This is a genomic window from Micromonospora sp. NBRC 110009, assembly GCF_030518795.1.
Taxonomy (GTDB): domain Bacteria; phylum Actinomycetota; class Actinomycetes; order Mycobacteriales; family Micromonosporaceae; genus Micromonospora.
Genome location: NZ_CP130427.1, coordinates 5,764,412 through 5,874,927 on the forward strand (window position 1 = coordinate 5,764,412; position 110,516 = coordinate 5,874,927).

Genomic DNA, 110,516 nt, shown 5'->3' on the forward strand with positions numbered 1-110,516 from the left:
CGAGACATGCGTCAGCGCCTGGTCGTTCGTCGTCGGCGCCACCTGGCCCGGGGTGTACGGGAACCGCGGCGCCGGGTCGTCGATGTCCACCCACTGCACCGGGTACGTCGCGTGTGGCCGCTGCGCGGCCGCCAGGTCCAGGTTGGGGCGACCGCGCACCGCGAGCATCTGCAGCCGGCCCCCGTCGGCCAGCCGGCCCGACCTCGTCGGGTCCACCGGCGGCGTGTACCGGTAGAAGCCGGACGGGAAGCCGAAGTTGTCCTCGGTGAGGTACAGGTGCCCACCGCGCGGGTCGTACGCCACCGACTCGTGCGCGAACCGGCCGGCGGCGGTGATCGGCGCCCGGTCCGACTGCCCGTCGGCGGGCACCTCGTAGATGAAGCCGTGCCGCTGGGTGAGTGGCACGTTGGAGGCGCCGGTGAAGTCCGGGCCGACGTCGGGCCCGTTGACCGTCTCCTCGCAGGTGATCCAGCTGCCCCACGGCATCCGGCCGCCCGAGCAGTTCATCATCGTGCCGTTGAGGCTGGTCCAGGCGCGGCGGACCTCGCCGTACCGGGTGACCTCGACCGTGGTGGTGCCGCCCTGCGCCATCGGGTCGTACGCCGCGGCGGCGTCGCCGAAGGCGGGGCCCGGGTTGTTCACCTCGTGATTGCGGACCAGCCGGACGGTGCCGTCGGGGCCCCGGAAGGCGCCCATCCCGTCGTGCCGGCCGGGCAGCCGCGTGCCGTCGTCCAGCGTCACGGGGAACTCGGTGTCGTGGAACGAGCGGTACTGGAAACCCTCGGGCAGGTGCAGGCGGACCTTGCCGTCCCGCAGGTCCGGCACCGGCCCGAGGGTCGGGTGGGGTGCCGGACGCCGGCCGACCGCGCCGGCCTCGGCACGCGCCACGAAGCCGATGAACGGGCCGCCGAGAACGGCGCCGCCGGCCGCGGCGGCGGCGCCGCGCAGCAGGGTACGCCGGTTGAGATCAGGCATCGGGGGACTCCTTTGTCGCCAGGTCCCCGTTCATCGAGACCGGGGACTGATCCTCCGAGTGATCCTCGTCACCTGTTCACCGCATGGCAACCTTCCGGCAAGGTCGGCGGCCCGGCGAAGTGGCTCAGGCCGGCGGCAGCTCGACCGGCAGCGGCACCGGGCGCTTCGCCACCCGCCCGTCGCCGGAGGAGCGCCCACGCAGGTGCCGCGCCAGCCACGGCAGCAGGTGCCGGCGGGTCCAGGCCAGCTCGGCCCGGACCACCTCGTGGGGCGGGCGCCGGGTGGCCGGCGGCAGCGGCTGCGACCACGAGTCGTCGTACCCGGGCAGGCCGGCGGTGTAGGCGAGCGCGGCGGCGATCCGCTCGTGGCCGGCGGAGTTGGCGTGCAGCCGGTCGTCGCTCCACAGTCGCGGGTCCGAGGCGACCGGGTGCGCGCCGAGGTCCAGCAGCGTCGCCCCGGTCTCGGTGCTGACCGCCCGCACCGCCGCGTTGAACGCCAGCATCCGGCCGCGCAACGGGCGGGCCAGCGGCATCACCGGTGCCGGGTCGGGCAGGGTGAAGGTGAGTACGGTGGCGCCCTGACCGACCAGGGCCCGCTGCATCGCACCCACGTCCTCGGCCACCTGGTCGGGGTCGAACGACGGCCGGAGCACGTCGTTCATCCCGGCCACCACGGTCGCCAGGTCGGGGGCCAGCGCCAGGGCCGCCGGCAGCTGCTCGGCCCGGATCCGCCCGGTGGTCCGGCCTCGGATGGCCAGGTTCGCGTACTCCAGGCCGCCCTGCGCCCGCGCCACGGCCAGGGCGAACCGGTCCGCCCAGCCCCGGTAGCCGCCGGCACCGTCCGGGTCGTCCAGCCCCTCCGTGGTGCTGTCGCCGATCGCCACGTACCGCCGCCACATCACGCCCGCCAGCCTACGAGCCGCCCCCCACCGCCCGGACGCGGGACACGGCGGAGCCGAACCGCTCAGCCGATCCCGACCAGCCCGCTACCGGCCTACAGCCAGCCGGACCGGCGGAACAGCCGGTGCAGGGTCACCGCGGCCGCGGCCATCAGCAGCAGCGCCCCCGCGTAGCCGTACCGCCAGCCGAGCTCCGGCATGTGGGCGAAGTTCATGCCGTAGATCCCGGCCACCGCGGTCTGGGTGGCCGCGATCGCCGCCCACGCGGCGATCTTGCGCATGTCGTTGTTCTGCTCGACGGCGAGCTGCGCCAGCCGGGACTGCAGGATCGAGTTGAGCAGGTCGTCGTACGCGCCGACCCGGTCCACCGCCCGGGTCAGCCGTCCCTCCACGTCGACGAACCAGCGGTGCAGCGCCGGCGGTGGCCCACCGGCCCGCTGCTCCAGCAACGCCCGCAGCGGCGCCGGCAACGGCAGCACCGCCCGCTTGAACTCCACCACTTCGCGTTTGAGCTGGTAGATGTGCTGGATGTCGGCGCTACGGTCGCGGGCGAAGACGCTCTCCTCGACCCGCTCCAGATCCCGCTCCAGATGCCCGGCGACCTCCAGGTAGAGGTCGACCATCCGGGCGCAGACCGCGTACCCGACCGCCCACGGCCCCTCGGCCAGCAACCCCGACCGGCGCTGGATGTCCTCCCGCACCTGGGCGAGGGCACCCGCGGCGCCGTGCCGCACGGTGATGGCGAACCGGTCCCCGAGGAAGACCAGCACGTCGCCGGTGTCGACCACCTCGGAGGTGTCGGTCAGCTCGGCGTGCTCGACGTAGCTCGCCGTCCGCAGCACCAGCAGCGTCACCTCGCCGTGCCGCTGCACGGTCGGCCGGTGCCCGTCGGCGAGGGCCTGCGCCACGCTCAGCTCGTCCAACCCGAAGGTGCGCCCGACCGCCGCCATCACCGCCGCGCCCGGCTCGTGCAGCCCCAGCCAGACGAACGACCGCCGGTTGCGGCGGGCCCGCGCGTACGCGTCGGCGTAGTGCGGCCGGCCCGGCTCCCGCCGGCCGGCCACGTAGACCGCGCAGTCCACCACCGCGTCTGGATTGGACGGGCGCGGGGTGGGCGCCGGCTCGCCGTCCAGCCGCCCCCGCAGGCGGGCGAGCAGGGTGGGGAGCAGGCGCCGGGGCCACCCGCTCCGTACCGCCGACCGGTCCACCGGGCACCTCCTTCGGCCGGGCGCTGACGGCCTACCGTACGGTGCCCGGCCGGGTCGGCGGTGTCCGGCCCGCGTCAGCGGGTGGCGGTGGCGAAGACGACGATGTTGTCCGGGTAGCTTCCGGTCCGCGGGTCGAACCGGCCGCCGCAGGTGATCAGGCGGAGCCGGGCCTCCGCGCCGCCGCCGTACACCCGCTCGGTGGGGAACCGCTCCTTCGGGTACGCCCCGACGCCGTCCACGGTGAACGTGGCGATCCGGCCGTCGGCGCGGGTGACCTGGACGGTGTCGCCCGGGCGGAGCCGGCCCAGCTCGAAGAAGACGGCCGGGCCGTCCTGCGTGTCGACGTGCCCCACCAGCACCGCGTTGCCCGCCTCGCCCGGGGTGGGGCCACGCCGGTACCAGCCGGCGATCTCCGGCTGGTCCAGCGGCGGCACCTCCAGCACGCCGTTCTCGTCGGCGACCGGGACGATGTCGGCGTCGACGCCGATGCGGGGGATGGTGACCCGCGTCGGTTCGGAACGGGGGAGCGCCGGCCCGGGCGAGCCGGAGCGTTCGGCCGTCGGCGCGACCGACGCCCCCGGCTGTGGCGGTCGCGCCGAGGTGGTGCCGAGACCGGCGGCGACCAGGCCGGCCGAGACCGCGGCAGCCAGGATGACCGCGGCGACGGCCGCGACCGTGCGGGTGCGCGGCGACCGGCGCGCGGGGTTGTGCTGCGACGACAGGTCTCCACCTCCGTCCGACGTGGACGCGGTGCCCGCACCGGTCGGCCCGGTGCGGGCACCCCGCTCAGGGATGGTGTGGCGCCGCCGTCAGGCGAGGGTGGTGCCGCGTCGCCGTCGGCGCACCAGCACGTACGCCCCGCCCGCGACCGCGGCGGCGGCCAGCGCGCCGCCCGCGACCAGCACCCCGGTGTCCCCGTCCTGGCCACCCGCGCCGGCCTGGGCGCCGCCGATCGGGGTGACGGTGAAGGTGGCGGTGCCACCGTTGCTGCCGTTGCCGCAGGTGGTGGTGACCGTGTACGTGCCGAGGGTGAACCCGGCGGTGAAGAGTTCGGCGCTCAGCCCGCCGCCCGCGGCGGCCGTGGTCGACCGGACGTTCTCATCCCGGTTGGGCCCGGTGACGTGGAAGATCGCGTCACCGTCCTTCGGATTGCATTCGGTGGTGGTGAGGACGACCGTGCCGCCGACCGGGGTGGTGGCTGGTGAGACGGTGGTGTCCGCGAGCGCGGCGGCCGGGAGCAGCAGGGCGCCGAGGCCCACGCCGACCGCCGCCGATCGGATTACTGTCGTTGCCTTCATCCGCGTCTTCCCTCACTTTTCGTCCGCTGACTGTGTGGGACGCCGTTCGGGTGGCCAACTCCGTGACTAGCACCGGTGTGGCCAACACTAGGAGGGTTGGGATGGTCACTAGGCGTAATTGAGAAATCTTCGTTGCCGTCACCTGTTCCCGGTCGGTGCGCAGAGGTGTGGACATGCCCGGGCAGCGCGGGCATCCGGTACCACGACGTCGTCCCGAACCGCGCGCAACGTCCGGTCCCCGCCGTGCCGGCGGCTCTGTCCGGTTCCGCCCCTTGACGCCGCGAAGCCCCACAACCGTGCCGACGTCCGCGACCCTGCCGCTCGTCGTCCGGGATGGACCGCTCGCCGCACTGGATCGACCATTCCCGGCGGCTGTGCCGCCGCTCAGGTCGCAGGGTGAACAGCGAGAACTACAGTCGGCAGGAGCACCATCGGATAGATCGCGCCACATGTCACGGGTGAGGAGCGAGCGGATGACCAACCCTGCCGGCGTCGAGGTCACCGGTGCCGCCCACCCCCGGTTCGACGAGATCCTCACCCCCGACGCGCTGGCCTTCCTCGCCGCGCTGCACCGCGGCTTCGACCCGCGCCGCCGGGAGCTGCTGGCGCGACGCCACCGCCGGGACGCCGCGCTGGTCGACGGGGCCATGTTGGACTTCCTGCCCGAGACCCGGGAGGTCCGCGAGGCCGAGTGGCGGGTCGCCGAACCGGCCCCGGGCCTGGTCGACCGCCGGGTGGAGATCACCGGCCCGACCGACGCGAAGATGACCATCAACGCGCTCAACTCCGGCGCCAAGGTGTGGCTGGCCGACCTGGAGGACGCCAACACCCCGCTCTGGGAGAACGTCGTCTCCGGCCAGCTCAACCTGCGCGACGCCATCGACCGCAAGCTCGACTTCACCTCCCCGGAGGGCAAGCAGTACGCGCTGCACGACGGCGAGCTGGCCACCATCGTGGTGCGGCCCCGCGGCTGGCACCTCAGCGAGAAGCACATCCTGGTCGACGGCGAGCGCACCTCCGGCAGCCTCGTCGACTTCGGCCTCTACTTCTTCCACTGCGCCCGCCGACAGCTCGACCGGGGCGCCGGACCCTACTTCTACCTGCCGAAAATGGAGAGCCATCTGGAGGCTCGCCTGTGGAACGACGTGTTCGTGTTCGCCCAGGACCGGCTCGGCATCCCACGCGGCACCATCCGAGCCACCGTGCTGATCGAGACCTTCCCGGCCGCGTTCGAGATGGACGAGATCCTCTACGAGCTGCGCGAGCACTCCGCCGGGCTGAACGCCGGCCGGTGGGACTACATGTTCAGCGTGATCAAGAAGTTCCGCACCCGGGGCGCCGACTTCCTGCTGCCCGACCGGAACGCGGTCACCATGACCGTGCCGTTCATGCGCGCGTACACCGAGCTGCTGGTGCGGACCTGCCACCGGCGCGGGGCGCACGCCATCGGCGGCATGGCCGCGTTCATCCCCAGTCGCCGCGACCCCGAGGTCAACGAGACCGCCCTGGCCAAGGTCCGGGACGACAAGACCCGCGAGGCCGGCGACGGCTTCGACGGCTCCTGGGTGGCCCACCCCGACCTGGTGCCGGTCTGCCGGGAGGTCTTCGACGGGGTCCTCGGCGACCGGCCGAACCAGCTCGACCGCACCCGCGACGAGGTCCGGGTCAGCGCCGCCGAGCTGCTCGACGTGCGGTCCACCCCCGGCGGGCGGACCGAGGCCGGGCTGCGCAACGCGGTCAGCGTCGGCGTGCAGTACCTGGCCGCCTGGCTGCGCGGCTCCGGCGCGGTGGCCATCTTCAACCTGATGGAGGACGCCGCGACCGCGGAGATCTCCCGCAGCCAGGTGTGGCAGTGGCTGCACAACGACGTCACCCTCGACGACACCGGCGAGCGGGTCACCCGCGAGCTGGTCGAACGGATCGCCGCCGAGGAGATCGGTCGGCTCCCCGGCGACCCCGGCGACTACGCCGACGCCCGGGCGCTGTTCATGGAGGTCGCGGTCGCCGACGACTTCGCCGACTTCCTCACCGTCCCGGCGTACGAACGGATGCCCTGACCGACGACCGACCGCGACGCGGAGGTGGGCGATGAGCACGACCACGACGGACATCGACGCTCTCGCCGCCGCCCTGCGCGCCGCCATCGGCGCCGATCGGGTGATCAGCGACCGGCAGCGGCTGCGCACCTACGAGTGCGACGGCCTCGCGCAGTACAAGGTCGTCCCGGCCCTGGTGGCCCTGCCCGACGACGCCGCGCAGTGCGCCGCCGTGGTCCGCGCCTGCGTGGCCGCCGGCGCGCCGTTCGTCGCCCGCGGCTCCGGCACCGGGCTCTCCGGCGGGGCGCTGCCGCACGCCGCCGGCGTCCTCATCGTCACCTCCCGGATGCGGGAGATCCTGGAGATCGCCCCCGACGACGAGCGCGCGGTGGTGCAGCCCGGCGTGATCAACCTTGCGGTCAGCCGCGCCGCCCACCCGCACGGCTACTACTACGCGCCCGACCCGTCCAGCCAGCAGATCTGCTCGATCGGCGGCAACGTGGCGGAGAACTCCGGCGGCGCGCACTGCCTGAAGTACGGCTTCACCACCCACCACGTCACCGGCCTCGAACTGGTCACCCCCGACGGCGAGCGGGTCCGGCTCGGCGGCCGCGCCCCGGACACCCCCGGCTACGACCTGCTCGGCGCGTTCGTCGGCTCCGAGGGCACCCTCGGCATCGCCACCGAGGTCACCGTCCGGCTGACCCGGCTGCCCGAGACGGTCCGCACCCTGCTCGCCGCGTTCGAGACCACCGACCAGGCCGGCGCGGCCACCTCGGCGATCATCGCGGCCGGGGTCGTGCCGGCCGCGGTCGAGATGATGGACGCGCTCGCCATCTCCGCCGCCGAGGCGGCCGTGCACTGCGGCTATCCCGCGGGCGCCGGGGCGGTGCTCATCGTCGAGCTGGACGGCCCGGCGCCGGAGGTCGACGCCCAGTTCGCCCAGGTGGAGACGCTCTGCCGGGAGAACCGGGCGTTCGAGATCCGGATCGCCGCCGACGACGCCGAACGGGCCCTGTTCTGGAAGGGCCGCAAGTCGGCCTTCGCCGCCGTCGGCCGGATCAGCCCCGACTACATCGTCCAGGACGGGGTGATCCCGCGGACCGCCCTGCCGGAGGTGCTGCGCCGCATCGGCGAACTCTCCGCCGAGCGCGGCATCCGGGTCGCCAACGTCTTCCACGCCGGCGACGGCAACCTGCACCCCCTGGTCCTCTTCGACGCCGCCGCCGAGGGGCAGGCCGAACGCGCCGAGGAGGTCTCCGGCGCGATCCTCGACCTCTGCGTCCGCCACGGCGGCTCGATCACCGGAGAGCACGGCGTCGGCGTCGACAAGGCGAAGTACCTGCCGCGGATGTTCACCGACGACGACCTGGACACCATGCACCTGCTCCGCTGCGCGTTCGACCCGGACGGGCTGGCCAACCCGGGCAAGGTCTTCCCCACACCCCGGCTCTGCGGGGAGATCCCCGGCCGGCGCAGCGGGGTCCACCCGGCCCAGGCGGCCGGCCTGGCGGAGGTGTTCTGATGCCCGCCGACCGCACCCTCGACCGGCTCCGGGCGGCGTGCCCCGCCACCGGTGACGCCGAGCCGGTCCGGGCGGCGGGGGAGCGCGACGGGATCGCCGGGGTGCCCGCCCGCTACGTGGCCACGCCCGTCGACACCGCCCAGGCCGCCGCCGTGCTGCGCGCGGCCGCCGACCTCGACCTGGCGGTGACCGTCCGGGGCGGCGGCACCAGACAGGACTGGGGGAGCCCACCCCGCCGCCTCGACCTGGTCCTCGACACCACCGCCCTGGCCGGGGTGGTTGAGCACGCCGCCGGGGACCTGATCACCGTGGTCCGGGCCGGCACCCGGCTGGACCACCTCGCCGCCACCCTGGCGGGTGCCCGGCAGCAGCTCGCCCTCGACGCGCCGCTGCCGGGCGGCACCGTCGGCGGGGCCGTCGCCACCAACACCGCCGGACCCCGCCGGATGCTCTACGGCACCCCGCGCGACCTGCTCATCGGGATCACCCTGGTGCGCGCCGACGGCGTGGTCGCGCACGCCGGCGGCAAGGTGGTCAAGAACGTCGCCGGCTACGACCTGGCCAAGCTCGTCGCCGGGGCGTACGGCACGTTGGGCCTGATCACCGAGGCGGCGTTCCGGCTGCACCCGCTCCCGGCCGCGGTCGGGTACGTCACCCGGCCGGTCGCCGACGCCGTCGAGGCCGCCCGGCTCGCCGCCACCGTCCGCGCGGCGCAGCTCGTGCCCGCCGCGCTGGAGGTGGACGCCCCGCCCGACGGCCCGGCCACGGTCACCGTGCTGGTCGAGGGCACCCCGGCCGGGGTGGCCGCCCGGGCCGACACCGCCCGCCGGCTGCTCGGCGCCGCCGCCACCGTCACCGAGCAGCCGCCGGAGGGCTGGGCCCGGCCACCGTGGCGCGCCGGCGACACCGGGCTGAAGCTGACCGCCGCGCTCTCCGGCGTACCCCGGCTGCTGGCCGACGCCCGCGCAGCGGCCGAGCGGCACGGGCTGCCGCTGGCCCTGCGCGGCTCGGCCGGCGTCGGCGTCCTCTACGCCGGGCTGCCCGGCACGGCCGACCCGGACCGGGTCGCCGGCCTGGTCGCCGCGGTACGCGCGGCGACCACCGCCGTCGCCGGGCACACCGTGGTCCTCACCGCGCCCCCCGCCGTGCGCGACCGGGTCGACCTGTGGGGGCCGGTCGACGGCCTGACGCTGATGCGCCGGGTCAAGCAGCGCTTCGATCCGGACGCCCGGCTGGCGCCCGGCCGGTTCGTGGGAGGGATCTGAATGAGCATCCCCCAGCAGCCCGGACGCACCCCGATCACCTCGCCCGGCGGCACCCGCCCGGCCAGCGGACCCGTCGACGCGCTCGCCGCGGCCGCCCGCACCCCCGGCGACGCCGCCTTCGACGCGCACCACCCGCCCGCCGCCGAGCTGATCGCCGACTGCGTGCACTGCGGTTTCTGCCTGCCCACCTGCCCCACCTACGTGCTGTGGGGCGAGGAGATGGACTCGCCGCGCGGGCGGATCTACCTGATGAAGGAGGGCCTGGAGGGCGAGCCGCTCACCGACTCGATGGCCACCCACTTCGACCGCTGCCTCGGCTGCATGTCCTGCGTGACCGCCTGCCCCTCCGGGGTGCGCTACGACCGGCTCATCGAGGACACCCGGCAGCAGGTGGAACGCCGGCACACCCGGGGCCGCCGCGACCGGGCGCTGCGCGGGGCGATCTTCGGCCTCTTCCCGTACCCGAGGCGGCTGCGGCTGCTGCGCGGGCCGCTGCGTGCGTACCGGGCGACCGGGCTGCGCCGGCTGGTCCGCCGCAGCGGGCTGCTGACCCGGCTGGCGCCCACCCTCGCGGCGCTGGAGTCCCTGGCCCCGCCGCTGGGCCGGCCGCCCCGCCTGCCCGCCCGGCTGCCCCCCGTGGGGGCCCGCCGGGCCGTGGTCGGCATGCTGACCGGCTGCGTGCAGAGCGCGTTCTTCCCCGAGGTCAACGCCGCCACCGCCCGGGTGCTCGCCGCCGAGGGCTGCGAGGTGCTGATCCTGCCCGACCGGCAGGGCTGCTGCGGCGCGCTGAGCGTGCACAACGGACGCGACGAGGAGGCCCGCCGGTTCGCCCGGCGACTGCTCGACACCTTCGCCGCCGCCGGCGTCGACTTCTTCGTGGTCAACGCGGCCGGCTGCGGCTCCACCCTGAAGGAGTACGGCGACCTGCTCCGCGACGACCCCCGCTACGCCACCCTGGCCGCCGACTTCGCCGCCCGGGTGCGCGACCTGTCCGAGCTCCTCGACGAGCTGGGCCCGGTCGCGCCCCGCCACCCGCTGCCGGTGACGGTCGCCTACCACGACGCCTGTCACCTCGGCCACGCCCAGGGCGTCCGCACTCAACCCCGCCGGCTGCTGCGCGACATCCCCGCGCTGGAGCTGCGGGAGATCGCCGACCCGGAGCTGTGCTGCGGGTCGGCGGGCATCTGGAACATCCTCCACCCCGGGCCGGCCGCCGAACTCGGCGACCGCAAGGCCCGCACCGTACTGGCCACCGGGGCGCGGCTGCTCGTCACCGCCAACCCCGGTTGCCTCATGCAGGTCGCCGCCTCGGTGACCCGCGCCGGCGGCCACATCGCGCTGGCTCACACCGCCCAGGTCCTCGACGCCTCCATCCACCGGCGGGACGTCGAGGAGTTGCTGAAAGGAAGGGCCCCTTCTTAACGCATTCGGTAGAGGAGGGGTCCCCTCTTAACGCCTTCCACCCGTCCCAGAAGCGTTGAGGTGATCCATGTTCGACCAGTTCAAGGTGGTCACCGATCCGATCGGTGACTCCGTCGCGCTCTCGGCCATCTTCGCGGTCCTGCCCCTGCTCACCCTCTTCGTCCTGCTCGGCGTGCTGAGGATGAAGGCCTGGCTGGCCGGGCTGATCTCCCTCGCCGTCGCCCTCGTGGTGGCGGTCGCCGTCTACGCCATGCCGGTCGGGCAGGCGGTCCTCTCCGCCACCGAGGGCGCCGCGTTCGGCTTCTTCCCGATCCTCTGGATCGTCATCAACGCGATCTGGGTCTACAACCTGACCGTCGAGAGCGGACACTTCGACGTGCTGCGCCGCTCCTTCGAGCGGGTCAGCCCGGACATGCGGATCCAGGCCATCATCATCGCGTTCTGCTTCGGCGCGCTGCTGGAGGCCCTCGCCGGCTTCGGCACCCCGGTGGCGATCACCGTGGTGATGCTGATGGCGCTGGGCTTCCGGCCGATCCACGCGGCGTCGGTGGCGCTGCTGGCCAACACCGCCCCGGTGGCGTTCGGCGCCCTCGCCACCCCGATCGTCACGCTGGCCAGCGTCACCAGCGGCGCCAACGACGACGCCGGGCTCACCGTGGACACCCTCGGCGCGATGGTCGGCCGGCAGACCCCCATCCTCGCGGTGGTCGTACCGCTGATGCTGGTCGCCCTGGTCGACGGGCGGCGCGGCATCCGGCAGACCTGGCCGGCCGCGTTGGTCGCCGGGGTCAGCTTCGGCGCGGCGCAGTTCGTCGCGGCGAACTACATCTCGGTGCCGCTGACCGACATCGTGGCCGCCCTCGTCTCGGCCGCCGCCGTGGTGCTGCTGGTCCGGGTCTGGCGCCCGCAGACCCCGGCCGACCTGACCCCCGAGCCGGCCACCGTGCCGGCCGCGCGGGGGCCCGCCGCGGCCGAGCTGGCCGGGCCGGGCACCGTCCGCGCCGCCGCCGGCTCCCGCTCCGGTACGACCACCGCCGCGCCCGGGCTGGGCGGCTCGGGCGGCGAGACCGCGCCGGGCGATCCCCGGATCGACGAGACGGCCCCGGTCGGCCGGCACCGCTCCGACCTCGACCCGGAACCCCGCCCCGGCGACCAGGTCCGGGCCGCCGGCCCCCGGCTCGCCGACACCCCCGCCGAGGTGTTCCGGGCGTACGCGCCGTACCTGATCATCATCGTGATCTTCTCGATCGCGAACCTGGGCGCCGTGAAGGACGCCCTGGCGAAGGAGCCGTGGACGGTCAAGTTCGGCTGGCCCGGGCTGGACATCCTGGGCGGCAACGGCAAGCCGCTCTCCTCGACCACGTTCACCCTGAACTGGCTGCCCGCCGCCGGCACCCTGATGATCCTGGCCGGCATCCTCACGGCCCTGCTGCTCCGGCTCTCCGCGGGCCGGGCGTTGCGCGCGTACGGGCGCACCTACGTCGAGCTGCGCTACGCCATCGTCACCGTGATGGCGGTGCTCGCCCTGGCGTACGTGATGAACCAGTCCGGGCAGACCAACACCCTCGGCGCGTTCCTCGCCGCCGCCGGCGGGGCGTTCGTCTTCCTCTCCGCGATCCTCGGCTGGATCGGCGTCGCGGTGACCGGCTCGGACACCTCGGCGAACGCGCTCTTCGGCGCGCTGCAGGTGCAGACCGCGGCCCGGGCCGGCCTCGACCCGGTGCTGCTGGCCGCCGCCAACTCCTCCGGCGGCGTGCTCGGCAAGATGATCAGCCCGCAGAACCTGGCGATCGCCGCCGCGGCGGTCGGCATGGCCGGCCGGGAGGGCGAGATCTTCCGCAAGGTGTTCGGCTGGAGCCTGGTGCTGCTGCTGTTCATGTGCGTGCTGGTCGCGTTGCAGGGCTCGCCGGTGCTCGACTGGATGGTGCCCTGATCCGCCCGCCCCGGGCGCCCAGGCGGGCGCCCGGGGCGGTCACCGCAGGTGGGGACCAATGGCCCTGACCACCGGGCCGCCCGGCGCGGCACGGTGGGCGGGTGAGCAGCACGACGAGGGCGGCCCGACCGGTGCCGGCCTGCCCGATCCGCCCCGGGGAACCGTGCACCCTGTGCCAGGTCGACGTCACCGGGCCGCAGGACTGCGGCCTGGTCTGGCTGGTGATGGGGGACGATGAGCTGCGCGCGGGGGTGCACCGCAGCCGGCTCGCTGCCCCCGGCCGGCGGTGAGCGTCAGCACCGCCACCTCCCGCGCGGTGCTCGCCGTCACCGTCGCCACCCTGCTGGCCGGCCTGGCGGCCCGGGGGCTGCTGGAACGCTTCACCGGACGGTTGCCGGCCCACGGCCAGCCACCTCTGCTGTTCGCCGCCTGTGGGGCTGATGTCGCAAACGAATCGGCGCCACCGCCGGCTGGTTGCGGCGCCCCGGTTCGTCCCCCTCCGGGCGGCGCCGGACCGACGGCGGCGACATCGCCAACGATTCAACTCCACAGGCGTTGAGCACCCTCGTCGCCTCCCCCGGCGGCCGGAGCCGGACGGTCCGGCCGGGCGTGTGGCCTGGTCAGCCGGCCGGGATCGGCTCCGGCAGCGGCTGGCCCGTCTCCAGCAGGCTCTTCAGGCTGGCCAGCAGCTCCGGCCAGCCGCCGCTGCCGTCGAGCTGGCCGCTGATCGCCCGGTGCATCTCGCTGTCGGGGGAGAAGTCGTCGTGGGTAACGGTCAGCCGGACCGTGTCGCCGTGCGGCACGAGGTCGAAGGTCACCTTCGACCGCCGCTCCCCGAGCCGCGCGGCCAGTTCCTCCTCCGACCAGCCGAAGTGGGCCGCGTGCTCGGGTTGGAAGCCGTGCCAGCTGTAGGAGAGGCGACGGTACGGCTCGGCCGCCAGCACCCGCTGACCGAGGTCCTTCGGCTGTGCGTCCGGGGAGTCCTGCCAGAGCAGGGGCGAACCGGGCCGCCAGTCGGAGACCAGGGTGACGCCGCCCCAGTAGCGGCGGGTGAACTCCGGCTCGGTCAGCGCCCGCCAGAGCTTCTCGGGGCTGGTCCGGATGTAGGTGGTGTAGACGAACGTGGGGTTCTCCATGGGCTCCCGCTCCAATGCTGTCTGCAGGTCGGCGAGGGCACGCGCCCGTTCCCGGTGGTAGCGGCCGATCCAGCGGTCGGCGACGGCGTTGATCGGGGCCGCGTTGAGGTGGTGCAGCTTCTCCCGGCCCCGTCGCGTGGTGGTGACCAGCCCGGCCGCCTCCAGCACCGCGAGGTGCTTGCTCACCGACTGCCGGGTCATGTCGAGCCCGGCGCAGAGTTCACGCAGGCTCTGTCCGTTGCGGGCGTTCAGGCTGTCGAGCAGCCGCCGCCGGCTGGCGTCGGCCAGCGCCCGGAACACCTCGTCCACCTGATGCCCTCTCGAAAAAGGCAACCCGATGGTTGCCTGTCCCGACAATAGGCAGCCGGGAGGCTGCATGTCCAGTCCCGGGCGGGCGGAGGATGGTTGAGCTAGCCTCCTAGGACGCCGTAGGGGTAGTGACGGCCGCGCCCCGGATGGGCGGAGATTGAGGAGGATGCCTCCGCGCGTTCCGACGAAGACCGCCTAGGGGAGCAGGCCCGCGCGGCGGGCCGCCACCACGACCTCCAGCCGGGTGTGCGCGCCGAGCTTGCGCATCGCCGAACGCAGGTAGCTCTTCACCGTCTCCGGGCGCAGCCCGAGCTGCCCGGCCACGTCGGCGTTGGTGCAGCCCAGCGCGACGCAGGCCAGCACGTCGGTCTCCCGCGGCGACAGGACCCCGGCCGAGGCCGGCCGGTCCGGCCGGGCGACGGCGCCGGCGAGCCGGTCGGCGACCGCGTCGAGGCGGTCGCGCAGCTCCGGGTCGTCGATCCGGCGCAGCAGCCCGCGCAGCTCGGCGTGCGCCTGCCGGACCTGCTCCCACTCCGGCCCGGCGGGCCGCCCCTGCGCGCGGTCCGGCGCGGCGCGCAGGGTGGTCAGCGCCGCCCGGGCGGCGTCCCGGTGGACGAGGCGGCGCTCCAGGTCCCGGGCCACGTCCGCCGCCGTCGCGACCAGGCGGTCGCCGAGGAGAAGCCGCTGGCGTACCGCGCCGTAGACGACCGCACGGACCTCCCGGTGCACCACCACCGGCACGGCGACCACCGAGCGCAGCCCCTCGGCGGAGACCGGGGCGTCGTACTCGTGGCTGATCGAGCGGGCCACCGGGTAGTCGTCGACGCGGAGCGGCAGGCCGAGCGCGAGGGCCTTGCCGCCGAGCCCGGCGCCGGCCTGGATCGCCAGCCCGCGCAGCGCGCCGGTGGTGGTGCCGGCCAGCTCGGTGATCGTCATCCGGGGCGGCCCGCCGGCCTGGACCAGGCCGCCGAAAGCGACCGGCAGGCCGGTGCCCCGGCGCAGGGTGAGCAGGGCGCGCCGGAGCTCGTCGGCGTCGTCACGCGGGTAGAGCGGCACCGTGCTCACCCCCTGCCGGCCACCCCCGTCCGGGGGTGGTGAGACCTGCGTCACCCGATCGAGGATCAGCGTACTGCGCGCGGCTCCGTCCCCTGCTGGCCGCGCGCCCGGTGACAGGAAGGACACCCCCATGGCCACCGCCGGCACCCAGGCCTTCCGCGAGGCGCGCGACTTCCTGCTCGCGCACCGCGAGGACCACGACACCGCGTACGAGAAGTTCCGCTGGCCGCGCCTCACCGAGTTCAACTGGGCGCTGGACTGGTTCGACGTGCTCGCCGAGGGCAATGACGACACCGCGCTCTGGATCGTCGAGGCGGACGGGGGCGAGGGGCGCTGGTCGTACGCGGAGCTGTCCCGCCGCTCGAACCGGGTGGCCAACTGGCTGCGCGCCCGGGGCGTACGGGCCGGGGACCGGCTGATCCTCATGCTCGGCAACCAGCTCGAACTCTGGGAGACGATCCTCGCCGCGATCAAGCTGCGCGCGGTGATCATCCCGGCGACGCCGCTGCTCGGCCCCGCGGACCTGGCCGACCGGCTGGCGCGGGGTGCGGCCCGGCACGTGGTGGTCGGGGCGGAGCACACCGGCAAGTTCGCCGAGGTGCCGGGCGACTACACCCGGATCGCCGTCGGTGACCCGGTCGACGGCTGGCACCCGTACGCCGACGCGTACGGCGCGAACGACGCGTTCGCCCCCGAGGGGCCGACCCGGGGCGACGACCCGCTGCTGCTCTATTTCACCTCCGGCACCACCGCCCGGCCGAAGCTGGTCGAGCACACGCACACCTCGTACCCGGTGGGGCACCTGTCCACCATGTACTGGATCGGGCTGCGCCCCGGCGACGTGCACCTGAACATCTCCTCGCCGGGTTGGGCGAAGCACGCCTGGAGCAGCGTCTTCGCGCCGTGGAACGCGGGCGCCACGGTCTTCGTCTACAACTACTCCCGCTTCGACCCTGCCGGGCTGATGGCCGCGATGGACCGCTGCGGGGTGACCAGCTTCTGCGCGCCGCCGACGGTGTGGCGGATGCTGATCCAGGCCGACCTGACCCAGCTGAAGCGCCCGCCGCGCAGCGTGGTGGGGGCGGGGGAGCCGCTGAACCCGGAGGTGATCGAGCAGGTCGAGGCGGCCTGGGGAGTGACCGTCCGGGACGGGTACGGGCAGACCGAGACGACCGCGCAGATCGGCAACCCACCCGGGGCGCCGGTGCAGCCCGGCTCGATGGGGCGCCCGCTGCCCGGCTACGTGGTGACGCTGGTCGACCCGGTGACCGGTGCGCCGGGCGACGACGGGGAGGTCTGCCTGGACCTGGCGCACCGGCCGGCGGCGCTGATGGTCGGCTACCACGGGGACGAGGAGCTGACCGGCAGCGCGATGCGGGACGGCTTCTACCACACCGGCGACATCGCCTCGCGGGACGAGGACGGCTACCTGACGTACGTGGGGCGCACCGACGACGTGTTCAAGGCGTCGGACTACCGGATCTCGCCGTTCGAGTTGGAGAGCGTGCTGCTGGAGCACGAGGCGGTGGCGGAGGCGGCGGTGGTGCCGTCGCCGGACCCGGTGCGGTTGGCGGTGCCGAAGGCGTACGTGGTGCTGGCGCCGGGCTGGGCGGCCGAGCACGGGACCGCCGCCGCGATCTTCGCGCATTCGCGGGCGCGGTTGGCCCCGTACCTGCGGGTGCGGCGGTTGGAGTTCGCGGAGCTGCCGAAGACCATCTCCGGCAAGATCCGCCGGACGGAGCTGCGCGCCGCCGAGCGGGACAAGCACGCCGGGGCGGAGAGCCGCCCGGCCGGCGAGTACCGCGAGGAGGACTTCCGATGAGCCTGCGTTCGTACGCCAGCGGGGTCTCCGACGCCCCGCTGCTGGGCGACACCATCGGCGCGAACCTGGCCCGCGCGGTCGAGGCGTACCCCGGTCGGGAGGCCCTGGTGGACTGCCCGAGCGGCCGGCGGTGGACGTACGCCGAATTCGGCGCCGCGGTGGCCGAGCTGGCCCGCGGCCTGTTGGCGGCGGGCGTGGCCAGGGGTGACCGGGTCGGCATCTGGGCGCCGAACTGTCCGGAGTGGGTGCTCGTGCAGTACGCGACGGCGAGCATCGGCGCGATCATGGTGAACATCAACCCGGCCTACCGGCGGCACGAGCTGGAGTACGTGCTCAACCAGTCCGGGGTGAGCCTGCTGGTCTCCTCGCCCGGTTACAAGACCAGCGACTACCGGGGGATGGTGGAGCGGGTCCGGGACGACTGCCCGGCGCTGCGCAGCGTCGTGTACCTCGGGGAGTCGAGCTGGGACGACCTGGTGGCCGGCGGGGCGGCGGTGCCGGCCGCCCGGCTGGCGGCGCGGGCGGCGGAGCTGAGCTGCGACGACCCGATCAACATCCAGTACACCTCGGGCACGACGGGCTTCCCGAAGGGCGCGACGCTGTCGCACCACAACATCCTCAACAACGGCTACTTCGTGGGTGAGCTGGTCCGTTACACGGAGCAGGACCGGATTTGCCTGCCGGTGCCGTTCTACCACTGCTTCGGCATGGTGATGGGCAACCTCGCGGCGACCAGCCACGGCGCCTGCATGATCATCCCGGCGCCGACCTTCGACCCGGCCGCGACGCTGCGTGCGGTCGCCGCCGAGCGGGCCACCTCGCTGTACGGGGTGCCCACCATGTTCATCGCCGAGCTGGGCCTGCCGGACTTCGCCGCCCATGACCTGTCCTCGCTGCGCACCGGGATCATGGCCGGGTCGCCGTGCCCGGTGGAGGTGATGAAGCGGGTGATCGCCGAGATGCACATGGCCGAGGTGGCCATCTGCTACGGCATGACCGAGACGTCGCCGGTGTCCACCCAGACCCGGCACGACGACGACCTGGACCGGCGGACCGCGACGGTGGGGCGGGTGCTGCCGCACGTCGAGGTGAAGGTGGTGGATCCGGCGACCGGGGTGACCGTGCCGCGGGGCGAGCCGGGGGAGCTGTGCACCCGGGGCTACTCGGTGATGATCGGCTACTGGGAGGAGCCGGCGAAGACCGCCGAGGCGATCGACGCGGCGCGCTGGATGCACACCGGGGACCTGGCGGTGATGCGCGACGACGGCTACCTGACGATCGTGGGCCGGATCAAGGACATGATCATCCGGGGTGGGGAGAACGTCTACCCGCGGGAGATCGAGGAGTTCCTGTACCGGCACCCGAAGATCTCCGACGTGCAGGTGGTCGGCGTCCCCGACGAGCGGTACGGCGAGGAGATCCTGGCCTGCGTGATCCTGCGTGACGGGTACGACACCCTGACCGTGGCGGAGGTGGCCGAGTTCTGCCGCGACCGGCTGGCGCACTACAAGATTCCCCGGTACGTGCGGGTGCTGGACGCGTTCCCGATGACGGTCAGCGGCAAGGTCCGCAAGGTCGAGTTGCGCCGCGCCGGGGTCGCCGGGTGACCGGCGGGCCGCCGGTCAGTCGGCGGGCCGCACCTCGCACTGGCTGCCGGCGGCTTCGACGTCCCACCGCCGACCGCCGGCGGCGACCCGGCGCAGCCGGATCCGGCCCAGCTCGGCGGGCACGTGTGCGTCGGCGTGCAGCCCGCCGGCGCGGGGTTCCAGGCCGAGCAGGGTGCGCAGGAAGAGCAGCGGTGCCCCGCTGGCCCACGCCTGGGGGGTGCAGGCGGTCGGGTAGGGCACGGGCTCTCGGCCGAAGGAGCGGTCGTAGCCGGAGAGCGCCTCCGACAGCCGGTGCTGCGAGTAGCTGGCCGCCTGGAGCATGGCCAGGGCGATGCGGTTCGCCTCGTCCCGGTAGCCGTACCGGGCCAGCCCGGCGGCGATGATCGAGTTGTCGTGCGGCCAGACGGTGCCGACGTGGTAGCCGATGGGGTTGTAGCCGGCGTCCGCGGTGGAAAGCGTCCGTACGCCCCACCCGGAGAACATCTCGTCGGACATCAGCTGCGCCGCCACCTGGCCCGCCCGGTCCTCGGGCACGATGCCGCTCCACAGCAGGTGACCCATGTTCGACGTCATCGAGTCGATGCGGCGCTTGTCGCCGTCGAGGCCGACGGCGTAGTAGCCACCCCGCTCCGGGATCCAGAAGTCCCGGTTGACGCGCTCGCGGAGTTGTCCCGCCTCGGCGCGCAGCCGCTCGGCCAGCGCCGGGTCCTGCCACGGGCCGTCGGCGAGTTCCGCCGCGCGCAGCTTCGCGTCGTAGGTGTAGCCCTGCGTCTCGCAGGTCGCGATCGGCAGCACCGGGATGGTGCCGTCGGCGAACTGCACGCCGTCGGGGGAGTCCCGCCAGCACTGGTTCCCCAGGCCCTGGGGGGACCGGGTGGCGTACTCGACGTAGCCGTCCCCGTCGCGGTCGCCGTACCGGTCGATCCACCGCAGGGCGGCGTCGGCGTTGCCGCGCAGGCGGCGGGGGAGTTCGTCGTCGGCGGTCCACCGCCAGTACTCCGACAGCAGGATCAGCCACAGCGCGGTGGTGTCCGCGCCGCCGTAGTAGGGGCAGTAGGGCTTCAGGCCGAGCTGGGTCAGCTCGCCGGTGCGGTACTCGTGGAAGATCTTGCCCGGTTCCCGGTCGGTGAAGTCGTCGAACGTCTCCGCCTGGTGGGCGGCGAGCATGAGCAGGGCGCCGCGGGCCACCTCGCGACCGCAGGTCATGCTCTGGTAGCCGGTGATCAGCGTGTCCCGACCGAACGCCGTCATGAACCAGGGCAGGCCGGCGGCGATCACCACCACCGACTGCCCGGCGATCGTCTTCTCCATGCGCATCGACACCAGGTCCGTCGCCGACCGGTGGTAGATGTCGTACAGCAGGGCCGCGTCGGCCTCCAGCTGCGGTTTCTCCTCCGCCCAGCGGGTCGACGGATCGTCCGGCCCGTGCTCGAACACGTGCCCGAACTCCCGCACGGTGGGGCGGTAGGTGTCCTGACCACAGCGCAACGGGACCCACAGCTGGCAGCCCCACCGCTCGCCGCGCTCGAGGTGCAGGTCCCAGACCAGGGCGTCCCCGTCGAGGCGATCGGCGGCCGGCTCGGCCTGCACCCGCACCATCGCCTCGAAGTCGCCGTTGTGGTAGAGGAATCCCAGCGCGGAGCCGTCCGGCTCGTGCCGCCGGGCGATGTCGGGGGTGCGGTCCCGGCCCGATTCCTTGATCTCGAACAGGTCGGCGAAGTCGGTGCCGACCGCCAGCCGGAGCCGGCACGACACCGGCTCGATGCCGAAGTACCGCACCTCGATGCGTTCGTAGAGTCCGTCACCGACGAACCGCTGCCGCCGGATCCCGATCCGGTTCGCGGGCAGCCCGGGCAACTCCGGATTGGCCAGGAAGAACGCCGCTGAGTGGAAGTCCACGGGTCCGGCGGAGAGCACCAGCGGAGGCGCGTCGTCGACGGTCAGCTCCCACTGGTCGAGGAACCGGGTGTCGTCGTGGACCAACCCACCGATCGAACTCCTGGGCACGTTCCCGGCGGCGTCCGAGAACATGAACGTGCGGCCCTGGAGCACGCTGACGGCGTCCGGTCCCAGCTCCGGGGGCATGTCCCGGCAGGCTCCACTGGGCACCCGGTGCCCGGTCGGCGCGTCAGGCATCGGGTCCGCAGGCGTCGGTCTTCGTGTCGCCGTCACGCACACACCTCCCCGGCTTCGTGGCAGCCAGCACCCGGACCCGGCGCCCGGCGACTACCCGTGCCGCCCGCCGATATGCCAGGCACGACGAGAAACGGCGGGCAGCCCCCGCCGCCGCCCGATTTCCTCGACCTACCGGAGTCGGGCAGACGGGCGTGGTAGGACTGCGTGGGTGGCGGAGACGGGCAGCGGACCGGCGCGTGCCGCGAGGCTGTTGCGCGAGGGCGGCGGGCCAAGCCGCGCCACGTTCCTGGAGCTGTTCTTCGACCTGATCTTCGTTTTCGCGCTCGCCCGCATCTCGGAGCGGCTCGTCGACGACTTCGTTTCGGCGGGGCCGGTCCTGGCGGCGGCCGGCCAGACGACGGTGCTGCTGTTGGCGATCTGGCTGGTGTGGTTGCAGGCCGCCTGGGTGACCAGCCGGTACGACCCCGACCGGCCGGCCATCGAGCTGATCATCGTCGGCATCATGCTCGGTACCCTGCTCATGGCCGTCGCCACGCCCGAGGCGTTCAGGTCGCGGGCGCCGGTGTTCGCCGTCGCGTACGTCGCGGTGCAGGTCGGCCGCTCACTCGTCCTGGTGATTCTCCTGCGGGGACACGAGCAGCAACGGATTCCCGCCCGACTCCTGTGGTGGTCCGCCGTGTCGGCCGTGCCGTGGCTGGCGGGCGCGGCCCTCGCCCCAGGCGCGGCCACCGTGGCGCTGTGGACGTTCGCCGTGGCCCTGGACTACCTGGCCCTGCTACTCGGCTGGCCCACGCCCCGGCTCGGCCCCTCGCGCATCGGGGGATGGCGGATCGCCGCCGAGCACCTGGCGGACCGGTACCAACAGTTCCTGATCATCGCGCTCGGTGAGGCGTTCGCGCTCGTCGGCCTGGCCTTCGGCCGCAGTGCGCTGACCCCCGACCGCACCGTGGGTTTCCTGGTCGCCTTCGCCAGCACGGTGCTGTTGTGGCGGGTCTACTTCTTCCGCGCCGGGTTCGTGCTGCGTGAGGCGGTGGCGGTGGCCCGCCGCCCGGCCAAACTCAGCGAGGTCGCGGCCTACACCCACCTGGCGATGGTGGCCGGCATCCTGGCCACCGCCGTCGGGCACGAACTCGTCATCGACGAGCCCCACGCGCACCGGGATCCCGCCTGGCTCAGCGTCATCCTCGGCGGCCCCGCCCTGTTCATCTCCGGGCGGACCTGGCTCGAACAGCACATCTTCGGCCGCATGTCCCGACCTCGCCTCGCCGGGCTGATCGCGCTGCCCGCCCTGGCGCCGGTGCTGGCCCTCGCGCCGCCCCTGGTCGCCACGTCGGTGGCCACCCTCGTCCTGGCGGGCGTGGCGCTCGCCGACGCGGTGCAGGAACGCCGGCGGCCACCGGGCCGCGCGATGCCGCCCGGGTGAGACCGCCGGTCAACGGCAGGGTCCACGGCCGCCGTGCCGGTGTCCGGTCGGCACGCCCTGCCCGCCGGTCACTCCCCGGTGCGTCCGTCGGCGAGCTCGCGGACGATGTCCAGGTGACCGGCGTGCCGGGCGTACTCCTGCAGGACGTGGAAGAGGATCGCGGCGAGGGTGGGGCGGCGGGCCGGGTCGGTGAACCGGCCGCCCAGCGCGGCCGGGGTCGTCAGCGGCGTCGACGCCACGATCTCCCGGGTCCGTGCCCCGCCGCGGCGCAGCGCGGCCACCAGGTCGGCCACGGTCTCGTCCGGGCCGACGTGCCAGCGGTCGTCGGCGCGGTCGCCCCACGGGTCCGGCACCGGTTCGGCGAGGAAGCCCCAGACGAACCAGCGGCGCTCCATGAAGGTCAGGTGCTTCACCAGCTCCACCGGCGTCCAGCCGGACGGCACCCGGGCCGTGCGGGCCTGCGCGTCGCTCAGCCCGCCCAGCCGGTCGGCGACCGTGTCCCGGTAGCAGTCGAGGTAGGTGAGGAAGAGCGCCGGCACGTCCGACGACGGCCCGGGCTCGGGGAACGGCACCCGCATGCCCGGCAGTATGCCGGACATGCCGCCGGGTCGGCCGGGCGTCCACCGTGCTGCGCTGGCCGGCCCGGTAACCCGGTCGGCGCGTCGGCCGATCCCTGGTAGGTTCCCTCGCCGTGACGGGGGATCGGCTCGACGGGCGCTTCGCCCGGCTCTGGACGGCGAGCACCATGTCGGCGCTGGGCAGCGGCATGGCCACCGTGGCCGCGCCGCTGTACGTCGCCTCGCGGACCGACGACCCGCTGACCGTGTCGGCGGGCGCCGCGGTGGCGTGGCTGCCGTGGCTGCTGTTCTCGCTGCCCGGCGGGGTCCTGGTGGACCGGATCGACCGGCGCCGGCTGATGGTGGTCATCGACTGGGTGCGGGTGGCCGTGCTGGCGGTGCTGGCCGCCGCGATGGTCCTCGACCGGGCCGGCGTCGCGCTGCTGTACGCGGTGCTGTTCGTGGTCAACACCGGCGAGGTGGTGTTCCGCACCGCCGCCCAGGCGGTGGTGCCGGCGGTGGTACCCCGGTCGAGGCTGGAACGGGCCAACGGCTGGCTGGGCGGCGGCACCCAGGTCATGCAGAACATGGTCGCCGGCCCGCTGGGCGGGTTCCTTTTCGTGGTGGCCGCCGCCATTCCGTTCGCCGTCAACGCCGGCACCTACGCCCTCAGCGCCGTGCTGGTCGGGCTGCTCGCCGGGACGTACCGTGGCGCGCCGGAGGTGGGCGCACGCCGCTCAGTCCGGGCCGAGGTCGCCGAGGGGTTCCGCTGGCTGCTGTCGCAGCGGCTGCTGCGCACCATGACCCTGCTGATCGGGCTGCTCAACGTCACCCTCACCGCCGCGCTCGCGGTGCTGGTGCTGCTGGCCACCGAGCGGCTCGGCCTCGGCTCGGTCGGCTACGGCGCCCTGTTCACCTGCCTGGCGGTCGGCGGGCTGCTCGGTTCGGCCGTCGGCGACCGGCTGGTCGCCACGATCACGGCCACCTGGACCGTCCGGATCGGCCTGCTCATCGAGGCGGGCCTGCACCTGGCCCTGGCCGCGTCGCGCAGCGCCGCGGTCGTCGGGGTGGCGCTGTTCGCCTTCGGGGTGCACGGCGCGCTGTGGAACATGGTGGCGAACTCGCTGCGGCAGCGGCTCACCCCACCCGCGCTGATGGGCCGGGTGGGTAGCACGACCCTGTTCATCGCCGCCGGTGGTAACTGCGTCGGCGCGCTGCTCGGCGGGGTGGTCGCCGACCGGTTCGGGATCACCGCGCCGTACTGGGTCGGCTTCGTGGTCGCCGTCGCGGTCATCGCGGTGACCTGGCGGGTCTTCAACCGGGCCACGGTGGCCGCCGCGTACGCCGATCCCGCTGCCACGCGCGACACCGCGGCCGTCGGCTGAACCGGCTCAGGTGAGCGGCGGCACCGGCAGCGTGGCGCCCTCCGCGGCCGCCCGGTGCGCCAGCTCGATCAGCGCCACCACGTCGACCGCCTCGGCCGGGTCCACCGGCAGCGGCGCCCCGTCCCGCACCGCCGCCGCGACCTGGGCGTAGAAGTCCTGGTAGCGGCCCGCCTCGGTGGGCACCGCCCGCAGCTCGCCGTCGACGCCGAGCCGCCCGTACCGGTCGGGGTCGACCTCGCCCCAGCCCGGCGTGCCCGGCCGGCCGCCCGCGCGCAGCGCCGCCTCCTGCGGATCCAGCCCGTACGTGGTGTAGGCGGCCCGGTCACCGAGCACCCGCAGCCGCGGCCCGAGCTGCGCCGTCACCGCGCTCATCCACAGGTGGGAGTGGACCCCGCCGGCGTGGGTCAGCGCGACGAACGCGTCATCGTCCACCTCGGCGCCCGGTCGTCGCCGGTCCACCTCGGCGTAGACCCGGGTCACCGGCCCGAACAACTGGACCGCCTGGTCGACCAGGTGCGCGCCCAGGTCGAACAGTGCCCCGCCGGCCTCGCCGGGCGCCGCGCTCTCCCGCCAGCCCGGCTTGATCGCCGGGCGCCACCGCTCGAACCGCGACTCGAACCGGGCCACCCGGCCCAGCTCGCCCGCCTCGACCAGCCGGCGGACGGTCAGGAAGTCACCGTCCCAGCGGCGGTTCTGGAAGACCGTCAACGGCACGCCCGCGGTCTTCGCCTCCTCGACCAGCGCCCGGCCCTCCGCTGCGGTGGGCGCCAGCGGCTTGTCCACCACCACCGGCAGTCCGGCCGCCACCGCGGCCCGGGCCGTCGGCACGTGCTGCCGGTTCGGCGTCGCCACCACGATCAGGTCCAGGCGGTCGGCGGCCTGCCAGAGCTGGTCGGCGTCGTCGGCCAGGCGGGCGTCCGGGTGCTCGGCGCGCACCTGCTCGCGGCGCTCCGGATCGCGGGTCACCACGGCGTCCAGCCGCAGCCCGGGCGTGGCGGCGATCAGCGGGGCGTGGAAATACCGCCCGGCCACCCCGTATCCCAGCAGCCCCACCCGCAGCGGCGCCTGCGCCATGCCGTCCCCCCGTCGTCGGTGATCTCCCCCGGAATCTACCCGCGGGCGGTGGGGTCGCGGGCGGCGGCCGGCCGGGGTGTGGCAGCGTGGTCGGGTGGACGCATCCCCAGTCGACGTCGACCTCGCGCTGGTGGGCGGTGGGGGCGCCGCCTCGCTGCTGCTGGCCGCCCTCGACCGGCACGGGCTGACCGGCCTGCGGGTGGCCGTGGTCGACCCGGTGCACAAGCGCGGCCAGGATCGCACCTGGGCGTTCTGGGGCGTCCCCGGCACCGACCTCGACCCGCTGCTCAGCGCCGCGTGGTCGCGGGTCGACGTGGTCACGCCCGCCGGCCGCCGCGTCCTGTCGCTCGCCCCGTTGCGGTACGCGATGCTCCGCTCCGCCCCGGTCTACGACCGGGCTGCCGCCGCCGAGCGCCGGCTGGGCGCCGTGCGGATCGGCGCGCCGGCCGGGGAGCTGCGCGACGACGGCCAGCGGGTGACCGTGCACGACCCGCAGGGGCGGCCCCTGGTGCGGGCCGGGTGGGTGCTCGACTCCCGGCCCCGGCCGCCGGAACGGCCCGGGCGGACCAGCTGGCTGCAGCACTTCCGCGGCTGGTGGCTGGCGGCCGAGCGGCCCACCTTCGACCCGGCGCGGGCGGTGCTGATGGACTTCCGCACCCCGCAGCCCGCCCGGGGCGTCTCGTTCGGCTACGTGCTGCCGGTCAGCGACCGGTACGCCCTGGTCGAGTACACCGAGTTCTCGCCGGCGCTGCTCGACGGCGCGGCGTACGACGCGGCGCTGCGCGGCTACGCCGGGCTGCTCGGCCTGGACCTGACCGCGCTGCGGGTCCGGGAGGTGGAGCACGGGGTGATCCCGATGACCGACGGCCCGTTCGTCACCCGACCGTCGGCCCGGGTGGTCCGGCTCGGCACGGCCGGCGGGGCCACCCGCCCCGCCACCGGGTTCACCTTCGCCGCGATGCTCCGGCAGGCCGACCAGGTCGCCCGCGCGCTGGCCGCCGGCCGGCCGCCGGTGCCGGCGCCCGCGTACCCGCGCCGTCACCTGTGGATGGACGCGGTGGCGCTGCGCGCGCTGGACCGGGGGCACGTCGGCGGGGTCGAGTTCTTCGAGCGGCTCTTCGACCGCCAGCCGGCCGAGCGCGTGCTGCGCTTCCTCGACGGGGCCACCTCCCCGGCGGAGGAGCTGGCGGTGATGCGGTCCAGCCCGCTGCTGCCGATGACCGGCGCGGTGCTCGGCGACGCCGTCGACCGGCTGCGCGCCCGGCTGCGCCGCGACCCGGCCCCGGCGCCGCAGGCCGGCTCATAGCAGGCCGGCGCGCTGCCGTCAGCGACCGAGTTCCGCGGCCACCCGGTCGCGGATCAGCACCCGGAGCCGCTCCATCGGGTCGCCGTCGCCCGCGCCGAGCCGGTTGCGCACCGCCGCCACAGTCAGCCCCAGTGCCGGGTACGCGAACGCGAGGCTGCCGCCGCTGCCGGCGGTGCCGAACGACCCGTCCGCGTCGACGGCGTACCCGAGGCCGAAGGTCGCCTCCTGCCCGAACACCCACTCCTCGGCGCGCACCGCCACCGCCGAGACCTCGCCGAGGCGCTCGGGTGAGATCAGCCGGACCCCGTCGACCGGGCCGAGCAGCGCCGCGTACATCCGGGCCACCGCGCGGGCGCTCATCGTGCCGACCGCCGGCACGTCCGCCCGCAGCACGTCCGGGCGGCTGCCGATGGTGGCGTCGGGGCGCACCGCGGGCGGGGCGACCGCGTCGAAGTTCGGCAGGTTGGCGCCCGCCCACGTCATCAACGCGGCCAGGCCGGCGTCCTCCAGCCGGGCCAGCCGGGGCAGGTCCGCCTCGGGCACCCCGAGGAGAAGCTCGCCGGTCATCCCGAGCGGCCCGGCCACCTCCTCGGCCAGGACCTGCGAGATCGGCTTGCCGGTGACCCGCCGGACCACCTCGCCGACGATCCAGCCGAACGTCCACGCGTGGTACGCCAGCCGCTCGCCGGGCGCCCACCGGGGCGCGGCGTCGGCGATCAGCGCGCACATCCGGTCCCAGTCGGTGAAGTCCTTTGGCTTGATGCCGGTCGGCAGCGCCGGCAGCCCGGCGGTGTGGGTGAGGGCGTGCCGCAGCGTGATCGCGTCCTTGCCGTGCCGGGCGAACTCGGGCCACACCTCGGCGACGCGCAGGTCGTAGTGGAGCCGGCCCCGCTCGGCGAGGACGTGCACGACGGTGCTGGTGAGGCCCTTGCCGGTGGAGACGGCGTGGATCGGGGTGTCGGCGGTGAGCGGGCGCCCGGTGGTGGGGTCGGCCAGGCCGGCCTGCTCCGCGACGATCGGTTCGCCGTGCAGGTAGGCGGCGACCTGCACCCCGGCCTCCCGGCCGGAGGAGACCAGCTCGTCGATCGTCGTGCGTACCTCGGCCCGCAGGCCGGCCCAGCGTGCGTCCATGATCAGCGAGCCTGCCAGAGCGCCGCACGGCCGTCCCGCGGTTTTCCGTCGCCGGTCAGCAGCCGGGCGCGGAGGGCCGCGACGAGGTCGTCGTCGACGCCGAGCCGGTCGGCGGCGTAGCCGCGCACCGACCCGTGGCCGGCGGTCAGGTCGGCCAGGAACAGTCGGATGATCTCGGCGGGTGCCCGCCCGTACGCCGGCCAGCGCAGCGCCCCGCCGGGGTTCCGCTCCCGCCACTCCGCGACCAGCCGGTCCGTGGCCAGCTCGGTCAGCGCGAAGTCCTCGGCGATCTGGTCCTCGTCCACCCCGAGCAGGGCCAGCAGCAGCGCGGCGAGCAGGCCGGTGCGGTCCTTGCCGGAGGCGCAGTGGAACACCAGCGGGTGGTCGCCCTCGGCGATCACCTCCAGGGCCCGGCTCAGCTCGGCCGTTCCGTCGGCGGCCACCTCGGCGTACCGGTCGGCCAGGTAACGCCACGGGTCCACGTCCGGGTCGATCTCGGCCTGGACGTACGGGCGGTGCTCGATGCTGAGGTTGTGCCAGGCGACGCCGAGGCTCTCCGGCGCCCGGCCGCGGTCCGCGATCTCCCACGGGTAGCGCAGGTCGACGACGGTACGGATGCCGAGCGCGCCGAACCGGGCCAGGTCCCCGGCGTCCAGTTTGCTCAGCGAGTCCGACCGGTAGAGCCGGCCCCAGGCGACCGTCCGGCCGTCGTCGGCGCGCCAGCCCCCCAGATCGCGGAAGTTGTGCAGCCGGGTGAAGGGGATGTGCCGGTTCATGATCACACCGTATCCGGCGCGGGCGGGTCGCCCGGTCCCGGCGGTGGGCGTACCGGGTAGGTTGCCGGCATGGCGGAGGCGGTGACCGGCAAGGTCGTGGAGATCTGGACCGACGGGGCGTGCAGCGGCAACCCCGGTCCCGGCGGCTGGGGGGTGGTGCTGCGCTGGGGTGCGCACGAACGCGAGCTGTGCGGCGGCGAGGCGACCCCGACCACCAACAACCGGATGGAACTGACCGCCGCGATCCAGGCGCTGGAGAGCCTGACCCGGCCGGTCACCGTGCGCCTGCACACCGACAGCACGTACGTGCGCAATGGCATCACCGGCTGGCTGGCGTCCTGGAAGCGCAACGGCTGGGTGACCGCGGCGAAGCAGCCGGTCAAGAACGCCGACCTGTGGCAGCGGCTGGAGGCCGCCTGCGCCCGGCACGAGGTGACCTGGCTGTGGGTGAAGGGCCACAACGGACACCCGGAGAACGAGCGGGCCGACGCGCTGGCCAACCGGGGCATGGCCGAGGCCCGCGCGGCGGTGACATCCCGAAGCTGACGCGGCGCGGCTGGGTCCGGCTCAGCGCTCCGGGCGGCCCTCCTCGATCTCCTCCGGTTCGTTCGCCGGGTCGCCGGTGCCGGAGACCGCGGCCACGTCGTAGCCGGCCCGGCTGATCTCCCGGGCGGAGCGGCGCTCCTCCGCCGGCAGGTCGGCGAAGTCGTCGCCGGTGTCGTCCGTGGTGTGCAGGGACTCGCCCGGCGGGCGCAGCGACGCCTCGTAAGCGGTGGCGCCGTCGGGTTCGTCGGTGGCCGCGCGGCCGAAGGACTGTTCACTCGTCATGTCGCACTCCTGCCCACCTCGCCCCGGGGCAAACGCTCAGCGCGCCGCGTCCGGGTGTGTCGGCATCGAGGAGCCGCCGGAGCTGCTGCCCGACGCCCCGCCGGCGACCCCGGAACCGTCGTCCTCGGTCACCTCGTCCGGCTTCGGCGCGCCCGGCTCCGGTGCCGGCACGTCCGTGTCCGCCTCGACCTGGACCAGCCGGGCCTGGCCGGCCTCGTCCTCGGCGTGCGCCGGATCCATCGGCTGTTCGCTCTGCCGTACCCGATATCTCACCCGTCCGCCCCCCGTCCGTGCCGCGGTCGCGGTCGCCACCGGCTACCCGGCACCGCTGGGGTGAAACGTCCCCGGCCGCCGCGTTCGTCAGCGCCGGCGGCGGCCGGCGGACCGCCGGCCGGCGGCCGGCCGGACCGGGGTGACGGTCAGGGTCCAGTGGGCGGGGCGGCCCAGGCGGGGCGGCAGCACGGTCCGGTGATCGCCGCGCGCGGCGTCGAGCTGGGACTGGTGCAGGAAGAGGCACCGGCCCAGGTCCGCCCCGCGCAGGTCGGCGCCGCGCAGGTCCGCCCCGGTCAGGTCGGCCGTGCCGAGGTCCACCCCGCGCAGGTCCGCGCCGATCAGGCAGGCGCCCCGCAGGTTCGCCCCGGACAGGTCGGCCCGGCGCAGGTCCGCGCCGATCAGCACCGTCCCGCGTCGGTCCACGCCCTGCCGTCCGTCCCGGGCCGCCTCGCCGGCCCGGGAGAGCAGCCGGTTGACCCGGTCCCGGTGCGCGTCGACGTCCAGGGCGAGCAACTCCTCCGGGGTGCCGTCGGTGAGCCGCCCGGTCTCCGTCAGGGCGGCCGCCAGGTCGTCCCGCAGCGCGCCCGCCGGGGTCAGCGCGGCCGCCTCGGTCAGGTACCAGAGCAGCTCGTGCAGCGGCCGCAGCACCGCGAAGGTGTCGAACATCCGGCGCGCGGTCGCGGGGTCGTCCCGCCAGTCCCGCCCGCCGAAGGTTTCCTGGACCAGGTGCTGACCGGCGCCGAAGCAGTCGAACACCGTGCAGCCGGGGAAGCCCCGCTGCCGCAGGTCGCGGTGGATGCCGCAGCGGGAGTCGGCGCCCAGATTCGGGCAGGGCCGCCCGGCGGGCTTGTCGATGGCGAAGTCGGCGGAGGCGGCGAAGGCCGGCGCGACGCAGCAGATCCCGGAGCAGCGGGAGCAGTCGGCGCGCAGCTCGCGGCGTCCGCCGTCCGCCGGCCGTTGCCGCGTCTCCGACATACCCGCCCCCTGTTCCCTATCCGCTGGTCGCGCGCCCGCCCGGTCCATTCTCCGCCGCCGTCGACGGGGCCGGGGCGGCGGGTCGGATCGGTGTGACCTCGCCTGCCCGGCGCCCCGCCCGTTCCGACCCGCGCTGGCGGTCCGGCTCCGTATCGTGACGGTGACCGGAAGGGGCGGCGGGATGGACGAGGACGCGCGGGAGCAGGCCCTGCTCACCGCCCTCACCACCGAGCACTTCGTGCTGCAGACCTCGCGCAGCGCCACCATCACCGAGTCGGTGGGGCGGACGACGATCTTCCTGTCCCTGCTCTCCGCGGCGCTGATCGGGCTGGGCTTCGTCTCCGGCACCGGACACCTGCTGCGGCCCTATCTCGGCGCGGTGCTGCCGACCCTGGTGATCACCGGTCTGCTGACCTTCGGCCGGCTGGTGCAGAACATGGTGGAGAACTCGCTGGACCTGCAGCGGATCCAGCGCATCCGCGGCTGGTACCACCGGCGGTTCGCCGCCGACCAGGAATTCTTCGCCGACGCCCTGGCCGGCGGGGGCGGCCGGGGGGCGATCTGGGCGGCGGTGGGCGAGCGGCCGCGCCGTGCGCACCTGCTGCTGACCACGGCCGCGCTGGTCGGCGCGGTCAACGGGCTGCTGATCGGGCTCGGCGTCACCCTGCTGGTCGCGCTCTTCGGCGCGCCACCCGGTCCGGCGATCGCGGTGGGCGTGGTGGCGGCGCTGGCGGCCTTCGCCCTCCAGTTCAGACACATCAGCCGGGCCTCGATCGCGGTGGCGGGGTGACCGGGGCGGTCAGACGGTTCGCCAGTCGTTGGACGTCAACGCGTTGGCCTGCGGGCCCATCAGCAGCATCCCCCCGTCCACCGGCCACGACGCCCCGGTCACGTACGCCGCCGCGGGCGAGGCGAGCAGCGCCACCACCGCGGCGACCTCCCGGGCGTCCCCGGGGCGGCCCACCGGTACCCCGGGGCGGGCCTGGGTGCCCGGGTCGATGTCCTCCTGGCCGGTCATCGGGGTGGCGATCTCCCCGGGGGCGACCGCGTTCACCGTGATGCCGTCGGCGGCCAGCTCCTGCGCCATCACCTTGGTGAGCAGCCCCAGCCCGCCCTTCGCGGCGCAGTACGCCGACGAGCCGACCCGGGGGGCGTGTTCGTGCACGCTGGTGATGCTGATGATCCGGCCGCCCCGGCAGGCGGTACGCATCCGTCGCGCGGCGCGCTGGGAGCAGAGGAACGGGCCGTCCAGGTCCACCTGGAGGACCTCCCGCCACTGCGCCCAGGACACCTCGACGAAGGGGGTGGCCAGGCCGGTGCCCGCGTTGTTGACGAGCACGCCGAGCCCGCCGAGCCGGTCGGCGAGCTGGTCGACCACCGCGGCTGCCCCGGGCAGCCGGGTCAGGTCCGCCTCGGCCACCTCGCAGCGGCGGCCGGTGGCGCGCACCTCGGTGGCGGTCCGGTCGGCGCCGTCCGGGTCGCCGTACCAGGTGATGCCGATGTCGAAGCCGGCCTCGGCGAGCGCCACCGCGCAGGCCTTGCCGATGCCGGAGTCCGCGCCGGTGACGATGGCGATTCTGTCGTAGTCCTCGTATTGCTGGGGCATGACGGCGCACTACCCGGATCGGGCGAGCCGAACCAGAGGGGGTGTAACCGGTCCGGGCCTGGGTAGCCGAGCCGGATGGACCTGGTTGAGGAGTCGCCGTTCCGGTTCCGCATCGACCGGCACGACCCGATGCGGGTGCCCGGTGTGGTCTTCGCCTCCCGGTCGTTGCTGCCCGACGCCGGGGCGGACCGGTCGCTGGAGCAGGTGGCGAACGTGGCCACCCTGCCCGGCATCGTCGACGCCTCGTACGCGATGCCGGACGTGCACTGGGGTTACGGCTTTCCGATCGGCGGGGTGGCCGCCACGGACGTCGAGCAGGGGGGCGTGGTCTCGCCCGGCGGCGTCGGCTTCGACATCTCGTGCGGGGTGCGGCTGCTCGCCGCCGACCTGGACCGGGATCAGCTGCGCCCCCGGCTGGACGCGGTGATGGACGGCCTGAGCGAGTCCACCCCGCGCGGCATGGGCAAGGGCGCGGTGTGGCACCTGGCCGACCGCGCCGAACTCGACGGGGTGCTGCGCGGCGGCTCCCGGTACGCCGTCGAGCGGGGGTTCGGGGTCCAGCGGGACCTGGACCGCTGCGAGGACTACGGCGCGGTCGGCGACGCGAATCCGGCCCAGGTGAGCGAGCGGGCGGTGGAGCGCGGCGCGCGCCAGGTGGGCAGCCTCGGCTCCGGCAACCACTTCCTGGAGGTGCAGGCGGTCGAGGAGGTGTACGACGAGTCGGCGGCGGCGGCGTTCGGGCTGCGCGCCGGTCAGGTCTGCGTCATGATCCACTGCGGCTCGCGGGGGCTGGGCCACCAGATCTGCACGGACTACGTCCGGGGGATGGAGAAGGTGATGCCGGGCTACGGCATCCACGTGCCCGACCGGCAGCTCGCCTGCGCGCCGGTGTCGTCCCACGAGGGGCGGGCCTACCTGGGGGCGATGGCCGCGGCGGCCAACTACGCCCGGGCCAACCGGCAACTGCTCGCCCACGCGGCCCGCCAGGTCTTCAGCCGGGTGACCGGCTGCGACCTCGACCTGGTGTACGACATCTCGCACAACCTGGCCAAGATCGAGATGCACGACGTGGACGGCGCGCCGCGCCGGCTCTGCGTGCACCGCAAGGGCGCCACCCGGGCCCTGCCGTCCGGGCACCCGGACCTGCCGGAGGACCTGCGCCCGGTCGGGCAGCCGGTGCTGATCCCCGGCTCGATGGGCACCGGCTCGTACGTCCTCACCGGCGTGCCCGGCGCACCGGCGTGGGCCTCCACCTGCCACGGCGCCGGCCGGGTGCAGAGCCGCAAGCAGGCCACCAAGGCGGTCCGCGGCCACGACCCGCGTCGGGAGTTGGAGGCGCAGGACATCGCGGTGCGGGGCGCGTCCCGGCGCGGACTGGCCGAGGAGATGCCCACCGCCTACAAGGACGTCACCGCGGTGGTCGAAGCCGCCGAGGGGGCGGGCCTGTGCCGGCGGGTGGCCCGGCTGGTCCCGCTCGGCGTGGTGAAGGGCTGAGCCGCCTCACACGTCCAGGGTCACCGCGCCGCACCAGCCCGCGCCATCCCGGCCGAAGCGCAGCTCGTGCAGGGACACCGCCTTCGGGACCGCGCCGACCAGCTCCACCGCGTCCGTGCCGGTGGTCCGCCAGAGCACCGCCAGGCCGCCGTCGTCGGCCGCCCGCACCTCCGTCGCCAGGGGCAGCTCACCCTCCGTCTCCATCCGGAAGATCACCTCGTCGAGCACGCCCACCAGCAGGTCGGGGTCGTCGCCCGGCGGCACCCGGAACTCGGCCTCCCCGTCCGCGACGGCCCCCGTGGTGTCCACGAAGCTGTCCACCAGCGCGGCCACCGCCTCGGCCACGCAACCCTCCCGGTCCGGTGCCCACGCCTCGATGCGGACGTCGGCGGTGTGCGGGATCATCCGGTGCCCCCGGGGCGGTCGTCGCTCCATGCCCCGATCATGCCGCCGCCGACCGGGTGCCCCACCGGTTTTGTCGCAGCGGGTCGCTAGGGTGCCAGGCATGATCGCCGATGATTCCGACGCCGTGACCGTCACCTTCCTCAGCATGATGCGCGCCGTGCTGCGCGCCGAGAAGGTCGGCGAGGACACCCTCGGCCGCACGGTCGAGCTGGCCCGGCGGTGGTGGGGCACCGGCGACGCGGCGGACGCGCAGCTCGCGGCCGCGCTGCGCGAGCTGCACGGCGAGCCGGTCGACATCGACGACCCCCGCCAGGTCGCCGACGAGGCGACCGCGCTGGCCGCCGAGGGCGGCCTGCTTCTCCGGCCCGACCCCCGGGGAGCGGCCATCGCCCGGTTCGCCGCCAACGCCCGCCGCCTGCGCCTGGGCGAGCTCACCCCCGCCGAGTTCGACGAGCTCACCCGCCCCGACGACGGGGATCACCCCGGCGCCTGAGCCGCTCCCGCCGCAGCACTTCGGGCCGGCAGGTCGCCCGCCGCGCGTCCGCCGACGTGGGATGTCACCTCACCGCCCGCTCGTCGGTCGTACCGGATGCAGCGACTGACACGGGAGGGGACGATGTGGACCCACAGGAACAGGTCAGACAGGTGTACGCCGCCTCCGCGGCGCGCCTGGTGGCCCAGCTGTACGCGATGACCGGCGACTACGCGGAGGCGCAGGACGTCGTGCAGGAGGCGTTCGTCCGGGCGCTGGCGCGTCCGGGGCGGTTCCGGCAGGTGGCGAACCCGGAGGCGTGGCTGCGGACGGTGGCGTTGAACGTCGCCCGGTCCCGCTACCGCCGCCGGGCATTCCTGCACGGGCTCGTCCGCTCCGGCCGGTTGGACCCCGCGCAGCGCACCGCGCCGGACCTGTCGCCGGACCACGTCGCCCTGGTGGCGGCGTTGCAACGGCTGCCCCGGCAGGCCCGCGAGACCGTCGTGCTGCACCATCTCGCGGACCTCCCGGTCAGCGAGGTGGCCGCCGTGCTGGGCTGCTCGGTGGAGGCGGTGAAGACTCGCCTGGTGCGGGCCCGCCGGGCCCTCGCCGATCACCTCGGCGACGCCGCCCCGGCGCACCTCATCCCGACGGGCCGGTCCGGCCGCTCCTCGCTGTCGCAGGACCAGGAGGCCCCTCATGCCTGAGCTCGACTTCGCCGGGCTGAACGCCGCCGCCCAGGCCGCTTTCAAGCCGCACTTCGACCAGGTGGCCGCGCGAGCCCGGCGGCGGCGCCGCCGGATCCTGACGGTCGCCACGCTGGCCCTGCTGGTGACCGGTTCGGGGGTCGCCGTGGCGGCCCGACCGGACGGCGGGGCCGCGCCCGCGCCCGGATTCGGCCCCGACCGCACCCCCGCCTTCATCCCCACCCCGGGCGGCACGCCCACCCCTGGCCCGGCTCGCCAGGTCCTCACCGGCCGCCCCTCCGCCGGCGACCTGGACCACGTCTACCTGCGCTGGACCGAGTGCCGTAACGGTTGCCCGCTGCGCTGGGCCGGCACCGACGACGGGGGCCGGCACTGGCGCACCGGGGCGTTGCCGGTCCCGGACGACGCGATGGTGGACCTGCGCGCGGTCGGGCCCCGCACCCTGGTCGCCTGGTACCTCTCCAGCTCCGCCCCCGACAGCCGGTCGGCCCGCTGGGCGGCGAGCAGCGACGGCGGGATCACCTGGCGGCAGGTCACCGTGCAGCAGGTGGGCGCGCTGCCGGCCGGCTGGCGGGTGCTTGCCCGTGAGCCCGGTCCGAGCGACGAGGCCCTCGTCGCCGTGGATCCGGTCACCGGGGACGTCGCGCAGCTCGCGAAGCGGTCCACGCTGCGCGCCGCGGTTGCCGTCGACAGCGTGCCGGCCATGGCCGGTCTCTGGGTCAGCGGCCGTACCGGTCAGGTCGTCGGCGACGGCGGCCGGATCATCTGGACCGGCAGCGCCGTCGAGGTGAGCCGCGACGGCGGCCGGACCTGGCGGCGACACCAGTTCCCCGACGGGCTGACCGCCTCCGACGACCTGGGCGGCCCCGCGGTGGCCACGCGGGACGGTCGCACCGTGTACGCGGTCGGGCGGGTCCGCGGCGCCCTGGTGGTGTGGCGCAGCACGGACGGCGGCGAGAAGTGGACGCGTACGGCCGGGACGGCCGACGTCGGGGAGCGCACGATCCGCGCGGCGCTGCGGCCCGACGGGGTGCTGATCGTCCAGGCCGGCATCTCGGCGGCGGAGGACCCGCTGATGTTCGCCAGTTCCGACGACGGCGCGACGCTGCGTCCCACCACCCTCGGACCGGGCGCCGACCCGCGACCGGTGTCCGGCGGGTACGTGCAGACCGGCTGGCCGGACAGCAAGGGCGCCTGGCTCTCCGCCGACGGCGTCACCTGGCGCTGGCTGGACCCGCCGGCGCTGCCCTGACCGGTGCTCCCGGCGGCGGCCGCCGCACCACCGCCGGGAGCCCTCTCACCCGGCCGTCGCCAGCGCGAACTCGGGCGCGTCGGCGGTGAGCACCGCCGTCCTTGCCGGCACGGCGAGCGCGTCCGCCAGCTCGGCGAGCATCCGGCGCACCGTCTCCGCCCCGCCCTCGTGCATCGCCTCGATGACCACCAGCACCTCACCGGTGCCGTGGCGGACCGCCGACCAGCCGCTCTGCCGGTGCGTCCAGCGCCGGGAGTGCGCCCGCCCGGCCGAGTCGGCGAAGACGAACTCGCCCGGCTCGGGGTGCTCCTCGTCCCCGCCGAGGGTCTGGTACGTCTCCTCGCCGGTGGCCGGGCGTACCGCGAGGTCGCCTGTGATCCGACCGACGTCGAGCACGGCCACCGGCACCGCGTACCCGAGGGAGAGGGCATTGCCCAGGTCGACCAGGGGGTGCAGGCGCGGCAGTTCGCCGTCGCGGCGGAAGCGGCGCAGCAGCGACTCGGCCGCGCACCGGTAGCGGGTCGGCGGCAGCCCCATCCGGGCGAAGGCCCGCCGCCACGCCTGGATCTCCGGGAACCCGCCCTCCGGGCCGGCGGCGAGACGGGCCCGGGCCGTATCGGCGTGGCGGGCCAGCGATCGTCCGATGTCGACGGTGCGGGCAACCCCGGTGACGTGCAGGACACCGCAGCTCAGCTCGGGGAACGTCGACCAGACCTGCGGCGAGTGCCGGAAACGCACGGGAGGCTCCTAACGGGCGGTGAGGGCCAGGCCGAGGCCGAGGGCGAGGAAGCTGCCGGCGAAGCCGTGCCGCAGCAGCCGGGTCAGCCGGGGCCGGGCGAGCACCCGGCGCCGGAGCGCGCCGGCCAGCACGGCGAAGCCGGCGAAGACGACGAGGGTGACCAGCATGAAGACGCTGCCGTGGACCAGCATTCGGGTCGTCGCGGCCGGCGAGTCCGGCGGCACGAACTGCGGTAGGAACGCCACGAAGAACACGGTCACCTTGGGGTTGAGCAGGTTCACCAGCACCGCGTCGCGGATCACCCGGGCGGCCGGCCGGGGCGGGCGTCCGTCGTCGACCGGCAGCGGGGCCCGCTCGCGCAGCGCGGACCAGGCCATCCAGAGCAGGTACGCCACGCCCAGCCAGGTCACCACCCGGTACGCCGGGGTGCCGGCGCGCAGCACGGCGGCGAGACCGGTGAGCGCGGCCGCCAGGTGCGGCAGGAGGCTCGCCGTGCAGCCGACCGCGGCGAGGAGCCCGGCCCGCCGGCCGGCGGCGAGCGCGGTGGAGAGCGTGTACACCACCCCGGTGCCCGGGGTGAGCACCACGACCAGCGTGGTCAACAGAAAGGCGATACTCACGACGTCCAGCCTGCGGCCATAATGGCCCGGTGGACAGGGCCAAACCGCACGAGGCCGACGGGTCCATAACGGCCGGTGCCGACTTCCTTCAGCTCGACGTGGGCGACGCCCCGCCCGGCGGCCGGGCCGACTGGCTGGCCGGGCGGCTGCGCGCCGCGATCGCCGACGGCTGGGTGCCGGTCGGTGCTCGCCTGCCGGCCAGCCGGGTCCTCGCCGCCGAGCTGGGCGTCTCCCGCGGCGTGGTGACCGAGGCGTACCAGCGGTTGACCGAGGACGGCCCCGTGGTGGGGCGGGGCCGGGCCGGGACCGTGGTGGTGGCAACCCCCGCCGCCGTGGTCACCCGGCCGCCGCGGCCGCCCGCCCGGGTCGAGGTGTTCGCCGCCCGGCCGGGCACCGACGTCTTCGACGCGCTGCGTACCGCCCCGGCGGAGCTGGACCTGACGCCCGGCGTACCCGATCTGGCGGCCTTCCCCCGCGCGGCCTGGCTGCGGGCGGAACGCGTGGTGCTGCACCGCCTCGCGCCCGCCGCCTTCGGCTACGGCGATCCGACCGGCACGCCCGCGCTGCGGCTGGCGGTCGCCACCTGGCTGGCCCGCAACCGGGGGATCCGGGTCGACCCGGCGGAGGTGGTGATCGTCGCCGGGGTGTCCCAGGCGCTCGGCCTGCTCGCCCAGGTGCTGCACGACGACGGGGTGCACACCGTGGCCGTCGAGGACCCCGGCTCCCTCGGCGTACGCCAGCACCTGCGCAACTGGCGGCTGGACACCCCACCCGTGCCGGTCGACGACCGCGGGCTCCGGGTCGACCGGCTGGCGGCGACCGGCGCCCCGGCGGTGATGCTCACCCTGGCGCACCAGTTCCCGACCGGCGCGGTGCTCGACGGTGACCGGCGCCGGGCCCTGCTGCGCTGGGCCGAGCGGGGTGGCCTGGTCATCGAGGACGACTACGACGCCGAGCACCGCTACGACCGGCCGCCGGTGCCGGCCCTGCGCGGCATGCTGCCCGAGCGGGTCTGCTACACCGGCAGCATCTCCAAGCTGCTCGCCCCGGCGCTGCGCATCGGCTGGGTGCTGGTGCCGTCCCGGCACCACGCCGCCCTGGTGGCCGCCAAGCGGATGGCCGACCTCGGCAACGCGGCCCTGCCCCAGCTCGTGCTGGCCGAGCTGATGGACTCCGGCGCGCTGGAACGGCACCTGCGGCTGTTGCGCCGCCGGCACGTCCGCCGCCGGGACGCGATGATCCGGGCGATCCGCGACCACCTGCCTGGGGCGGTCGTGCACGGCGCCGCCGCCGGCCTGCACCTGCTGGTCACCCTCCCCGGGGACGTCGACGACGCGGCGCTGGCCGCGGCGGCGCTGCGGCGGGGCGTCAAGGTGCAGCCCCTGTCGTGGCACGGGCAGCGACCGCAGCCCCCCGGCCTGGTGCTCGGCTACGCCGCCAACCCGCCCGGCGACATCGAACGCGGCATCACCGCCCTCGCCGCCGCCCGGCACGAACTCCGCTGACCGCGAACGCCCGTTGCGCGTCTCGGACGAGGTCGACCCGGACGCGAATCTCTTGATCAACCGGATGAGGGCGCTCCGGGGCGGTGGTAGAGGGCGGTGAGGGCGGCGGCGGTGTCGGCAAGCTGGTCGCGCAGGGCGGCGGGGGAGAGGACCTCCACCTCCGCGCCGAGCCGGAGCAGGTCACCGTGGGCGTGGGTGAGCGACTCGATGGGTACGACCGCCCGCACCCAACCGCCGTCGTCGGGTGGGCCGGCGGTGGCGTCCACGGCGGCGACCACCGCGTCGCTGGCGATCTCGCGCAGCCGCTCCCGGCCGCGCGGGGAGAGCCGGATGGTCGCCTCGTCCCGGTGCAGCCGGGCCCGGAAGTCCGTCACGTGCGCCCGCCACCAGCCGGGCAGGTCGAACTCGGGCCGGTCGAACGGCTCGTCCAGCGGGGTCAGGTCGAGGATCTGGTTGACCCGGTAGGTGGCCGGCTCGGGCCGGTCCGGCCGCGCGGCCACCACGTACCAGCGGCCGCCCTTGAGCACCAGCCCGTACGGCTCGAGCACCCGGGTCACCTCGCCGCTCCAGCTCCGGTAGCGCACCCGGACCCGGTGCTGCCGCCACACCGCCTCGGCGGCCGGGGCCAGGTACGGCGACGGGTCGCCGTCGGAGTACCAGCCGGGGGTGTCCAGGTGGAACCGTTCCTGGAGCCGGGCGGCCCGGTCGGCGAGCGGGGGCGGCAGCGCGGCCCGCAGCTTGAGTTGCAGGGTGGCGACGACCGGCTGGTAGCCCAGCTCGGCGGCCGGCCCGGGCAGCCCGGCGAAGAGCAGCCGGTCGGCCTCCTCGGCGGTGAGGCCGGTCAGCCGGGTCCGCCAGCCGTCGACGAGCTGGTAGCCGCCGGCGTGGCCGGCTTCCCCGTACAGCGGGATGCCGGCGGCGTGCAGCGACTCTACGTCCCGGTAGACGGTGCGCACCGAGACCTCCAGCCGGCGCGCCAGCTCGGCGGCGGTGAGCCGTCCGTGGGCCTGGAGCAGCAGCAGGATCGAGAGGAGACGACTGGCCCGCATTCCACTGACAGTAGCTGTCAGGGGAGTGGCCCTACCGTCCCGGCATGGCCTTTCACGACAAGGAACTGACCGTGCCGGAGACCCTGGAGGTCGCCGGCCGGCACGTCAAGCGCTACCACATCGATCAGCCGGACCGCCGCCTCGAACCCGCCGTGGTGGAGGCCGCGTACGCCTACCTGCCGAAGCTGCTGCCCGAGCCGGACGGGGGCACCCCGCCGGCGAGCTGGGTGGTGCTGCACCGGGGCGCGGACACCGGGGCGTACCTGCTGGCGTACAGCTGGTTCTGGGACAACGTGGTCGAGTGCCGGATCGCGATCGCCGGCCAGCCCGCCCTCGACTGCCCGGACGACGACCCGGCGCACTTCGTCCCGCTGGACCGCCCCGGCGTGGGCTGCGTCTGGGAGCTGGGCGTGCTGGAGCACGAGCGCGCCGCCTGGGTCCGGCACGTCCTCGCCCCCGACCGGCCGGACCTGGCCGGCTACCTGGCCGACAGCCGCGCCGAGGGGCCGGTGGGCCACTGATGGGCGACTTCGACTTCTTCGTCGGCAGCTGGGACGTGACCAGCCGACGGCTGCGCAAGCGGCACGTCGGCAGCGACGAGTGGGACGAGTTCCCCGGCACCTCGGTCGCGCGCTCCTTCTTCGCCGGCGCCGGCAGCTTCGACGAGATCCACTTCCCGACCCAGGGCTTCTCCGGGTCGACGATCCGGATCCGCGACGTGCAGACCGGGCTCTGGTCGATCTACTGGATGAACAGCCGGCGGGGGGTCCTGGAACTGCCGCCGGTGGTGGGCCGGTTCGTCGACGGCGTCGGCACCTTCTACGGCGACGACACCGACGAGGGGCGGCCGATCCGGTGCCGGTTCATCTGGTCGGCGATCACGCCCGCCTCCTGCCGCTGGGAGCAGGCGTTCTCCACGGACGGCGAACGCACCTGGGAGACGAACTGGGTTATGGAGTTCAGCCGAGCCGGTTGACCGCTCAGGCCGGCGGCGGCGTGGTCGTCCGGTAGATCGCGGTCAGCCAGACGTCGAGCAGCACGTCGACCACGTCCCGCTCGGCCACCGCCGGTCCGTCCCCGGCGAAGGTGGCGTACCAGACACGTTCGTTCATCGAGTTCAGCGCGATGGCGAGGTCCCGGGCGGGCAGCCCGTCCGGGGCCGCGCCGCGGCGGCGTTCGCCCTCGATGGCCGCCTCGACCGCGCGGACCCAGCGCTCGAGGACCTCGGCCCAGAGCCGGCGCACCTCGGCGTTGGTGCCGCGGACCTGGGCGCAGGCCAGCACCAGCGCGCGGTGACCGCCGAAGGTGGCGTGGAACCGGGAGATCAGCTCCCGCCAACGGGCGCGCGGGTCCTCGGCGAGCCGGTCCAGCACGTCGCCCGCGGCGGTGTTCGCCTCCTCGGTGACCCGGTCGAGCAGGGTGAGCAGCACCGCGTCCTTGGACGGGAAGTAGAAGTAGAACGTCGGCCGGGAGATGCCGGCGCCCTTCGCCAGGTCGTCGATGGAGATGTCGCCGAAGGCGCGCCGTTCCAGCAGCCGTTCGGCGGTGGCGAGGATGGCCAGCTCCCGGTCGTCGCCGGCGGAGCGGCCCGATCGCCGTCCGCGCGTCGGCGCGGCCCCGGTCGGCGTACGGGCGGTGGTCATGTGGGCTGATGCTACACCCGCTCAACACCCTGTCGATACGACTCGACAGGGTGTTGACTGGCGTCGACAGGGGTGGATAGGGTCCGGTTCGACCGCCGCCCGAACGGGAGATGCCATGGCCTCCGACCACGTCGACGTCCTCATCGTCGGTGCCGGGCTGTCCGGCATCGGCGCCGCCGTCCACCTGCAACGCGAGTGTCCCGGCAAGACGTACGCCGTGCTGGAGGCCCGGGACGCGATCGGCGGCACCTGGGACCTGTTCCGCTACCCGGGCATCCGCTCCGACTCCGACATGTACACCCTCGGCTACTCCTTCAAGCCGTGGACCAACCCGAAGGCGATCGCCGACGGCGACTCCATCCGGGAGTACGTGCGGGAGACCGCCCGGGAGCACGGCGTGTCGGAGCACATCCGCTTCCACCACCGGGTGATCCGCGCCGAATTCGACAGCGCCACCGCGCGCTGGACGGTCCACGCCCACCGCGCCGACACCGGCGAGCACGTGGTCCTCACCTGCGCGTTCCTGTTCACCTGCTCCGGCTACTACGGCTACGACGAGGGCTACACCCCCGAGTTCCCCGGCGTCGAGCGCTACACCGGCCGGCTGGTGCACCCGCAGCACTGGCCGGAGGACCTCGACTACGCCGGCAAGCGGGTGGTGGTCATCGGCAGCGGCGCCACCGCGGTCACCCTGGTCCCGGCGATGGCCGAGCAGGCCGGGCACGTCACCATGCTCCAGCGCTCACCCACGTACGTCATCTCGCTGCCCTCGCGCGACGCGCTTGCCGACGCCCTGCGGCGCCGCCTCCCCGCGAAGGCCGCGTACGCGGTGGTGCGTTGGAAGAACGTCGTGCTCGGGGTGGCCAACTTCCAGCTCAGCCGGCGCGCCCCCGGCCTGGTGAAGAAGTTCCTGCGCCGGGCCGCCCAGGGCAAGCTGCCGGTCGGCTACGACATCGACCGGCACTTCTCGCCCCGCTACGACCCCTGGGACCAGCGGCTCTGCGTGGTGCCCGACGGCGATCTCTTCACCGCGGTCAGCCAGGGCCGGGCCGAGGTGGTCACCGACACCATCGACACCTTCACCGAGCGGGGCATCCGACTCACCTCCGGTGCGGAACTGCCCGCCGACATCGTGGTCACCGCCACCGGCCTGAACCTGCTCGCCCTCGGCGGCATGCGGATCGCGGTGGACGGCGCCGAGGTCGACCTGGCGCAGACCGTCGCCTACAAGGGCATGATGCTCTCCGGCGTGCCGAACTTCGCCATGACCATCGGCTACACCAACGCCTCCTGGACGCTGAAGGCCGACCTGGTGGCCAGCTACGTCTGCCGGCTGCTGCGCCACCTCGACGCCACCGGCCAGCAGGTGGTCACCCCGCTCGCGCCGGCCTCCGGCGACCTGGTGCCGATCATCGACCTGCAGTCCGGGTACGTGCTGCGCGCCGTGGACCAGCTGCCCAAGCAGGGCCCGAATGCCCCCTGGCGGCTGCACCAGAACTACCCCCGGGACGTGCTGCTGATGCGGCACGGCCGGCTCACCGACGAGGGCGTCCGGTTCTCCCGGGCCGCCACGCCCGCCACCGACGGCGCGGCCGAGCGGCCCGCGCCCGTCGCCTGACTCCGAGGAGCGCACCGCATGCGTGACTTCGTCTTCCCCGGTGGCACCGCGGTGCTCACCGGCGCGGCCAGCGGCATCGGCGAGGCCCTGGCGCACGGGCTGGCCCGGCGCGGCGCCGACCTGGTCCTGCTCGACCGGGACGCCGAGCGGCTCGACGCCGTGGTCGCGGCGATCCGCGCGGCCCACCCCGACCGGCGGATCGAGACCCACCTGGTGGACCTCGCCGACCCCGAGGCCACCGACCGGGTGGCCGCGGAGATCCGCCGCGCGCACCCACGGATCCGGCTGTTGGTCAACAACGCCGGGGTGGCGCTGGGCGGCCGGTTCGACCAGGTCACCCTGGAGGAGTTCCTCTGGGTCATCGAGATCAACTTCCGGGCCGTGGTCCGGCTGACCCACGCCCTGCTGCCCGCGCTCAAGGCCGAGCCGGGCGCCCACCTGGTCAACGTCTCCAGCCTCTTCGGACTGATCGCGCCCCCCGGCCAGGCGGCGTACTCGGCGAGCAAGTTCGCGGTGCGCGGCTTCACCGAGGCGCTGCGGCACGAGCTGGTGGACGACGGGATCGGCGTCACGTCCGTGCATCCGGGCGGGATCCGCACCCGGATCGCGCAGAGCGCCCGGGTGGGCAGCGGCGTCTCCCGCGAGGAGTACGAGGCCGGCCGCAAGCAGTTCGAGAAGCTGCTCTCCATGGACCCGGCGAAGGCCGCTGAGGTGATCCTGCGCGGCGTGCACCGCCGGCGTGGCCGGGTGCTGATCGGCTGGTCGGCGAAGCTGCCCGACCTGCTGGGCCGGCTCGCCCCCGCCTCGTACGGGAAGGTCCTGGCCCTCGGGATGCGACCGAAGCCGGCCCCGGTGCCCGCGCCCCGACCCGCCCCGGAACCCGTCGCGCCGGAATCCGTCGCGCCCGACCCCGGGCGGTCGGCATGACCGTCGCCCTGCCGCCCGCCGACGAGCTGGCCGTGGCCGGCCGGCGGGTCCGCTGCCGGATCGCCGGCGAGGGCCCGCCGGTGGTGTTGCTGCACGGCATCGGCCGGACCCTCGAGGACTTCACCGCCCTGCACGCCGCGCTGGCCCGCGACCATCGGGTGCTCGGCGTCGACCTGCCCGGGCACGGCGGCTCCGCGCCGCTGGACGCGCCGCACACCCTGCCCGTCCTGGCCACCGCCGTCGCCGGGTTCCTGGACGCCGCCGGGGTCACCGGCCCGGTCCACCTGGTCGGCAACTCCCTCGGTGGGGCGGTGGCCATGCGGCTCGCCGCCGACCAGCCCGCGCGGGTGGCGAGCCTGGTGCTGGTCAACAGCGCCGGTTTCGGCCGGGAGGTGACGGTCGCGCTGCGGGTGCTGGCCGTGCGCCCGATCGCCCGGTTGCTGCTGCGGCCGCACCCGGCGCTCGCCCGCCGCACCGAACGGGCCATCTTCTTCGACCCGATCTACGTCACGGAGGAGCGGATCGCCACCGCGCTGGCCGCGGCCCGCCAGCCGCACGCCGCTCGGGTGATGCTGGAGCTGGTCCGGAGCCTGGGCACCTGGCGGGGCGTACGCCCCGAGTGGCGGGCCGAGCTGCTCGCCGCGGTCGCCGCTCTCGACCTGCCCACCCTGCTCGTCTGGGGCGACCGGGACCTGATCCTGCCCGCCAGCCACCTGACCAACGCGCGTACCCGGCTGCCGGGGGCCCGTCACCACCTGTTCCCGGACACCGGGCACATGCCGCAGATCGAGCGGGCCGCGGAGTTCGAGGCCCTGGTCAGGCGGTTCTGGTCGGAGTCCGGTGCCGCCGGACCAGCGTGACGGTCACCAGGACGAGCAGCACCCCGGCGACCACGTCGACCGGCGCGGCGAGCCACGGCGCCACCAGCACCAGCAGCGCCGCGCCGGGGAACAGGACCAGGTCCACGCCGCGCTTGCCCCGCAGATGCAGCGCCCAGAGGGCGAGCAGGTAGACCGCGACCGGCACGGCGGTGGCGTAGCCGACGAGCCGGCCGGAGACGTGCGCGGCGTGCAGCTCGTGGTCCACCGCCACGGCCAGCCCGGCGCCCACCGCGGCGACCGCCGCGAAGATCAGGTAGTGGCCGTAACCCCAGGACAACGCGCCCCGCAGCGACTCGGGCGGCAGCGGGCTGGGCCGGTCGAAGTAGAGCCACCAGAGCGCGAAGACGATCACGATGCCGGCCGCGGCCAGGGACCACAGCTCCGGGTTGCCGGCGTCCACCCCGCTCTGGATCGCCAGTGACGTGGAGAGCACCACCTCGCCGAGCACGATCAGGGTGAACAGCTGGAACCGCTCGGCGATGTGGTGCGGGTGCCAGGTGGTCCGGCCGCGCCGTTCGGCCACCACCGGCACCAGCAGGTCGGCCAACGCCAGCACCAGGAACACCGCCAGGCCACCCTCGTCCGGCAACAGCAGGCGCAGCAGCCAGCCGAGCTGCACCACGGTGACCCCGGCCGCGAACGTCACCGCGGTGGCCCGGCGCTCCGGGTCGCCGGCCGCGGCCCGCAGCCAGTTCACCACGGCGGCCAGCCGCATCACCACGTATCCGTAGGTGATCGTGGTGAAGTCGGCGTCGGTGAACGCGCGCGGCACCCCGGCGGCGAGGATCAACGCTCCGGTGATCTGCACCAGCGTGGTCAACCGGAAGATGTCGTCGTCCGTGTCGTACGCGGAGGCGAACCAGGTGAAGTTCATCCAGGCCCACCAGATCGCGAAGAACACGGTCAGGTAGCTGACCAGGGCGTGCCCGAGGTGCCCGGCCGCGACGTCGTGGTGCAGGCCGGCGGCCGCCTGCGCCACCGCGACCACGAAACAGAGGTCGAAGAAGAGCTCCAGCGGGGTCGCCGCCCGGTGCTCCTCGTCGGGCCGGCGGGCCCGCATCGGCCGGTGCCAGGCGCGGACGGGCGCGGTGGTGGTCAATCCGGGCTCCTCGCCGACGGCCGGTCAGCTGCGTGCCCACGATAACCAGCTCAGCCGGCCGTCGAGCCGGCGAGCGGGCAGGGATTACGCCATCGGGGACGGTCGACGTCGCACCGGCTGGCGCTGCCCGCCGTCCCGGGCCGCCGGATTTCCGCCGCCGGGCAGGTGCGGCCCGGCCCCCGGCGGGGAAAGTCCTCGGCATGTCCGAGGTGAGCCTCTTCCTGGCCGGTGACGTGATGACCGGCCGGGGCGTGGACCAGATCCTGCCCCACCCGGGGCCGCCCACCCTCTGGGAGCAGGCCGTCACCGACGCCCGCCGCTACGTGGAGCTCGCCGAGTCGGTGGGTGGGCCGGTGCCGTGCCCGGCCCCGCCGGAGTGGCCGTGGGGCGACGCGCTGCCGCTGCTCGACGAGGAGCGCCCGGACGTGCGGATCGTCAACCTGGAGACGGCGGTGACCGCGCGGGGCGAGCACGCCGCCGGCAAGGGCATCCACTACCGGATGCACCCGGCGAACCTGCCCTGTCTGACCGCCGCCCGCCTCGACGTCTGCGCGCTGGCCAACAACCACGTGCTCGACTTCGGCCCGACCGGGCTCGCCGACACCCTGGACACCCTGCACGGGGCGGGCATCCGGACCGCCGGCGCGGGCCGGGACGCCGAGGAGGCGTGGCGGCCGGCCGCGGTGCCGCTGCGTGACGGTCGCCGGCTGCTGGTCTGGTCGGTGGGCGCCCCGTCCAGCGGGGTGTTCCCGCAATGGGCCGCCGCGGGCGGGCGGCCCGGGGTGGCCTACCTGCCGGAGACCTCGGTGGCCGCGGCGGAGGCGCTCGCCGACCGGATCGCGCACGCGGCCGGGGCGACGGACCTGGTGGTGGTCTCCGTGCACTGGGGCTCCAACTGGGGCCATGAGGTGCCGGACGAACACGTCGCGTTCGCCCACGCGCTGATCGACGCCGGCGTGCACGTGGTGCACGGCCACTCGTCGCACCACCCCCGGCCGATCGAACGGTACCGGGGGCGGCTGGTCCTGTACGGGTGCGGCGACCTCATCGACGATTACGAGGGGATCGGCGGGCAGGAGGAGTACCGCCCGGAGCTGCGGCTGCTGCTCCTGCCCGCGCTCGACGCGGAGACCGGCGAGCTGTGCCGGCTGCGGCTGTTGCCGGTCCGGATGCGGCGGATGCGCCTGGAGCCGGCCGCCCCGGCCGAGGCCCGCTGGCTCGCCGATCTCCTCAACACCCTCGGCACGCCCTACGACACCCGCTTCGCCCTCACCGACACCGCCATCACCCTCACCCCCTGACCCGTTCTCCTCGGCGATCTCGCTCTCCTGCTGGGGCAGTGGGGTGGGCTGGGTCACGGTCCGCCGGCCGGGTGGACGGCGGGGAAGCGTTGAGGCGCATCATAGATACATGACGCATACGAGCGCTGCCGTGCCGGGCGTCCGGGCCACCGCGCCGTCCGCCGCCGAGCGGGCCTATCAGCACCTCAAGCGGGCCATCCTGGAGCAGGTCTACCCGGGCGGGCTGCTCGTCAGCGAGGGTGAGATCGCCGAGGCGGCGGGCGTCTCCCGCACCCCGGTCCGCGAGGCGCTGCTGCGCCTGGAGACCGAGGGCCTGGTCAAGCTCTACCCGAAGCGCGGCGCGCTGATCCGGCCCGTCTCGGCACGCGAGATCGCCGACGTCATCGAGGCCCGGCGTCTGGTGGAGCTGCACGCCGCCGAGCGGGTCTGGCCCCGCCGCGCCGAACTCCGGTCCGACCTCGCCCGCTGGCTCGACGAGATGCGCCGGGCGCACACCGCCGGCGACATCACCGCGCTGATGGCGGCCGACCGGGCGTTCCACGCCACGGTGGTGGAGGCGGCCGGCAACGAGATCCTCGCCGAGCTCTACCACCGGCTGCGCGACCGGCAGATCCGGATGGGGGAGGCCGGTTTCCGGCTCTCGCCCGGCTGGGCCGAGGTGGTCCTCGCCGAGCACGGCCGCCAGCTCGCCGCCCTCGACGGCGACGACCCGCAGGTGTGGCTGGACGCGGTCGCCGCCCACATCGACAACGCCGCGACCGTGCTGCGGACACTGCGGTGAGCGCCGCCGTCCGTACGGTCGCCCCGGGCCGCCCCGCCGCCCTGGTCTACGCCGTCGCGGTCACCGCGTACGTGGTCGCCGTGTTCCACCGCAGCTCGCTCGGCGTCACCGGCGTCGACGCGGCGGACCGCTTCCACATCAACGCCGCCACCCTGGCCACCTTCACCGTCGCCCAGCTCGGCGTGTACGCGGCCATGCAGGTGCCGGTCGGCGTGCTGCTGGACCGGTTCGGCTCGCGCCGGATGCTGCTGGCCGGCGGCGCGCTCATGGTCGCCGGCCAGCTCTGCTTCGCCGTCGCCACCGACGTCCGGCTCGCCGTCGCCGCCCGGGTGCTGGTCGGCCTCGGCGACGCGACGACCTTCATCAGCGTGCTGCGGATCGTGGCGTTCTGGTTCCCCGGCCGACGCAACCCGCTGCTCGTGCAGCTCACCGGCACCATCGGGCAGCTCGGCGCGGTGCTCGGCGCCGTACCCCTGGTGGCGCTGCTGCACCAGGCCGGCTGGACGCCCGCGTTCCTCACCGCCGCCGCGCTCGGCGCGACCGTGCTGCTGGTGGTCCTCGTCGCGGTCCGGGACGCCCCGCACGCCGAGCACCCCGGCGTCGTCGCCGCCGACCTGGCCACCGTCCGGCGGCAGCTCGCCGAGGCCTGGGCCCAGCCGGGCACCCGCCTGGGCCTGTGGTCCCACTTCGTCACCCAGTTCTCCGGCTCGGTCTTCGCGCTGCTCTGGGGCTATCCGTTCCTGGTCCAGGGGCAGGGCTTCTCGCCCACCGCGGCGGCGTCGCTGCTCACCCTGATGACCGTGGTGACCCTGGTCTGCGGCCCAGTGATCGCGCACCTGTGCGCCCGGCACCCGTTCCACCGCTCGGTGGTGGTCTTCGCGATCACCGCCGGCACCGCCGCCGTCTGGGCGGTCGTGCTGGCCTGGCCGGGTCGCGCGCCGCACTGGCTGCTGGTGACCCTCGTCGTGGTGCTCGCGGTCAACGGCCCCGGCTCGGTCATCGGCTTCGACTACGCCCGCACCTTCAACCCGGTGCACCGGATCGGCAGCGCCACCGGGATCGTCAACGTCGGCGGGTTCGTCGCCTCGATCCTGCTGGTGCTCGCCGTCGGCGTGGTGCTCGACCTGGCCACCCCGGCCGGCCGGAGCACCCCGCCGCTGGCCGCGTTCCGCTGGGCGTTCGCCGTGCAGTACCTGCTCTGGGGCGTCGGCGCGGTCCAGGTGCTGCGCTACCGCAACGCCGCCCGCCGCCGGTACGCCGCCGAACGCACCGCCGTCCCGGTTCCCGCGCCGGTCGGCGCCTGACCGCCTCGACGCAGACGGTCGGCCGCGGTCAGTGGCTGAGCCGGCGGTGGGTGAGCGAGTCCAGCATCAGGGTGAGCCCCGCGCCGACCAGCCAAACGTCCTTGGCCAGGCCGATGCCCGCCTGGGTGGGCTTCAGGCTGTGTGGCTCCCGCATGCCCGGCGTCTTCAGGTAGAGCTGCACCAGCCCGGCCCCGAACGCGGTCAGCGCCGCGCCGGCCAGCAGCGACGGGATGAAGGGCGCCAGCAGCGCGCCGCCCAGCGCCAGCTCGGCCCGGGACAGCAGCTTGGCGAACCGGTCCGGCTCGAACTGCCGCAGCTGCGGGATCGCACCGACCGCCATGCCGTGCATCCCGGCCGCGGCCTCACCCTCCAGGCTGCGCTTGCCGAGCCCGGAATTCAGGATGAACGCGCCGATGCTGACCCGGAGCGGCGCATGCGTCAATTTCATGATCACTCCCGTCGGGTGCGGAGAACCGGGCCCCCGCGTACCCCGAGAAGGGCGGGATAACCCGCCGCGAAGCGGTGGGCCGGTGGCGGTGATCGGCGGTAGGTTCGCGGGGGAATCAGACCGACACAGGCGGGAGGCAGCGTGAGTCAGGAAGTCCGGGGAGTCGTGTCGCGGCGCAAGGGCGCGCCGGTCGAGGTCACCACGATCGTGGTGCCCGATCCGGGGCCCGGCGAGGCGGTGGTCCGCGTCCAGTCCTGCGGGGTGTGCCACACCGACCTGCACTACCGGGAGGGCGGCATCAACGACGACTACCCGTTCCTCCTCGGTCACGAGGCGGCCGGCGTGGTCGAGCAGGTGGGAGCGGGGGTCACCGACGTCGCCCCCGGCGACTTCGTGGTGCTCAACTGGCGGGCGGTCTGCGGGCAGTGCCGTGCCTGCCGGCGGGGCCGCCCCTGGTACTGCTTCAACACCCACAACGCCGCGCAGAAGATGACCCTCAGCGATGGCACCGAACTCTCGCCCGCCCTGGGCATCGGCGCGTTCGCCGAGAAGACCCTGGTCCACGCCGGGCAGTGCACCAAGGTCGACCCCTCCGTCCGGCCCGCGGCGGTCGGCCTGCTCGGCTGCGGCGTGATGGCCGGCCTCGGCGCGGCGATGAACACCGGCCAGGTGACCCGGGGCGACTCCGTCGCGGTGATCGGCTGCGGCGGCGTCGGCGACGCGGCGGTGGCCGGCGCGGCGCTGGCCGGGGCGACCACGATCATCGCGGTGGACACCGACTCCCGCAAGCTCGACTGGGCCCGCAAGTTCGGCGCCACGCACACCGTCAACGCCTCCGAGGACGACCCGGTCGAGGCGATCCGCGCCGCCACCGGCGGCTTCGGCGCCGACGTGGTGATCGACGCGGTGGGCCGCCCGGAGACCTGGAAGCAGGCGTTCTACGCCCGGGACCTGGCCGGCACCGTCGTGCTGGTGGGCGTGCCCACCCCGCAGATGAAGGTCGAGCTGCCGCTGCTGGACGTCTTCGGCCGCGGCGGCGCGCTCAAGTCCAGCTGGTACGGCGACTGCCTGCCCAGCCGGGACTTCCCGATGCTCACCGCGCTCTACCAGCAGGGCCGACTGGACCTCGACGCGTTCGTCACCGAGGAGATCGCCCTCGACCAGGTCGAGGAGGCGTTCACCCGGATGCACCACGGCGACGTGCTCCGCTCGGTGGTGGTGTTCCCGTGACCGCCCGGGTCGACCACACCGTCACCTCCGGCACGTTCTCCCTCGACGGGCAGACCTTCGACGTCGACAACAACGTCTGGGTGATCGGCGACGACGCGGAGTGTGTCGTGGTCGACGCGCCGCACGACGTGGCGGCCATCCGCAGGCTCGTCGGCGATCGCCGGCTGGTCGCCATCCTGGCCACCCACGCCCACGACGACCACGTACGGGTGGCGCCCGAGCTGTCCCGCGCCACGGGCGCCCCGGTGCTGCTGCACCCCGCCGACCGGGTGCTGTGGGACCTGGTCCACCCGGACACCCCGCCGGACGGGGAGCTGATCGAAGGCGAGGCCGTCCCGGTGGGCGGCACCAGCCTGCGCGTGCTGCACACCCCCGGCCACAGCCCCGGCGCGTGCAGCCTCTACGCCCCCGAGCTCGGCGCGGTGTTCACCGGCGACACCCTCTTCGCCGGCGGGCCCGGCGCCACCGGCCGCTCCTACAGCGACTTCGGCACCATCATCGAGTCGATCCGGACCGGGCTGCTCACTTTGCCGCCGGAGACCGTCGTCCATACCGGACACGGCGACGACACCACCATCGGTGCCGAGGCGCCCCACCTCGACGAGTGGATCGCCCGCGGCCACTGAGCCGACCGCCCCGGCCGGGTCGCCGGCCCGGCCGGGTGGGTCAGCGCTCGCCGTCGAGCACCGGCTTGAGGTCGAGTACGGGGGTGCCGTCCAGCGCCTCCAGGTCGGCCACCCGCACCCGTACGCCGTCGACCTGGCGGACCCGCACCCGGTGCAGGCCGATCGGGTTCGGCCGGTGCGGCGAGCGGGTGGCGAACACGCCGGTCTCGGGGCGGGACAGGTCGCCGCGCGGGTGCACCACCAGCACGTCCCGGTCGGCCCGGTCCAGCCAGGTCAGCACCAGCACGTCCGCGCCGGCGTGCAGGCCGTCCAGCGCCGGGGCGTACGCCTCGTCGAAGACCAGCCACGCCTCCGGCGCCCCCTCGTCGCCCTGCTTCGGCGCGGTCGCCGGATCGGTCAGCGGGGACGCCACCCGCCCGACCGGACGCAGGGGATAGCCGGCGTCGTTCATGGACCCTCCCGCAGCATGTGCAGCCGGACCGTGGTGCCGGCCGCCGACGTGTGCACCAGCACCAGGTCGCAGAGCGCGTGCACGATCACGAGGCCCCGACCGCCGACGCCGTCGGGCGCCGGGGTGAGTCGCCCGGCCAGCGGGTCGGAGAGCCGGCCGTCGTCGCGGATCTCGCAGACCAGGTGACTGTCGGTCCGCCACACCTGCAGCGTGCCCGCGCCGCCGGCGTGCACGATGCTGTTGGCGGCCAGCTCGGTCACCGCGATCTGCAGGTCGGCGACCCGTTCGGTGTCCAGGCCGGCGCCGGCCGCCCGGTCGGCCACGAACCGGCGCACCAGTGCGAGGCTCTCCAGGCCGTAGCGGAGCACGGCGACCGGTTCGGCCGGCACGGGCAAGGGCTGGTTGTGCCGCTGCGCCACCTCGGCCGGCGCGTAGCCGGCGGTGGGCCGGCTGCCGCCGCCGTCCAGTAGCAGCGGATGGGTGCGGCGGGCCTCCGCGAGCACCCCCGGCGCCAGCCGGCCCGCGTCGTACGGGCACAGCACACTCACCTCGCGGCCCGCCAGCGCCCAGTTGATCGCGGCTTCGTGCTGCGCGCAGGCCGGGTACTCCTGGGCGGTGCGTCCCGGCCAGACCGGCTCCCCGACGATGCGTACCCGGTGCCCGGGGTGCCGGTTCGCGAACGCCTGCAGCACCCACGGCAGGATCCGGCCCGGGTTCCGCCCGGCCCGGGCCATGTCGGTCCAGCGGACGGCGTCGCCGTCCGTGCCCAACGCGGCGCGGATCAGCGCCAGCTGCGGGCCGGGCGTGACCACCAGCACCGGCTCACCGGCGGCCAGTCCTTCCTGGACGAACGGCACGACCGTGGCCAGCATGCTCGTCGGGTCGGGGTAGAGGAGAAGTTCGTGGCGCAGGCCGGTGGCGTTGGTACCGCAGGGTGCGGTCATGCCCGCGAGCCCGTCGGGGTTCCGCTGTCGAGCAGGCCCAGCAGCCGGCTCAGCGCCGGCCGGCAGCCCACCAGCCGGATGCCGGTGGCGCTGCTCCGGTCGGCCCGGACCAGCGCGGTCGCGGCACCCACGTCGGCGAAGCTCAGCTCGGAGACGTCCAGCACCGGCGCCCGGCTCGCCGCCCCGACGCCCGTCACGTCGTTCAGCACCGCGGTGAACGCCTCCCGGTTGCTCTGGTCCACCTCGCCCACCAGCCGCAGGCCCGGCGGGTCGGTCATCCGGTACGCCCGCAGCAACGGCGACCAGGTCCGATCGCTCTCCGGCGCGGCGGTCCCCGGGTGGGCGGCGGCGAGGGCCCGCAGCCGGTCGGCGGGGAACAGCCGCCGGTCGTACAGGCACAGGCCGGCGATCCGCGCGTCCAGGAAGTGCGGGTTGAGCGCCGACTCGTACCGGTGGAGCTCGTCCAGCGTGGTGCGGCTGCGCAGCACCCAGGACATGTCCCCGCAGAGCCGCACCCCCGGGTAGCCCTCGCGCTGCCCCCGGGTGACCTCGTCCACCACGGCGGCCACCAGCGCCTCCGGCACCAGCCGCTCGCCCGACAGGTACCTCTCCGCCGCCGGCACGACCTGCAGCTGCCCGGCCGCCACAGCGGCCTCGGCCGACACCCCGGCAGCCTGGACGCGGGCCCGCAGCGCCTGGGGGGTCGACGAGTCGGTGAAGCAGATGACCTTGTGGCCGAGGCGCAGGCCGGTGGCCGCGAAGCGGCCGGCGACGTTGAGAGCCGCCCCCTCGTCGTCGTAGGTCCAGCAGACGTGGTCGCCCAGGCGAATCTGGTCGACCACGGAAGTACCAGTCACGATCCTCGCTTCCGGTCGGCGCGCCCTCACTCTAACGCCGGGCTGACCGTCGACATAGCCGACAGGTTCGCTGACCTGCTTGCCCGCTCCGGCCGGCGAGGCTAATCTGGCCATGGACCCGGATGCCGGCGCTCGGCGCCACCCGGAGTCCGAATCCCCGCCCCGCCGGCCCGACCCCGGCGCCCGCGAGTTACGCGTTCCTTCTTCCACCGACGGCTGACAGCCGCCGGAGTCGCTCGTGCGCCGTCCGACCCAGCCCGGGGGCCGACGGCCTGCGCCGCCGTTCCCCGCCCGGCCGAGCCCGCCGAGGCGCCGCTCGGCGCTCACCCGCGGGGTACTGCGCTCGAGTCATCCCCGCACCCCACCCTCTTCCCGCCCGCCGCACGGGCGACATACCAGGAAAGGCATTTCGATGAACACGGACACCACCGTGCCGGCTCCGGTCGCCGGCATTCTGCACACAGTGGACGATTACGCCCTGCTCCGGGTCGACGGCTACCTGTCCTCGCCCGCCGACGTCCACGTCACCGCCGCCCAGCTGCGCCGCTACGGCCTGCGCCCCGGCGACCTGGTCACCGGGGCCGTCGGCGCCGCTCCGCGCCGGGGCCGGCACGCCCCGCTGGTCCGGCTCGACACCGTCAACGGGATGGAGCCGGAGGAGGCGAGGCGTCGGCCGGAGTTCTACAAGCTCACTCCGCTGTACCCGCAGGAGCGGCTGCGGCTGGAGACCGAGCCGCACATCCTGACCACCCGGGTGATCGATCTGGTGATGCCGATCGGCAAGGGGCAGCGGGCGCTGATCGTGTCGCCGCCGAAGGCCGGTAAGACGATGGTGCTGCAGGCGATCGCGAACGCGATCACCCGCAACAACCCGGAGTGCCACCTGATGGTGGTGCTGGTCGACGAGCGGCCGGAAGAGGTCACCGACTTGTCTCGGTCGGTGAAGGGCGAGGTCATCGCGGCCACGTTCGACCGTCCGCCGCAGGACCACACCACGGTGGCGGAGCTGGCGATCGAGCGGGCGAAGCGCCTGGTCGAGCTGGGGCACGACGTGGTCGTGCTGCTCGACTCGCTGACCCGGCTCGGCCGTGCCTACAACCTCTCCGTCCGCTCGGCCGGGCGTACGCTCTCCGGCGGGGTGGACGTGGCGGCGCTCAACCCGCCGAAGCGGCTGCTCGCCGCGGCGCGCAACGCCGAGGAGGGCGGCTCCCTCACCATCCTCGCCACGGCACTGGTGGAGACCGGGTCGGCCGCGGACACGCTCATCTACGAGGAGTTCAAGAGCACCGGCAACGCCGAGCTGAAGCTGGACCGCGCGCTGGCCGATCGGCGTACCTATCCGGCGGTGGACATCCGCGCCTCCGGCACCCGCCGGGAGGAGCTGCTGCTGACCGACGTGGAGCGGCGGCGACTGCGCGGGCTGCGGTCCGCACTGTCCCAACTGGACCGCCAGCCGGCGCTGGAGCAGCTGCTGCGCCAGCTCGCCGCCACCCCGGGCAACCCGCAGTTCCTGGCCCGGCTCGGCGCGACCGCCCACGGCTAGGATCGGGCGTCATGACGGACCCTCGGGACGACCGGCCGCCGACCGTACGCCAGCTTCGCCTCGTGGTCGAGGCCGACGACTACGACGCGGCGGTCGCCTTCTTCCGCGACGCCCTCGGGCTCCCCGAGGAGGCGGCGTACTCCGGGGGCGAGGGTGCTCGGGTGGTGATCCTGGAGGCGGGCCGGGCCACCCTGGAGCTGGCCAACCCGGTACAGAAAACGCATGATCGACGAGGTGGAGGTCGGCCGGCAGGTCGCGCCCCGCCTGCGGGTGGCGTTCGAGGTGGACGACAGCCGCGCGGTGACCGAACGCCTGGTCGCCGCCGGTGCCCGCGAGGTCGCTCCGCCAACCGTCACCCCCTGGCAGTCGCTCAACGCCCGCCTCGACGGCCCGGCGGGCCTGCACCTCACCGTCTTCCAGGAGCTGCGGAGCCCGGAGGAGCGCGCCGCCCTGGACGGCTTCGGCACCGACGCCTGACCGGGTGGGAAACCGGCTGCGTCCCGGCATCCGTCGGCCGATACTCGGGCCCGTGCCCGACCCGACGTTGACCCCCGCGCAGGCCGCCGCCCTCCGGTACGTGCGGGACGTGGCGCTGCGCGACCGGCCGGCCGCGCTCGCCGCCATCGCCGACCACCTCGCCCGCTCGGGCGTCGCGTACCGGTCGGCGGAGGTGGTCGCGGCCGTTGCCGCGCACGGCCGGCTCACCCTCAACTTCCACCCCGACCGGCCGCTGCGCGACGGCCGCACGGTGGCCGAGGCGCTCGACCAGGAGGGCGTCTACCGCAGCCAGTTCGAGACCGGCATCTCCAACGGCGGCCTGACCGCCTTTCCGGGCGGCGACCGGGACCGCTGGGAGCAGACGCTGTTCGGTGGGGCATACCACCGGCCGGGCGTGCTCCCCGCCGAGCGCCCGAAGTACGGCGGCCTCAACCTGCTCGACCACCCGGACGGCTCGTGCCCCCGGTTCGGCTCCTGCCACCTGCGGCTGCGGCCGGAGGTGCTCGCCCGGTCCACGTTCAGCTTCGGGGACAGCGCCACGGAGCCGAGCGAGTTCGGCACGGTCGAGATCTTCGAGCCGGTGCTCGCCGCGCTGCTGACCGCCACCGCCGGCACCGGCGTCAGTCTCGGACTGGCCGGCATGGATCCGGACACCCTGGTACGCAGGTTGCTGCACCGCCGGGAGCCGGCATCCGACGCGGCCGGGCGGGCCCTGGACGACTACATCGAGGCCCAGGTCCACGGCGAGCTGAGCCTGGCCCGGGACGTCGAGGCGATCGTGGCCGACCCCTCGTTCCGGGGCACCGACACCGGACGGCTTCTCATCGGGGTCGCCCGCCGGAACGGCGTCCCGCTGTGCTGGCACGCCGGATTCGAGCTGCCGGTCGACGGCATCGACGCCGAGTTCCGCGGGCCGGCGATCCCGCCGCTGGCCGCGCGGGTGCATGCCGAGTTCGCCCGCCCGGAGGAGCCGGTGCACGCCGCGTTGATCGGTAGGGCCGCCGCCTCGGTGGTCAGGGAGCCGCAGCGGTGGGCCGACCGCGGCCCGACCGACCTGACCCTCCAGCACCTCAAGCAGCTCTGGCACGTCCTGGTCCGCTTCGGCACCCCGGCCGCCGGCTGACCGCTCCCGCCCTCGCCGGGCGGTTTCCGCCTCTCCGGTACGCCCCGTCCCGGCGTGCCCGGCTGGTCTCGTGACCTGGGCCGCAGCCCGCCGCCACTCCGGCATTTCCGGAATGACCGACAGGTCGAGCCGGTTGTGTCCCCCGTACCGCCGGCACGCAAACCCCGTACCGGCCAGCAGTTCCCCCGAGGCCGCTCACCCCGGAGCGAGTCGTAACGACGAAAGGGCAACCATCGTGGAGCAGTACTTCACTCGATGGCTCCCCGCCATCGCGAAGACCGCCGTCGCGAAGGCCGCCATCGCGAAGACCGTCATCGCGAACTCCGCCGTCGCGAAGACCCCGAACCGCAAGGCCGCGCTGACCGTCGCGGGCGTCGCCGCCCTGGGCGGGCTGGCGTTCGGCCCCACGGCCATCGCCGCCCCGGTCACCAGCGGCCCGCACGCCGGCGCCGTCGAGGCCATCGACCTGGCCACCGGCAAGAAGACGGCCACCGTCGAGTCGGGTCTCACCACCGGCAGCGACAAGGTCCCGGCCAAGCCCGACCGGCCCAGCAAGGACCAGCTCATCCCGCACGGCGTCGAGGGCGCCCAGTCGCGCATCCCGCTCGACGACGCGCAGGTCGCCAACGCCAAGGCCATCGTCAAGGCGGCCAAGGAGACCGGCGTGGGGGAGCGGGGCGCCGTCATCGGCGTCGCGACCTCGCTGCAGGAGTCGAAGCTGTACAACCTCGGCCACCTGGGCGACTACAACGACCACGACTCGGAGGGCCTGTTCCAGCAGCGCCCGTCGTCCGGTTGGGGCACGCCCGAGCAGGTCACCGACCCGGACTACGCGTCGAAGGCGTTCTTCAACGCGTTGAAGAACGTGGGCGGCTGGCATGACCTGCCGCTGACCGCGGCGGCGCAGACGGTGCAGGTGTCCGCCTTCCCGTACGCGTACGCGCAGTGGGAGGAGCAGGCCGCGGACATCGTCCAGCAGCTCTGGTGATCTCGTCTTTCACGACCGGCCGGTCCCTTTCGGGGCCGGCCGGTTTCGTCTGTTGCCAAGTTGCGGTTGTCGGGGGTGGCCCGCCGTGTCCGGCCCCGTCCGGACCCGTGCGGTCTGCGCGGTCTGCGCCTGAGGTACGCCGGATGTCTGGTTCCAGGCCTTCCGGCGGCGGCCCACGACGGGCGGGGTTCGGGGGCCGGGCCAGCCCGAGGGCCCGCCAGACGTCCGGCGGCGCCGGCCGGCCGGGGCGCAGCTCTCCCGGCACCGCCGCGACGGTCAGGCGCCCCGGCCCGTCATGCCGCTGCTTTCCTCCGCCCCCGGCGCTGCTGCCGCCCTCCTCCGCACGGGGTGCCGACTGTTTTGTCCGGTTGTGGGCTGGCTGGGTGTGCTGGGTGGAACGTCATGGCTGTCTCCGGGCTCCGGTGACCTCCATAGCGTTCCACTGACCGCGTCGAGGCCTGCGTGGCCTGGCTGTGACTGGGCCGGTTGTCCGGTTTGGGGGTGTGACCGTCGGCATCCCGGGGCCGGAATGGTGGGCGGGCCGGGGTCGTTGAACACGGGTGAATGACCGAGGAAGGACGCCCCGCCTGGCGGGGTGTGCGGGCCCGGAATGATGGTGGGCCGCCGGTCGTTACACATGGTCCCGGCGCTGCGAAGAGGCCCTGCCCCGCACGCCGGATCCCCCAAGACTTTTCCCCTTTTGTTTCTTGGGCGCCTGACGGTGCTTGCGTCTGCTGCTGACCCCCATCGGCGTGGACGCCAACCCCCGAATGGAGCTTTGTGATGAACTCGATGCTGCGTAAGAGCGTGCTGGGTGTTGCTGGTCTGGCTTTCACCGGTGGTGTGTTCGCCGGTCCGATCGCCGCTCACGCCGGCACCCCGACTGTTGCCGGCAAGCCGGTCGCGGCCGTGCAGGCCGACAAGCCGGATATGGGCAAGCTGGTTCCGCATGGTGTGCAGGGCGCCCAGTCGCGCATCGACCTGTCGGATGAGCAGGTCGCGAATGCGAAGGCGATCATTGCGGCGACGAAGAAGGCGGGTCTGCCGGAGCGGGCCGCGGTGATCTCGATCGCCACGAGCCTGCAGGAGTCGAAGCTGGAGAACCTGGGCCACCTCGGCGACAAGAATGATCACGACTCGCTGGGCCTGTTCCAGCAGCGGCCGTCCAGTGGTTGGGGTACGCCGGAGCAGATCACCAACCCCGAGTACTCGACGCTTGCGTTCGAGAAGGGTCTGAAGCAGGTCGACGGGTGGCAGGACATGCCGCTGACCGAGGCCGCCCAGACCGTGCAGGTCTCGGCCTACCCGGACGCCTACGCCCAGTGGGAGCAGCAGGCCGCCGACCTCGTCGCCCAGCACTGGAACAGCTGACCCAAGCCGTAACGCCGCTGGCCGGCACCCGAACACGGGTGCCGGCCAGCGGCGTCTGGGTGCACAGTGCCCCGACCGGCGGCGAAGGCCCCCAGCACCCACCCACAAACTTTCAACCGAGGGAGGCGATCCACGACACGACCGCCCCGGTCACCGAGGCGTCGACCGGGTTCGTGACCTCCCGGCGGTACGCGCGCAGCGACGGCGCCCCGGGCTGGCGTCGCAGCACGTGGGTGACGTCGGGCAGCACCCGAGTCTGCACCGGCCCGCCGGCGCTCGCGGCGATGACCGGCAGGTCGACGGGGTCGGTCTGCAGGTCCTTGTCGCCGGTCAACGCCAGGATCGGGGCGGTCACGCGGGCCAGGTCCGGCCGGGGGTCGTAGCGGAGGAACTCGCGCATCCACCGGGCGTTGAGGCGCTGCCCGCCGACCCAGGCCACGTCGCCCGTGGTGGCCAGGATCTTCTCGTGGTTGCGGGCCACCTTGGCCACCAGGTCGGTACGGGTGAGCCGGAGCAGCAGGCGCACCGGGGCGGGCAGGTCGGGCAGCAGCCGGGCGGCCTGCCAGCGCAGCACCTCGGCGCCGGGGCGGCCGGTGCCGGCGAGCAGGACCATCCCGGCCAGCGCGACGCCGCGGGCGGCCATCGCGGTGGCGGTGAGCGCTCCCTCGCTGTGCCCGACCAGGAAGAGCTTTCCGGCGTCCACCGCCGGGTCCGCGCCGAGCGCCGCGAGGGCGGCCTGCGCGTCGTCGACGTTCTCATGGAAGCCGGTCCGCGGGAAGCGGCCGGAGCTGTCGCCCACGCCCCGGCGGTCATACCGAAGGGTGGCCACGCCTGCGTCGGCCAGCGCGGCGGCCAGGTCCCGCTGGATCCCGAGGGGCAGCCGGCGGTGGTCGCCGTCCCGGTTCAGCGGCCCGGAGCCGGGCAACAGCAACGCCCCGGGGCGTGGTCCGGCTCCGGCGGGCAGGGTGAGCGTGCCGACCAGCCGGTGACCGGCCGAGGTGAAGCTCAATTCCCGCTCGATCGTCATCCGCGTACCGCCTCCGCGAGGGCCGGGGCGTCGTCGGCGCCGACCAGCACGGCGTCGTACCGCTGGCCGGCGAGGGTGATGCGGACGGCCGGCTGGCCGGCGCGGACGCTGACGAACTCCCGGCCGCTCCGGCCGCGCCAGGTGCCGACCTTCCGGCGCCCGGGCACGCCGAGCCCGGGCGCCCGCAGGCCGCGGGTGGCGTGCAGGCCGTCGGGCTCGACGGTGACGGCGCGCACGGCGCTGCGCGGGAACCGCAGGTCGCCCCGGAGGGCCCAGAGCTTCTCGGCGGCGGTGAGCCGCACCTGGATCAGGTCGGTGGTGAGGTCGATGGTGGCCATCGAAGGGCTCCTCGTCTCGCTATAATCTCTCTGACGAGAACGTTATCACTGACGATAATGAAAAGGGGTGGGGTGTGGCCCTCGACACCGCGGAGCTGCTGCTGCATCCGGTCCGGCTGCGGGTCGTCCAGGCGTTCCTGGGTGGTCGCACCCTGACCACCGCCGATTTGCGCGCCGAGCTGCCCGAGGTCCCGCCGGCCACCCTCTACCGGCAGGTCGGCACCCTGGCGGAGCACGGCGTCCTGGTCACGGTCGGCGAGCGCCGGATCCGCGGCGCCGTCGAGCGCAGCTACCGCCTGGACGAGGCGGCGGCCTCGGTGGACGCGGACGCGGCCCGGGCGATGGGTCCGGAACAGCACCGCCGGGCCTTCCTCACCTTCGTCGCGGGCCTTCTCGCCGACTTCGACCGCTACCTCGACAACGGCGGCGGCGACCTGGCCCGCGACCTGGCCGGCTACCGGCAGAACGCCTTCCACGCCACCGACGCCGAGGCGGCCGAGTTCGTCACCCGGCTCCGGGCACTGTTCGCCGAGTACGCGGCGCTGGGCCCCGCTCCCGACCGGACCCGCCGGCTGCTCACCACCGTCCTGCTGCCGGCCGCCCGGCCCGAGGGCGCCGCGGCCGATCAGGGGGCGCCGGCGGAGCGGCGGTGACCGGCGACGATGTCCACCACGGCGGCGCCCAGCGCCACCACGATGATCCCGGTGGCCAGCAGCAGCGAGTGTCGGAAGGCGGCGGCCCAGTCGCCGCGGGTGCTGGCCAGCGACGAGAAGAACAGCGCGCCCACCCCCGCGATACCGGCGGCCGAGCCGATCCGCTGCCCGGTCTGCAGCATGCCCGCCCCGCTGCCGGCCTGCGGCACCGGCACCTCGGACAGGGTGAGGGTCTGGTTGGGCGCGATCACCAGGCCGCTGCCGATCCCGGCGAGCAGCAGCGGCACCGCGGTGCGCAGCGGCACCGAGTGGTGCGGTTCGCCGTGCAGCACGACGACCGTGGCGATCAGCCCGACCGCCACGAGCAGCAGTCCGATGGCGACCAGCGGCCGGCCGTACCGGGTGACCACCCGCCCGCCCAACGCCGACGCGGCCGCCGAGCCGAGCGCGAACGGGGTGATCGCCAGGCCGGCGATCAGCGCGCTGTAGCCGAGCCCGATCTGCAGGTAGAGCGTGAAGATGAAGAAGATCGCGGTGAACCCGGCGAAGTAGACCAGGCCGATCAGCGCGCCCAGCGTGTACGAGCGCAGCCCGAACAGCCGCAGGTCGAACAGCGGCTGCTGGTGGCGGGCGTACCGCCGTTCCCAGAGCGCGAAGCCGGCCAGGCAGAGCAGCCCGGCGGGGATCAGCGCCCACTTGCCCGGGCCGTGCCACTGCGCCCGCTGCACCAGCGGCAGCAGCACCAGGGTCACCCCGGCGCCGAGCAGCACCACCCCGAGGGGGTCGAGCCGGTGCCGGTCGGGCTGGCCGGCGGGCCGGGTCGGAATGAGCCGCCAGCCGAGCAGCATGGCCACGATGCCGACCGGGACGTTCACGAAGAACACCCACCGCCAGCCGTGCTCCTCACCGCCGAGTTGGATGAGCAGCCCACCGAGCAGCGGACCGACCGCGGTGGAGATGCCGATGGTGGCACCGAGCAGCCCGAACGCCCGACCGCGTTCGGCACCCCGGAACAGCTCCTGGATCATCCCGCTCACCTGCGGGTTGACCACGCCGGCGGCGGCGCCCTGGACGAGCCGGGCGATGATCAGCCACTCCGGCGAGCGGGCCAGCCCGGCCAGCGCGCTGGTCAGCGTGAACAGCGCGACGCCGACCACGAACGCGGTTCGCCGGCCGCGCGCGTCGCCGAACCGCCCGGCCGGCACCAGCACCAGGCCGAAGGTGAGCGCGTACCCCGACAGCACCCACTGCAGGTCGCTCGGCGTGGCGTGGACGGCCCGGTCGATCGACGGTATGGCGACGTTGACGATGCTGATGTCCAGCAGCGTCATGAACGCGGCGACCAGGCCGACGCCGAGCGCCTGCCACCGCCGCCGGCCGCCGTACCCGGCGGGTTCCGCTGGCGCCGACGACGGGTCCGCGCTCATCGTGCCCCCCGAGAACCGTCGATCACGCATCCCCGATCGCTACCCGGCCCCCGGTGGGGCAAACAGTGAACGTCAGGCCATCTGGCGCGCGCACCACCGTGGGCCGAAGTCGAGGCCGGCCATCGGGGAGTCCTCCCGGTGCAGCAGGCCCCGTTCGGTGAGCAGGTGCAGCGGCTCGCGCAGCTCCTCCTCGGTCATCCCCGCCTCCTGGGCGATCAGGTCAGGGTAGGGGACGTGGCCCCGCACCTCCAGCGCGGACACGGCCTGGTACACCCGTTCCTCGATCGCAGACAGCTGTACCTGCTGCATCGCTTCCCTCCTCGGCGTGGCCCGCCCGACCACGGGCGGTCTGCGCCCGGCGCTTACCCCGAGGCTGTCCGATGATGCCCACCCGATCGGGGCCCTCGCGGGGCCTGCGAGGGGCGTTCCCGCCGCCCCGTGCCCTAGGCTGCACCAGTGATCATCTGGGATCTCGTGGTCGTCGGCGGTGGCCCCGCCGGCCTCTCCGCCGCCCACGCCGCGGCCCGTGCCGGAGTGCGCACGCTGGTGATCGAGCGCGCCACGCATCCCCGCTACAAGACCTGCGGGGGCGGCCTGATCGGGACGTCGCTGGCCGAAATCGCCGACCGGATCGAGGTGCCGGTGGACGACCGGGTGGACCGGATCACGGTCACCCGGGACGGGCGACGCGCCTTCACCCGCCGGCACTCGGGTCCGCTGCTCGCCATGGTGCGGCGGGAGAAGTTCGACGACCGGCTGCGCGCGGCCGCGGTCGCCGCCGGGGCCGAGGTCCGCGAGGGCGTCCCGGTCCGCGCCGTGGAGCAGGACCCCGACGAGGTACGCCTCCGGCTGGCCGACGGGGACGTGGTCCGCGCCCGCACCGTCATCGGCGCCGACGGCTCCTCCGGGGTCACCGCCCGGCATGTCGGGGTGACCTTCCGCCAGGTCGACCTGGGCCTGGAGGTGGAGCTGCCGGTGCCCCCGGACGAGCAGGAGCGGTGGCGCGGCCGGGTGCTGCTGGACTGGGGACCGGTCCCCGGGTCGTACGCGTGGGTCTTTCCCAAGGGCGACGACCGGCTCACCGTCGGCGTCATCTCCGCCCGCGGCGCGGGGGAGCGCACCCGGGCCTACCTGCGCGACTTCGTCGCGCGGCTGGGATTGTCCGGGTTGACTCCGGAGCACGACTCCGGCCACCTGACCCGCTGCCGGGCCGAGGACGCGCCGCTGCGCCGCGGCCGGGTGCTGGTCGCCGGCGACGCCGCGGGCCTGCTGGAACCGTGGAGCCGGGAGGGCATCAGCTACGCCCTGCGCTCCGGCCGGCTGGCTGGCGAGGCCGTCGCCGGCGGCGACCCGGCGGCCTACGAGCGCGAGGTGCACCGGCAGCTCGTGCCGGCCATGCGGGCCGGGCACCGGCTGCTGGAGGTGTTCGAGCGGCGGCCGGATGTGATCCACGCGCTGCTCGCCACCCCACCGGGCTGGCGGATGTTCGTGCGGTTCTGCCACGGCCGCACCAGCTTCGAGGAACTCGTCACCCGCGGCCCGGTCCGGGCCGGGCTGGCCCTGGTGGACCGGCTCCCACCGTGGCGGCCGAGGGCGGCCGCCGCGCCGGACAGCGCCGCCCGCTAGGACCTCCGCCGCAGGTCGTCCGGCCCCGGTCAGGGCACGATGACCGCCCGCCCGTGGATCTCCCTGCGGCGCAGCAGCTCGTACGCCTCCGGCGCCTCGGCGAGCGGGAAGGTCTGCACGTCGGCCTGCAGCACCCCGCCCCGGGCCAGCGCGATAACCTCCTGGAGTTCCGCCCGGGTGCCCCAGAACGGCACCTGGACGCTGGTCTCCAGCGGCAGGGTCGGCGGCTCGTCGGCGACCGGCCGGACCGGCAGTGTGCCGCCGGCGAGGCCGACGAGCAGCACCTGGCCGCCGGTGGCGACCACCTGCCGGGCGGTGGTCAGCGTGGGGTCGGCCCCGACGAAGTCAAGCACCACGTCCGCTCCGTCCGGCGCCGCACCGACCAGCCCCCGGACCTGGTCGACGCTGTCCGGCCCGGCCTGCACCACGGCGTGCGCGCCCAGCCGGCTGGCCAGGTCGAGCGCGGCGACGCTGGTGTCCACCGCGACGATCCGGACGGCGGTGGTGGCCACCAGGATCTGCACCGCCATGTGGCCCAGCCCGCCGATCCCGATCACCACGCAGGTCGTCCCGGGACGCAGCTTCGCGCGGGCCAGTTCGACGGCGTGGTAAGGGGTGAGCCCCGCGTCGGTCAGCGGGGCCACCAGGGTCAGGTCCAAGTCGCCCACGTGCAGCAGCCGCGAGGCGGGCACCGCCACGTACTCGGCGAGCCCGCCGTCGCGGCTGAGCCCGATCCCGCCCACCGGCACCACCCGGCACTGGTTCTCCAGCCCACGCAGGCAGGCCCGGCAATGGCCGCAACCGATGATCCCGTAGACCGCGGCCCGGTCCCCGGCCGCCCAGGCGTCCACCCCGGCGCCGACGCTGTCGACGGTCCCGGCGATCTCGTGGCCGAGCGTCATCGGGGTGGGGAAGAGCCCGGGCGGGGCGTCGAGGATGTGCAGGTCGGAGTGGCAGGCGCCGACCGCCGCGACGCGGAGCAGGACCTCGCCCGGGCCGGCCGTCGGGGTGGCCACCTCGACCTGTTCGAGCACACCGGGAGCGGTCATCCGTACCGCGCGCATCGTCGTCCTCCACCTGGTCACCGGCGGTCGTCGCGGCGGCTTACCCGCGCCGTTCCGGTTGATGCGGACGGTGGTCGGTCGGGCGCACAATGCGGTCATGAGCGAGCCGACCGAGTCGTTCACCGACGAGGAGTACGCGTTTCTGCGGCACGTACGCTTCGGCGAACTGCCGCCCGCGGTCCGACCCGAGGACCGGGTGGAGCTGACCGAGACCGAACCGCGCCGCGACCGGCCGGACCCGGCCGGCGCGCAGCACGACTGGGACCTGCGCGCGGGCGGCGCCTGACCGGCCCGGAAACGGGCGACGGGCCCCGGGCGCGACCACCCGGGACCCGTCGGCTGCGGTACGGATCAGAAGACCGGCACGCCCTCGCGGACCAGCTTCCAGTTCGCCACGAAGAAGTCGGCCGGGTCGATGACGCCCTTGGCCTGCGCCCAGTCGATCAGCAGCTGGCGGATCTCCTGCTGCTGGTTGTAGACCTGGGTCTTCACGATGCCGGGGAAGTTGCCGCCACCGCTGCGCCGGTAGTTGTTCACCGCGACGACGAACTGCGCCTCCGGCGCGACCGGGGTGTCCGTGCCCGGCAGGACCAGGCGGGTGATCCGCTGGCCGACCGGCTTCGAGATGTCGATGTCGTAGTCGAGCCCGGAGATCGCGTCGTAGTTGTAGTCCGGCACGGCCGGGTCGCTGATGGTGTTCACGTCCACCGGCGCGCCGACCGGGACGGTGACGAAGTACTTCGCCGAGTACTCCAGGTACGCCTTCACCTCGGCGCCGGTCATCACGACGGCCTCGAGGGTGTTGTCGAAGACGTAGAGCCCGGCCACGTCACGGATCCGCACGTCACCCGCGGGGAAGACCGCCGTCCGGCTGAACGGCGACGCCTGCGACAGCACCGGCAGTCCGGCGTACGCGGTGCCGGCGAGGGCCTTCGTGACCACCTCGGCCTGGACGTGGTTGATGAAGTCCAGGATCGGGGTGTCCTTGTACCGCGACTCCGCCGCGGGCAGCTCCACCGTGCACCGCGCCACCACCTGGTTGACGTAGCCGACGGTCTTGTCGTGCTGGCCGCGCACCGCCGCGAGCACCGCCGGGTCCTCGACCACGGTGTTGGTGTTCAGCATGGTGGCGGACTTGCTCAGCACCGTCCACCGGCCCTTGACCTTCTGGACGGTGAAGTCCATCCGGGTCAGCCGCTGGCCCCACTTCGACGGCTCCGAGGTGAGCACCCGCTCGCCGGTGGCGGCGTTGGTGACGAACTTCTGCGGCACCTCGTTGTGGGCGTGGCCGAAGAGGATCGCGTCGATCCCCGGGACCTGCTCGGCGATCAGCGCGACCGGGTTCTCGTTCGGCAGCTCCGGCCCGTAGCTGGAGGTGCCGCTGTCGCCGCCGTGGGCGGAGATGATGACCAGGTCGGCGCCGCGCTCCCGCATGATCGGCACCCACTTGGCGGCGGTCGCGATCATGTCGGCGAAGACCAGCTTGCCCTCGACGTTGGCCCGGTCCCAGATGGCCACGCCCGGGTTGGTGAGGCCCAGGATGCCGACGTTGATGGTGGGGGAGTCATACCCGCCGAGCGAGACCTTCTTGATGACGTACGGCAGGAAGGCCGGCTTTCCGGTCGCCTCGTTGATCGCGTTCGCGGCCAGCGCCGGGAAACCGAGCTGAGAGATCCACTTGGCCAGCAGCGGCAGACCGTAGTTGAACTCGTGGTTGCCCAGGGTGACGGCGTCGTAGTTCAGCACGTTCATGGCGTTCGCCATCGGGTGCGTCTCACCGGTGGTGGTGATCGGCTCCTGCTTGGCGTAGTAGGTGGCCAGCGGGGTGCCCTGGATGGTGTCACCGGCGTCGAGCACCAGCGTCGCCTTGCCCTTGCGCTCGGCCCGGATCTGGTTCACCAGGGTGGCCAGCTTGGCGACGCCGACGTCGTTGTGCTTGCTGTCGTCGTACTCGGCGTCGCGGTAGTAGTCCCAGTTGTAGACGTTGCCGTGCGTGTCCGAGGTGCCGAGGACCGTCAGGTCCCAGGTCTTCGGGCCCTTCGCCGACTCGGCGGCCCGGGCGGGAGCGCCGGCGATCAGGGGCGCGGTCGCGGCGGCGGCCGCGACGGCCAGCACCTGGCGGCGCGAGGCGCCGGAGGAGGAGGTCATGAGGAGCCTTTCCAAGGGGGTGTAGACGCCTCGTAGGCGCCGTTGCGCACCATAACCACCGCATGTCACTCGCGCCACATCGCCCCGAGGTGTTCCACCCCACCGGCGCCGCCGTCCGCCCACGCGTAACACGAGGCCACCCGACCGGCCGTTTCCTCCTGGTACGGCTGGGTAGGCCGAAGCAGAAGTGGACGAAGGTACGAGGGAGACCCGGTGAGCGAGGACCAGTACACCCAGCAGGACCCCACCCGGCAGTACGGCCAGCAGCAGGGCCAACCGGCCCAGCAGCAACGCGCACCCGGTTCGGAGCAGAAGATGGGACCGAAGCCGGATCACGGCGAGGAGTCGTACCGGGGCAGCGGCCGGCTCGCCGGCAAGCGGGCCCTCATCACCGGCGGTGACTCGGGGATCGGCCGGGCCGTGGCCATCGCCTTCGCCCGGGAGGGCGCCGACGTGCTGATCTCCTACCTCGGCGACGAGGAGGAGGCCGACGCCCGAGACACGGTGCGCCTGATCGAGGAGGCCGGCCGCAAGGGCGCCGCAGCTGCTCGACTACGCCACCACCAAGGCGGCCATCGCGAACTTCACCAAGGCCCTCGCGCTCAACCTGGCCGACCAGGGCATCCGGGTGAACGCCGTCGCGCCCGGCCCGGTCTGGACCCCGCTGATCCCGGCCACCATGCCGGAGGAGAAGGTGCGGCAGTTCGGCACCGACACGCCGCTGGGCCGCCCCGGGCAGCCCGCCGAGCTGGCCCCGGCGTACGTCTTCTTCGCCTCCCAGGAGTCCAGCTACGTCACCGGGGAGATCCTCGGCGTCACCGGCGGCAAGCTCACCAGGTGAGGCGGCCGCACCGGTCCCTGGCCGTGCTCAGCGCGGCCAGGCGGCCATCCGGCGGCGCACCTCGGCGACCTGCTCCGGTCCCAGCCCGTAGCGGGTGAACCGTCGGTCCGGCACCCCGTCCAGGTAGCGGCCCGCCGCCCGGACGTCCGCCAGGTCCAGCGCCGGGTCCACCTGGCGGGCCAGCTCCAGCAGTTCCGCCACGCCGTAGCGGTCCAGGGCGGCCGACACGTCGATGTAGTCGCGGACCTCGCGCCGGTTCACCAGCGCGGCGGTCTTGTTGGCGATCAGGTCCCGCACGTCCATCACCGGGCCGAGGTCCATCACCACCGGGCTGCGGTAGCGGTCGAGCCGGGCCAGGCTGAGCCGGATCTGCCGGCCGTCCCGGCTCACCACGAAGTCCCGCAGGTCCCGGTCGAAACCGTCGAACAGCTCGCCCAGTCCGCTGTCCGGGTCCGCGTCGACCACCTGGTAGCCGGCCCGCTCCAGCGCGTCCCGCACCCCGGCCGCCGCGGCGGCGGCCGCGCCCTCCACGTCGGCGAACAGGTCCACGTCTTCGGTCGGGCGGGTGACCAGGCCGTGCGCCGCCCAGGCCACCCCGCCGCCCAGCACGAACCGGTGCGGGCCGGCGGCGGCCAGGGCCACCCGGGCCACCTCCCGGTAGAAGTCGTGCAGGTGGCTCACGCGGTACGCAGACCCCGGTGCCGGCTCTCCCACGCCACGCGTACGCCCCGGGGCAGGTTCAGCCGCCGCCAAACCCGGCGCAGCGTCGGCCCGTTGATCAGCGCCCGGAGGTCGTCGACGCGGGTGGTCTCCCGCAGCACGTTCTCGTACATCCAGAGCAGGTCGTCCGGGTCGCCGAGGTCGAAGGCCCGCTCGGCGCTCCACATCAGGCGCACCGGGAGCTCGACGATGCCCCGGGTGGGGCCGGTCAGCTCGGCCAGGGTACGGGCCACCACGGCGGGACGCCCGGGGCGGGCGAGGTGCGTGGTCGTGGCCTGCATGGTGTCAGGGTAACCCCTGGGCCGTTCATCGTCGGCTGCGGTTTTCGTCGGCTGCGGGTTTTCCGTGGTTGCTCGTGTCGGGTGATGGCCGGCGCCCCGGGCTGCTGCGGCCACGGGTGCGGCCCTCATCCGCAGGCACCGAGCCCGTTTTGTCCGGTTGTGGGCTGGCTGGGTGGGCTGGGTGGAACGCTGTGGATGTCTCCGGGCTCCGGTGACCTGCATGGTGTTCCACTGACCGCGCCGCAGCCTGCGCGGCCTGGCCCGTGACTGGGCCGGTTGTCCGGTTTCCGGGTGTGACCGGTGGCATCCCGGGGCCGGAATGGTGGGCGGGCGGGGGCCGTTGAATCCCGTGTACGACCGAGGAAGACGCGCCGCCGAGGCGGGTGCGTGGCCGCCGGAATGATGGTGGGCCGCCGGTCGTTACACATGGTCCCGGCGCCGCGAAGAGGCGTTCCCCCGATGCCCCGCGGGCCTGCCGGTCGAAGACTTTCCCCCTTTGCTTGTGGGCGCCTGACGGTGCTTGCGCACGATGCCGACCCCCCCTCGGCGTGTGTGCGCCAAACCCCCGAATGGAGCTTTGTCATGAACTCGATGCTGCGTAAGAGCGTGCTGGGTGTTGCTGGTCTGGCTTTCACCGGTGGTGTGTTCGCCGGTCCGATCGCCGCTCACGCCGACACCCCGACTGTTGCCGGCAAGCCGGTCGCGGCCGTGCAGGCCGACAAGCCGGATATGGGCAAGCTGATTCCGCATGGTGTGCAGGGCGCCCAGTCGCGCATCGACCTGTCGGATGAGCAGGCGGCGAATGCGAAGGCGATCATTGCGGCGACGAAGAAGGCGGGTCTGCCGGAGCGGGCCGCGGTGATCTCGATCGCCACGAGCCTGCAGGAGTCGAAGCTGGAGAACCTGGGCCACCTCGGCGACAAGAATGATCACGACTCGCTGGGCCTGTTCCAGCAGCGCCCGTCCAGTGGTTGGGGTACGCCGGAGCAGATCACCAACCCCGAGTACGCGACTCTGGCGTTCGAGAAGGGTCTGAAGCAGGTCGACGGGTGGCAGGACATGCCGCTGACCGAGGCCGCCCAGACGGTGCAGGTGTCGGCCTACCCGGACGCCTACGCCCAGTGGGAGCAGCAGGCCGCCGACCTGGTCGCCCAGCACTGGAACAGCTGACAACCGAACAGCACACGCCACGCTGGCCGGCACCCGAACACGGGTGCCGGCCAGCGGCGTCTCGCCCCCACCAGCAACCAGGTGACCGCCGTCACGGCCAGCGGCGGAAGAAGGAACCACCCCGTACCGTTGTGCAGAGCGTCGGTGTGTCCAGTGTCCCCGGGCCTCACCCAAATTGCCTTCGCGGAGTTCCGTTCGGCTGGAGCCGCGTCGCGCCACTCGCCGAGAGGCGACCTGCACACCGACGCCCAGCGACGCCCCGGCCACAAGCCGGGGCGTCGCTGTTTGCGCACCTACGGGAGAGAGCGCGAACCACGCACGGGGAAAATGATCCGCCACTCAGGTCGCGGGCGCCCGGTGGCTGGCCTAATGTCAGGAGGTCAGCTTCCGCCAGCGGGGGAGGGGGTGTTCCGGGATGGGTGTGAAGACCTTCATCCAGGGTTGGCCGGTATACCGGCAGCTCACGGGCACCGACCCGCTCGGCCGGGGCGCCGCGGCCCAGTCTGCCCGGTCGGCGGCCCTGACCGCGCGCACGGAGACGGCCGACAGCATGGCCCGGTCGGTGTGTCCGTACTGTGCGGTGGGTTGCGGGCAGCGGGTGTACGTCAAGGACGGGCAGGTCACCCAGATCGAGGGGGACGCGGACAGCCCGATCTCCCGCGGCCGGCTCTGCCCGAAGGGCTCGGCCAGCAAGAGTCTGGTGACGAGCCCGCTGCGGCAGCAGAAGGTGCGCTACCGCCGTCCGTACGGCACGGAGTGGGAGGACCTGGACCTCGACGTCGCGCTCGACATGATCGCCGACCGGGTCCTTGCCGCCCGTGACGAGACGTGGGAGGACGTCGACGACGCGGGGCGGCCGCTGAACCGGACGCTGGGGATCTCCAGCCTCGGCGGGGCGACGCTGGACAACGAGGAGAACTACCTCATCAAGAAGCTGTTCACGGCGATGGGGGCGCTCCAGATCGAGAACCAGGCGCGGATTTGACACTCCGCCACCGTCCCCGGTCTGGGGACCAGCTTCGGTCGCGGCGGCGCGACGGACTTCCAGCAGGACCTGGTCAACGCTGACGTCATCGTCATCCAGGGCTCCAACATGGCCGAGGCCCACCCGGTGGGCTTCCAGTGGGTGATGGAGGCCAAGAAGCGCGGCACCAAGGTCTTCCACGTCGACCCGCGGTTCACTCGGACGAGCGCGCTGGCGGACACGTACCTGCCGATCCGGGCGGGCACCGACATCGCGCTGCTCGGCGGCGTGGTGCGCTACATCTTGGAGAACGAGCTCGACTTCCGCGAATACGTGGTCGCCTACACCAACGCCGCGACGATCGTCAGCGACGATTTCGTCGACACCGAGGAACTCGACGGCCTCTTTTCCGGCTTCAACCCGGAGACGCGGGCGTACGACCAGCAGAGCTGGCAGTACGCGGGGCATGAACGCCAGGGCGAGACCACGGACACCGGCATCGAGCGGGAGACCGCGGCCGGGCTGCGGCACGAATCGCACGGCATGCCCGTGCACGGCCAGACCCAGCGGGACGAGACGCTGCAGCACCCGCGCTGCGTCTACCAGATCCTCAAGCGGCACTTCGCCCGCTACACCCCGGAGATGGTCGAACGGGTCTGCGGCATCCCGCAGGAGAAGTTCCTCGAGCTGGCCCGCGCCTGGACGGAGAACTCGGGCCGGGACCGGACCGGCATGCTGGTCTACTCGGTGGGCTGGACCCAGCACAGCGTCGGCGTGCAGTACATCCGCACCGGGGCGATCATCCAGCTGCTGCTGGGCAACATGGGCCGCCCGGGCGGCGGCGTCCTGGCCCTGCGCGGGCACGCCAGCATCCAGGGCTCCACGGACATCCCGACCCTGTTCAACCTGCTGCCCGGCTACCTGCCGATGCCGCACCATGCGACGCACCAGACCTTCGACGACTGGGTGCGGAGCATCCGGCACCCCGGGCAGAAGGGCTTCTGGGGCAATGCGCGCGCCTTCGCGGCCAGCCTGCTCAAGGCGTACTGGGGTGATGCCGCGACGCCGGAGAACGACTTCTGCTACGGCTACGTGCCGCGGATGACCGGCGACCACGGCACGTACCAGCAGGTCTTCAACATGATCGAGGGCAAGATCAAGGGGTACTTCCTGCTCGGTCAGAACCCGGCGGTCGGCTCCGCGAACGGCCGGGCGCAGCGGCTCGGCATGGCGAACCTGGACTGGCTGGTGGTCCGCGACCTGTTCATGATCGAGAGCGCGACGTTCTGGAAGAACAGCCCCGAGGTGGCCACCGGCGAGATCGTGCCGCGGGAGTGCCGCACCGAGGTGTTCTTCCTGCCGGCGGCCTCGCACGTGGAGAAGGAGGGCACCTTCACCCAGACCCAGCGACTGCTGCAGTGGCGGGAGAAGGCCCTGGACCCGCCGGGCGACTGCCGTTCCGAGCTGTGGTTCTTCTACCACCTCGGCCGCAAGCTGCGGGAGAAGCTGGCCGGCTCCGACAAGCCGCGCGACCGGGCGCTGCTCGACCTGGCCTGGGACTACCCGACGCACGGCCCAACAGCCGAGCCGAGCGCCGAGGCGGTGCTGCGCGAGATCAACGGCTTTGACGTACGGACCGGCCGCCCGCTCGGCGGATTCGCCGAGGCCCGGGACGACGGTTCGACCGCCATCGGCTGCTGGATCTACTCAGGGGTCTACGCCGAGGGGGTCAACCAGGCCGCCCGGCGTAAGTCCCGGCACGAGCAGAGCTGGGTGGCCCCCGAGTGGGGCTGGGCCTGGCCCGCCAACCGGCGCATCCTCTACAACCGCGCCTCGGCCGATCCCGAGGGGCGGCCGTGGAGCGAGCGCAAGAAGTACGTCTGGTGGGACCCCGAGAAGGGCGAGTGGACCGGGTACGACGTGCCGGACTTCGAGAAGACCAAGGCGCCCACGTACCGGCCCCCCGAGGGTGCCGCCGGCCCGGCGGGCCTGGCCGGCGACGATGCCTTCGTCATGCAGGGCGACGGAAAGGGCTGGCTGTACGCGCCGCGAGGGGTCCTCGACGGGCCGCTGCCGACCCACTACGAGCCGGTCGAGTCGCCGGTGCGCAACCCGATGTACGGCCAGCAGGCCAACCCGACCCGCAAGGTCTACATCACCCCGGTGAACCGGATGAACCCGAGCCCGCCGGAGGAGCACACCTCGGTCTTCCCGTACGTCTTCACGGTCAGCCGGCTCACCGAGCACCACACCGCCGGCGGCATGAGCCGCTTCGTCCGGCCCCTGGCGGAGCTGCAGCCGGAGATGTTCGTGGAGGTCTCGCCGGAGCTGGCCGCCGAGGTCGGGCTGGCGCACCTCGGCTGGGCGCACCTGGTCACCGGCCGGGCCGCGATCGAGGCCAAGGTGCTGGTCACCGACCGGCTCACGCCGCTGCGGGTGGAGGGGCGGGTGATCCACCAGATCTGGCTGCCGTACCACTTCGGCTCCGAGGGGCTGGTGACCGGCGACTCGGCGAATGACCTCTTCGGCGTCACGCTCGACCCGAACGTGTTGATCCAGGAGAGCAAGGTGGGCACCTGTGACATCCGCCCCGGCCGGCGGCCGACCGGCAAGGCGCTGCTCGACCTGGTCGCCGACTACCAGCGGCGCGCCGGGCTGACGCGGGAGCACCGCAGCCCGCTCATCACCACGGAGGCCGGCACCGAGTGGAGGAACGAATGACGCTGTTGGAGGGCAACAGCCTCTACGGGCCGCTCGATCCCGCGCCGGACGCCGGGTGGACCGAGGCGCCGCCCCGGATGGGCTTCTTCACCGACACCAGCGTCTGCATCGGCTGCAAGGCCTGCGAGGTGGCCTGCAAGGAGTGGAACGACGTGCCCGCCTCCGGGTTCGACCTGCTCGGCATGTCGTACGACAACACCGGCGCGCTCACCGCCAACTCGTGGCGGCACGTCGCGTTCATCGAGCAGCCCCTGCCGGCCGGACACCGGACCCCGCCGTTCGCTGGCGGGCCGGTCGGGGAGGCGGTCAGCCCGGCCGCCGCGGCGGCCGCCGCCGGTACCACGGAGGACACCGGCACCTACCCCGGCCTGCCGCCGGGGCAGCCCGAGGCCGCCGCGCGGATGTCCGCCGGGCCGGAGTTCCTCGGCATGCCCGGCGCGCAGCCGCCCGGCCGGTCCACCGGTGCGGAGACCCGCACCGACTTCCGCTGGCTGATGATGTCGGACGTCTGCAAGCACTGCACCCACGCGGCCTGCCTGGACGTCTGCCCGACCGGATCGCTGTTCCGCACCGAGTTCGGCACCGTCGTGGTGCAGGACGACATCTGCAACGGCTGCGGCTACTGCATCTCCGCCTGCCCGTACGGGGTGATCGACCAGCGCAAGGACGATGGCCGGGCGTGGAAGTGCACGCTCTGCTACGACCGGCTGGGCGCCGGCAAGACCCCGGCGTGCGCGCAGGCCTGCCCGACCGAGTCGATCCAGTTCGGGCCCCTGGACGAGCTGCGGGAGCGGGCCGCCGCCCGGGTGGCCCAGCTGCACGATCGCGGGGTGCCGGAGGCCCGCCTCTACGGTCACGACCCCACGGACGGCGTCGGCGGCGACGGCGCGTTCTTCCTGCTGCTGGACGAGCCGGAGGTCTACGGCCTGCCGCCGGACCCGGTGGTCACCACCCGGGACCTGCCGAAGATGTGGAAGCGGGCCGGCGTGGCCGCGCTGGCCATGGCGGCGGCGGCCGTCGCCGCGTTCGTCGGAGGTTCATCGTGAGTCCGGAGCGTGCCCCGGTGGGCGACCTGTTCCGCCGGTTCCGCGAGCGGCTCGCCGCCGAGGGGCCGGAGCGCCTCGGCGGCCCGGGCGCGCGTGCCGGTCACGGTCCGAAGGTGACGCCGACCGGCGCCGGCCCGGGGGCGAACGGCGGCGGGCCGCTGCTGGCCGGGCCGCAGGGCGGCAGTCGGGCCACCGGCTCCGGCGCGGGCGCGGCCCGGACCGACCGCGGCGCGGCCGAGCTGGGGCTGGCCCCGCAACCGCCGCGCGACGTGGCGCCGGCCGAGCGGCCCCGGCGCAAGGGCCGGCGGGGCGGCGGCGGGGAGCAGCTCACCGTGCCGCCCGCCGAGTTCACCTCCTACTACGGGCGGCCGATCCTCAAGGCGCCGGTGTGGAAGTGGGACATCGCGGCGTACCTGTTCACCGGCGGCCTCGCGGCCGGCTCCTCCCTGCTGGCGGCCGGTGGCCAGCTCACCGGCCGGCCGGCGCTGCGCCGGGCCGGTCGGGTCACCTCCCTCGCGGCGGTCACCGCCAGTGCCTACTTCCTCATCCACGACCTGGGCAAGCCGGCCCGGTTCCACCACATGCTGCGGGTGGCGAAGCTGACCTCGCCGATGTCGGTGGGCACCTGGATCCTCAGCACCTTCGGCCCGGCCGCCGGGGTCGCCGCGATCGCCGAGGCCGCGCCCTGGCTGCCCGAGCGCGGGCTGCTGGGCCTCGGCCGGAAACTGCTGCCCCCGGCCGGGCACGCCGCCGGGCTGGTCGCCGCGGTCACCGCGCCGGCGCTGTCCACGTACACCGGCGTGCTGCTCGCCGACACGGCGGTGCCGTCCTGGCACGAGGCGTACCCGGAACTGCCGACCATCTTCGCGGGCAGCGCCCTGGCCAGCGGCGCCGGCGTCGGGCTGCTCGCCGCGCCCACGGCGCAGGCCGGCCCGGCGCGGCGCCTCGCCGTCGCCGGCGGGGCCCTGGAGCTGTGGGGCTCGCACCGGGTGGAGACCCGACTCGGCCTGCTCAGCGAGCCCTACACGGTGGGGACCGCCGGCAAGCTGTTGAAGGCCGGGCGGGCGCTGACCGCCGCCGGGGTTACGGGCGCACTGATCGGCCGGCGCAGCCGGCTGCTCTCCGCGCTCTCCGGCGGCGCGCTGATCGCCGCCTCGGTCTGCACCCGGTTCGGCATCTTCCACGGGGGCGTCGCTTCGGCGAAGGACCCGAAGTACACCGTGGTGCCGCAGCGGGAACGCGCGGGGCGGAGCGAACACCGAGCAACAGACGTCAACGGGCCGGGCGCCGGCCCGACCGGGGGGTAGAAGGCAGCAGGCGCCGGGCCCATGAGCCGATACGGGGGTACCGCTCATGGCCACAACAGCCGCGGATTCGCGGGGGAATCGACAACCGACGCGGGGCCGATGGGGCCTCGTGGTCGCGGCAGTCCTCGTCCAGCTCGCGCTGGGCGCCGTGTACGCCTGGAGCGTGTTCAACAAGCCGCTCCAGGCCGAGTTCGGGTGGAGCAAGGCCGAGGTCGTGCTGCCGTTCGAGGTGGCGATCGGGACCATCTTCATCGGCAGCCTGGTGGGCGGGCGTATCCAGGACCGCCGGGGGCCACGGCCGGTCGCGCTGGGCGGCGGCATCCTCTACGCCGTCGGGACCATGCTGGCGTCGCTGGTGTCCTCCGGCGACCAGCTGTGGCTGCTGCTGCTCACCTACGGGGTGCTGGGCGGCATCGGGCTCGGCGCCGCCTACATCACGCCGATCGCCATGCTCAGCAAGTGGTTCCCCGACAAACGCGGGCTGATCACCGGGATCGCCGTCGCCGGCTTCGGCTTCGGCGCCGTGATCACCGCACCGGTGGCGAAGTCGCTGCTCGCCGGGACGGACCACAAGACCAGCGTCTTCCTGCCGCTGGGCATCGCCTACCTGGTCGCGGTGCTGCTGGGGGCGTCGTTCTTCCGCGACCCGCCGGCCGGGTACCGGGTGCCGGGCTTCACCCCGGCCGTCGGCGGCCGGGCCGTCGCCGGCACCCGCGTCTACACCTTCGGTGAGGCCCTGCGCACCCGGCAGTGGTACCTGCTCACCCTGATCCTCGCGCTCAACGTGACCTGCGGCATCGCGCTGATCTCGCAGGCCGCCGACGCCGCCCAGGCGGTCGCCGGGGTGAGCGCCGCGACCGCCGCCGGACTGGTCGGCATCCTCGGCCTGTTCAACGGCGGCGGGCGGGTGGCCTGGGCGTGGCTCTCGGACCGGATCGGCCGGATGACCGCGTTTCTCGGCATGCTCGTCCTGCAGGGCATCTGCTTCCTGATCCTGCCGCACGCCTCCGCCTTCTGGCTCTTCGCGGTCCTCGCCGCCCTGGTGTACCTCGCCTACGGCGGCGGCTTCGGCACCATGCCGGCAACGGCCGCCGACTACTTCGGCACCCCGAACGCGGGCGCCATCTACGGCGGGATGATCGTGGCGTGGAGCATCGGTGGGGTGGTCGGTCCGCTGCTCACCGCGCTGCTCTACGACGCCAGCGGCAAGAGCTACACCCTGCCGTTCACCGTGATCGGCATCCTCGCGTTCGTCTCGCTGGTGCTGCCGCCGATCACCAAGCTGCCCACCCCTCCCGGCGAGCCCCGACCGCACTTCGAGACGTCCGGTCCCTGATCGGGCGCGGGTACGCCCCTCCACAGGCGGCTGGAGATCGCATGTGGTTAAGTGCTGGATGGAGGCGTTCAGGCGGCTGGTGCCCCTCCCGGTCTTCAAAACCGGTGTGGTCCGGGACCCGGGCCAGGCGGGTTCGATTCCCGTCCGTCTCCGCCAAGCAACCAGGGGACCTGCCTCCGCGAGGCGACGAGGGACGTCGCCTCCACGAGGCGTGTCAGGGGAGATGACCCGATGCGTGACGCCGACCCGCGGCGGCGGGTGCCGCGTACCGACGCGTTGCTCGCGGACCCGGCCCTCGCCGCCGCGGTCGGCACGCTCGGCCGCGACCGGGTGAAGGCCGCGGTCGTCCGGGCCCAGCAGCGTGCCCGGGCCGGCGAGATCAACCCCGACGAGGTACGCGACGCCGCGCTGGCCGACCTGCCCGCGCCGGCGCCCCGGGCGGTGCTCAACGCCACCGGCGTCGTGCTGCACACCAACCTCGGCCGGGCCCCGCTCTCGGCCGCCGCCGTCGAGGCGCTCGTCGCCGCGGCCGGGCACACCGATGTGGAACTGGACCTGCCGAGCGGGCGGCGGGCCCGGCGCGGCCGGGAGGCGCTGGACGCGCTCGCCGCCGCCGTGCCCGACGCGGCCGCCGTGCACGTGGTCAACAACGGCGCCGCCGCGCTGGTGCTGGCCGCCACCGCCCTGGCCGCCGACCGGGAGGTCGTGGTCAGCCGGGGCGAGCTGGTCGAGATCGGCGACGGCTTCCGCCTGCCCGACCTGCTGGCGAGCACCGGCGCGCGGCTGCGCGAGGTCGGCACCACCAACCGCACCACGCTGGCCGACTACGCCGCCGCGATCGGTCCGCGCACCGGATTCGTGCTCAAGGTGCACCCGTCCAACTTCGTGGTCACCGGCTTCACCTCCGCGGTGCCGGTCGGTGAGCTGGCCACCCTCGGCGTGCCGGTGGTCGCCGACATCGGCTCCGGCCTGCTCGTCCCCGACCCGCTGCTGCCGGACGAGCCGGACGCGGCCGGCACCCTGCGCGCCGGCGCCCACCTGGTCACCGCCAGCGGCGACAAGCTGCTCGGCGGCCCGCAGGCCGGCCTGCTGCTCGGCACGGCCGACCTGGTCCAGCGGCTGCGCCGGCACCCCCTGGCCCGGGCCCTGCGGGTGGACAAGCTGACCCTGGCCGCGCTCGCCGCCACCCTGCACGGCCCGACCACCCCCACCCGGGAGGCGTTGCACGCCGACCCGGCCGCGCTGCGCGACCGCACCGAGCGGCTGCGCGACCGGCTCGGTGAGGACGGCTGCAAGGCCGAGGTGGTGCCCAGCGCCGCGGTGGTCGGCGGCGGGGGCGCCCCCGGCGTCGAGCTGGACTCGTGGGCGCTGAGCCTGCCCGAGCGGTACGCCGCGCCGCTGCGCACCGGCGCGCCACCGATCCTCGGCCGGGTCCTGCACGGCCGGCTCCTGCTCGACCTGCGCTGCGTACCGGCGGACGCCGACGGGACCGTGCGGGCGGCGATCCTGCGGGTGGGTGGCTGACCGTGTGGGTCGTGGCCACCGCCGGGCACGTCGACCACGGCAAGTCCACCCTGGTCCGCGCGCTGACCGGGATGGAACCCGACCGCTGGGCGGAGGAACGCCGCCGGGGCATGACGATCGACCTCGGCTTCGCCTGGACCGCGCTGCCCTCCGGCGGCACCGTCGCCTTCGTCGACGTGCCCGGGCACGAGCGGTTCGTGCCGAACATGCTCGCCGGCGTCGGCCCCGTCCCGGCCGCCCTGGTGGTGGTCGCCGCCGACGAGGGCTGGATGCCGCAGTCCGCCGAGCACCTGGCCGCGCTGGACGCGCTCGGGGTGGCGTACGGGCTGCTGGCGGTGACCCGCGCCGACCTGGCCGACCCGGGCCCGGCCCTGGCGCGGGCCCGGAAGGAGCTCGCCGCGACGTCGCTCGGCGAGGTGGAGGCGGTCGCGGTCAGCGGCGCCACCGGCGCCGGCCTGCCGGAGCTGCGCGCCGCCCTGGACCGGCTCGTCGCCCGGCTGCCCGCGCCGGCGCACGAGGACCCGGTGCGGCTCTGGGTGGACCGCTCGTTCACCATCCGGGGCAGCGGCACGGTGGTCACCGGCACGCTCGGCGGCGGCCGGCTGCGCGTCGGCGACCAGCTCGAACTCGCCGCCACCGGCGAACCGGTCCGGGTCCGCGGCCTGCACGCGCTGAACGCCGCCCGGGAGCGGGTCGACGCGGTGGCCCGGGTCGCGGTGAACCTGCGCGGCGTCGCCCGGGACCGGGTGGCCCGGGGCGACGCCCTGCTCAGCCCCGGCCGGTTCCGGCGGACCGACCTGCTCGACGTCCGGCTCGCCGGCGACCCGGCCGCCGACCTGCCGGCCACCCTCACCCTGCACGTCGGCTCCGCCGCCGTCCCGACCCGGGTACGCCCGCTCGGCCCGGACACGGTCCGGCTGCGGCTGGCCCGCCCGCTGCCGCTGCTGATCGGCGACCGGGCCCTGCTGCGCGACCCCGGCCGGCACCACGTCGCCGGCGGGGTGACGGTGCTGGACGTGGACCCGCCGCCGCTGCGCCGGCGCGGCGCGGCCGCCGCCCGGGCCGGTGTGCTGGCCGGGCTGGACGGCCGGCCGGACCTGGCCGGGGAGCTGCGCCGCCGGCGGCTGGTCCGGGCCGGTGAGCTGACCCGGATGGGGGTGCCCGTCACCGCCGCCCCGGTGGCCGGCGACTGGCTGGCCGACCCGGACCACTGGCGCGACCTCGGCCGGCGCCTCGCCGAGGAGGTCGCCCGGTACGCCCGGGAGCACCCCCTCGAACCCGGCGTCCCGGTCGACGTGCTGCGCCAGCGGCTCGCCCTGCCCGACCGGGCCCTGGTCGAGGCGCTGCTGCGCCCGCCGCTGCGGGTGCGGTCCGGCCGGGTCACCGCCGCCGCAACCGACGCGCTGCCCGAACCGGTGGCCCGTGCGGTCGAGCGGGTCCGCGTCGAGTACGGCGACCGGCCGTTCCAGGCCCCGGAGGCGCACCGCCTCGCCGACCTCGGGCTCGGCCCCCGCGAGATCGGCGCGGCCGTCCGCGCCGGGGCGCTGCTGCGGCTGGCCGAGAACGTGGTGCTGCTGCCGGGCGCGCTCGACGACGCGGTCCGGGTGCTCGCCCGGCTGCCGCAGCCGTTCACGCTCAGCGCCGCCCGGCAGGCCCTGGACACCACCCGCCGGGTGGCCGTGCCGCTGCTGGAACTGCTGGACCGGCGCGGCGCCACCCGGCGCCTGCCCGACGACGCGCGCGAGGTGGTGGCCCCGCCCGGCTGACCCGCGGCGCCGCGTGGCTCGGCGGCTGAGCCAAGCGGCACCGGCGGTACGCCTCCGTCGCCTACCGTGACGCCATGGACCCTGCGGCGGTCTGGCGGGACAAGAACCACCGGTGGCGGATCGAGGCGTACCGGGCGCCGGACCTGCGGTTCGCCATCTTCGCCACGAACGGGACCACCGAGTCGGCGCCGCTGTGGCTGTTCGGTATGTCCGCGCTGGCGCGGTGGCTGATGACCCACGCCATCTCCTTGGACGACCTGGAGAGCGACTGACGCGCCATCCGTCCCCGAAAGGGGGAACTGACCGCAAAACCACCCGGACCGGCTTGGCGCGGCCGTACCGTCCGAGGCGTGAAGGACCGAGGACTGCGGACGTTCATCACGGTGCTCGCCGGGCTCGCCGTCATCTACTTCGGGGCCACCGGCCACCGGCAGAGCGGTGGCGAGGGCAGCGGCATCTCCGGCGGCGTGGTGCTGCTGGCCCTGCTCGCCGCCGCGGTGGCCTGGCACCTCACCAAACCCGGCCCGGCCAAGTAGGCGCGGGACCGGACTCAGCGGGCGGCCGCCACCCGGCTGACCTCGCCCGCGGACTCCTGGCCGAGCGCCACCCGCACCAGCGCCGACGCGAGGCGCCCGAAGTCCGCCTCGCGGACCAGCCCGGCCAGCCCGCTCGGGTTCGCCGGCAGGCCCAGCCGCCGGGCCCCGGCCAGCGTCCGCCGGTCGGCGTACGGGCGCAGGTCCGGCCAGATCGCCTGCGCCTCGCGCAGGAAGATGTCCGCCCCGGCGGGGCCGATGCCGGGGAACTCGGTGAGCAGTCGGCGCAGCACCGTGCGGTCGCCGTCGGCCGCCTTGTGCAGCCGGCGCAGGTCGCCGTGCCATCGGTCGAGGCAGAGCCGGGCCCCGGTGCCGAGCATGGTGGCGGTCCGCTCGTCGTAGCGCCGGTAGTGGCCCCGGCCGAGCGCGTCCACCCGGTCCTGCCAGTTCGCCGCCTCCATCGCCCGCGGCGTCCGGTAGCCCGCGGCGAACAGTTCCCGGGCCGCGGCGAGCGCCACCGAGGCCCGGATCCGGGTGCTCAGCAGCGTGGTGAGCACGAGGAGCTGGTAGAGCGGGCCGGGCCGGTCGGCGAGGGAGATCCCCGCCTCCTCGGCGTACGTGCGGCCCTGCCGGTCGAGCAGCACCTGCGTCACGGTCCGATCGTCTGGCATCCCGTCGAGGTACCCGCCGCGGGCCGGTCCAGACGCCGGGGCCGCACCCGGAATGCGCGCGGCGGCGGCGGGTACCCGGTCCACGTGCGCGGCCCACGTCGCGTGCTCCCATCGGGAAGGAGAGACCCGTGGTCAATCCGCAGCAGCAGGAGTTCCGCCGCAACAACCGGGGTGGCACCAGCCAGGACAGCAAGGGCCCCGGGACGGCCGGGCACCCGCGCAACAGCGGTACGTCGAACGCTGACGTGGGGCGACCGGTTCCGAAGGGACAGGTCTCGCCGTACGGCCCGGCCGGCGAGCCGGTGGCCGACGACGAGAGCGGCCGGCCGGGCTAGCCGCCGGGCCGCGACGGCGGCCGCAGCCTCCGCCAGGTGGCTGCGGCCGCCATTCCGTATGCCAGGTGCGGGATGAGGTCCGACAACCAGTCGCCGGGCCGCCAGGTCCGGGGGTCGGACACGCCCAGCGCGGCGATCGACCCGTCCGAGGTGGCCATCACGCCGCCGCCGAGCAGACCCGCCGCCAGCGGCACTGGAATCTTGCGGCGGGCGGCGAGCACCCCGAAGAGGGCGCCGGCGGCGATCCCCGTCGCGTAACCGATCACCGCCCCGATGCCGGAGCGGCGGTTGGCTGCCTTCTTCTCGGGCCCGAGGTCGAGGTGGGCGACGTCCGCCAGGCGCCCGGCGGTCTCCTCCGGGGTGCTGCTCGCCGGCCGGGCCCGGAGCACGATGTCCAGGTAGCTGACGACGTTCAGCGCGGTGGTGCCGACGGCGCCGGCGATGGCGCCGTCGACCACGGGTGCGGCCCTCACTTCGGGTCGCCCGGTTCGCGCTCGCCCTTCGGGCCGAACGTCCGTTCACCCCGGACGATGCCGCGCTGGCCGCGGTCGTCCTGCAGGATCCGGTTCGCGACCTGGTTCGCCTCCTGGTCGGCCGCGCGTCCGGAATTCTCGATCAGATCGCGCAGCCGCGCCCGTTCCTTGTCGTAGGCGTTACTGCCCGGCCGTGGTCCTGGCATCGCTGCCTCCTCCGGTCGCTGTGGCTACCCGACCGTCTACCCGTCGGGGGCGCGGTCAACCGTTCAGTCGGCGGCGCGGACCACTACGGCGGGGCAGTCGGCGTGGTGCAGCACCCCCTGGCTCACCGACCCGAGCAGCAGGCCGCTCAGCTCACCGCGACCCTGCCCGCCGACGACGACCAGCTGCGCCGTGCGGGAGGCCTCGGTGAGCACGGCGACCGGCCGGCCGTGGACCACCTCCCGGGTCACCGGCACCTCCGGGTAGCGCTCGGCCACCCCGGTGAGCGACTCGGCAAGGATCCGGTCCTCCTCGCCGCGCAGCTGGTTCTCCTCGTACACCAGCGGTTGCATGTCGCCGGGGCCGCCGGAGTGCGGGTGGGTGTAGGCGTGCACGGCGTGCAGCCGGGTGCCTCGGAGGGCGGCCTCCTCGACCGCGAACTCCACGGCGGCCCGGGAGAGCGCCGAGCCGTCCACCCCGACCACCACCGGGCCGGTCGCCCGGGGCGCGCCGCGGGCCACCAGCACGGGGCAGTCGGCGTAGGCGGCGACCTGGATGGCGACCGACCCGACCACCAGGGTGGCGAACCCGCCGAGGCCGCGGTCGCCGAGCACGATCACGGTGGCGGTGGGGGACTCGCCGAGCAGCACCGCGGCGGCCTCCCCGTCGATGATCTCCCCGGAGACCCGGATTCCGGGCGCCGCCCGCTCGGCCTCCGCGACCGCGGCCGCGACCAGTTCCTCCGCCTGGTGCCGCAGGCCGCCGCCGGCTGGCCCGCCGGTCGGCGCCGCCACGGGCACGCGCAGCAGGGGCCAGATGAACCCGTGCACCACCCGCAGCGGTCGGTGTCGTCGGGCGGCCTCCGCCGCGGCCAGGCGGACGGCCCGCAGCGCCGGCTCCGAGCCGTCCACGCCGACCACGACCGCCGCGCCGTTCGCCGAGTTCACGGTGCACCTCCTGCCGCCCGCGGCCAGTATCGCGGCCGGTGGGGCGTCGTCGGGGCGATACCGCCGGAGCGGACCCGTGGGTACGCTGTCGACCACCGCCGGAGGAGGGGAGCCTCGTCGATGGCCGAGCCCGACCAGCCGAGCACCGCTCGCATGATCGACTACTGGCTCGGCGGCGAGCACCACTTCCCGGTCGATGTCGCCGCGGCCCATGCCTTCGAGGGGGCGTACGGGCCCGGCGCGGCGGTCTTCCGCTCGCTGCGGGACTTCCTCGGCCGGTCGGTCCGGTCGATCGCCGACGCTGGGGTGGACGCCTTCCTGGTCTTCGGGGCCGGCGTGCCGACCCGGGGCAACGTCCACGAGGTGGCCCGGGATGCCACGGTGCTCTACACCGATGTCGACCCGGTCACCATCCGCCTGGGCCAGCGCCTGCTCGCCGACAGCGACCGGGCCGGCTACGGCTTCGGCGACGCCACCGACATCGGCACCATCGACCCGGCCCAGTTGCACCGGTTCGTGCCGGGGTGGGGGAGGAGGCCGGTCGGGGTGGTCTTCCTCGGGCCGGCCGCGTTCCTGGACGACGACACCCTGGCCCGCACGCTCGACGAGCTGTACGAGGCGGCCGCGCCGGGCAGCTTCCTGGCGATCGACTTCGACGGCGAGGAGCTGACCGCCTACCCGGAGGCCCTGGCCATGATGGGGCCGGCGTTCCGGATGCGACCGCCCGGGGCGTTCGCCCCGCTGCTCGGGCACTGGGAGCCGACCGCCGACGGCATCGTGCCGGTCGCCGAGTGGCGGGCGGACGGCACGCCCGCCCCGGTGCCCGACGCCTGCTACGGCGCCGTGGCGACGAAGCCCGCCGCCTGACCGCCAGGCCGATCCACCCGCCGTCCGCGCCCTGACGGCACCTTCCTGGAGCCCGCACGAACGCTTGGGGCCGGCCGGTGTCCACGCAGGTCGGTCCCCGGGCGGTCGGGTCCGTCCCTGAGCCCGGTGCGGCGCCCGGAGCCGGGGCGTCGGGCGCTCGCCCGTCCTCCGTATCATGCTTGCCCTGTAGCAATAGTCGTCCTCGGAGGATGAACATGCCGGATGGGCTCGGACAGGTGTCCCGCGCGCTGCGCGCGGCCCCGCCCGACCAGTTGGCCGAGGCCACCGACCGGGCGCTCCGTCGGGCCCTCGGCGCCTCGCGGACGGAGGTGTTCATCGCCGACTACCGGTTCAGCGGGCTCTGGCCGGTGCTCGAACCGGCCGAGCCGGACGACGCCAAGCCTGCCGGACAGGGTGCGGCGAAGCGCTGTTTCAGCAGCCAGCAACCGGTGCTGGACAGCGGCGAGAACGGCAGCTGCCGGGTGTATCTGCCGTTGTCGGTCTGGGGCGAGCGACTGGGTGTGCTCCTGGTCGAGCTGCCCGGGTCCCCGGCCGCCGCGACCGTCGAAGAGGCCCGGGAGGTCGCGGGCGAGCTGGCGGTGGCGCTGCGCGCCGCCGAGCGGGAGACCGACCGGTACCGGCGGGCGCGCCGTCGGGAGCGGCTCAGCATGGCCGCCGAGATGCAGTGGGACCTGCTGCCCGGGCGCAGCGTCACGCACGGGGACTTCCTGCTGGCCGGGCAGCTCGAGCCGGCGTACACGGTGGGGGGCGACCACTTCGACTGGTCGGTCGACGGGGACCGGCTCACCGTCACCGTCCTCAACGGCGCGGGCACCGGCCTGGCCGCGGCGCTGCTCACCGCGGTGACGGTGAACGCCATGCGCAACGCCCGCCGCTCGGGCGGGAGCCTGGTGGAGCAGGCCGAGCTGGCCTCGGACACCATCTTCTACCAGCACCGGGGCAGCCGGCACGTGGCCACGCTGCTGCTGGAGCTGGACACCCGGCGGGGCGTGGTACGGGCGGTGGACGCCGGCTCGCCGCACGTGCTGCGGCTACGGGGCGGCACGGTCACCCCGATCCCGCTGGAGCAGCAGCTGCCGCTGGGCATGTTCGCCGAGACCCGCTACGACGTGCAGGAGTTCCCGGTGGAGCCGGGGGACCGGCTCTTCGTGGTCAGCGACGGGGTGTACGCCGCGCAGCCGACCGGCCAGGAGCCCTACGGGGAACGGGCCATGGCGCGCGCGATGCGGTCCACTCGGTTGCAGCCGGCGACCGAGGCAGTTGGTACGGTGATGCGCGAACTGCACGCGTACCACGCCGACACGGATCTCCGCGACGACGCGGTCGTGGTCTGCCTGGACTGGCGCGGTTCCAGCCCACCGGGCGATACCGGCGGGCGGGGCTAACACGAGCGGGATGATCGCAGGGGACAGCGGTGGAGCGACCTCCGAATCTTGCCGCGGCCATTGATGCCGCCGCCGAGGCGCTCGTCGGCGTGCTCGACGCCGCGTCGTCCCGGCACAACGTCAGCGTGTCCCCGACCCAGCTGCGTGTGCTGTCGCTGATCATGGCCCACCCGCACAGCAACGTGAACCGGCTGGCCGAGCTGCTGGACGTGGTGCCCTCCTCGGCGAGCCGGCTCTGCGACCGGCTGGAGGCGGTCGGCCTGCTGCGTCGGGTGGCCGACCCCCGCGACCGGCGCGAGGTGCGGCTGATCCCCACCGCCGCGGCCGAGGGCCTGCTGCGGGAGTTGAAGGACCGGCGCCACCAGGCGGTCCAGGCCGTGCTGGACCGGATGCCCAACCGGGTGCAGCACGAGTTGCTGCTGGCGCTGCTCGCGTTCAGCCAGGCGGCGGCGGTGCCCGCGCCGGCCGGGGCCGACACGTCCGCGCGTACCGCCTGAGGCCCGGAACCCAGGACCCGCGCCGGGCCACCACACCACTGTCCTAGGATGCCTTACGGATGGTGCGCGCCGTCACACGGCACAAGCCTGCGGCACGGGAAGCACGCACCGGGGCGAGCCGACGCGGCCCGATATAGTGGCAGCGCAACTGGCCGGCCCATGATCGACGCGATGGTGGGCCGCAACGGGGAGGTCCCAGCCCGGGATCGCAGAGGGCGCCGGCGCTGACCGGCCGGCAACGCGCACGTGCCTGGAGCGGCCGATCACGGTCGGCCGCCGGACCGTGCTGCGAAGGGAGGTTCGGTGTCGCGTCGGCCGGCTCCGTCGGAGCACCCGGCTCCGGGCGGTACCACAGCGGGCGTGGGGGACCGTGTCCTCACCCTGCCCAACCTGATCAGCTTCGTGCGGCTCGCCGGGGTGCCGCTCTTCCTCTACCTCTTCCTGGTGGTCCGCGCCGACGTGGCGGCGATCGTGGTGCTGGCCATCGGCGGCACCAGCGACTGGGTGGACGGCTGGATCGCCCGCCGCCTGCACCAGGTCAGCCGGCTCGGCGAGCTGCTCGACCCGCTCGCCGACCGCCTCTACATCCTGGCCACGCTGCTCGCGTTCACCGCCCGCGAGGTGGTGCCGTGGCAGTTCACCGCGGCGCTGCTGGCCCGCGAGCTGCTGCTGCTCGGCGCGCTGGGGGTGCTGCGCCGCTACGGGTACGGCCCGCCGCCGGTGCACTACGTCGGCAAGACGGCCACCTTCCTGCTGCTGGCCGCGTTCCCGACCCTGTTGCTGGCCGCCGCGGTGCCGGGCGCCGCCACCGTGGCCGGGGCGATCGGGTGGGGGCTGGCCTGGTGGGGTCTGGTGCTCTACTGGGTGGCCGGGGCGATGTACGTGGTGCAGGCCAGCCGCCTGGTCCGGGCGATGCGGGCCCGGCGCGCGGGAGCGGCGGCGTGAGCGCGCCGACCCGGGAGGGCCGGGAGCCGGCCGGGCGGGCGTACGCGCCGGACTTTCTCACCGAGCTGTTCCGCAACCCCCTCGATCCCGGGTACGGCGACGCGGCGGCCCGACGGCGGGAGGTGCCGCTGTCGCGGTGGCGTCGGCTGCTGGCCCGTCCGGTCAGCCTGGTGGTGATCGTGGTGATCGGGTTCCTGTTCGCGGTGGCGTACCGGGAGACGATGGCCGAGGAGCCCGGCCGGGCGAAGGCGCGGGCGGGGCTGATCTCCGAGATCAAGCAGCGCGAGGCCGAGACGGATCGGTTGACGGCGCGGGCGGATCAGTTGCGCGAGGAGGTGAGCCGGCAGCGGGACGCGGCGTTGAGCGGCTCGCAGGCGTCCCGGCTGCGGAACCTGGAGGCGGGCACTGGCCTGGGGCGGGTGCGCGGCGACGGTGTGGTGGTGCGGTTGGCCGACGCGGCGCAGGACAAGGACGCGGTGACGGGCGCGGATGCCGGGCCGTCCCGGGTGTTGTACTCCGACCTGCAGAAGGTGGCGAACGCGCTGTGGGCGGCGGGCGCGGAGGCGGTCGCGGTCAACGGGCAGCGGTTGACGGCGACGTCGACGATCCGTTCGGCGGGTGAGGCGATCCTGGTGGACTACCGGCCGGTGACGAGCCCGTACGAGGTGACGGCGATCGGTCCGGGGTCGATGCGGGACCGGTTCGAGGGCAGTCGGGCGGCGGGTCTGATGCGTGAGGTGGCGCGGACGACCGGGTTGTCGTTCGGGGTGAAGGATGCCGAGGGCGTCACGCTGCCGGCCGCGCCGCAGCCGCGGCTACGCTACGCCGAGCCTTCGGTGAGTCCGAGCCCGTCGGGTTCGGGTGTCGCCGGTTCGACCAGTCCGGGGCCGTCCGGCTCGCGGACGTCTCCCAGCCCCTCCGGAGGTGGCCGATGATCGCGGTGCTGGCGTTGCTCGCCGGTGTGCTGCTCGGGGTGTATCTGGACCCCACCGTGCCGGCGGCGTTGCAGCCGTACCTGCCGATCGCCGTGGTGGCGGCGCTGGATGCGGTGTTCGGCGGCGTGCGGGCGAAGCTGGACCGGATCTTCGACGACAAGCAGTTCGTGGTGTCGTTCATCTCGAATGTGCTGGTGGCGGGCGTGATCGTGTACCTGGGTGACCAGCTCGGGGTGGGCGGCCAGTTGTCCACCGGCGTGGTGGTGGTGCTCGGGGTGCGCATCTTCGGAAACGTGGCGGCGATCCGCCGGCACCTGTTCCGGGCGTAGGTTTGTGGCGATGAGCGAGGAGCACAGGGAGACGGGGACCGGGTGGCCGCAGCCGGCGGAGCCGGCGCGGCCGACGGGTCCGGCGGGTGAGCCGGATCCGCGCCCGGACGCGCCGGATCCGGACGAGTTGAGCCCGTTGGCGCCGGCGGAGCCGGATGCGCCCCCGGCGGACGAGCCGGCCGCTGACGAGCCGGGTGCGGCCGCGGAGCGGGTGCCGCTGTCGCGGCGGTTGACGTCGGCGGGCGCGATGATCGCGGTGTTGTTGGCGTTGCTGGGGTTCACCCTGGTGGTGCAGTTGAAGACGACGTCGACGGATCCGACGCTGGCGGCGACGCGCGAGGAGGACCTGGTCCGGATCTCGTCGGATCTGGATTCGCGGGAGCGGCGGCTGCGGCAGGACATCGCGGCGTTGGAGGAGAGCCAGCGGCAGTTGCGTTCCGGTGAGCAGGGTCGGCAGGCGGCGTTGGACGAGGCGACGCGGCGGGCGGACGAGCTGGGCATCCTAGCGGGGACGCTGCCGGCGGTGGGGCCGGGGCTGTCGGTGCGGTTCGACGGTCCGGACAAGGCGATCTCGTCGGCGCGGATCCTGGACGCGGTGCAGGAGTTGCGGGGCGCGGGCGCGGAGGCGATGCAGATCGCCGGGGCGGACGGGACGGCGATGCGGATCATCGCGTCGACGTACTTCGTGGATGCCGACGGTGGTGGTCTGGTGGTGGACGGGCGGCGGCTGCGTGGTCCGTACACGATCACGGTGATCGGGGATCCGGCGACGATGCGTACGGCGTTGAACATTCCCGGCGGGGTGGTCGCATCGGTGCAGGACGCCGGCGGTAACGTGACGCCCGAGGAGCATGAGGCTGTGGAGGTTTCGCAGCTGCACGCGCCGATCAAGCTGGATCACGCCCGGCCGGTTTCCTGACCGGTTCGGGCCGCGCCGGTTTTCCCCCCGGTGCACCGATGGATGAAGGACGCAACTGGTGATTCCTGAGGATCTGCGGTACACCGCCGAGCACGAGTGGGTGGCTGGCGGGGACGGCGGCGCCGTCCGGGTCGGTATCACGCACTTCGCGCAGGACGCCCTGGGTGACATCGTGTTCGTCCAGTTGCCCGATGAGGGTGCGGTGGTGGCGGCGGGTGAGCCGCTGGGTGAGATCGAGTCGACCAAGAGCGTGTCGGAGATCTACGCCCCGCTGAGCGGGACGGTGGCGGCGCGCAACGAGGCGTTGGCCGACGCCCCTGAGGCGATCAACACGGATCCGTACGGTGCGGGGTGGTTGTTGGAGATCACTCCGGATGATCCGGCCGCGGTCGAGGGTTTGCTGACCGCTGGTGCGTACCGCGAGCTCACTGAGAGCTGAGTTGTCGTGCCGGGCGGCGGGGGCTCGATCTCCGCGTGCCCGGTTGCCCTGCATTTCGGCGCTGGCTAGGCTCGCCCAGTCGACCGAGAAACCCAATAGTTGCGCGTTGTGGAATGCGCCTTCCCGGGCACGGGGAGCCAGCCGCCGGGTGTGTGACTGCCCGGCGGCCAGACCCACCATTACCCGACGCCGACCGAAACAGATCCGTGAGGTGGTCCCATGACGCGGCCAGACGACGAGTTCCCCCCACTCGACGTCACTTCGACGCTCAATCTCGGTTCGCTCGACGAAGTGCTGGAGGGGCCGGACACCGATGTGGTGCCGAGCCGGATGTCCGGTTCGTTGCCGCCGGGGATGGCGCTGCTGGTGGTTCGCCGGGGTCCGAACGCGGGTGCCCGATTCCTGTTGGACCACGATGTGACGACGAGTGGGCGGCACCCCGACAGTGACATTTTCCTGGACGACGTGACGGTGTCGCGGCGGCACGCCGAGTTTCACCGGGACGGCGGCACGTTCACGGTGCGGGACGTGGGCAGTTTGAACGGCACGTACGTGAACCGGGAGCGGGTCGAGGCGGCCACGTTGAGCAACGGCGACGAGGTGCAGATCGGCAAGTTCCGGGTGGTGTTCATCGCCGGTCCGCGTCCGGAGGAGGAGGCCGGCCGGGGGTGAACGAGCCTGCGGCTTCGACGCCGTCCGGGGCGGCGCGTTCCACTCCGCTGATGAGCATCGGCGAGGTGTTGGCGCAGCTGCGGGTGGAGTTCCCGGACGTCACCATCTCGAAGTTGCGGTTCCTGGAGGCCGAGGGCCTGGTGGAGCCGCAGCGGACGCCGGCGGGGTATCGGAAGTACAGCTGGGACGATGTGGCGCGGTTGCGGTTCGTGTTGACCGCGCAGCGGGACCAGTATCTGCCGTTGCGGGTGATCCGGGATCAGTTGGCGGAGTGGGACGTGTCGGGTTCGGCGCCGGGGCGGCAGCGGCCGACCCTGGTGGCGGTGGGTCCTGCCGGTGAGGTGCCGGGTCGGGAGGTGGCGGAGTCCGCCGAGTCGTCGGAGGTGCGGCTGGGGCGGGCGGATCTGGTGTCCCGCAGCGGTATCGACGAGTCGACGTTGGTGGAGTTGGAGCGGCTCGGTGTGCTGGTGTCGGATCCGCCGGGTTGGTACGACGCGGATGCGTTGATCATCGCGCGGGCGGTGGCGGGGCTGGCGGCGTACGGGTTGGAGCCGCGGCACCTGCGGGGGTACCGGACGGCGGCGGATCGGGAGGTCGGTCTGTTCGCGCAGTTGGTGGCTCCGTTGGCGCGGCAGAGTGATCCGGCGGCGCGGGCCCGGGCGGCGGAGACGGCGCGGGAGTTGGTGGCGTTGTCTCAGCAGTTGCACGCGGCTCTGGTGCGGGTGGGGCTGCGGTCGACGTTGGGTCGTTGACGGTGTGGTGGGGCCGGGTGTCGTGGGGGCGCCCGGCCTTTGCCGTGGGTGGGCTGGGAAAGATCTGTGTCGGCAAGCGTGTCGTAGGCTTGCTGGGGTAACCCCTTCCGCGAGGCGTGGTGCACGTAGCGCATGGGACTCTCGTGTCGCGGTCCGTGTACCGTGCAGGGAGGGGCGCGGTGCGTAGGCGACGACGACACGGAGGCGGGCGGTGCGCGAGCTGAGCGTGGTCGGAGTTCGGGTGGAGTTGCCCAGCAACCAGCCGATCGTCCTGCTGCGGGAGGTCGAGGGGGACCGCTATCTGCCGATCTGGATCGGCGCGGTCGAGGCGACGGCGATCGCTTACGAGCAGCAGGGGGTCAAGCCGGCCCGGCCGTTGACGCATGATCTGCTGCGGGACGTGTTGGCGGCGTTGCAGGCGCCGTTGCGGGCGGTGGAGATCACCGAGCTCAAGGAGAACGTCTTCTACGCCGATCTGTTGATCGGTGACGGGGTGCGCGTGTCGGCGCGGCCAAGCGATTCCATCGCGTTGGCGTTGCGGGTCGGGGCTCCGATTCGTTGTGCGGAGCAGGTCCTCAGTGAGGCGGGGATCGTGATCCCGGACGAGCAGGAGGACGAGGTGGAGAAGTTCCGGGAGTTCCTGGAGCAGGTGCGGCCGGAGGACTTCGCGGGCTGAGTGGTGGCCGGGTTCGGGCTCGGCGTGGACGCGGGTCGCCGTCACGGTGGGTGACGGTGGGCCGCGTTTTGGTGATCTTCCTGGGGCTGCGCGGCGTGTCGTGGTCGTTCCTGCGTGGTAGGTCCTGGGGGCCGCTATAGGGTTGCGGTTGTCGAGGGGTGCGCGTACGGGGAGACGACGGGGCACCGCACGGGCGGGGAGGTTGTCCGGATGCACGAGCCGCGAGATCCTGATCCAGGTACGGAACAGCAGCAGCCGGGCGGTGACGGCGATGTGGGCTACCGGGGTGTGACCGCTTGTTCGGCGGTGGGCATCAGCTACCGGCAGTTGGACTACTGGGCCCGCACGGCGCTGGTGGTGCCGAGTGTGCGGGACGCGTCGGGGTCGGGGACGTCCCGGTTGTACTCCTTCCGCGACCTGGTGGTGTTGAAGGTCGTGAAGCGGCTGCTGGACGCCGGGGTGTCGTTGCAGAACATCCGGAAGGCGATCGAGGCGTTGCGGTCGCGCGGGGTGGAGGACCTGGCGGGCATCACGTTGATCTCGGACGGGACGTCGGTGTACGAGTGCCGGTCGCCGGAGGAGGTGGTCGACCTGTTGCAGGGCGGCCAGGGGGTGTTCGGCATCGCGATCGGTGGCGCGTTCAAGGAGATCCAGGGTTCGCTGTCGCAGCTGCCGGCGGAGCCGGTGGGTGGGCAGGAGCCGGTGGCGCCGCCGGAGAAGCCGGCGGAGCCGGGGGGGGGTGACGAGTTGGCGGCGCGGCGTGCGCGTCGTCGGGCGGGCTGACTGGCCTGTCGGAGTTTGCGGGGACCGCGCCACGCCCAGATAAGCATGGTGTGGTCCTCTTTTTTGGTCACTGGGCGTGTTCGCCGCCGGTGCGGGTGTCGACTTGCGGGTGGCCGGCGGCGCCGCCCGGCCCGCCGGTCGGGTGCGGTAGGGCCGTCACCTGCAGAGACGCCCTGCCGGGCCGATGGTCGCCGGGGCTGTCCGTAAGGGACTGTCGAGGGTGCGACGGCGGCGTGCCGTCCACGCAGCGTCGCGGTGTTGTCGCGAGGTGCGAGCGCTGGCATGGCCGATGCCGACTGTCCGTAATTGACGGTTGTCGGGAATCGGATAGGGCAGGGGTGAACCGTTTCGGCGGGCACGCTATGGTCCGACACGGTCGCTTGCGCGTGGACGTTCGGTGGAGCCGGCGCGACTCGCGTGGGCTGCCGGTTGCCCCCTCTCCGCGGCGCTACCCGCGTGACCCCCCCTTCCGGAAGGAACCAACCATGACGGTGACCGAAGAGACCACTCCCGTCTCCCATTACGAGCGCATCGGCGGCGCCGCGGCGGTGAAGGCGGCCGTGGAGCTGTTCTACGACAAGGTGCTCGCCGACCCGGAGCTGGCCGGCTACTTCACCGAGGTGAACATGCCGGAGCAGCGGCGGCACCTGGCGCTGATGCTGGCGGTGGTGCTCGGCGGGCCCAACGAGTACGCCGGTCGCGGGCTGGCCGAGGCGCACCAGCCGCTGGGGATCACGCCGGCGCACTACGCGAAGGTCGGCGAGCACCTCACCGCCACGATGACCGAGCTGGGTGTGCCGGGCGACATCATCGCCGACGTGCACGTCGTGCTGGGCCAGGTGCAGGACCAGGTCGTGTCCGTGGGGAACGCCTGAGCGTGGACGCGGCACGGCTCAAGCGGAGCTGGTCCCTGGTCGCCGCGCACGGCGACCAGGTGCCGCTCTACTTCTACTCGACGTTGTTCCTGGCGTACCCGGAGACCCGGCAGATGTTCCCGACGAACATGGCCGGGCAGCGGGACCGCCTGGTGTCCGCGCTGGGGCACATCGTGTCCCATGTGGACCAGGTGGACCGCCTCGTCGGGTTCCTGCAGGAGCTGGGCGCGGATCACCGCAAGTTCGCGGTGCGCGCCGAACACTATCCGGCGGTCGGTGAGGCGCTGGTGGCCACGTTGCGGCACTTCCTCGGTGAGGTGTGGACCGACGAGCTGGCCGCCGACTGGACGGCCGCGTACGGGCTGGTGTCGAAGGTGATGATCGAGGCGGCGGAGGCCGCCGAGTCGACGTCTCCGCCGTGGTGGGTGGGTGAGATCCTCGCCCACGAGCGGCGGACCTTCGACGTGGCGGTGTTGACGGTGCGTCCGCAGTACCTGCTGCCGTTCACGCCGGGGCAGTCGATCGGGGTGTCGCATCCGGCGGTGCGGTCCTGGCGGTACTACTCGCCGGCGAACGCCCCCCGCCCGGACGGCACGCTGGAGCTGCACGTACGGGCGGCGCCGGGTGGTGTGGTGTCGTCGCGGCTGGTGTACGGGTGCGCGGTGGGTGACCAGGTCCACCTGGCCTCGCCGGTGGGTGACCGGTTGACGTTGTGGCAGGCCGGCACCTCCGACCTGCTGCTGTTGGCGGGCGGCACCGGCTGGGCGCCGGTGAAGGCCCTCGTCGAGCAGGTCGCGGCGGAGGGATCGGGCCGCCGGGTGGACCTGTACGTGGGTTCCCGCTCCCGGGCGGAGTTCTACGACACCGACGCGATGGACAAGCTGGCCGCCTCGTACCCGTGGTTGACGGTGAACTACGTGGTGGGCATGGATCCGCGCCGGCCGGGTGAGCTGGTGCACGTGGCGGACCGGGCGCTGGCCGACGGTGACTGGCGGTCCCGGCACGTGTACGTGTGTGGTTCGGATGAGATGGTGAGCCACTCGGTGGCGGCGCTGACCCAGGCGGGCTACCACCCCGGTCAGGTGCACCACGAGGGGTTCGGCAAGCACTGGTACGGGCCGATGTGGCGGGCGGAGACCGCCCCTGACCAATCCGGAGGTGTCCGGTGAGCGCGACCCCGATCAGCAGGTACGAGAGCGGACAGTTCTCCGGTGGGGTGCAGGTGCGCCTGACGGCGGACCGGGTGCGCCGGTGGGAGTTCGACTCGGCGTCGTTCACCCGCCGTGGCTACGACCATGCCGACGTGGACCGGTTCCGCATGCAGGTGGCCGACGAGATGGATCTGCTGGCCACGCAGATCGCGAACCTGCGGGCGGAGAACGAGCGGCTCAACGACCATCTGGAGCTGCACCGGCACGGGGTGATCCCGAGCACCGACCCGGCGGGGGCGCTGCCGGCGGCCAAGGAGGTCAACCTGCTGTCGGCGGCGCAGCGGGAGGCGGAGCAGATCATCGCGCAGGCGCACGACTATGCCCGCCGGGTCGCCGAGTACGCCCAGATGCAGTACGAGAGCTACATGCGGGCGGCGGCGGAGGAGGCGAAGCAGGAGGCCGAGCGGGCGGTGTCGGAGTACCGCAGCACGGCCGGCCCGAACTTCGACGACTCGGTGGCCACCCGGGAGGCGTTGCGGATCTTCGGTGACATGATGATCTCGCACATGCAGGCGGCGGCGCGGCACCTCGACGACGGCAGCGAGCAGTTGGCCCGCACGATGGAGCGCATCGCCCGCGAGGCCACCCCGGTCGGGGGTGGGCAGCCGCAGGCGGCGTTGCCCCGCCACCAGCACTGACGCCGGGCCGGCCCGCCGGCGCGGCGGGCCGGCCCCCGGGCTGTGCGGTCAGGGCGCGGCGGCGCGGACGGCGTCGGCGATCGGGGTCTCCCCGCCGACCAGTTCCAGGGTCAGCCCGGCCGTGTCCGGGGCGTAGAGCAGGGCGAGCAGCACCCGGGCGACGTCGGCGCGGGTGACCGGGCCCGGCGGCACGTGCCCGGCCAGGGTGATCCGGCCGACGGGTTCGTCGTCGGTGAGCCGGCCGGGGCGCAGCACCGTCACGGCCAGGTCCCGGCCGGTCACCTCCTGCTCGGCGGCCTTCTTCGCCCGCAGGTACGCCGCCCACACCTCGTCGGTGCCCGGGGCGGGTGGCGCGTCGACGCCCATGGAGGAGACCAGCAGGTAGCGGCGCACCCCGGCGCGCTGTGCGGCGTCGGCGAGCAGCACCGCGGCGGCCCGGTCGACGGTGTCCTTGCGGGCGGCGCCGCTGCCCGGCCCGGCCCCGGCGGCGAACACCACCGCGTCGGCGCCGGCCACCTGCTCGGCGACGGTGTCGACGTCGCTGTGTTCCAGGTCGCACACGACCGGCTCGGCGCCGGCGGCGCGCAGCGCCGCCGCGTGGGCCGGGTTGCGGATCAGCCCGACCGCGGTGTCGCCGCGCCCGGCGAGTTCCCGTTCCAGCAGCTTGGCGATCTTGCCGTGGCCTCCGGCGATGACGACGCGCATGCCCTCAACGTAGTCGCCGTGGTGGGCCGCTGGGACGGGCGCGCGCACACCCGCCCGTCCCGGCCGATGATCCGGCGGGTGAGGGTGGTCACCGGCGGCCGGTCGCCGCCGCCGCGGAGGTGAGGCAGCATGGACGGGTGACGGAGACGTTCGACGCGTTGACCCGGCTGGTGGCCGCCGGGGACGTCGTGGTGCTCAGCGGCGCCGGCCTGTCCACCGAGTCCGGCATCCCGGACTACCGGGGGCCCAGCGGCGCGGCCCGCCGGCACACCCCGATGACCTACCAGGCGTTCACCCGCGACCCGGACGCGCGGCGGCGCTACTGGGCGCGCAGCCACCTGGGCTGGCGACTGATCGGCCGGGCCGCACCGAACGACGGGCACCGGGCGGTGGCCCGGCTGCAGCACGCCGGCCTGGTCGCCGGGATCATCACCCAGAACGTCGACGGCCTGCACACCGCCGCCGGCGCCACCGGGGTGATCGAACTGCATGGCCGCCTCGACGAGGTGACCTGCCTGGACTGCGGCAACCTCACCTCGCGGGAGGAGCTGGACCGGCGGCTGCGGGAGGCCAACCCGGGCTTCGACGCGCACGTCGCGCACGTCAACCCCGACGGCGACGTCGACCTGCCCGACGAGGCGGTGGCCCGGTTCCGGACGGTCGACTGCGGCATCTGCGGCACCGGGATGCTCAAACCCGACGTGGTGTTCTTCGGCGAGACGGTGCCCGCGCCCCGGGTCGCGGACTGTTTCGCCCGGGTCGAGCGGGCCCGGGCGCTGCTGGTGCTCGGCTCGTCCCTGACCGTCATGTCGGGGCGCCGGTTCGTGATCCGCGCCGCGAAGCTCGGCATCCCGGTGGCCATCGTCAACCAGGGGCCGACCCGGGGGGACGGGCACGCCACCCTGACGCTGGACGCGCCGCTGGGGCAGGCGCTCACCGCCCTGGCCGACCGGACCGCCACCCCGGTCGCGCCGGTGGCGGTGCCGGCCGCCGCCGGGTAGCGGGGCGGCGGGGTACGACATGAGCCGGTGACCCGGTCGCTGGTAGCGTTGACCATGCCGGTACCACCCACGCGGGAGAGACCGCCCGGAAACACCCCGGACGGCGCCGAAGGGGCAGATTCCTCCCCGGAACCTCTCAGGCAAAAGGACCGCGTGGGCAGGCACTGTGGAGCGCGTCAGCGCGACTCAGGGGGAGGCCGACCCGTCGACCTCGCCCCCGCAAGGAGCGCAGCGCATGACCGCAGAGCAGTTCGCCGACCGGCACATCGGCCCCGACCCCGGCGACGAGCGCCGGATGCTGGAGGCCGTCGGCTACAGCTCCATCGACGAGCTGATGGACGCGGCGATCCCCGAGGTGATCCGCTGGCACGGCACCCTGGACCTGCCGGCGCCGGCGAGCGAGCGGGAGGCCATCGCTGAGCTGCGCGCCCTGGCCGCCCGCAACACCGTGGCCGTGTCGATGATCGGCCTGGGCTACCACGGCACCCACACCCCCGGTGTGATCCGCCGCAACGTCCTGGAGAACCCGGCCTGGTACACGGCGTACACGCCGTACCAGCCGGAGATCAGCCAGGGGCGGCTGGAGGCGCTGCTGAACTTCCAGACCATGGTCACCGACCTGACCGGGCTGGCCACCGCGAACGCGTCCATGCTCGACGAGGGGACCGCCGCGGCCGAGGCGATGACCCTCGCCCGCCGCGCGTCGCGGACCAAGAGCCCGGTGTACGTGGTCGACGCGGACACCCTGCCGCAGACCATCGCGGTGATCGCCGGGCGGGCCGAGCCGCTGGGCATCGAGGTGCGGGTGCTCGACGTCGACCGCGACGAGCTGCCGGCCGAGTTCTTCGGCCTGCACCTGCAGTACCCGGGGGCTTCCGGGGCGGTCCGGGACCACGCCGGGCTGGTCGGGGCCGCCCACGCCGCCGGGGCGCTGGTGACCGTCGCCGCGGATCTGCTGGCGTTGACGCTGCTGCGCCCGCCGGGCGAGGTCGGCGCCGACATCGCCGCCGGCACCACCCAGCGGTTCGGTGTGCCGATGGGCTTCGGCGGGCCGCACGCCGGCTACCTGGCGGTCCGGTCGGGGCTGGAGCGGATGCTGCCCGGCCGGCTGGTCGGGGTGTCCCGGGACGCCGACGGCAACCCGGCGTACCGGCTGGCGTTGCAGACCCGTGAGCAGCACATCCGGCGGGAGAAGGCGACCAGCAACATCTGCACCGCGCAGGTGCTGCTGGCGGTGATGGCCGGCATGTACGCCGTCTACCACGGCCCGGACGGGCTGCGGGAGATCGCCCGGCGTACCCATGACCGGGCGGCGCGGCTGGCGGCCGGCCTGCGCGCCGGCGGGGTCGAGGTGGCCGACGTCGCGTTCTTCGACACCGTGACGGCGACCGTGCCGGGGCGGGCGGCGCAGGTGGTGGCGGCCGCCGCCGAGCGGAACGTCAACCTGCGGCTGGTCGACGCCGACCGGGTGGGCGTCTCCTGCGACGAGACCACCACCGTGGCGCACCTGGAGGCGGTGTGGGCGGCGTTCGGGGTTGCCCCGGCCACCGGTGAGGTGGCCGCCGCGCTGCCGGACGGGCTTTGTCGCACGTCGGACTTCCTCACCCACCCGGTGTTCCGCACCCACCACTCGGAGACGGCGATGCTGCGCTACCTGCGCCGGCTGGCCGACTTCGACTACGCCCTGGACCGGGGCATGATCCCGCTGGGGTCGTGCACGATGAAGCTGAACGCCACCACCGAGATGGAGGCGATCACCTGGCCGGAGTTCGCCCACCTGCACCCGTTCGCCCCCGACTCGCAGACCGCCGGGTACCGGGAGCTGATCGGGCAGCTGGAGGACTGGCTGGCGGAGGTGACCGGCTACGACGCGGTCAGCGTGCAGCCCAACGCCGGGTCGCAGGGGGAGCTGGCCGGGCTGCTGGCGATCCGGGCGTACCACCGGTCCCGGGGTGAGGGGCACCGGGACGTGTGCCTGATCCCGTCGTCGGCGCACGGCACCAACGCGGCGTCGGCGGTGATGGCCGGCATGCGGGTGGTCGTGGTGGCCTGCGACGCGGACGGCAACGTCGACCTGGTCGACCTGGACGCGAAGATCGACAAGCACCGGGACGCCCTCGCCGCGATCATGGTGACGTACCCGTCGACGCACGGCGTGTACGAGACCGGCATCGCGCAGCTGTGCGCGAAGGTGCACGACGCCGGCGGCCAGGTGTACGTCGACGGGGCGAACCTCAACGCGCTGGTCGGGTTCGCCAAGCCGGGCCGGTTCGGGGCGGACGTGTCGCACCTGAACCTGCACAAGACGTTCTGTATCCCGCACGGCGGCGGCGGCCCGGGCGTGGGCCCGGTGGCGGTGCGCGCGCACCTGGCGCCGTTCCTGCCGGGCGACCCGGCCGGGGCGCACGAGGACGGCCGGCCGGCGATCGCGGCCGCCCGGTACGGGTCGGCGGGGATCCTGCCGATCCCGTGGGCGTACCTGCGGATGATGGGCGCGCCGGGGCTGACCCGGGCCACCGGGGTGGCGGTGCTCGCGGCGAACTACGTGGCGGCGCGGCTGCGGCAGCACTTCCCGGTGCTGTACGCGGGCAACAAGGGCCTGGTGGCCCACGAGTGCATCCTGGACCTGCGGCCGCTGAGCAAGGCGACCGGGGTGAGCGTCGACGACGTGGCGAAGCGGCTGATCGACTACGGCTTCCACGCGCCGACGATGTCGTTCCCGGTGGCCGGGACGCTGATGGTGGAGCCGACCGAGAGCGAGGACCTGGCCGAGCTGGACCGGTTCTGCGACGCGATGATCGCGATCCGGGCGGAGATCGACAAGGTGGGGTCGGGGGAGTGGCCGGCGGGGGACAATCCGCTGTCCAACGCCCCGCACACCGCGGCGATGGTCTCGGGCGACGAGTGGCCGCACCCGTATCCGCGGTCGGTGGGGGCGTACCCGGCCGGGGTGGACCGGGCGGGGAAGTACTGGCCGCCGGTGCGGCGGATCGACGGGGCGTACGGCGACCGGAACCTGGTCTGCTCGTGCCCGGCGCCGGAGGCGTTCGAGAGCTGATCGGCGTCAGCCGGGGCGGTCGTGGGGCCGCCCCGGCGGGGCGTCGACCTGGGGAGGGTGGCCCGGCGGCGGCGGGCTAGCCTGGGTCGACGGCGCACGCTGCGGTCACGCAGCGTGGTGAGATCAGGCGACGAGGGCGTGTCGGGCGGGGCCGCGGTGCGGGGCGATGCTGCTGCCGTCGGGAAGCAGTTCGCCGGTGTCCTCGAAGATGATCACTCCGTTGCAGAGCAGGCTCCAGCCCTGCTCAGGGAAGCAGGCGAGGACTCGGGCGGCTTCTCGGTCGGTCGCGTCAGCAGAGGGGCAGGTGGGTTGGTGCTGGCACATCGGGTTCTCCGGACTGTGGGGGCACTGTGTCATGGTTCACATGACCAGTGACGCACAGTACCAAGTCGAAGTGCGCGCTATCGAGCAAGGATCCGGCTTGTTCCCCCAGAATCGGCTGAACGGATGAGTGGAAACGGACCGGACGGTGTGGAAGCGCTTTCACGCGGGATGACGGTCGTCCCCGGCGCCCCGCCCGGCTGCCGGGGACGACTCGTCGAACGGGCCCGGCTGGAGTGGCGGCTCGCCGACGGCGGCGACCCGGCCGACCTCGCGCAGGAGTTCCTCGCCGCCCACGGCATCGCCCTGCACGACCTGGCCCGACCGGCCGCCCACCAGTCGGAGGGCGTCTGCGGCGCCGCGCTCTACCTGTCCGCCGCCGCCGGGGCGCACACCGCCGGCGGCCCGACCGGCGCGTCCACTCCCGTGCCGGCGCTGCCGGACCTGGTGGTGGTCGTGCACCAGCACGCCCGCGGGCCGGTCGTCCCACCCGCCGCCCGACCGGCCGCCGGCTGGTGGCTGGGGGACTGGCGGGACAGCTGGACCCCTCGGCAGCACGCCGACGCGGTCGCGGCGGTCCGCGCCGCGATCGGCCGTGGCGACGTCTACCAGGTCAACCTCGTCGGCCACGCCGCCGCCCCGTATGCCGGGGACCCGCTGCCCGCCCTCGCCCGGCTGGCCGCCCTGCCCGGCGCCCGCTACGGCGGCACCCTCGCCGGCCTCGGCTGGGCCGTCGGCTGCGCCTCCCCGGAGACGCTGATCGCCCTCGAGGGCGGGCGCCTGGTCACCCGCCCGATCAAGGGCACCCGGCCGGCCACCGCCGCCGGTCGGCGCGAGCTGCTCGCCTCCGCCAAGGAACGCGCCGAGCACGTGATGATCGTCGACCTGGAACGCAACGACCTGGCCCGGGTGGCCCGCACCGGCTCGGTTCGCGTCGACGACCTGTTCGCCGTACGCCGCTGGTGCGACCTGTGGCAGGCCGAGTCGACGGTGTCCGCGGCGCCCGCCGACGGGTTGGGCCTGGCGGCGCTGCTGCGCGCGGTCTGCCCCGGCGGGTCGGTGACCGGCGCGCCGAAACTCGCCGCGCTGGCGCAGATCGCGGCCCTGGAGCCGGTGGGCCGGGGCGCCGGCATGGGCGCCCTGGGCTGGGTCGGGCCCGGCCGGATCGACCTGGGGCTGACCATCCGCACCGCGGCGGCCGACGCCGAGCGGCTGCACCTGTGGGCCGGCGGCGGCATCACCTGGGGCAGCGACCCGGCCGCCGAGGTGGCCGAGGCGGCGGCGAAGGCCGCCCCGGTGCGCGCCCTGCTCGCCGCCGGCTGACCGGCCCGCCCGTGCCGGGCTCAGGCGCGGGCGAAGGCGTCCAGCGCCGCGACCACCCGCTCGCCCACCCCGTGGCCGCTGCCGTGACCGCCGGACTCGACGATCTCCAGCCGGGCGTCGGGCCAGTCCCGGGTGAGCTGCCAGGCGATGTCCGGCGGCCCGCTGACGTCCAGGCGGCCCTGCACCAGCACGCCGGGGATGCCGGCGAGCTTGCCGGCGTCGCGCAGCAACTGCCGGTCGGGCAGGAACGCCAGGTTGCTGAAGTAGTGGGTGACGATCCGGACGAAGGCCGCCCGGAACACCGGGTCGGCGTAGCGGGGGCTGGGCTTGAATCCGCCGGCGAGGGAGACGTGCACGTCCTCCCAGTCGCACCAGTCCCGCTCGGCCCGCTCGCGGACCCGCGGGTCGGGGTCGTTGACCAGCCGGGCGTACGCGGCGGACAGGTCGCCGTCCCGGTCGGCCTCGGGCACGCCGGCGCGGAACCGGGCCCACTCCTGCGGGAAGACCCGCCCCATGTCCCGGGTCACCCAGTCGATCTCCCGGCGGGTGTTGGCGACCACGCTGAACAGCACCAGCGCGGCGACGCGCTGCGGGTGCCGCTGGGCGTACGCCAGGGACAGCGACGACCCCCAGGAGGCGCCGCAGAGCAGCCACCGGTCGATGCCCAGGTGCTCGCGCAGCCGCTCCATGTCGGCGAGCAGGTGGGCGGTGGTGTTGACCGACAGGTCCACGGCCGGGTCGCTGGCGTGCGGGGTGCTGCGGCCGCAGCCGCGCTGGTCGAACAGGACGATCCGGTAGGCGGCCGGGTCGAACAGCCGCCGCCAGGACGGGGTGGCGCCGGAGCCGGGGCCGCCGTGCACCACCAGGGCCGGGCGCCCGTCGGGGTTGCCGCAGGTCTCCCAGTGGATCCGCTGGCCGTCGCCGACGTCGAGGCGGCCCTGCGCGTACGGCTCGATCGGTGGATGCATCGGGTTCCCTCCCACACGCCAGATACGACAGCGCTGTTACATTAGCGGACGTGACCGCCACCCCCGACCGCGAGGCGCTGGGCACCCTGCTGCGCCACGTCCTGGAACTCCTCGACGGCGATGTCGCCACCGTCTACGCCGACCTGGACCTGGCCGACTACCGGCCGCGCTTCTCGCCAATGGTGCGGGTGCTGCTCGCCGACGGTCCGCTGCCCATCCGCGACCTCGCCGCCCGGGTCGGCGTCACCCACTCGGGGGCCAGCCAGACCGTCGCCCAGATGAGCCGCGCCGGCCTGGTCACCCTCGCCCCCGGCACCGACGCCCGGCAGCGCATCGTCACCCTCACCGATCGCGCGCACGCGCTGCGGCCCGTCATCGAGGCCGAATGGTCGGCCACCACCACCGCCATGCGGCAGCTCGACGCCGAACTGCCCGTACCCCTGGCCGACGAGCTGTACGCGGTCCTCGCCGCGCTGCGCCGCCGCCCGCTGCGCGAGCGGATCGCCGACACCGGCCTGGCGCCCGGGCCCCGTGGCGGGGACCGGGACCGGCGGTAGGGTCCCGGGATGTGACCACGGAGTACAGCGGCACCGGCGACCCCGCCCGCAGCCTCGCGCTGCTCTGGCGTACCCGGGACAAGCCCAGCCGCAAGGGCGGCGACCTCACCGTGGACCGGATAGTGCGGGCGGCCATCGAGGTCGCCGACGCCGAGGGCCTGGCCGCGCTGTCCATGCGCCGCGTCGCCGAGCGGCTCGGGGTGGGCACCATGAGCCTCTACACGCACGTGCCCGGCAAGGGCGAACTGCTCGACGTCATGCTCGACACCGTCTACGGCGAGACCGCCCGCCCCGACGACGTGCCCGGTGGCTGGCGGGGCCGCCTCGAGCTGGTCGCCCGGGAGAACCGGGCGCTCTACCTGCGCCACCCGTGGCTGCTCCAGGTGGCCACCACCCGCCCGCCGCTGGGCCCCAACGTGATCGCCAGGTACGAGTACGAGCTGCGCGCCGTCGACGGCATCGGCCTGACCGACCTGGAGATGGACGCGGTGGTCACCCTCGTCGACAACTACGTGCACGGCGCGGTACGCGGGGCCGTGGAGGTCGCCCAGGCCGCCCAGCGCACCGGCATGACCGAGCAGCAGTGGTGGCACGCGCACGCCCCGTACCTGGAGCGGGTGCTGGACCCGCGCCGGTTCCCGCTGGCCGCGCGGGTGGGCACCGCGGCGGGCGAGGAGTACCAGGCCGCCGCCGACCCGGCCCGCGCCTTCGAGTTCGGTCTGGCCCGCCTCCTCGACGGCGTCGAGGCTCTCGTCCGGACGCGTTCCGGCGGCTGACCGGCGGGTGGGCACCCCAACCCGGGTAACGGCCGGATAGCCTTCCGGGCATGACTATGCGCCCGATCCGGATCATCGGCGACCCTGTGCTGCGTACCCCTTGCGAGCCGGTGACCAGCTTCGACGCCGAACTGCGCGCGCTGGTGCAGGACCTGATGGACACCCTGCTCGGCGCGCCGGGCCGGGCCGGGGTGGCCGCCCCGCAGATCGGGGTGAACGCGCAGGTGTTCGTCTACGACGCCGACGGCCACCGCGGCCACCTGGTCAACCCGACGCTGGAGCTGTCCGAGGAGCTCCAGGACGACGACGAGGGCTGCCTGTCCATTCCCGGGCTCTACTTCCCGACCCGGCGGGCGATGCAGGCCACCGCGCACGGCTTCGACCAGCACGGCGAGCCGCTGACCATCTCCGGCCGGGGTTTCCTGGCCCGGGCACTGCAGCACGAGACCGACCACCTGCACGGCCGGCTGTACGTGGACACGCTGCACGGCGAGGGCCGCCGCCGGGCGCTGCGGGAGATCCGCGCCGGCCGGTTCCACTCGCCCAGCCGCGGCCTCTAGCCGCGGCCGGCGTCACACCGACGGGCGGCGGCGCAGCCCGCACTCGGTGAACCCGGCGACGCGGGTGAAGCCCAGCCGCTCGTAGAGGCGTACGGCGGCGGTGTTGTCGGCGCGGACGTTGAGGGTGACGTGGTCGACGGTGTCGCGCAGCCGGGCGCAGAGCGCGGCCACGGCGGCGCCGGCCAGGCCCCGGCCGCGGGCCCGGGGATGGGTGGTGACGTTGCCCAGGGCGGCCACCCGCCAGGTGGGTGACCAGACGTGCACCCCGGCGACCGCCAGGAGCTCGCCGTCCTCGCGGATCCCCACGTACTGGCCGGTGTCGAGCATCCGCGGGTCGAACCAGTTGCCCGGGTAGGCGACCGCGTACAGGTCGAGCAGCGCCGGCAGGTCTCCCCGGTCCAGCAGCTCCCCGGCGGGGGCGGCCTCGGCCAGCCGGGCCGGGTCGGTCAACGCCATCCGGTGGTGCGGGGCCGGGTCGGACAGCTCGTACCAGCGGGCCACGGTGGCGTCCAGGCCGGGGGAGAGGTGCGCCCAGAGCCGGGCCGGCAGCACCGGAGCGAGCTCGCCCAGCAGCGTCGCCAGCTCCCCGGTGCGCTCGGGGGTGGTGAACGCCAGCAGCGTCGGCAGGTCGACGCCGTGGTAGAGCAGCGCCACCTGGTCGCCGCGGCGGTACCACGAGGTGTACGGCCAGAAGAAGTCGTCCAGGTCGCCGAGCTGGTAGGCGTGCAGCACCGGGTCCCGGGCCAGCAGCTCGGCCAGGGCGGCGCGGTCGTGTTCGGCGCGTACGGGCACCCGGTGATGATCACACGGCGGCGGTCAGCAGCCGCCGCCGCGTCCCGGTGCGGCGGGCAGGTTCTCGTGCGCCCAGCGGGCCAGCGCCTCCAGCGCGGGCGCCAACGCGGCGCCGCGGTCGGTGAGCTGGTAGCTGACCCCGACCGGCGGGCCCTCCCGGACCGTGCGGGAGACCAGGCCGACCCGGCACAGCTCGCCGAGCCGGTCGGACAGCACGGACTCGCTGATCCCGGGCAGCGCGCGGGCCAGCTCGGCGAAGCCGGCCGGGCCGTCGGCGAGGGTGCCCAGCAGCACCCCGTTCCACCGCTTGCCGAGGAACGCGAAGGCCTGGGCCAGCCCCTGATCACACGTGCGGGGCGTGTCGCCCACCCCAGGCCTGGCTGTCACCACTCCAGGATACGGGTTACCCTCGACCCGAAAGGCACTACTAAAAAGCTAGTCGCTCCTGGCTGAGGAGCGGCAAGCGAAGAGCGAGGAACCCATGAGCGACCTGATCACCCTGCACCCCGAGGCGCAGGCCCAGCTGTTCACCGACGCCCGCACCGCCAACACCTTCACCGACGAGCCGGTCAGCGACGAGCAGCTGCGCGCCATCTTCGAACTCGCCAAGTACCCGCCCACCGCCGCCAACACCCAGCCACTGCGGGTGCTGTTCATCCGCGACGGGCAGCCCCGCGAGCGACTGCTCACCCACATGAGCGAGGGCAACCGCGCCAAGACCGCCGCCGCGCCGGTCGTCGCCGTCCTCGCCGCCGACACCGACTTCCACGAGTTCGTCCCGCGGGTCTTCCCGATCCGCCCGCAGATGCGCGACGGCCTCGCCGCCGACGCGGTGGCCCGCGAGCGGATGGCCCGCTTCAACGCCACCCTGCAGATCGGCTACTGGCTGCTCGCCGTGCGCGCCGCCGGCCTCGCCGCCGGCCCGATGGCCGGCTTCGACGCCGACGGCCTGGACAAGGAATTCTTCGCTGACAGCAGCTGGCGGTCCCTGCTCGTGGTCAACATCGGCAAGCCCGGCCCGGACGCCTGGTTCCCCCGGCTGCCCCGCCTCGACTACGACGAGGTGGTCCGGCACGCCTGAGCCGGCGTCAGCCCGCCACCCACTGGTCGTAGCCGAGCTTGCCCACCAGGGCCGCCACCACGACCAGCAGCACCACCCGCACGAAGCCGGAGCCGCGCCGCAACGCCATCCGCGCGCCCAGCGCGGCTCCGGCGACGTTGCACACCGCCATCGCCGCGCCCAGCAGCCACCACACGTGCCCGGTCGCCGCGAACACCACCAGCGCGCCCAGGTTCGTGCCGGCGTTGACCACCTTCGCCATCGCCGAGGCGTGCACGAAGTCCGCCCCGATCAGCGCGGTGAACGCCAACACCAGGAACGTGCCGGTGCCCGGGCCGATCAACCCGTCGTACAGGGCGATGCCCAACCCGGCCGCCGCCACCGCCGCGGCCACCCGCGCCCGGGTGCGCCGCTCCGGCCGCGACAGCACCCCCAGCCGCGGCCGGGTCAACACGAACACCGCCACCGACAGCAGCACCACCAGCACCACCGGCCGGTACGCCCCCGCCGGCACCGACCCGGCCAGCACCGCGCCCAGCCCGGCGGTCAGCACCGCCAACCCCGCCGCCGGCCCGGCCACCGCCCAGTCCAGCTTCGTCCGCCGGCCGTACGTCACCGCGGCGGTCGACGTGCCGAAGATCGCGGCCAGCTTGTTCGTGCCCAACGCCGTCGCCACCGGCACCCCCGGCGCGGCCACCAGCAACGCCGGCAACAGCAACAGGCCACCCCCGCCGACCACGGCATCCACCCAGCCCGCCATGGCGGCCGCGGTCAACAAGGTGGTCAGCGACAGAGGATCCACGGGCGGCCATTCTGCCGAGCACCACCGGCCCGACGAGACCTCCTGTGGCCAGGCTCACCGCCCCCGCCGGCGCCGCAACCACACGCCCACCGACGCCACCGCCACGAACACCAGCACCGAACAGACCAACGCCTTCAGCACCCGGCCAGCCTGCCACGCGGACGTAGGGTGTGCTGGTGCGCCTGGCCACCTTCAACCTGCTGCACGGCCGGTCCCTCACCGACGGCCTCGTCGACCCCGACCGGCTCGCTGTCGCCGTCGCCGCCCTCGACGCCGACGTCCTCGCCCTGCAGGAAGTCGACCGGGACCAGAGCCGCAGCGGCAACCTCGACCTCACCGCCATCGCCGCGCGCGCCCTCGACGCCCCCGAACACCACTTCGCCGCCGCCGTCGTCGGCACCCCCGGCGAACAGTTCCGCCCCCTCACCCACGACGACGACGGACACGGCGAACCCCGCTACGGCGTCGGCCTGGTCAGCCGACACCCGGTCCGCTCCTGGCAGGTCACCCGCCTGCGCCCCGCCCCGGTCCGCTCCCCGGTCTACGTGCCCGGCCCCGGCGGAGGACTGGTCCTGCTGCGCGACGAACCCCGGGTCGTCCTCGCCGCCGTACTGGACACCCCGCACGGGCCGATGACCGTCGCCGCCACCCACCTGTCCTTCGTCCCCGGCTGGAACGTCCTGCAACTACGCCGCGTCGTGCGGGCCCTGCGCACCCTGCCCGCCCCGCGCATCCTCCTCGGCGACCTCAACCTGCCCGCCGGTCCGGTCCGCCTGCTCTCCGGCTGGCGACCCCTGGGCCGGCGCCCCACCTACCCGGCCGGGCAACCCCGCGTCCAGCTCGACCACATCCTCGCCGACCGGCGCGGCCTCGACCGGCTGCCACCGGTCACCGCCGTCGACACCCCGCTGTCCACCATCTCCGACCACCGGCCCCTCGTGGTCGACCTCGGCGCTCGCAGCTGACCCCCAGCCGCACCACCTACCGTCGGCGGCGACCACCACGGCGGGGACCGGCCGCGAAACACCACCGGCCGGGCCGCACCGCGTGGTAGCGATGGTGAGACGAGGGGAGGGCAGCCGATGTCGCTGACCGGCCTACCGCTGCTGGCCCTGATCGGCGCCGCCGCCGCCGGCGCCGCCGCCGTCACCGCCCGCACCTGGCGTCGGCCCGGCCGCCGGCGAGCCCTCACCCGGGCCGCCGCCCTCCTGCTCACCGAGGCCCTCGCCCTGCTCACCGTCGGCGTAGCGGCCAACCGGGCCGAGCAGTTCTATCCCACCTGGTCCGACCTGCTGCCCGCCGACGCCACCCGGCAGCACACCGCCGCCACCCGGCCCGGGCGCCTCGACCGCTGGCTCACCGCCCGCGCCGCCCTCACCCGCGCCGACCCGGTCAGCTTCGCCTGGCACCCGCCCCGCTGGACCAGCTGGCCGCTCACCGCCGCGCCCACCGTCGTCGTCCCCGCCGACTACCCGCGGCACCCCACCTGGCGGTACCCGGTGGTCGTCCTCACCGACCAGGCCGACCCCGCCCGGGAAACCGCCGCCGCCCACGCCGCCGAGGACCACGCCGGGCCGACCGTCCTCGTCTTCACCCACCTACGGGCCACCGCGACCCCGGACATCCTCACCGACGGCCTGCCCACGAGCCTCGCCCGTGACCTGCGGGTCACCACCCACAGCTGGGCTCTG

113 protein-coding genes, 1 tRNA gene, 2 pseudogenes and 1 riboswitch (2 of these 117 running past the window's edge) are annotated in these 110,516 nt (G+C 74.3%); of the genes and pseudogenes, 72 read left to right on the forward strand and 44 right to left on the reverse strand.

Annotated features, from left to right (window positions below):
- From Q2K19_RS27170 to Q2K19_RS27190, 5 genes are all read right to left on the reverse strand, one after another.
- Window positions 1-975 carry the 5' portion of a PhoX family protein gene (locus tag Q2K19_RS27170; protein ID WP_302764963.1) on the reverse strand. 501 nt of this gene lie to the left of the window's left edge, so the window shows 975 of its 1,476 coding nt (coding positions 1-975); its start codon is at window positions 973-975; its stop codon lies beyond the left edge, outside the window.
- Between the two features lie 124 nt (window positions 976-1,099).
- A complete protein-coding gene (locus Q2K19_RS27175; protein ID WP_302772763.1) occupies window positions 1,100-1,873 on the reverse strand; it encodes an SGNH/GDSL hydrolase family protein in 774 nt (257 codons plus the stop codon).
- 95 nt (window positions 1,874-1,968) lie between these two features.
- Window positions 1,969-3,081 (reverse strand): magnesium and cobalt transport protein CorA, encoded by a 1,113-nt coding sequence (locus tag Q2K19_RS27180; protein ID WP_302764964.1) that lies wholly within the window; start codon window positions 3,079-3,081, stop codon window positions 1,969-1,971.
- 74 nt (window positions 3,082-3,155) lie between these two features.
- Window positions 3,156-3,803, reverse strand: a complete 648-nt coding sequence (locus Q2K19_RS27185; RefSeq protein ID WP_302772766.1) for a class F sortase — start codon at window positions 3,801-3,803, stop codon at window positions 3,156-3,158.
- Window positions 3,804-3,890: 87 nt separating this feature from the next.
- On the reverse strand, window positions 3,891-4,379 hold the full coding sequence (locus tag Q2K19_RS27190) for a hypothetical protein (protein ID WP_302764965.1): 489 nt from the start codon (window positions 4,377-4,379) through the stop codon (window positions 3,891-3,893).
- A 473-nt stretch (window positions 4,380-4,852) separates the two neighbouring features.
- On the opposite strand from Q2K19_RS27190, the gene aceB reads away from it, so the two are divergent.
- The 6 genes from aceB (at window position 4,853) to Q2K19_RS27220 (ending at window position 12,850) form a co-directional block, all read left to right on the forward strand.
- Complete coding sequence (gene aceB, locus Q2K19_RS27195; protein WP_302764966.1) at window positions 4,853-6,436, forward strand: malate synthase A; 1,584 nt, start codon at window positions 4,853-4,855, stop codon at window positions 6,434-6,436.
- Window positions 6,437-6,467: 31 nt separating this feature from the next.
- Window positions 6,468-7,940 carry an FAD-linked oxidase C-terminal domain-containing protein gene (locus Q2K19_RS27200; protein ID WP_302764967.1) on the forward strand — a complete coding sequence of 491 codons (1,473 nt, stop codon included), beginning with the start codon at window positions 6,468-6,470 and terminating at the stop codon, window positions 7,938-7,940.
- Window positions 7,940-9,205, forward strand: coding sequence for an FAD-binding oxidoreductase (locus Q2K19_RS27205; RefSeq protein WP_302764968.1), 1,266 nt, complete (start codon window positions 7,940-7,942; stop codon window positions 9,203-9,205). The genes Q2K19_RS27200 and Q2K19_RS27205 overlap by 1 nt, the downstream gene beginning before the upstream one ends.
- Window positions 9,206-10,627, forward strand: coding sequence for a (Fe-S)-binding protein (locus tag Q2K19_RS27210; RefSeq protein WP_302764969.1), 1,422 nt, complete (start codon window positions 9,206-9,208; stop codon window positions 10,625-10,627).
- A 67-nt stretch (window positions 10,628-10,694) separates the two neighbouring features.
- Window positions 10,695-12,560 carry an L-lactate permease gene (locus Q2K19_RS27215; RefSeq protein WP_302764970.1) on the forward strand — a complete coding sequence of 622 codons (1,866 nt, stop codon included), beginning with the start codon at window positions 10,695-10,697 and terminating at the stop codon, window positions 12,558-12,560.
- Window positions 12,561-12,661: 101 nt separating this feature from the next.
- On the forward strand, window positions 12,662-12,850 hold the full coding sequence (locus Q2K19_RS27220; RefSeq protein WP_302764971.1) for a DUF6767 domain-containing protein: 189 nt from the start codon (window positions 12,662-12,664) through the stop codon (window positions 12,848-12,850).
- A 330-nt stretch (window positions 12,851-13,180) separates the two neighbouring features.
- On the opposite strand, the gene Q2K19_RS27225 is transcribed toward Q2K19_RS27220, so the two are convergent.
- Together Q2K19_RS27225 and Q2K19_RS27230 are read right to left on the reverse strand one after the other, a co-directional pair.
- Window positions 13,181-14,005: an ArsR/SmtB family transcription factor gene (locus tag Q2K19_RS27225; protein WP_302764972.1), complete on the reverse strand. Its 825-nt coding sequence runs from the start codon at window positions 14,003-14,005 to the stop codon at window positions 13,181-13,183.
- 195 nt (window positions 14,006-14,200) lie between these two features.
- Entirely contained in the window at window positions 14,201-15,115 is a 915-nt protein-coding gene (locus Q2K19_RS27230) for a helix-turn-helix transcriptional regulator (protein ID WP_302764973.1), read from the reverse strand.
- Between the two features lie 76 nt (window positions 15,116-15,191).
- Here Q2K19_RS27230 and Q2K19_RS27235 point away from each other — a divergent pair, with 76 nt between their 5' ends.
- Together Q2K19_RS27235 and Q2K19_RS27240 are read left to right on the forward strand one after the other, a co-directional pair.
- Complete coding sequence (locus Q2K19_RS27235) at window positions 15,192-16,883, forward strand: AMP-binding protein (protein WP_302764974.1); 1,692 nt, start codon at window positions 15,192-15,194, stop codon at window positions 16,881-16,883.
- On the forward strand, window positions 16,880-18,490 hold the full coding sequence (locus tag Q2K19_RS27240; protein WP_302764975.1) for an AMP-binding protein: 1,611 nt from the start codon (window positions 16,880-16,882) through the stop codon (window positions 18,488-18,490). The genes Q2K19_RS27235 and Q2K19_RS27240 overlap by 4 nt, the downstream gene beginning before the upstream one ends.
- A gap of 15 nt (window positions 18,491-18,505) precedes the next feature.
- Here the strand turns inward: Q2K19_RS27240 and Q2K19_RS27245 are convergent, their stop codons facing one another.
- Window positions 18,506-20,575: an amylo-alpha-1,6-glucosidase gene (locus tag Q2K19_RS27245; RefSeq protein ID WP_302764976.1), complete on the reverse strand. Its 2,070-nt coding sequence runs from the start codon at window positions 20,573-20,575 to the stop codon at window positions 18,506-18,508.
- A gap of 259 nt (window positions 20,576-20,834) precedes the next feature.
- Between Q2K19_RS27245 and Q2K19_RS27250 the strand changes: the two genes are divergently transcribed.
- Entirely contained in the window at window positions 20,835-22,049 is a 1,215-nt protein-coding gene (locus Q2K19_RS27250) for a low temperature requirement protein A (RefSeq protein WP_302764977.1), read from the forward strand.
- 68 nt (window positions 22,050-22,117) lie between these two features.
- Here the strand turns inward: Q2K19_RS27250 and Q2K19_RS27255 are convergent, their stop codons facing one another.
- Window positions 22,118-22,627, reverse strand: coding sequence for a DinB family protein (locus Q2K19_RS27255; protein WP_302764978.1), 510 nt, complete (start codon window positions 22,625-22,627; stop codon window positions 22,118-22,120).
- Window positions 22,628-22,740: 113 nt separating this feature from the next.
- On the opposite strand from Q2K19_RS27255, the gene Q2K19_RS27260 reads away from it, so the two are divergent.
- Window positions 22,741-23,991, forward strand: coding sequence for an MFS transporter (locus tag Q2K19_RS27260; RefSeq protein ID WP_302764979.1), 1,251 nt, complete (start codon window positions 22,741-22,743; stop codon window positions 23,989-23,991).
- 6 nt (window positions 23,992-23,997) lie between these two features.
- Here Q2K19_RS27260 and Q2K19_RS27265 read toward each other — a convergent pair whose 3' ends face one another.
- Window positions 23,998-25,065, reverse strand: coding sequence for a Gfo/Idh/MocA family protein (locus Q2K19_RS27265; protein WP_302764980.1), 1,068 nt, complete (start codon window positions 25,063-25,065; stop codon window positions 23,998-24,000).
- Between the two features lie 76 nt (window positions 25,066-25,141).
- Here Q2K19_RS27265 and Q2K19_RS27270 point away from each other — a divergent pair, with 76 nt between their 5' ends.
- Complete coding sequence (locus Q2K19_RS27270) at window positions 25,142-26,371, forward strand: lycopene cyclase family protein (RefSeq protein WP_302764981.1); 1,230 nt, start codon at window positions 25,142-25,144, stop codon at window positions 26,369-26,371.
- 18 nt (window positions 26,372-26,389) lie between these two features.
- On the opposite strand, the gene Q2K19_RS27275 is transcribed toward Q2K19_RS27270, so the two are convergent.
- Both Q2K19_RS27275 and Q2K19_RS27280 read right to left on the reverse strand, forming a co-directional pair.
- Window positions 26,390-27,502 carry a serine hydrolase domain-containing protein gene (locus Q2K19_RS27275; protein WP_302764982.1) on the reverse strand — a complete coding sequence of 371 codons (1,113 nt, stop codon included), beginning with the start codon at window positions 27,500-27,502 and terminating at the stop codon, window positions 26,390-26,392.
- Window positions 27,503-27,504: 2 nt separating this feature from the next.
- Entirely contained in the window at window positions 27,505-28,278 is a 774-nt protein-coding gene (locus Q2K19_RS27280) for a tyrosine-protein phosphatase (protein WP_302764983.1), read from the reverse strand.
- A gap of 69 nt (window positions 28,279-28,347) precedes the next feature.
- Between Q2K19_RS27280 and rnhA the strand changes: the two genes are divergently transcribed.
- Window positions 28,348-28,824: a ribonuclease HI gene (rnhA, locus tag Q2K19_RS27285; protein ID WP_302764984.1), complete on the forward strand. Its 477-nt coding sequence runs from the start codon at window positions 28,348-28,350 to the stop codon at window positions 28,822-28,824.
- A 21-nt stretch (window positions 28,825-28,845) separates the two neighbouring features.
- Here rnhA and Q2K19_RS27290 read toward each other — a convergent pair whose 3' ends face one another.
- The 3 genes from Q2K19_RS27290 to Q2K19_RS27300 all read right to left on the reverse strand — a co-directional run bounded on the left by Q2K19_RS27290 (window position 28,846) and on the right by Q2K19_RS27300 (window position 30,354).
- Complete coding sequence (locus tag Q2K19_RS27290) at window positions 28,846-29,106, reverse strand: hypothetical protein (RefSeq protein ID WP_302764985.1); 261 nt, start codon at window positions 29,104-29,106, stop codon at window positions 28,846-28,848.
- Between the two features lie 36 nt (window positions 29,107-29,142).
- Window positions 29,143-29,379: a preprotein translocase YidC gene (locus Q2K19_RS27295; protein WP_302764986.1), complete on the reverse strand. Its 237-nt coding sequence runs from the start codon at window positions 29,377-29,379 to the stop codon at window positions 29,143-29,145.
- 87 nt (window positions 29,380-29,466) lie between these two features.
- Window positions 29,467-30,354 (reverse strand): pentapeptide repeat-containing protein, encoded by an 888-nt coding sequence (locus Q2K19_RS27300; protein WP_302764987.1) that lies wholly within the window; start codon window positions 30,352-30,354, stop codon window positions 29,467-29,469.
- A gap of 181 nt (window positions 30,355-30,535) precedes the next feature.
- Here Q2K19_RS27300 and Q2K19_RS27305 point away from each other — a divergent pair, with 181 nt between their 5' ends.
- Entirely contained in the window at window positions 30,536-31,144 is a 609-nt protein-coding gene (locus Q2K19_RS27305) for a hypothetical protein (protein ID WP_302764988.1), read from the forward strand.
- A 9-nt stretch (window positions 31,145-31,153) separates the two neighbouring features.
- On the opposite strand, the gene Q2K19_RS27310 is transcribed toward Q2K19_RS27305, so the two are convergent.
- Complete coding sequence (locus Q2K19_RS27310; RefSeq protein WP_302764989.1) at window positions 31,154-31,960, reverse strand: SDR family oxidoreductase; 807 nt, start codon at window positions 31,958-31,960, stop codon at window positions 31,154-31,156.
- A gap of 75 nt (window positions 31,961-32,035) precedes the next feature.
- Here Q2K19_RS27310 and Q2K19_RS27315 point away from each other — a divergent pair, with 75 nt between their 5' ends.
- Entirely contained in the window at window positions 32,036-33,454 is a 1,419-nt protein-coding gene (locus Q2K19_RS27315) for an RtcB family protein (protein ID WP_302764990.1), read from the forward strand.
- A gap of 6 nt (window positions 33,455-33,460) precedes the next feature.
- Here the strand turns inward: Q2K19_RS27315 and Q2K19_RS27320 are convergent, their stop codons facing one another.
- Complete coding sequence (locus Q2K19_RS27320; RefSeq protein WP_302764991.1) at window positions 33,461-33,889, reverse strand: archease; 429 nt, start codon at window positions 33,887-33,889, stop codon at window positions 33,461-33,463.
- 70 nt (window positions 33,890-33,959) lie between these two features.
- On the opposite strand from Q2K19_RS27320, the gene Q2K19_RS27325 reads away from it, so the two are divergent.
- From Q2K19_RS27325 to Q2K19_RS27335, 3 genes are all read left to right on the forward strand, one after another.
- Window positions 33,960-34,352, forward strand: a complete 393-nt coding sequence (locus Q2K19_RS27325) for a hypothetical protein (protein WP_302764992.1) — start codon at window positions 33,960-33,962, stop codon at window positions 34,350-34,352.
- A gap of 125 nt (window positions 34,353-34,477) precedes the next feature.
- Window positions 34,478-35,038, forward strand: coding sequence for an RNA polymerase sigma factor (locus Q2K19_RS27330; protein ID WP_302764993.1), 561 nt, complete (start codon window positions 34,478-34,480; stop codon window positions 35,036-35,038).
- Entirely contained in the window at window positions 35,031-36,290 is a 1,260-nt protein-coding gene (locus Q2K19_RS27335; protein ID WP_302764994.1) for a sialidase family protein, read from the forward strand. Before Q2K19_RS27330 ends, Q2K19_RS27335 begins: the two co-directional genes overlap by 8 nt.
- Before the next feature lie 45 nt (window positions 36,291-36,335).
- Here Q2K19_RS27335 and Q2K19_RS27340 read toward each other — a convergent pair whose 3' ends face one another.
- Window positions 36,336-37,028, reverse strand: coding sequence for a B3/B4 domain-containing protein (locus Q2K19_RS27340; protein WP_302764995.1), 693 nt, complete (start codon window positions 37,026-37,028; stop codon window positions 36,336-36,338).
- A gap of 9 nt (window positions 37,029-37,037) precedes the next feature.
- Window positions 37,038-37,649, reverse strand: a complete 612-nt coding sequence (locus Q2K19_RS27345; RefSeq protein ID WP_302764996.1) for a LysE family translocator — start codon at window positions 37,647-37,649, stop codon at window positions 37,038-37,040.
- 29 nt (window positions 37,650-37,678) lie between these two features.
- On the opposite strand from Q2K19_RS27345, the gene pdxR reads away from it, so the two are divergent.
- A complete protein-coding gene (gene pdxR / locus Q2K19_RS27350) occupies window positions 37,679-39,154 on the forward strand; it encodes a MocR-like pyridoxine biosynthesis transcription factor PdxR (RefSeq protein WP_302764997.1) in 1,476 nt (491 codons plus the stop codon).
- 56 nt (window positions 39,155-39,210) lie between these two features.
- Here the strand turns inward: pdxR and Q2K19_RS27355 are convergent, their stop codons facing one another.
- Window positions 39,211-40,203 carry a helix-turn-helix transcriptional regulator gene (locus Q2K19_RS27355; protein ID WP_302764998.1) on the reverse strand — a complete coding sequence of 331 codons (993 nt, stop codon included), beginning with the start codon at window positions 40,201-40,203 and terminating at the stop codon, window positions 39,211-39,213.
- A gap of 44 nt (window positions 40,204-40,247) precedes the next feature.
- Here Q2K19_RS27355 and Q2K19_RS27360 point away from each other — a divergent pair, with 44 nt between their 5' ends.
- Both Q2K19_RS27360 and Q2K19_RS27365 read left to right on the forward strand, forming a co-directional pair.
- Complete coding sequence (locus Q2K19_RS27360) at window positions 40,248-40,724, forward strand: hypothetical protein (protein WP_302764999.1); 477 nt, start codon at window positions 40,248-40,250, stop codon at window positions 40,722-40,724.
- The gene (locus Q2K19_RS27365) at window positions 40,724-41,179 is read left to right on the forward strand and encodes a hypothetical protein (protein WP_302765000.1); all 456 of its coding nucleotides are present in this window, start codon (window positions 40,724-40,726) and stop codon (window positions 41,177-41,179) included. The genes Q2K19_RS27360 and Q2K19_RS27365 overlap by 1 nt, the downstream gene beginning before the upstream one ends.
- A 4-nt stretch (window positions 41,180-41,183) precedes the next feature.
- On the opposite strand, the gene Q2K19_RS27370 is transcribed toward Q2K19_RS27365, so the two are convergent.
- On the reverse strand, window positions 41,184-41,846 hold the full coding sequence (locus tag Q2K19_RS27370) for a TetR/AcrR family transcriptional regulator (protein ID WP_302765001.1): 663 nt from the start codon (window positions 41,844-41,846) through the stop codon (window positions 41,184-41,186).
- A 115-nt stretch (window positions 41,847-41,961) separates the two neighbouring features.
- Between Q2K19_RS27370 and Q2K19_RS27375 the strand changes: the two genes are divergently transcribed.
- Genes Q2K19_RS27375 through Q2K19_RS27385 form a run of 3 tightly spaced genes read left to right on the forward strand, consistent with a single transcriptional unit; the run spans window position 41,962 to window position 45,251 of the window.
- A complete protein-coding gene (locus tag Q2K19_RS27375) occupies window positions 41,962-43,464 on the forward strand; it encodes a flavin-containing monooxygenase (protein ID WP_302765002.1) in 1,503 nt (500 codons plus the stop codon).
- Between the two features lie 18 nt (window positions 43,465-43,482).
- Entirely contained in the window at window positions 43,483-44,391 is a 909-nt protein-coding gene (locus tag Q2K19_RS27380) for an SDR family NAD(P)-dependent oxidoreductase (protein WP_302765003.1), read from the forward strand.
- On the forward strand, window positions 44,388-45,251 hold the full coding sequence (locus Q2K19_RS27385; protein WP_302765004.1) for an alpha/beta fold hydrolase: 864 nt from the start codon (window positions 44,388-44,390) through the stop codon (window positions 45,249-45,251). Before Q2K19_RS27380 ends, Q2K19_RS27385 begins: the two co-directional genes overlap by 4 nt.
- On the opposite strand, the gene Q2K19_RS27390 is transcribed toward Q2K19_RS27385, so the two are convergent.
- A complete protein-coding gene (locus Q2K19_RS27390) occupies window positions 45,208-46,371 on the reverse strand; it encodes a low temperature requirement protein A (RefSeq protein WP_302765005.1) in 1,164 nt (387 codons plus the stop codon). The two genes, Q2K19_RS27385 and Q2K19_RS27390, sit on opposite strands and share 44 nt — an antisense overlap.
- A gap of 200 nt (window positions 46,372-46,571) precedes the next feature.
- Between Q2K19_RS27390 and Q2K19_RS27395 the strand changes: the two genes are divergently transcribed.
- From Q2K19_RS27395 to Q2K19_RS27405, 3 genes are all read left to right on the forward strand, one after another.
- Window positions 46,572-47,672, forward strand: coding sequence for a CapA family protein (locus tag Q2K19_RS27395; protein WP_302765006.1), 1,101 nt, complete (start codon window positions 46,572-46,574; stop codon window positions 47,670-47,672).
- Between the two features lie 109 nt (window positions 47,673-47,781).
- Complete coding sequence (locus Q2K19_RS27400; protein WP_302765007.1) at window positions 47,782-48,453, forward strand: GntR family transcriptional regulator; 672 nt, start codon at window positions 47,782-47,784, stop codon at window positions 48,451-48,453.
- The gene (locus Q2K19_RS27405) at window positions 48,450-49,757 is read left to right on the forward strand and encodes an MFS transporter (protein WP_302765008.1); all 1,308 of its coding nucleotides are present in this window, start codon (window positions 48,450-48,452) and stop codon (window positions 49,755-49,757) included. The genes Q2K19_RS27400 and Q2K19_RS27405 overlap by 4 nt, the downstream gene beginning before the upstream one ends.
- Before the next feature lie 28 nt (window positions 49,758-49,785).
- Here Q2K19_RS27405 and Q2K19_RS27410 read toward each other — a convergent pair whose 3' ends face one another.
- Window positions 49,786-50,205, reverse strand: a complete 420-nt coding sequence (locus Q2K19_RS27410) for a hypothetical protein (RefSeq protein WP_302765009.1) — start codon at window positions 50,203-50,205, stop codon at window positions 49,786-49,788.
- A 141-nt stretch (window positions 50,206-50,346) separates the two neighbouring features.
- Here Q2K19_RS27410 and Q2K19_RS27415 point away from each other — a divergent pair, with 141 nt between their 5' ends.
- Window positions 50,347-51,435 (forward strand): S-(hydroxymethyl)mycothiol dehydrogenase, encoded by a 1,089-nt coding sequence (locus Q2K19_RS27415; RefSeq protein WP_302765010.1) that lies wholly within the window; start codon window positions 50,347-50,349, stop codon window positions 51,433-51,435.
- Window positions 51,432-52,061 (forward strand): MBL fold metallo-hydrolase, encoded by a 630-nt coding sequence (locus Q2K19_RS27420; protein ID WP_302765011.1) that lies wholly within the window; start codon window positions 51,432-51,434, stop codon window positions 52,059-52,061. Before Q2K19_RS27415 ends, Q2K19_RS27420 begins: the two co-directional genes overlap by 4 nt.
- 40 nt (window positions 52,062-52,101) lie before the next feature.
- Here the strand turns inward: Q2K19_RS27420 and tsaA are convergent, their stop codons facing one another.
- From tsaA to Q2K19_RS27435, 3 genes are read right to left on the reverse strand one after another with little or no spacing between them, the layout of a single operon-like run.
- Complete coding sequence (gene tsaA, locus Q2K19_RS27425; RefSeq protein WP_302765012.1) at window positions 52,102-52,512, reverse strand: tRNA (N6-threonylcarbamoyladenosine(37)-N6)-methyltransferase TrmO; 411 nt, start codon at window positions 52,510-52,512, stop codon at window positions 52,102-52,104.
- On the reverse strand, window positions 52,509-53,456 hold the full coding sequence (locus Q2K19_RS27430; protein WP_302765013.1) for a sensor histidine kinase: 948 nt from the start codon (window positions 53,454-53,456) through the stop codon (window positions 52,509-52,511). Before Q2K19_RS27430 ends, tsaA begins: the two co-directional genes overlap by 4 nt.
- The gene (locus tag Q2K19_RS27435) at window positions 53,453-54,313 is read right to left on the reverse strand and encodes an MEDS domain-containing protein (RefSeq protein WP_302765014.1); all 861 of its coding nucleotides are present in this window, start codon (window positions 54,311-54,313) and stop codon (window positions 53,453-53,455) included. The genes Q2K19_RS27430 and Q2K19_RS27435 overlap by 4 nt, the downstream gene beginning before the upstream one ends.
- A gap of 418 nt (window positions 54,314-54,731) precedes the next feature.
- Between Q2K19_RS27435 and rho the strand changes: the two are divergent.
- The 5 genes and pseudogenes from rho to Q2K19_RS27460 all read left to right on the forward strand — a co-directional run.
- Window positions 54,732-55,856, forward strand: a pseudogene (gene rho / locus Q2K19_RS27440) (transcription termination factor Rho); the annotation flags it as partial.
- Between the two features lie 222 nt (window positions 55,857-56,078).
- Window positions 56,079-56,333 (forward strand): VOC family protein, encoded by a 255-nt coding sequence (locus Q2K19_RS27445; protein WP_302765015.1) that lies wholly within the window; start codon window positions 56,079-56,081, stop codon window positions 56,331-56,333.
- 52 nt (window positions 56,334-56,385) lie between these two features.
- Window positions 56,386-57,477: a DUF3626 domain-containing protein gene (locus Q2K19_RS27450; protein WP_302765016.1), complete on the forward strand. Its 1,092-nt coding sequence runs from the start codon at window positions 56,386-56,388 to the stop codon at window positions 57,475-57,477.
- Between the two features lie 235 nt (window positions 57,478-57,712).
- Window positions 57,713-58,465, forward strand: coding sequence for a hypothetical protein (locus Q2K19_RS27455; protein ID WP_302765017.1), 753 nt, complete (start codon window positions 57,713-57,715; stop codon window positions 58,463-58,465).
- Between the two features lie 783 nt (window positions 58,466-59,248).
- A complete protein-coding gene (locus Q2K19_RS27460) occupies window positions 59,249-59,836 on the forward strand; it encodes a hypothetical protein (protein WP_302765018.1) in 588 nt (195 codons plus the stop codon).
- A gap of 112 nt (window positions 59,837-59,948) precedes the next feature.
- Here Q2K19_RS27460 and Q2K19_RS27465 read toward each other — a convergent pair whose 3' ends face one another.
- Both Q2K19_RS27465 and Q2K19_RS27470 read right to left on the reverse strand, forming a co-directional pair.
- Window positions 59,949-60,863, reverse strand: a complete 915-nt coding sequence (locus tag Q2K19_RS27465; protein ID WP_302765019.1) for an alpha/beta hydrolase family protein — start codon at window positions 60,861-60,863, stop codon at window positions 59,949-59,951.
- Window positions 60,860-61,201: a hypothetical protein gene (locus Q2K19_RS27470; RefSeq protein ID WP_302765020.1), complete on the reverse strand. Its 342-nt coding sequence runs from the start codon at window positions 61,199-61,201 to the stop codon at window positions 60,860-60,862. The genes Q2K19_RS27465 and Q2K19_RS27470 overlap by 4 nt, the downstream gene beginning before the upstream one ends.
- A 74-nt stretch (window positions 61,202-61,275) precedes the next feature.
- On the opposite strand from Q2K19_RS27470, the gene Q2K19_RS27475 reads away from it, so the two are divergent.
- Window positions 61,276-61,854 carry a helix-turn-helix domain-containing protein gene (locus tag Q2K19_RS27475; protein WP_302765021.1) on the forward strand — a complete coding sequence of 193 codons (579 nt, stop codon included), beginning with the start codon at window positions 61,276-61,278 and terminating at the stop codon, window positions 61,852-61,854.
- Here the strand turns inward: Q2K19_RS27475 and Q2K19_RS27480 are convergent.
- Window positions 61,827-63,281 carry an MFS transporter gene (locus tag Q2K19_RS27480; RefSeq protein ID WP_302772768.1) on the reverse strand — a complete coding sequence of 485 codons (1,455 nt, stop codon included), beginning with the start codon at window positions 63,279-63,281 and terminating at the stop codon, window positions 61,827-61,829. The two genes, Q2K19_RS27475 and Q2K19_RS27480, sit on opposite strands and share 28 nt — an antisense overlap.
- A gap of 72 nt (window positions 63,282-63,353) precedes the next feature.
- Complete coding sequence (locus tag Q2K19_RS27485; protein ID WP_302765022.1) at window positions 63,354-63,590, reverse strand: hypothetical protein; 237 nt, start codon at window positions 63,588-63,590, stop codon at window positions 63,354-63,356.
- A 147-nt stretch (window positions 63,591-63,737) separates the two neighbouring features.
- On the opposite strand from Q2K19_RS27485, the gene Q2K19_RS27490 reads away from it, so the two are divergent.
- On the forward strand, window positions 63,738-64,907 hold the full coding sequence (locus Q2K19_RS27490) for a geranylgeranyl reductase family protein (protein WP_302765023.1): 1,170 nt from the start codon (window positions 63,738-63,740) through the stop codon (window positions 64,905-64,907).
- A 29-nt stretch (window positions 64,908-64,936) separates the two neighbouring features.
- On the opposite strand, the gene Q2K19_RS27495 is transcribed toward Q2K19_RS27490, so the two are convergent.
- On the reverse strand, window positions 64,937-65,971 hold the full coding sequence (locus Q2K19_RS27495; protein ID WP_302765024.1) for an NAD(P)-dependent alcohol dehydrogenase: 1,035 nt from the start codon (window positions 65,969-65,971) through the stop codon (window positions 64,937-64,939).
- A gap of 97 nt (window positions 65,972-66,068) precedes the next feature.
- Between Q2K19_RS27495 and Q2K19_RS27500 the strand changes: the two genes are divergently transcribed.
- On the forward strand, window positions 66,069-66,257 hold the full coding sequence (locus Q2K19_RS27500; RefSeq protein WP_302765025.1) for a hypothetical protein: 189 nt from the start codon (window positions 66,069-66,071) through the stop codon (window positions 66,255-66,257).
- 65 nt (window positions 66,258-66,322) lie between these two features.
- Here the strand turns inward: Q2K19_RS27500 and Q2K19_RS27505 are convergent, their stop codons facing one another.
- Window positions 66,323-68,119 carry a bifunctional metallophosphatase/5'-nucleotidase gene (locus tag Q2K19_RS27505; protein WP_302765026.1) on the reverse strand — a complete coding sequence of 599 codons (1,797 nt, stop codon included), beginning with the start codon at window positions 68,117-68,119 and terminating at the stop codon, window positions 66,323-66,325.
- A 213-nt stretch (window positions 68,120-68,332) separates the two neighbouring features.
- Between Q2K19_RS27505 and Q2K19_RS27510 the strand changes: the two are divergent.
- Window positions 68,333-68,960: pseudogene (locus tag Q2K19_RS27510) on the forward strand (SDR family oxidoreductase).
- A gap of 27 nt (window positions 68,961-68,987) precedes the next feature.
- On the opposite strand, the gene Q2K19_RS27515 reads toward Q2K19_RS27510, so the two are convergent.
- Together Q2K19_RS27515 and Q2K19_RS27520 are read right to left on the reverse strand one after the other, a co-directional pair.
- Window positions 68,988-69,641 (reverse strand): nucleotidyl transferase AbiEii/AbiGii toxin family protein, encoded by a 654-nt coding sequence (locus Q2K19_RS27515; protein ID WP_302765027.1) that lies wholly within the window; start codon window positions 69,639-69,641, stop codon window positions 68,988-68,990.
- Entirely contained in the window at window positions 69,638-69,961 is a 324-nt protein-coding gene (locus Q2K19_RS27520; RefSeq protein ID WP_302765028.1) for a hypothetical protein, read from the reverse strand. The genes Q2K19_RS27515 and Q2K19_RS27520 overlap by 4 nt, the downstream gene beginning before the upstream one ends.
- A 582-nt stretch (window positions 69,962-70,543) precedes the next feature.
- Here Q2K19_RS27520 and Q2K19_RS27525 point away from each other — a divergent pair.
- The 10 genes from Q2K19_RS27525 to Q2K19_RS27570 all read left to right on the forward strand — a co-directional run bounded on the left by Q2K19_RS27525 (window position 70,544) and on the right by Q2K19_RS27570 (window position 82,331).
- Complete coding sequence (locus Q2K19_RS27525; protein WP_302765029.1) at window positions 70,544-71,131, forward strand: hypothetical protein; 588 nt, start codon at window positions 70,544-70,546, stop codon at window positions 71,129-71,131.
- Window positions 71,132-71,546: 415 nt separating this feature from the next.
- The gene (gene fdh, locus Q2K19_RS27530) at window positions 71,547-74,816 is read left to right on the forward strand and encodes a formate dehydrogenase (RefSeq protein WP_302765030.1); all 3,270 of its coding nucleotides are present in this window, start codon (window positions 71,547-71,549) and stop codon (window positions 74,814-74,816) included.
- 2 nt (window positions 74,817-74,818) lie between these two features.
- Window positions 74,819-75,862, forward strand: coding sequence for a 4Fe-4S dicluster domain-containing protein (locus tag Q2K19_RS27535; RefSeq protein ID WP_302772770.1), 1,044 nt, complete (start codon window positions 74,819-74,821; stop codon window positions 75,860-75,862).
- A complete protein-coding gene (gene nrfD / locus Q2K19_RS27540; protein ID WP_302765031.1) occupies window positions 75,859-77,169 on the forward strand; it encodes an NrfD/PsrC family molybdoenzyme membrane anchor subunit in 1,311 nt (436 codons plus the stop codon). The genes Q2K19_RS27535 and nrfD overlap by 4 nt, the downstream gene beginning before the upstream one ends.
- 109 nt (window positions 77,170-77,278) lie before the next feature.
- Window positions 77,279-78,505: an L-lactate MFS transporter gene (locus Q2K19_RS27545; RefSeq protein WP_302765032.1), complete on the forward strand. Its 1,227-nt coding sequence runs from the start codon at window positions 77,279-77,281 to the stop codon at window positions 78,503-78,505.
- Between the two features lie 60 nt (window positions 78,506-78,565).
- Window positions 78,566-78,661: transfer RNA gene (locus tag Q2K19_RS27550), tRNA-Sec, on the forward strand.
- Between the two features lie 75 nt (window positions 78,662-78,736).
- Window positions 78,737-80,029 (forward strand): L-seryl-tRNA(Sec) selenium transferase, encoded by a 1,293-nt coding sequence (gene selA, locus Q2K19_RS27555; protein WP_302765033.1) that lies wholly within the window; start codon window positions 78,737-78,739, stop codon window positions 80,027-80,029.
- A 2-nt stretch (window positions 80,030-80,031) separates the two neighbouring features.
- Entirely contained in the window at window positions 80,032-81,795 is a 1,764-nt protein-coding gene (gene selB / locus Q2K19_RS27560) for a selenocysteine-specific translation elongation factor (RefSeq protein ID WP_302765034.1), read from the forward strand.
- A gap of 74 nt (window positions 81,796-81,869) precedes the next feature.
- On the forward strand, window positions 81,870-82,067 hold the full coding sequence (locus Q2K19_RS27565; protein ID WP_302765035.1) for a hypothetical protein: 198 nt from the start codon (window positions 81,870-81,872) through the stop codon (window positions 82,065-82,067).
- A 78-nt stretch (window positions 82,068-82,145) separates the two neighbouring features.
- The gene (locus tag Q2K19_RS27570) at window positions 82,146-82,331 is read left to right on the forward strand and encodes a hypothetical protein (RefSeq protein WP_302772919.1); all 186 of its coding nucleotides are present in this window, start codon (window positions 82,146-82,148) and stop codon (window positions 82,329-82,331) included.
- Between the two features lie 14 nt (window positions 82,332-82,345).
- On the opposite strand, the gene Q2K19_RS27575 is transcribed toward Q2K19_RS27570, so the two are convergent.
- Window positions 82,346-82,999 (reverse strand): hypothetical protein, encoded by a 654-nt coding sequence (locus Q2K19_RS27575; protein ID WP_302765036.1) that lies wholly within the window; start codon window positions 82,997-82,999, stop codon window positions 82,346-82,348.
- Window positions 83,000-83,127: 128 nt separating this feature from the next.
- On the opposite strand from Q2K19_RS27575, the gene Q2K19_RS27580 reads away from it, so the two are divergent.
- Window positions 83,128-83,334, forward strand: coding sequence for a hypothetical protein (locus Q2K19_RS27580; RefSeq protein WP_302765037.1), 207 nt, complete (start codon window positions 83,128-83,130; stop codon window positions 83,332-83,334).
- On the opposite strand, the gene Q2K19_RS27585 is transcribed toward Q2K19_RS27580, so the two are convergent.
- From Q2K19_RS27585 to Q2K19_RS27595, 3 genes are all read right to left on the reverse strand, one after another.
- Window positions 83,331-83,807, reverse strand: coding sequence for a hypothetical protein (locus Q2K19_RS27585; RefSeq protein ID WP_302765038.1), 477 nt, complete (start codon window positions 83,805-83,807; stop codon window positions 83,331-83,333). The genes Q2K19_RS27580 and Q2K19_RS27585 overlap by 4 nt on opposite strands.
- A complete protein-coding gene (locus Q2K19_RS27590; RefSeq protein WP_073833194.1) occupies window positions 83,804-84,013 on the reverse strand; it encodes a phosphatidylethanolamine-binding protein in 210 nt (69 codons plus the stop codon). Before Q2K19_RS27590 ends, Q2K19_RS27585 begins: the two co-directional genes overlap by 4 nt.
- A gap of 63 nt (window positions 84,014-84,076) precedes the next feature.
- Window positions 84,077-84,958: a universal stress protein gene (locus Q2K19_RS27595; RefSeq protein WP_302765039.1), complete on the reverse strand. Its 882-nt coding sequence runs from the start codon at window positions 84,956-84,958 to the stop codon at window positions 84,077-84,079.
- 120 nt (window positions 84,959-85,078) lie between these two features.
- Between Q2K19_RS27595 and Q2K19_RS27600 the strand changes: the two genes are divergently transcribed.
- The 15 genes from Q2K19_RS27600 (at window position 85,079) to Q2K19_RS27670 (ending at window position 96,902) form a co-directional block, all read left to right on the forward strand.
- On the forward strand, window positions 85,079-85,825 hold the full coding sequence (locus Q2K19_RS27600) for an SAM-dependent methyltransferase (RefSeq protein WP_302765040.1): 747 nt from the start codon (window positions 85,079-85,081) through the stop codon (window positions 85,823-85,825).
- 215 nt (window positions 85,826-86,040) lie between these two features.
- The gene (locus Q2K19_RS27605) at window positions 86,041-87,231 is read left to right on the forward strand and encodes a PP2C family protein-serine/threonine phosphatase (protein ID WP_302765041.1); all 1,191 of its coding nucleotides are present in this window, start codon (window positions 86,041-86,043) and stop codon (window positions 87,229-87,231) included.
- A 29-nt stretch (window positions 87,232-87,260) separates the two neighbouring features.
- Complete coding sequence (locus tag Q2K19_RS27610) at window positions 87,261-87,728, forward strand: MarR family transcriptional regulator (protein WP_302765042.1); 468 nt, start codon at window positions 87,261-87,263, stop codon at window positions 87,726-87,728.
- A gap of 303 nt (window positions 87,729-88,031) precedes the next feature.
- Window positions 88,032-88,673, forward strand: coding sequence for a CDP-alcohol phosphatidyltransferase family protein (locus Q2K19_RS27615; protein WP_446839589.1), 642 nt, complete (start codon window positions 88,032-88,034; stop codon window positions 88,671-88,673).
- Window positions 88,670-89,608 (forward strand): DUF881 domain-containing protein, encoded by a 939-nt coding sequence (locus Q2K19_RS27620; protein ID WP_302765044.1) that lies wholly within the window; start codon window positions 88,670-88,672, stop codon window positions 89,606-89,608. The genes Q2K19_RS27615 and Q2K19_RS27620 overlap by 4 nt, the downstream gene beginning before the upstream one ends.
- Entirely contained in the window at window positions 89,605-89,937 is a 333-nt protein-coding gene (locus tag Q2K19_RS27625; RefSeq protein ID WP_302765045.1) for a small basic family protein, read from the forward strand. The genes Q2K19_RS27620 and Q2K19_RS27625 overlap by 4 nt, the downstream gene beginning before the upstream one ends.
- A 10-nt stretch (window positions 89,938-89,947) precedes the next feature.
- Complete coding sequence (locus Q2K19_RS27630) at window positions 89,948-90,856, forward strand: DUF881 domain-containing protein (protein ID WP_302765046.1); 909 nt, start codon at window positions 89,948-89,950, stop codon at window positions 90,854-90,856.
- 58 nt (window positions 90,857-90,914) lie between these two features.
- A complete protein-coding gene (gene gcvH / locus Q2K19_RS27635) occupies window positions 90,915-91,295 on the forward strand; it encodes a glycine cleavage system protein GcvH (protein ID WP_302765047.1) in 381 nt (126 codons plus the stop codon).
- 219 nt (window positions 91,296-91,514) lie between these two features.
- Window positions 91,515-91,967, forward strand: coding sequence for an oxoglutarate dehydrogenase inhibitor Odhl (gene odhI, locus Q2K19_RS27640; protein ID WP_007071101.1), 453 nt, complete (start codon window positions 91,515-91,517; stop codon window positions 91,965-91,967).
- A 50-nt stretch (window positions 91,968-92,017) separates the two neighbouring features.
- Entirely contained in the window at window positions 92,018-92,719 is a 702-nt protein-coding gene (ftsR, locus tag Q2K19_RS27645) for a transcriptional regulator FtsR (RefSeq protein WP_302765048.1), read from the forward strand.
- A 211-nt stretch (window positions 92,720-92,930) separates the two neighbouring features.
- Complete coding sequence (locus Q2K19_RS27650; protein WP_073833177.1) at window positions 92,931-93,395, forward strand: bifunctional nuclease family protein; 465 nt, start codon at window positions 92,931-92,933, stop codon at window positions 93,393-93,395.
- A 210-nt stretch (window positions 93,396-93,605) separates the two neighbouring features.
- Entirely contained in the window at window positions 93,606-94,178 is a 573-nt protein-coding gene (locus Q2K19_RS27655; protein WP_302765049.1) for a MerR family transcriptional regulator, read from the forward strand.
- Between the two features lie 485 nt (window positions 94,179-94,663).
- A complete protein-coding gene (locus Q2K19_RS27660; protein ID WP_302765050.1) occupies window positions 94,664-95,053 on the forward strand; it encodes a group I truncated hemoglobin in 390 nt (129 codons plus the stop codon).
- A 2-nt stretch (window positions 95,054-95,055) separates the two neighbouring features.
- Entirely contained in the window at window positions 95,056-96,222 is a 1,167-nt protein-coding gene (locus Q2K19_RS27665; protein ID WP_302765051.1) for a globin domain-containing protein, read from the forward strand.
- Window positions 96,219-96,902 (forward strand): DivIVA domain-containing protein, encoded by a 684-nt coding sequence (locus tag Q2K19_RS27670; protein ID WP_302765052.1) that lies wholly within the window; start codon window positions 96,219-96,221, stop codon window positions 96,900-96,902. Before Q2K19_RS27665 ends, Q2K19_RS27670 begins: the two co-directional genes overlap by 4 nt.
- Window positions 96,903-96,950: 48 nt before the next feature.
- Here Q2K19_RS27670 and Q2K19_RS27675 read toward each other — a convergent pair whose 3' ends face one another.
- A complete protein-coding gene (locus Q2K19_RS27675; RefSeq protein WP_302765053.1) occupies window positions 96,951-97,607 on the reverse strand; it encodes an NAD(P)H-binding protein in 657 nt (218 codons plus the stop codon).
- A gap of 137 nt (window positions 97,608-97,744) precedes the next feature.
- Between Q2K19_RS27675 and Q2K19_RS27680 the strand changes: the two genes are divergently transcribed.
- Together Q2K19_RS27680 and gcvP are read left to right on the forward strand one after the other, a co-directional pair.
- Window positions 97,745-98,608 (forward strand): NAD-dependent protein deacetylase, encoded by an 864-nt coding sequence (locus Q2K19_RS27680; protein WP_302765054.1) that lies wholly within the window; start codon window positions 97,745-97,747, stop codon window positions 98,606-98,608.
- A gap of 62 nt (window positions 98,609-98,670) precedes the next feature.
- Window positions 98,671-98,770: riboswitch (glycine riboswitch) on the forward strand.
- Window positions 98,771-98,843: 73 nt separating this feature from the next.
- Complete coding sequence (gcvP, locus tag Q2K19_RS27685) at window positions 98,844-101,666, forward strand: aminomethyl-transferring glycine dehydrogenase (RefSeq protein ID WP_302765055.1); 2,823 nt, start codon at window positions 98,844-98,846, stop codon at window positions 101,664-101,666.
- A 123-nt stretch (window positions 101,667-101,789) separates the two neighbouring features.
- Here the strand turns inward: gcvP and Q2K19_RS27690 are convergent, their stop codons facing one another.
- Window positions 101,790-101,990, reverse strand: coding sequence for a DUF5999 family protein (locus Q2K19_RS27690; protein WP_302765056.1), 201 nt, complete (start codon window positions 101,988-101,990; stop codon window positions 101,790-101,792).
- A gap of 123 nt (window positions 101,991-102,113) precedes the next feature.
- On the opposite strand from Q2K19_RS27690, the gene Q2K19_RS27695 reads away from it, so the two are divergent.
- The gene (locus Q2K19_RS27695) at window positions 102,114-103,310 is read left to right on the forward strand and encodes a chorismate-binding protein (RefSeq protein WP_302765057.1); all 1,197 of its coding nucleotides are present in this window, start codon (window positions 102,114-102,116) and stop codon (window positions 103,308-103,310) included.
- Between the two features lie 20 nt (window positions 103,311-103,330).
- Here Q2K19_RS27695 and pip read toward each other — a convergent pair whose 3' ends face one another.
- Window positions 103,331-104,278, reverse strand: a complete 948-nt coding sequence (gene pip, locus Q2K19_RS27700; protein ID WP_302765058.1) for a prolyl aminopeptidase — start codon at window positions 104,276-104,278, stop codon at window positions 103,331-103,333.
- Between the two features lie 50 nt (window positions 104,279-104,328).
- On the opposite strand from pip, the gene Q2K19_RS27705 reads away from it, so the two are divergent.
- Genes Q2K19_RS27705 through def form a run of 3 tightly spaced genes read left to right on the forward strand, consistent with a single transcriptional unit; the run spans window position 104,329 to window position 106,171 of the window.
- Window positions 104,329-104,835: a MarR family winged helix-turn-helix transcriptional regulator gene (locus tag Q2K19_RS27705; protein WP_302765059.1), complete on the forward strand. Its 507-nt coding sequence runs from the start codon at window positions 104,329-104,331 to the stop codon at window positions 104,833-104,835.
- Window positions 104,836-104,846: 11 nt separating this feature from the next.
- Entirely contained in the window at window positions 104,847-105,611 is a 765-nt protein-coding gene (locus Q2K19_RS27710; protein ID WP_302765060.1) for a TetR/AcrR family transcriptional regulator, read from the forward strand.
- Between the two features lie 50 nt (window positions 105,612-105,661).
- Entirely contained in the window at window positions 105,662-106,171 is a 510-nt protein-coding gene (def, locus tag Q2K19_RS27715; protein ID WP_302765061.1) for a peptide deformylase, read from the forward strand.
- A 12-nt stretch (window positions 106,172-106,183) separates the two neighbouring features.
- Here def and Q2K19_RS27720 read toward each other — a convergent pair whose 3' ends face one another.
- Both Q2K19_RS27720 and Q2K19_RS27725 read right to left on the reverse strand, forming a co-directional pair.
- On the reverse strand, window positions 106,184-106,963 hold the full coding sequence (locus Q2K19_RS27720) for a GNAT family N-acetyltransferase (RefSeq protein ID WP_302765062.1): 780 nt from the start codon (window positions 106,961-106,963) through the stop codon (window positions 106,184-106,186).
- A 24-nt stretch (window positions 106,964-106,987) separates the two neighbouring features.
- Window positions 106,988-107,350, reverse strand: a complete 363-nt coding sequence (locus tag Q2K19_RS27725) for a winged helix-turn-helix transcriptional regulator (RefSeq protein ID WP_302765063.1) — start codon at window positions 107,348-107,350, stop codon at window positions 106,988-106,990.
- Between the two features lie 94 nt (window positions 107,351-107,444).
- Here Q2K19_RS27725 and Q2K19_RS27730 point away from each other — a divergent pair, with 94 nt between their 5' ends.
- Window positions 107,445-108,044, forward strand: a complete 600-nt coding sequence (locus tag Q2K19_RS27730; protein WP_302765064.1) for a malonic semialdehyde reductase — start codon at window positions 107,445-107,447, stop codon at window positions 108,042-108,044.
- Between the two features lie 7 nt (window positions 108,045-108,051).
- Here Q2K19_RS27730 and Q2K19_RS27735 read toward each other — a convergent pair whose 3' ends face one another.
- Entirely contained in the window at window positions 108,052-108,771 is a 720-nt protein-coding gene (locus Q2K19_RS27735) for a sulfite exporter TauE/SafE family protein (protein WP_302772773.1), read from the reverse strand.
- 230 nt (window positions 108,772-109,001) lie between these two features.
- On the opposite strand from Q2K19_RS27735, the gene Q2K19_RS27740 reads away from it, so the two are divergent.
- Window positions 109,002-109,790 carry an endonuclease/exonuclease/phosphatase family protein gene (locus Q2K19_RS27740; protein WP_302765065.1) on the forward strand — a complete coding sequence of 263 codons (789 nt, stop codon included), beginning with the start codon at window positions 109,002-109,004 and terminating at the stop codon, window positions 109,788-109,790.
- Between the two features lie 117 nt (window positions 109,791-109,907).
- Window positions 109,908-110,516 carry the 5' portion of a hypothetical protein gene (locus tag Q2K19_RS27745; protein WP_302765066.1) on the forward strand. It continues 309 nt past the right edge of the window, so 609 of the gene's 918 nt are visible here — the first part of the coding sequence; the start codon lies at window positions 109,908-109,910; the stop codon falls past the right edge of the window.

What these genes read in the sequence shown, in the direction of transcription:
- Q2K19_RS27485 (WP_302765022.1), bottom strand. Translation starts at nt 63,590, where the DNA reads ATGCAGCAGGTACAGCTGTCTGCGATCGAGGAACGGGTGTACCAGGCC.
- Q2K19_RS27205 (WP_302764968.1), top strand. Translation starts at nt 7,940, where the DNA reads ATGCCCGCCGACCGCACCCTCGACCGGCTCCGGGCGGCGTGCCCCGCC.
- Q2K19_RS27320 (WP_302764991.1), bottom strand. Translation starts at nt 33,889, where the DNA reads ATGGAGCGACGACCGCCCCGGGGGCACCGGATGATCCCGCACACCGCC.
- Q2K19_RS27505 (WP_302765026.1), bottom strand. Translation starts at nt 68,119, where the DNA reads ATGACCTCCTCCTCCGGCGCCTCGCGCCGCCAGGTGCTGGCCGTCGCG.
- Q2K19_RS27690 (WP_302765056.1), bottom strand. Translation starts at nt 101,990, where the DNA reads ATGTGCCAGCACCAACCCACCTGCCCCTCTGCTGACGCGACCGACCGA.
- Q2K19_RS27265 (WP_302764980.1), bottom strand. Translation starts at nt 25,065, where the DNA reads ATGGCGCAGGCGCCGCTGCGGGTGGGGCTGCTGGGATACGGGGTGGCC.
- Q2K19_RS27235 (WP_302764974.1), top strand. Translation starts at nt 15,192, where the DNA reads ATGGCCACCGCCGGCACCCAGGCCTTCCGCGAGGCGCGCGACTTCCTG.
- Q2K19_RS27445 (WP_302765015.1), top strand. Translation starts at nt 56,079, where the DNA reads ATGATCGACGAGGTGGAGGTCGGCCGGCAGGTCGCGCCCCGCCTGCGG.
- Q2K19_RS27365 (WP_302765000.1), top strand. Translation starts at nt 40,724, where the DNA reads ATGGGCGACTTCGACTTCTTCGTCGGCAGCTGGGACGTGACCAGCCGA.
- Q2K19_RS27600 (WP_302765040.1), top strand. Translation starts at nt 85,079, where the DNA reads ATGGCCGAGCCCGACCAGCCGAGCACCGCTCGCATGATCGACTACTGG.
- selA (WP_302765033.1), top strand. Translation starts at nt 78,737, where the DNA reads ATGCGTGACGCCGACCCGCGGCGGCGGGTGCCGCGTACCGACGCGTTG.
- Q2K19_RS27525 (WP_302765029.1), top strand. Translation starts at nt 70,544, where the DNA reads ATGAACTCGATGCTGCGTAAGAGCGTGCTGGGTGTTGCTGGTCTGGCT.
- aceB (WP_302764966.1), top strand. Translation starts at nt 4,853, where the DNA reads ATGACCAACCCTGCCGGCGTCGAGGTCACCGGTGCCGCCCACCCCCGG.
- Q2K19_RS27290 (WP_302764985.1), bottom strand. Translation starts at nt 29,106, where the DNA reads ATGACGAGTGAACAGTCCTTCGGCCGCGCGGCCACCGACGAACCCGAC.
- odhI (WP_007071101.1), top strand. Translation starts at nt 91,515, where the DNA reads ATGACGCGGCCAGACGACGAGTTCCCCCCACTCGACGTCACTTCGACG.
- Q2K19_RS27385 (WP_302765004.1), top strand. Translation starts at nt 44,388, where the DNA reads ATGACCGTCGCCCTGCCGCCCGCCGACGAGCTGGCCGTGGCCGGCCGG.
- Q2K19_RS27500 (WP_302765025.1), top strand. Translation starts at nt 66,069, where the DNA reads ATGAGCGAGCCGACCGAGTCGTTCACCGACGAGGAGTACGCGTTTCTG.
- pip (WP_302765058.1), bottom strand. Translation starts at nt 104,278, where the DNA reads ATGCATCCACCGATCGAGCCGTACGCGCAGGGCCGCCTCGACGTCGGC.
- def (WP_302765061.1), top strand. Translation starts at nt 105,662, where the DNA reads ATGACTATGCGCCCGATCCGGATCATCGGCGACCCTGTGCTGCGTACC.
- Q2K19_RS27675 (WP_302765053.1), bottom strand. Translation starts at nt 97,607, where the DNA reads ATGCGCGTCGTCATCGCCGGAGGCCACGGCAAGATCGCCAAGCTGCTG.
- Q2K19_RS27695 (WP_302765057.1), top strand. Translation starts at nt 102,114, where the DNA reads ATGAGTGGAAACGGACCGGACGGTGTGGAAGCGCTTTCACGCGGGATG.
- Q2K19_RS27465 (WP_302765019.1), bottom strand. Translation starts at nt 60,863, where the DNA reads ATGACGATCGAGCGGGAATTGAGCTTCACCTCGGCCGGTCACCGGCTG.
- Q2K19_RS27280 (WP_302764983.1), bottom strand. Translation starts at nt 28,278, where the DNA reads ATGAACCGGCACATCCCCTTCACCCGGCTGCACAACTTCCGCGATCTG.
- tsaA (WP_302765012.1), bottom strand. Translation starts at nt 52,512, where the DNA reads ATGAACGACGCCGGCTATCCCCTGCGTCCGGTCGGGCGGGTGGCGTCC.
- Q2K19_RS27310 (WP_302764989.1), bottom strand. Translation starts at nt 31,960, where the DNA reads ATGCCCCAGCAATACGAGGACTACGACAGAATCGCCATCGTCACCGGC.
- Q2K19_RS27305 (WP_302764988.1), top strand. Translation starts at nt 30,536, where the DNA reads ATGGACGAGGACGCGCGGGAGCAGGCCCTGCTCACCGCCCTCACCACC.
- Q2K19_RS27660 (WP_302765050.1), top strand. Translation starts at nt 94,664, where the DNA reads ATGACGGTGACCGAAGAGACCACTCCCGTCTCCCATTACGAGCGCATC.
- Q2K19_RS27335 (WP_302764994.1), top strand. Translation starts at nt 35,031, where the DNA reads ATGCCTGAGCTCGACTTCGCCGGGCTGAACGCCGCCGCCCAGGCCGCT.
- Q2K19_RS27360 (WP_302764999.1), top strand. Translation starts at nt 40,248, where the DNA reads ATGGCCTTTCACGACAAGGAACTGACCGTGCCGGAGACCCTGGAGGTC.
- Q2K19_RS27430 (WP_302765013.1), bottom strand. Translation starts at nt 53,456, where the DNA reads ATGACCGCACCCTGCGGTACCAACGCCACCGGCCTGCGCCACGAACTT.
- Q2K19_RS27460 (WP_302765018.1), top strand. Translation starts at nt 59,249, where the DNA reads ATGAACTCGATGCTGCGTAAGAGCGTGCTGGGTGTTGCTGGTCTGGCT.
- Q2K19_RS27175 (WP_302772763.1), bottom strand. Translation starts at nt 1,873, where the DNA reads ATGTGGCGGCGGTACGTGGCGATCGGCGACAGCACCACGGAGGGGCTG.
- Q2K19_RS27630 (WP_302765046.1), top strand. Translation starts at nt 89,948, where the DNA reads ATGAGCGAGGAGCACAGGGAGACGGGGACCGGGTGGCCGCAGCCGGCG.
- Q2K19_RS27315 (WP_302764990.1), top strand. Translation starts at nt 32,036, where the DNA reads ATGGACCTGGTTGAGGAGTCGCCGTTCCGGTTCCGCATCGACCGGCAC.
- Q2K19_RS27200 (WP_302764967.1), top strand. Translation starts at nt 6,468, where the DNA reads ATGAGCACGACCACGACGGACATCGACGCTCTCGCCGCCGCCCTGCGC.
- Q2K19_RS27625 (WP_302765045.1), top strand. Translation starts at nt 89,605, where the DNA reads ATGATCGCGGTGCTGGCGTTGCTCGCCGGTGTGCTGCTCGGGGTGTAT.
- Q2K19_RS27575 (WP_302765036.1), bottom strand. Translation starts at nt 82,999, where the DNA reads ATGCCAGACGATCGGACCGTGACGCAGGTGCTGCTCGACCGGCAGGGC.
- Q2K19_RS27730 (WP_302765064.1), top strand. Translation starts at nt 107,445, where the DNA reads ATGAGCGACCTGATCACCCTGCACCCCGAGGCGCAGGCCCAGCTGTTC.
- rnhA (WP_302764984.1), top strand. Translation starts at nt 28,348, where the DNA reads ATGGCGGAGGCGGTGACCGGCAAGGTCGTGGAGATCTGGACCGACGGG.
- Q2K19_RS27380 (WP_302765003.1), top strand. Translation starts at nt 43,483, where the DNA reads ATGCGTGACTTCGTCTTCCCCGGTGGCACCGCGGTGCTCACCGGCGCG.
- Q2K19_RS27190 (WP_302764965.1), bottom strand. Translation starts at nt 4,379, where the DNA reads ATGAAGGCAACGACAGTAATCCGATCGGCGGCGGTCGGCGTGGGCCTC.
- Q2K19_RS27470 (WP_302765020.1), bottom strand. Translation starts at nt 61,201, where the DNA reads ATGGCCACCATCGACCTCACCACCGACCTGATCCAGGTGCGGCTCACC.
- Q2K19_RS27325 (WP_302764992.1), top strand. Translation starts at nt 33,960, where the DNA reads ATGATCGCCGATGATTCCGACGCCGTGACCGTCACCTTCCTCAGCATG.
- Q2K19_RS27355 (WP_302764998.1), bottom strand. Translation starts at nt 40,203, where the DNA reads ATGCGGGCCAGTCGTCTCCTCTCGATCCTGCTGCTGCTCCAGGCCCAC.
- Q2K19_RS27395 (WP_302765006.1), top strand. Translation starts at nt 46,572, where the DNA reads ATGTCCGAGGTGAGCCTCTTCCTGGCCGGTGACGTGATGACCGGCCGG.
- gcvP (WP_302765055.1), top strand. Translation starts at nt 98,844, where the DNA reads ATGACCGCAGAGCAGTTCGCCGACCGGCACATCGGCCCCGACCCCGGC.
- Q2K19_RS27255 (WP_302764978.1), bottom strand. Translation starts at nt 22,627, where the DNA reads ATGCGGGTGCCGTTCCCCGAGCCCGGGCCGTCGTCGGACGTGCCGGCG.
- Q2K19_RS27375 (WP_302765002.1), top strand. Translation starts at nt 41,962, where the DNA reads ATGGCCTCCGACCACGTCGACGTCCTCATCGTCGGTGCCGGGCTGTCC.
- Q2K19_RS27245 (WP_302764976.1), bottom strand. Translation starts at nt 20,575, where the DNA reads ATGCCCCCGGAGCTGGGACCGGACGCCGTCAGCGTGCTCCAGGGCCGC.
- Q2K19_RS27300 (WP_302764987.1), bottom strand. Translation starts at nt 30,354, where the DNA reads ATGTCGGAGACGCGGCAACGGCCGGCGGACGGCGGACGCCGCGAGCTG.
- Q2K19_RS27370 (WP_302765001.1), bottom strand. Translation starts at nt 41,846, where the DNA reads ATGACCACCGCCCGTACGCCGACCGGGGCCGCGCCGACGCGCGGACGG.
- Q2K19_RS27605 (WP_302765041.1), top strand. Translation starts at nt 86,041, where the DNA reads ATGCCGGATGGGCTCGGACAGGTGTCCCGCGCGCTGCGCGCGGCCCCG.
- Q2K19_RS27410 (WP_302765009.1), bottom strand. Translation starts at nt 50,205, where the DNA reads ATGAAATTGACGCATGCGCCGCTCCGGGTCAGCATCGGCGCGTTCATC.
- Q2K19_RS27520 (WP_302765028.1), bottom strand. Translation starts at nt 69,961, where the DNA reads ATGCAGGCCACGACCACGCACCTCGCCCGCCCCGGGCGTCCCGCCGTG.
- Q2K19_RS27565 (WP_302765035.1), top strand. Translation starts at nt 81,870, where the DNA reads ATGGACCCTGCGGCGGTCTGGCGGGACAAGAACCACCGGTGGCGGATC.
- Q2K19_RS27240 (WP_302764975.1), top strand. Translation starts at nt 16,880, where the DNA reads ATGAGCCTGCGTTCGTACGCCAGCGGGGTCTCCGACGCCCCGCTGCTG.
- Q2K19_RS27480 (WP_302772768.1), bottom strand. Translation starts at nt 63,281, where the DNA reads ATGAGCGCGGACCCGTCGTCGGCGCCAGCGGAACCCGCCGGGTACGGC.
- Q2K19_RS27590 (WP_073833194.1), bottom strand. Translation starts at nt 84,013, where the DNA reads ATGCCAGGACCACGGCCGGGCAGTAACGCCTACGACAAGGAACGGGCG.
- ftsR (WP_302765048.1), top strand. Translation starts at nt 92,018, where the DNA reads ATGAGCATCGGCGAGGTGTTGGCGCAGCTGCGGGTGGAGTTCCCGGAC.
- Q2K19_RS27655 (WP_302765049.1), top strand. Translation starts at nt 93,606, where the DNA reads ATGCACGAGCCGCGAGATCCTGATCCAGGTACGGAACAGCAGCAGCCG.
- Q2K19_RS27275 (WP_302764982.1), bottom strand. Translation starts at nt 27,502, where the DNA reads ATGGACGCACGCTGGGCCGGCCTGCGGGCCGAGGTACGCACGACGATC.
- Q2K19_RS27400 (WP_302765007.1), top strand. Translation starts at nt 47,782, where the DNA reads ATGACGCATACGAGCGCTGCCGTGCCGGGCGTCCGGGCCACCGCGCCG.
- Q2K19_RS27215 (WP_302764970.1), top strand. Translation starts at nt 10,695, where the DNA reads ATGTTCGACCAGTTCAAGGTGGTCACCGATCCGATCGGTGACTCCGTC.
- Q2K19_RS27210 (WP_302764969.1), top strand. Translation starts at nt 9,206, where the DNA reads ATGAGCATCCCCCAGCAGCCCGGACGCACCCCGATCACCTCGCCCGGC.
- Q2K19_RS27495 (WP_302765024.1), bottom strand. Translation starts at nt 65,971, where the DNA reads ATGCGCGCGGTACGGATGACCGCTCCCGGTGTGCTCGAACAGGTCGAG.